A 115,343-nucleotide genomic window follows, 5' to 3' on the forward strand; every position below is an offset into this window, starting at 1 on the left:
ATTAGACTGCACATTAGCGTTTATTAATACACAAAAATACCAAACTATAGTTATTCGTCATCGCCACTTCGGGGTATTGCACCAACAAAGTGCCTTGACCTCCGGATTGTTTACTCGACCGCGCACTCAATAAGTGCAGCCAAACCCTGCCTTGCCCAGCAGCTATAATTGCGCTTTTGCCACGCAACGAGACGAACATCATGGAAGCCGAACACATCAACAGCATCTCCAACAAGCTCGACGATCTGGCGCAGCGCGCCGCCGAGCTGCGGAGGTATCTTTGACTACGATCAGAAACGCGAACGCCTGACCCTCCTCACCCAGGAGATGGAAGACCCGAAGATATGGGACGACGCCAAGCGCGCCCAGGAACTCGGTCGCGAGAAGAAATCACTGGAAAACATCGTGCTGGTTCTGGAAGAAGTCCAGTCCGGCCTTGACGATGGCCGCGAACTGTTCGACATGGGCAAGGAAGATGGCGACGAGGAAACCCTGCTTTCCGTTGAAGCCGACAACGCCGAGCTGGAAAAGAAGGTCGCCGCCCTCGAATTCCGCCGCATGTTCAACAATCCGTCCGATCCGATGCCCTGCTTCCTGGAAATCCAGGCCGGCGCCGGTGGCACCGAAGCCCAGGACTGGGCCTCGATGCTGCTGCGCATGTACCTCAAGTACGGCGAAAAGAAGGGCTTTACGGTTGAAGTCATGGAAGAGTCGGAAGGCGACGTCGCCGGCATCAAGGGTGCCACCGTCAAGTTCACCGGCGACTACGCCTACGGCACGCTGCGCACCGAAACCGGCATCCACCGCCTGGTCCGCAAGTCGCCGTTCGATTCGGCCGCCCGCCGCCACACCTCGTTCACCAGCGTTTTCGTCTTTCCGGAAGTCGATGACTCGATTGAGATCAACATCAATCCAGCCGATGTCCGTACTGACACCTACCGGGCCTCCGGCGCCGGCGGTCAGCACATCAACAAGACCGACTCGGCAGTGCGTCTGACCCACGTCCCGACCGGCATCGTAGTGCAGTGCCAGAACGACCGTTCGCAGCACCGCAACCGCGACGAAGCCTGGCAGATGCTGCGCGCCCGCATCTACGAGTTCGAATTGCGCAAACAGCAGGCCGAGCAGCAGAAGCTCGAAGATGCCAAGTCCGACATCGGCTGGGGCCACCAGATCCGCTCCTACGTGCTCGACCAGAGCCGCATCAAGGATCTGCGCACCAACCACGAAACCGGCAACACCCAGGCAGTGCTTGATGGCGACCTCGATCCGTTCATCGAGGCCAGCCTGAAACAGGGCGTTTAAACAGGCCGGTGAGTCAGCCATGACTCGCCTCCTTGCCTGGCTGGCTGGCACGCTGCTCGTTCTCGTGTTGGCCGCCGGCGGACTGTTGCTGGCGGCACTCGACAGCCGGCCACTGGTCGAACGCAGCGAAACCATCTCACAAGCCGCCGTCAATCAGGCGCGCTGGCTGTTTCACACCAACGACCCGCGCCACCTGCAATCCGGCGAGGCCCGCCGGACCGCCGTTCCCGCCGCGTTGATCGACGAAGGCATCAACTATCTGGCCGGCCGTGCCCTGCATGGTCGCGGCGCACTCGTGCTCGGCGAGGAAACGGCCGAAATCCGCCTCAGTCGCCGCGTGCCGCTGCTACCGGGCGACCACTATTTCAATTTTCGCGCCACACTGCGCGAGGGCAAAGGCGAACCGAAAATCTTCGCCGCCGCCCTCGGCCGGCTACCGATTCCGTCACAGTTACTTGAATTCGTCCTCGCCACTGCTATTCAGGGCGCTGGCTACGGAGCGGAATGGACGCTCGCCCGCCAAGCCATCCGCGAGCTGATCTTCGACCCACAACGCCAGCGAATCGTCGTCGCCTACGTCTGGGAACCTGCCCTGCTCGACCGTGCCCGTTCCATCGCCTTCAAGCCGGACGACCTGGTTCGCATTCGCTCGGCGCATGAATCGCTGGCCGCCCAGCTCGACCACCACGCGCCGGGCCGACCAGTGCCTCTGGTCAGCGTCATGCGTACCGTGCTCGATATCAACGGCACCGATCAACATGAAAACCGCCGCGCCGCGCTGCTCGTCCTCGGCGTTTATCTCGCCGAGAAAAATATTGCCTCGCTCATCCCTGAAGCGCGAAGCTGGCCGCAGCTTCGTCCGGTCGCGCTGATGCTCGCCGGCCGGAACGACAGTGCGCAGCATTTCGTTGTCTCCGCCACCCTTGCCGCCTGGGCTGGCGAACCGGTCGCCGATGCCATCGGGGTCTACAAGGAAATGGCCGACTCCCGCCACGGCAGCGGCTTTTCGTTTGCCGACCTGGCCGCCGATCGGGCCGGCACCCGTTTTGGCGAGTTACTCAATCGCGGCGACTCGCGCCTGGACGCACTTCGGACAAAGGAGTTTTCCGACGGCGACCTGATCCCCATCATAAGCAACCTCCCTGAATCAATCAGCGCCGCCGATTTCCAGCGCCACTTCGGCAACACCAGCAGCCCGGCCTATCGGCAACTGACGGCGGAAATCGAACGCCGTCTCGATGCCCTGCCGCTCTACAAGCCGGAGTGACGATGACTGACAACCTGTTTTCTGATCTTCCACGGTCAACCGGGTTTACTACGCAAAGCGTAAAAAACGAGCAATTTTCAGATCTGCTCAATCGCCCCGGCCTGCGCATCGAACGAATTGTTTCGACTGGCCAGTGCAGCCCCGAGGGTTTCTGGTACGACCAAGCCGAGGGCGAATGGGTGGTGCTTTTGCAAGGCAAAGCCATTCTCCGCTTCGAAGACGCGCCTGAAGCACTCACGCTGACCCCAGGCGATTTCATCGACATCGCCCCGCATCGCCGGCACCGGGTGGAATGGACAGACCCGGAGCAGCCAACAGTCTGGCTGGCAGTTCATTACATCTCGCCCTAGCATCGCCATCAACTTTTTGGCACAACCTAGCGATGCTGTTCTGCTCAAAGTTGCTCATCGCGCTTTTTCATTTTGCCAATTGCATACATCATGGCGCGTCATTCCGTGATTTCGAAAAAACGTTTGGAGAATGCCGCATGAAAAACATCGTCGCGATCCTCGCAGCAAGCCTCTTCGCCACCATAGCCACCCCGTCAGTCGCCGGCCCTGCTACCGATGCGTTGACGACCTGCCTGGCGGACAACACGACCGGCAAGGATCGGAAGGACATGGCGCGCTGGGTCTTTATCGGCATGTCAGCCCACCCGGAAATACAAAGCCTTTCCAACGTTACCCAGGCGGATCGAGAGGCTTTCGATCGGAAGATGGCTACGCTGGTTACCATGCTGATGACCGAAAATTGCACAGAACAAGTCAAATTGGCGCGCGACAAGGAAGGCAGCAACGCGCTCAAAGATGCTTTCGAAATCATCGGCAGGCTGGCCATGCAGGAATTGATGAGCAATCAGAACGTCAACGTGGCGTTTACAACTTTCACGAAATACGTCGATCAGAACAAATTCAACGCGATTTTTTCGAAATAATCGCACCACGACCAGCTGCCGATCAGATGCGCTTGTTGCTTATTTCTTGATCGGCTGATTCCGCCCGGAAAGCTCATCGCTCATGCGCATCGCCGCATCGCTGATCTGCCCTGTCGGATTCCGGCTGCAATACTGATTCAGTTTCAGTTCCAGCGTACCGCTCGAAAAGCTCGAAACCTGCTGGTTCGGCAAGGCGTAGTTATGGCCGGTCAGGAAGCCGCGGACCCAGACCACATAGGCGGAACGCTGATCGGGGTCATCCTTCGACTTGCTCCATGCCGCGCAGGACATATCGTCGAAACCGAGCAGATTCAGGGGGGCCGCCGAGGCGCCGGCCATCATCAAGCCGGCGCTGGTAGCCAGGATCAAGCGAGTCAATTTTGGTCGGTTCATACGGCAAGTATATGTCCGACAGTGCGTACAGCGATACCGATACAGGCACCGAGGGCGGCCGGTTTCCACACTGCAGCGATACGCGGCCCGGCAGAAATCAGCACCGCCACGCCGGGCAGGTCGAAGGGAGAAATCAGGAACCCGGCGCTGGCGTTGAGCAGCTCGACGCTGATCTGGCCGGCTTTGCGCATCTCGTCCATGACGCCCATCATCGCCGTGCCGCCGGCCATGTACTTGGTCAGCGTCGGCAGGATCAGCGCACTGTCGATCGAAGCCGCGGTCAACACCGGCGCCAGCAGGCTGGTCAGCGCATCGATGGCGCCGCCACTGCGCAACGCCGTGACGACGACCAGCGACAGCACGAGCATCGGAATGGCCCCGACGGACAGCTTGAACGCCTCGGCTCCGGCCCGGTTGATGACATCGAGAATGCCCTTGGCGCTCTCGGCGACCGGATGATGCAGGGTTTCATCGAGCCGGCTTTCGGTATTCGATAGCGCCCTACCGAACAGGTAATAGGTCGCCGCCGCAGCCGTCAATCCGCCGATCAGCGAATAGGTCAGGGTCAGCGCCAGATCAAGGCCCATGGTCATCATCGGCAACGCTGCGTTGGCCTGCGACATGGCAAAGACCATGGCCAGCGTGGCAGCGATGTGGCGGTCCGAAGCGCCGCGCTGCTCCATCATGGTCAGCGTCGCCATCGGGGCGGCGAAGCTGACGAAATTGATCTGCAAGGCGGCAAAGACGCCCAGCCCGGTCAGGCCAACCGGCTTGAGCAGCGGGGCCAGACGGGCGACCACCCAGTCGAGCACACCGCGCGCTTCGAGCAGGCGCATGAGCGAGAGCATGACGACCATGACGGGGAGCAGGACGAAGAAGGCCAGCTCGACGGCGGAACGGCCGGCTTTGAGGATGATTTCGATGAGGATTTCCATAAGGCGGGATTATTGCATTGGCGGATGTTGGTTGTTGTATTGGCGATTTCCCTTGATCCTCTGAATTGGCTTGGGGTTCCGCCTTGTTGGCGGGCGTACTTTCTTTTGCTTCGCCAAAAGAAAGTAGCCAAAGGCTATTGCTAGCGCAGCTAAAAGGCGACCCCGGGGGCGGCGCCCTTCGGGTTCCTTGCGCTACTCGGCAGGCCGGGCGGCTTGCTAAACTCGCCTGCGGCTCAGACAACGCAAGCCGAAGGCCCCCGGCCCGCCTGCGTTGCTCAGCGCCTTCCACGGGGCCCCCAAAAACGTCCACGTTCAACCGTTACACCGAAAAAAGCGGGTTTCCACGGTCAACCGGAAAAAAAGCCAAAAAATGAAATCCACTGCTTGATAGTGGACACCTTACCGGGCCCCTTGTGAGGTGCCGAGCAACGCAGAAAGGCCGGGGGCTTTCGGCGAGGACTGTTTGAGGGCGAAGCCCGAGTTCCGCAGCCGCCCGGCGTTTCGAGTAGCGCAGGGAACCGGCGCAGCCGGCACCGACCCAGGGTCGCCTTTTCTTTGCTTACTTTCTTTTGGCGAAGCAAAAGAAAGTAATGCCGCCAGCAAGGCGGAACCCCAAGCCAAAAACATGAGAAAGCCTGATTCACGCCACAAAACATCTACCCCCAACCTTGTCCCAAGGTGCCAAAATCGGCGAAAATCACCGGTTCTAGGCTTTTGCCTGAAGCACCCCCCATTTCCCCAAGGATTCTTCATGTCCAACCCCGAACAGCAAGCCCCGGTCCAGCAGGACGAAAACCAGCTCATCGCCGAGCGACGCGCCAAACTGGCCGAGTGGCGAAAGACCGGGAAAGCCTTCCCGAACGACTTCCAGCGCGAGAACACCGCCGCGAAAGTCCTCGAAGGCTATGGCGAGAAGACGGCGGAAGAACTCGAAGGTCTGCCGGTCGAGGTCAAGGTCGCCGGCCGCATGATGCTCAAGCGCGTCATGGGCAAGGCGTCGTTCGCCACCATTCAGGACCTGTCGGGCCGCATCCAGATTTACGTGACGCGCGACCGCGTCGGCGAAGAGGTTTATGCCGACTTCAAGACCTGGGACCTCGGCGACATCATCGGCGTCAGCGGCATCCTGATGAAAACCAAGACCGGCGAACTGTCCATCCAGGCCGCCGAAATCCGTCTGCTGACCAAGTCGCTGCGCCCGCTGCCGGACAAGTTCCACGGCCTGGCCGACCAGGAAATGAAGTATCGCCAGCGCTACGTCGACCTGATCATGAACGAGGAAACGCGCTTCACCTTCCGCGCCCGTTCGGCCATTGTCTCGTCGATCCGCAATTACATGACCGGCCACGGCTTCATGGAAGTCGAAACGCCGATGATGCACCCGATCCCCGGCGGCGCCTCGGCCAAGCCCTTCGTCACGCACCACAACGCGCTCGACATGCAGCAGTTCCTGCGCATCGCCCCTGAGCTTTACCTCAAGCGCCTGGTGGTCGGCGGTTTCGAGAAGGTCTTCGAAATCAACCGCAACTTCCGCAACGAAGGTCTCTCGCCACGCCACAACCCCGAATTCACCATGATGGAGTTCTACGAGGCGTATGCGAACTACCACACGCTCATGGACTTCACCGAAGGCCTGCTGCGTCACGCCGCGCGCGAAGCGCTGGGCAAGGAAGTCTTCGTCTATCAGGGCCGCGAACTCGACCTCTCCAAGCCTTTCCATCGCCTGACCATCAACCAGGCCATCCAGCGCCAGCAGCCGGACTTCACCGATGCGCAGCTGGCCGATCCCGAATTCCTCAAGGCCAAGATCAAGCATTTCGGCGAGCCGCTCAAGCCGGGCGGTCTGGGCAGCCTGCAGCTCCAGTTGTTCGAAGCCTGCGCCGAAGCCCAGTGCTGGGAGCCGACCTTCATCATCGACTATCCGGTCGAAGTGTCTCCGCTGGCTCGCGCCTCGAATACCAATCCAGAGATTACCGAGCGCTTTGAGCTGTTCATTGTTGGGCGGGAGATTGCCAATGGGTTCTCCGAACTCAACGATGCGGAAGACCAGGCGGCGCGCTTCCAGGAACAGATGAAGGCGAAGGATGCGGGCGATGAAGAGGCGATGTATTACGACGCTGATTTCATTCGCGCGCTGGAATACGGGCTGCCGCCGACTGGCGGGTGCGGGATCGGGATTGACCGGCTGATCATGCTGCTGACCGATGCAGCCGCCATCCGCGATGTAATCCTTTTCCCCTCCATGCGCCCCGAGTGATGCGTGGCTGCGCTTGCCAACTCGGCGTTGCCGGCGACCTTGCATAGCTTGCTATGCGGCGGCCGTCGGCGCCTTGATTTGGCTGCGCTCGCTCACGCATCGAGCTTTCCCGGTAAATTCTGATGCAAATTCGTCAGCTTCAAGTTGCTTGCGACCAAGTGCAGGATCGTCTGCTTCTGCGCATCTCGACGCAGGACGACGAGGAATACCGGATCTGGCTGACCCGGCGTTTCCTGCGCGAAGTGTGGCCGCACCTGTCCCGGCTGGCCGGGAAACAGACGACGGTGACGCCGATTGTCGATGAGACTCCGGCCGACGAGGCAGTCAACTTCGACCAGGCTTTTTCCGACGAAAACGCCACCTACCCACTCGGTTCGACGCCACTGCTGAGCAACGAACTCAAGGTCGACACCCTGAGCGATGGCACGTTTAACCTGATCTTCCGCGAAGGTCGGGAGCGCAGTTTCCAGCTCGCCGTCAATGCCGATTTGCTGCAGACTCTGTGCGCCATGCTGCGCGCCGGTGCCGAGCACGCACAGTGGAATCTGGCGCTCGACGACACCCCTGCAACAGCGGGCACAGCACCGCGCAGCGAACACCTTTCGCGCCTCCACTAGTGGAAAAGCTGCAGCCCGCCAAAATCGAATTCGTCGCCTACGGCACGCCCTACTCCGCCGCCTTCGACGACGTCTATCACTCCGCCCTCGGCGGCCCGACGCAGGCGCGGCATGTCTTTCTCGGTGGCAATGAGCTGCCGCAACGCTGGCAGGGTCGCGACCGCTTCGTCATCCTCGAAACCGGCTTCGGCACCGGGCTGAATTTCCTCGCCGCTTGGCAAGCCTGGCGGGCCGATCCGCAACGCTGCCGGCGACTGCATTTCGTTTCTTGCGAAAAATTCCCGTTGACCGTGGCAGACCTCGCCACCTGCCAGCAAGCCTGGCCGGAATTCGGCGAACTGGCGGCGGAACTGCAAAAACACTGGCCGCCGCTGGTACCGGGCATGCACCGGCTGCATCTCGATGGCGGGCAAGTCATTCTGACGCTGGTTTTCGGCGATGCCGCGACCCAGCTGCGCGCCATCGACGCCTCGGTCGATGCCTTCTTCCTCGACGGCTTTTCACCGCAAAAGAACCCCGAACTGTGGTCGCCGCAGTTCTGCAAAGGCCTCGCCCGGCTCACCGCTCCCGGCGCGACGCTGGCCACGTGGACGGTCGCCGGCCATGTTCGCCAGGCGCTCAAGGATGCCGAATTCGACGTCGAAAAACGTCCCGGCCCGGTCGGCAAGCGCCAGATGCTGGTCGGCCGCTTCCGTTCGCGGCGGCCGGATCGTCACGTCGCGCCGACAGATCGCCGGGCCATCGTCATCGGCGCCGGCATTGCCGGCAGCGCCACGGCCTACGCGCTGGCCGCCGCCGGCTGGCAGGTCACCGTACTCGAACAGGCTGCCGCCCCGGCCACCGGCGCCTCGAGCAATCTGGCCGGCATGCTGCGCCCGCTGCCCAGCGCCGACGACAACCGCCTGTCGCGCCTGACCCGCGCCGGCTTTCTCGCCACCCGCGCCCTGCTCGCCGGACTGCCCGACGCCCGCTGGTCACCCTGCGGCGTGCTGCATCTGGCGCGTGAACCGGAGCACGAAGCACAGCAAAAGCGCGCCGTCGAACAACTCGGCTTGCCGCCCGAACTCCTCCGGTTCGTCGACAAGGAACAAGCCAGCCAATTGCTCGGCCAACCGGTGAATATCGGTGGCTGGTGGTTTCCGAACGGCGGCTGGGTGCAACCGCCGTCGGTCTGCCAAGCCGCACTGGCCGCTTTTCCCGAAAAAATCACGACGCGCTTCAATGCCACGGTCAACCGGATTTTTAGGCCAAAAACGGAATGGCAGGCGCTCGATTCAGCCGGCAACATCCTGGCCGAAGCCCCGGTTCTGGTCATGGCCAGCGGCGCCGCCGCTCCACGTTTCGAACAGTTCGCCTCGCTACCGCAACGTTCCGGGCGCGGCCAGGTCAGCCATTTGCCAGCGGCGGCCGGCACGCCGCTCAAGGCCGTGCTCTTCCAGGTCGGCTACGCCATCCCCGAAGTTGACGGCACCCAACTGATTGGCGCCTCGCTGTCCTACGAAGACGACGAAGCAGCCGAGCGCGAATCCGACCACGCCGACAACCTCGCCCGCCTGCGCCTGACCCTGCCCGACTTCGCCGCCAGCCTCGACCCGGCCACGCTGCATGGCCGCGTCGGCTTCCGCCCGATGTCGCCGGACCGCCTGCCCATCGTCGGCGCCGTACCCGACACCCTGGCCGCGACGCCCAATACCCGCCTGCACAATGTTCCGCGCCAGCCCGGGCTGTGGTGTGTCCAGGGCTTTGGCGCCCGTGGCATCGTGTGGTCGGCACTGATGGCCGATCTGCTGGTCAGCCGACTGGAGGGCGAGCCGCTCCCCCTGGAAAACGACCTGACCAACGCACTCGACCCCGGCCGTTTCGTCATTCGCCCCCTTGAACGCAGCAGCCCGGAAGAGGAATGAACATGGACTGGCAAGCATTGCCCAACGCCCCCGAGACTGGCACCCGCCTCTGTACCCTGGCCGAGATCGACGATGGGGCCGCGCTGATGCTGACCCTGGGCAGCGCCGCTCCCACCTTTGACCTGCTCGTCCTACGCAGTGGCTCATCGTTGTTTGGCTACCTCAATCGCTGCAGTCATTTCGGGGTGCCCCTCGCCAACCAGCAGAAGCATTTGCGTTATCAGCCGCATGAGCATTTTCAGTGCAACATCCATTACGCACGTTACAACTGGACGGATGGGCGATGCGTATCAGGCGAGTGCGCAGGCGAAGGGCTCGTTCCCATCCCCCTCGCCGTTGTCGACGGTCACATCTGCATCGGCAAGGCGGAAGGTGAATCCAGCTAACCCGGCCGGAAAGTGACATCGCTCCCCGGCCATGCGGCAAATCAGCCGGCCTGCTAGACTTCATTTTTCACTTACACAACAAGAGAGACACGCATGAAGATCGAAACCATCGCCGTCCATGGCGGCTATTCGCCCGACCCGACCACCAAGGCCGTGGCCGTCCCCATCTACCAGACGACCTCCTACGCCTTCGACAGCACCCAGCACGGCGCCGACCTGTTCGACCTCAAGGTCGCCGGCAACATCTACACGCGCATCATGAACCCGACGCAGGACGTGCTCGAAAAGCGCGTCGCCGAAATGGAAGGCGGCATCGCCGCGCTGGCCATGGCCTCCGGCATGGCGGCCATCACCGCCGCGATCCAGACCATCGCCGAAGCCGGCGACAACATCGTCACCTCGAGCACCCTGTACGGCGGCACCTACAACCTGTTCGCCCACACCCTGCCGCAATACGGCATCGATGTCCGCTTCGCCGACTACCGCGATCCGGCTGCCTTCGAAAAGCTCATTGACGCCAAGACCAAGGCCGTCTTCTGCGAATCCGTCGGCAACCCGCTCGGCAATGTCGTCGATTTCGAAAAACTCGCCGAAATCGCCCACAAGCACGGCGTGCCGGTCATCGTCGACAACACGGTCCCCTCGCCCTACCTGTGCCGCCCCTTCGAGCACGGCGCCGACATCGTCGTCCACGCCCTGACCAAGTACCTCGGCGGCCACGGCAACAGCCTCGGCGGCATCATCGTCGATAGCGGCAAATTCCCGTGGGCCGAGCACAAGGCCAAGTTCAAGCGCCTCAACGAGCCGGACGTCTCCTACCACGGCGTCGTCTACACCGAAGCCCTTGGCCCCGCCGCCTACATCGGCCGCGCCCGCGTCGTGCCGCTGCGCAACATGGGCGCTGCCATCAGCCCGTTCAACGCCTTCCTGATCCTGCAAGGCATCGAAACCCTGGCCCTGCGCATGGACCGCATCTGCGAAAACTCGCTCAAGATCGCCAATTTCCTCAAGAGCCACCCGAAGTGCAGCTGGGTCAACTACGCCGGCCTGCCCGACCACAAGGACCACGCGCTGGTCCAGAAATACATGGGCGGCCGCGCCTCCGGCATCCTCAACTTCGGCGTCAAGGGCGGCAGCGTGGCTGGCGGCAAGTTCCAGGATGCCCTGCAACTCGTCACCCGCCTCGTCAACATCGGCGACTGCAAGACCCTGGCCTGCCACCCGGCCTCGACCACCCACCGCCAACTGTCGCCGGAAGAACTGGCCAAGGCCGGTGTTTCCGAAGACATGATTCGCCTGTCGGTCGGCATCGAGCACATTGACGATCTGATCGCTGATCTGGATCAGGCACTCAACGCCGCCTGATCAAAAGGCACCCAACAAAAACCCGGCCTCGTGCCGGGTTTTTTCATCGAAGCGCGGCCAGTGTTACGCCTAACTTTTCAGTCTGGAATGTGCTTAATCCGGTCATCGCAGTTTCCCGATAGCGGCCGCTCAGCCAAACTGGGCATTTTTGAACTGGACTCCTCCGAACCGGATGTTGGCGACCTCACACACCCGGCCACGACCAGCCGTTCAAGTTTTTCCTTGATTGCAGCCATTCATCAAGACATTATTGCTATCGGCATACCAGCTTTTCGCAGGTCCGTACTATCATTGCACATGCTGACCGGTGGGTTCATTGAATAACTGTTTGGCACCACTATCCATGCTCACAACGCCTAAACCCTATGGCATTCGAATTCCACACACCGTCAGTTGATGTAGTTGAAAAGATAGCAACTTCTACGATGAACGGCAGCCTTAAAGAACGCATATTGGTCAAGAGGTCCAGGAACTTCGTCTGGCTTGCCGACCCCGAGCGGGATGCATACCTATTCACAATTAGTGCCACTTGTAGGGATACAAGCATGCAAGGGCACTTCGCATTTTTCTACTTGGGCGGTGTCTTCGAAATACGAAACAAGAATTGGTACTCCAACGAAGTATGTTTCTATGATTTCCCATCGGATTTTGTACAACAGCGAGTACAAATCGAAAAATGTTTTTGTGAAGCAGCACCTATTTACGGTTACTTCGGCGATTGTTCAACCCAAGAAGAAAACGCCCTCTTCATTCCTGTTTTTGGTCCGGATAATTGGATCCCTCGCGGAATGTAACTGTTCAGCGCTTAAAGGCTATCCGCTGACGTTGTCGCCCCTCTAACCCGTCGGCAGAGTTTCGACGGTTCTTGAGCGTCCGCTTTCCCAACGGGCCGATGTCCGCATAGGGCACCCAAGAGACCGACCTCTCACCGAACTCATCGCCGTAAAGCGGTCATCGGGATTCTGTTACCCGAAAGCAGCTGGTCGCCACTGAGTACAGCGTGCCCAATATAGGGAGTGGATGCTGGCTTGTTCGACGTTCATGAGGCATGCCACCACCTCATCAATATGCGGCCAGACTCTCAAAAACGCTAACCCAGTTGGCGAACTTCTCTTAGAACTTGTTGCCCGAAGTCATCAGAACCTAAAAACTGGCGGATGCACCATGCAAAATTTGACTTTCAAAATCACAGGCCTGAAAGACGAGTCCTGTGTCCGCATTTTGGCTAATGCGATTCAAGACCTACCAAATATCGGCCACATCGAGATTTCGCTGGAAAAAGGAGAAGCAAGTATCGAGCACGGCAAATTCGTTAGTCCTGATGACATCACTCAGGCCATCATTGATGCTGGATTTGAAGCTGAATGCTTAAGTTGAATAGCTTCTATTTATCGTCGGTCATCACTTCAAGCTGCCGTGGGGTCATCAACCTGCCCGCCGAATAGCGGTCACTCAACTCGATTTCCGGGTGCACCACCAGCAGAAATTGAAACGTAACCTTCACCGGCAGGTCATGGCCGACTGCAGCCTGATGCGCCTTCCGGTCAGCAGACACTCAGTCGCGCGACTGCTTCCCCCAGGTTCTACTGGCAGCCTGCGACTTTTTGCTATCACATGACGGGTGCGACGCTTTGGCAGGTTACTGATCACAAGACTGCCGATTTCATTGTGAATTGAGATGACCTGCGTTTGTCGGATCTAAATATGCTCATTTTGGAGCAACGAGTCGATTCCGGAATGCGCGACGATTGGCGCCAATGGCGACGGCAAGGGCAACGACAACCAGGGTTGCCGCGACGGCGAACGTTATCTGCATGCCGGTGGCAACGGCATCGGAAGACGCAGTAGCAATGTCGCTCGAAGACGATCCGAATGCAAAGATCGCACCCATGACCGATGCGCCGGTGATAAGCCCCAGGTTGCGCGACAAGTTAAGCATGCCGGAAATCGCACCACGTTGCTCCGGCCTGACATCTGTCATCACTGCCGTGTTGTTGGCCGTCTGGAAGAACGCGTAGCTGGCGGTGATGACGACGATGGGTGCGAGGTAGCCGGGGATGCCGAAAGTCGTCGGCAAGATGGATAGCGTGATGGTGCCGGTCGCCATGCCGACGAGCCCGACTATGGTTACGCGCAGGGTGCCCAGTCTGTCTGCCAAGCGCCCGGCCGGCGCCGCGGTCAGTGCGGCTACCGCCGGGCCGACCGACAGGATGAGCCCCACCATTGCCGCGTCAAGCCCGAGCGAACGAGAGAGGTAGAACGGCCCGACCACCAGCGTCGCCATCATCACGGTCGACACGAGTGTGCTGGTGGCCAGGCTCGCACTCAGTTGAAGCTGGCGAAACATCGCCATTTGAATCAAAGGTGATGTAGTTCTCGCTTCTGCAAACATAAAAAGACCGGCACCGATAATGGCAGCCGAAAGCAGCGCCATGTTGAGCTGACCGAAACTGCCGCGTCCGGTCGTCATCGCCAGCGCATAGGCGGCGAGCGTCAGGGCCAGGAGTAGCGTGCCGATCGCGTCGAAGCCGGCGCGCTCCGTTTTCGCTTTCCTTTGATCAACGGGCAGGTAACGATGGGCGAGATAAAGTGTCAGCGCCCCCAGCGGCAGGTTGATGAAAAATATTGCCCGCCAACCAAGCCCGGCAATCAGGGCGCCACCAAGTGATGGGCCAAGCGCGGTGCCAATTGCCGACATTGTTCCCAGCAGGCCAATGGCACTGCCTGTTTTTTCCTTCGGCACCGTCTCGCCGACGAAGGCCATGGCGAGGGCCATCATGATCGCTGCGCCAAGCCCTTGCAGCGCCCGCGCAGCAATCAGCAGCCACAGGGTTGGCGCCATGCTGCACAGGAGCGAGGCCAGCGAGAACAATGACACCCCGATCAATAGCAGGCTTCTGCGACCAACGATGTCACCTAGCCGTCCGGCGCTGACAATCAGGGTGGTGATGGCGAGCAGATAGGCGATGACGATCCACTGAACAGCCTGGAAGGAGGCATTGAACGCCTCCGCCAGGCTCGGTAAAGCCACATTGGCAATACTCGTACCGAGTGATGACAGCAGTACGGAAAGCGCCAGGCTGGCCAGCGCCCAGCGCACTGATGGCGTTGTTTCCACGCGTCGAGCCTCCGCTTCAATGTGTCCTGCAACGATTGTTTTCACCGTGAACTCCTTTCAAGTAGTGCGCTTCCGATGGGGCTATCTGAATCCTAGGCCCTTGCATGACATGGCGGAAGACGCAGCATTTGCAGGTTATGAATGCATATGACGCCACATATTGAATAAACACTGCTATCGTTGCCCCATGTCTCGACCCGATCTGAACCTGCTGTTCACCCTTGATGTCTTGCTCGCCGAAGGCAGCGTGGCACGCGCTGCCCGGCGGCTGCGGCTCAGCCCCTCGGCGATGAGCCGGGCGCTGGCACGATTACGCGAGACGACGGGCGATCCGTTGTTGGTCAGGGCCGGGCGCGGTCTCGTTCCGACGCCGCGCGCCATCGAACTGCGTGAGCGCGTCGGTCAGCTGGTGCAGGATGGGGAAGCCGTTTTGCGCCCGACCGAAAAGCTCAATCTCAAACAACTGGAGAGAACCTTCACGCTGCGGACCAGCGAGGGTTTTGTCGAAAATTTCGGCCCGGAGTTGATCGCCCGCGTCGGCGAGGAAGCACCCGGCGTGCGCCTGCGCTTCGTGCAGAAACCGGACAAGGACAGCAAGCCGCTGCGCGACGGTCTGGTCGATCTGGAAACCGGTGTTGTCGGGCAAACGACAGCGCCGGAACTACGTGTGCAAGCCTTGTTCCGGGACCGTTTCATTGGCGTCGTGCGCATGGGGCACCCGCTGAGCGAAGGGGAAGTCACCCCTGCCCGCTATGCGGCTGGACGGCATGTCTACGTCTCGCGTCAGGGTGTGGACAAGGGGCCGATTGATGAGGCCCTGAACGCATTCGGGCTGGAACGCAAGATCGTCACCATCGTTGGCGGATTTTCGACAGCGCTGGCCCTGGCTCGGGCCTCGGACCTGATCGCCAGCGTTCCCGAACGACATACCGGAAACCTGCGCACCGGCATGCATAGCTTCCCCATTCCCGTTTCAATGCCAGAGATCACGGTTTCATTGCTTTGGCACCCGAGACAGGATGCAGATCCGGCGCATCGATGGCTACGTAGTCACATCAGAGATGTCTGTGCTGCGCTGAAATGAATGGCCTGCCATCGACGGCTGTATCTCGGGATCTGAACCATTTTGCAGTCATCCGCGAATGTCCCGGCTTGACTGCGTGGTACCCGAAAAACGGATGGTATTCAGTCATACATTTTTCGTGGTCATCCGGGAAGACATGCCGCAGATGACCACGAGCCTCCCGCCGAGCGGGCTCAGCATCAGGCCTGAACCGGCTTTTTCCCGAACAGCGTATCGGTCAGTTTGACGTACCAGGCTGCCGACTGGACCTGGATGATGTAGGCCAGCGTGATGACCAGGGCGGCGTCGGAGGCGGCACTGCCGAAGGCGTTCATGGCCAGGGCCAGGGCGATCGACAGGTTGCGCATGACCGTGCCGTACACCAGCGCGATGGCGTCGCCACGCGGCAGCAGGGCCTTGGCGACGAGGGTGCTGAGCAGATAGTTGATGCCGTAGAGGGCAAGCAGCGGGCCGACGAGGAGCAGCAGTTCGGCCGGCTGGGCGGCCAGTTGCTGGGCCTTGAGAGCCATGGCGACGAAGACGATGCCGAGCACGCCGAGCGTCGAGAAGGGCGGAAACTTGGGGCCCCATTCGGCCTGAAAAGCCTTCTGGCCGTATTTCTTGAGCAGGTAGCTTTGCGTGAAGTGACCAGCGACCATGGGCAGGAAAACGATGAAGACGATCTGCGAAAACACCGCCCACAGATCGACCGGCACCGTCGCGCCCATCAGCCATTGAACGTAGAACGGCGTCGCCAGCGAACCGAGGATCAGGCCGAGCACCGTCATCTTGACCGCCGCGCCGAGATTGCCGCCGGCAAAACCGGTCCACGAAATGGTCATCCCCGAGGTCGGCAGCAGCGCAGCGAGCAGCAGGCCCATGGCGTAGTACGGCTGATTCGGGAAGAAGTACTGGCCCAGCCAGAAGGCAACAAAGGGGATGATGCCGAAATTGATCAACTGGGCAAGCAGTTGCGCCTTGCTGTCGCCGCCTTCGAGCACTTTGGTCAGCTTGAGCGTGACCATCATCGGATAGACCATCAGGAAGGTCAGCGGGACGATCAGCGACTTGAGCCAGCCGGTCGGCGCCAACAGGCCAAAGCCGAAACCGAGCACCATCATGACCGGAATGGCGAGGATCAGATTCTTTGAAACAAAGGACAAAAACTTCAGCACGATGCTCTCCAGAAGCCCCGCAATGGCTTTCGGTTACATAAGCAAACAATTATACACCTCGGACTTGCTGCCATTCGTTTAACATCAGCATTTGCTAATTTTTCTTCAGAAAAGCCCCGCCCGCCCATGACCCGCCTCCTTCGTTCCCGCCGCAGCCTGCTCGTCATAGCAGGCATTGCCATCGTGGCCTTGCTTGTTACCGGCTATGCCGGCTGGGGTGGCGAGCGCATTGTGGTTGCCGTGGCCGAACGCGGCGAACTGCGCCAGGCGGTGGTGGCCAGCGGCCGGGTGCGGACGCCGCTGCGTATCGAGGTGGCTGCGCAGATCAGCGCCCGCGTCGTCGCCGTCAAGGTGCGCGAAGGCGATGCCGTGACGGCTGGCCAGACGATGGTCCAGCTCGACGACACCGAATGGCGGGCGAGCGCCGCCCAGGCCCAGGCCAGCCTGGCGCAGGCCGAGGCCAAACAGCGCCAGCTCGACCGCCTGGGCCGGCCGGTGGCCGAGCAAAGCGTGGAGCAGGCGGAAGCCAACGCCCAGCAGGCGAAGCGCCAATTGGAGCGGGTCGGCGAACTGGTTGCCAAGGGTTTCTACAGCACCGCCCAGCTCGACGATGCCCGGCGCAACGCGCAGGTCGCCGACAGTCAGTGGCAGGCGGCCAAATTGCAGCTGGCCAGCAACCAGCCGGGTGGCAGCGAGGCGCAGGTGGTGCGCAGCAATGTCGAGCAGGCGCGCGCCGCGCTGGCCGTGGCCGAAGCGCGGCTGACCTACGCCACGCTGACGGCGCCGGGAGCCGGCCGGGTGCTGACGCGTAGCGTGGAAGCCGGCGACATGGTGCAGCCGGGCAAGGTTTTGCTGACGGTAGCGCCGAAGGGCGAGACCGAACTGACGGCGCAGATCGACGAGAAGAACCTCGCGCTGCTCCAGCTTGGCCAGACGGCGCTGGCCTCAGCCGATGCCTACCCGGGCGAACACTTCAAGGCCGAGGTCACTTACATCGCCCCGGCCGTCGATGCCCAGCGCGGCTCGGTCGAAATCCGCCTGCGCGTCGCCGAGCCGCCGGCTTACCTGAAGCACGAAATGACCGTTTCCATCGACATCGCCTCGGCCCACCGCGCCGACACGCTGATCGTACCGGCCGATGTCATCCGCGACCAGGCGTCCGGCCAGCCCTGGGTGATGGTAGTGCGCGATGGCGTGGCGCAGCGCCAGCCGGTCAAGCTGGGCATCCGTGGCGCCGGCCGGGTGGAAATTCTCGATGGCATCGTTGCCGGCGAGGCGCTGGCCGCGGCCAGCCAGAATCTGGCCGAGGGCCGCAAGGTTTCCACGGTCAACCGGAAATAACGGCCAAAAATGAAATCCTGGATGCCTTTCGAGTGGATCGCCGCCATCCGCTTCCTGCGTGAGGGCCGCATGCAGTCGCTGCTGATCATCGTTGGCGTTGGCGTTGGCGTCGCTGTCATCGTCTTCATGTCGGCGCTGCTTTCCGGCCTGCAGGCCAATCTGGTCAAGCGCACGCTCAGTTCGCAGGCCCACATCGTCCTGTTGCCGCCCGAGGAAATCGCCCGGCCACAATCACCGGCGGCCGGCATTGCCCTGCGCCTGCAAAAACAGGCCCAGCGCCTGCGCTCGATTGATCAGTGGCAACAGATTCAGGCCCGGCTGGAAGGCTTGCCGGAAATTGCCGCCATCTCGCCGATTGCCTCCGGCCCGGCCTTTGTCGTGCGCGGCGATGCCAACAAGGCGATCACCCTGCTCGGCATCGAGCCGGTGCGCTACAGCGGCGTCATCGCCCTGCCTGAACGCATGGTCGCCGGCCAGTTGCGTGTCGGCGCTGGTGAGGCGGTGATCGGCATCGAGTTGGCCAAGGATCTGGGCGCCGACATCGGCGACAAGATCCGCGTCACGACCGCTGGCGACGCGACCGAAACCTTCACCGTCAGCGGCCTCTTTGACCTCGGCAACAAGGGCGTCAATGCCCGCAACGTCTATGTCAGCCTGCGCTCGGCGCAAAGCCTGCTCGATCTGGTCGGCGGCGTGTCGAGCATCGACATTTCGCTGCACGACATCGACGAGGCCGAACGGCTGGCCAGCAAAATTGCCGCCGAAACCGGCTTGACCGCCGACAGCTGGATCAAGACCAACGCCCAGTTCGTCACGGCGCTGACCTCGCAGCGCGTGTCGAGCAACGTCATCCGCTTCTTCATCGGCCTCTCGGTCGCCTTCGGCATCGCCAGCGTGCTCGTCGTTTCGGTCATCCAGCGTGCCCGCGAAATCGGCATCCTGCGCGCCATGGGCGCCTCGCAGGGGCAGATGCTGCGCATTTTCCTGCTCCAGGGCGGCATTGTCGGTTTCTTCGGCTCGCTGCTCGGCTCCGGCCTGGCCTGGACATTCCTGATGCTCTGGCGGCTCATGGCGCGCAACCCGGACGGCACGCCGATGTTCATCATCGGCGTCGACCCATGGCTGGTCGCCATCGCCGCCGGCGGCGCCAGCCTGGTCGGCATCCTCGCCGCCCTGCTACCGGCCCGCCGGGCGGCGCGTCTTGATCCGGTGGTGGCGATCCGTGGCTGATCCCGTGACGACAACGCCCGTTCTCCAGCTCAAAAACATCCGCAAATCCTACGGCAGCGGCGAAACGGAAAGCGAAATCCTGCACGGCATCGACCTGCGCCTCGAACGCGGCGAATTCGCCGCCCTGATCGGCCCCTCCGGCTCCGGCAAAAGCACCCTGCTCAACCTCATCGGCCTGCTCGACCGACCGAGCGGCGGCCAGCTGTTCATCGACGGCCATGAAACCGGCCAGCTCGACGACACCGGCCTGACCCGCCTGCGCGGCCAGCGCATCGGCTTCGTTTTCCAGCACCACCACCTCATTCCCGCCTTCACGGCGCTGGAAAACGTCGCCATGCCGCTGCTCGTCGCCCGCGGCCGGCCCGACGCCGACATGTTCGCCCAGGCCGGCACGCTGCTCGACCAGGTCGGCCTCGCCGAGCGCAAGCAGAACCTCGCCAACCAGCTCTCCGGCGGCCAGCAACAACGCGTCGCCATCGCCCGCGCCCTGGCCATGAGCCCCTCGCTGGTCCTCGCCGACGAACCGACCGGCAATCTCGACACGCATTCCGCCGACGACGTCTTCGCCCTGCTCCGTGAGGTCAACACCCGGCTCAACACCACCTTCCTGATCGTCACCCACGACCGCCGCCTGGCCGCCCGCTGCGACCGGATCATCGAAATGGTCGACGGCGACATCGTCGCCGACGACCGGGTTCACGATAAATTACCAGCCTGACCACGACGGAAACCAACATGAACAAACTGCTTACCTTCGGCGAACAGATCAACGGCTACGAGGTTCCCGTCCTCAACGAAAGGGAAGTTCGGGCCAGTGCCGGCATCCTGTTTTTCCTGGCCCTGATCGCCTTCATGAACGCCTGGCTGGTCGGCGACTTTCGCTTCACGCGGGTCTTCGTCGTCGCCTTCCTGATCGATTTCAGCATCCGTGTCTTCATCAACCCGAAATATGCTCCCAGCCTCGTTCTTGGCCGCCTCATGGTGCGCCGGCAGCAGCCCGAATACGTCGGCGCGCCGCAAAAGCGCTTCGCCTGGGCCATCGGCTGGACACTGGCGCTGGCCATGTTGTTTCTCGTCGTCATCAACCGCGTCATCGGGCCGGTCAACCTGATCATCTGCGCCACTTGCCTGCTCCTGATGTTCTTCGAATCAGCCTTCGGCATCTGCCTCGGCTGCAAGATCTACAACCTGTTCAGCCGCCGTCAGGCCCAGCTTTGCCCCGGCGGCGTTTGCGAGACGCGAACGGCCTTGCCGGTCAGCCGCGCCCAGATGGCGGTGACTGCGCTGTTCTTCGTCGGTATGGTGTTCATCGGACAAGCCTTGTTGAACGACGCCCGCGATGCTGAACCTCAACCGGCCGCCGCTGCGACGCCCGAAACAACCCAGCCCGCCAGCGAATGCACGCCACCGGACTGGGCGGTCGCCATGGGCCATGCCGACAAATGGAAGCTGCACCACAACTGCAAATAAGCTGAAAACGGACAGAACATGAGCTCCCGCCAAAAACTCATTGCGACTTTCGCCATCGCCCTCATCGGCCTCATTCCGGCACTTTCCCAGGCCGCCCCGCCGACCGTCGAAATCATCGCCATGGCCCATCCGCCGGTACAGAGCGCCCTCAAACCGCTACGCGAATGGCTGGCCGGCCAGGCTGGCAAAGTCAGAGTCGTCGAAATTGACGCCGAAAGCTCGACCGGCGAGAAACGCCTTGAAACCATCGGTCTCAAAGGCCACGTCCCCATCGCCATCCTGATCGATGGCAAGGCTGGCTTCCAGCGCAAGAACGGCAGTGCCGTCAATTTCATCAACTTCCCGGCCGTCAAGGAAAGCCCGGCCGGCATACGCGGCGACTGGCTGACCGAAGACGTGCAGGCGGCGGTGGTCGAGCGTTTGGCCAAGGCCGGGCGCTAAGCGCTGCGCCGACTGGCGGTTGCCGCGAAACCGGCTATCCTGAGACTAGCGCCGCTATCCCGCCGCGTTGACAAGCATGTTCTCCCGCCTCCTTTTCGCCTCCCTGTTCAGCCTGTGCCTCGCCTTCCCGGCCTCCTGGGCACAGGGCGAGGTTGATCTTTACCTGTTCTGGTCCTTGCGCTGCCCGCACTGCCTTGAGGCGCGGCCGCAGGTGCAGGCGCTGGCGGCAGAGCAGCCGTGGCTACGCCTGCATGACCAGGAAATCACCCAATCACCGGAAAACCTCGAACGCTTCGTCACCATGGCGCGCCAGCTTGGCGAAGAGGCGCAGTCCGTCCCGACGCTGATTTACTGCGGCCGCATGGAGGTCGGCTGGGATGATCGCCCGGAAGCCCAGGCGGCCCTGCTCGCCCGGCTGAAAGCCTGCCGCGACGGCAGCAGCGGGACTGCCAAGCCGGTTGCCAACGAGCCACTGAACCTGCCGCTGATAGGTGAAATCGATCCGGCGTCAGCCTCGCTCCCCCTGCTCACCCTGCTGCTGGCCGGGCTCGACGCCTTCAACCCCTGCGCCTTTTTCGTGCTGCTCTTTTTGCTGTCGCTGCTCGTCCATCAGCGGCAGCGCAGCCGGATGCTGCTCATCGGCGGCGTCTTCGTCGCCTTTTCCGGACTGATGTATTTCGCCTTCATGGCCGCCTGGCTCAATCTGTTTCTGGTCGTCGGCAGCCTGCCCTGGGTCACCGCCGGCGCCGGGCTGGTTGCCTTGCTGATCGGGGCGCTCAACATCAAGGATTTCGTTGCGTTCAAGCGCGGGCCTTCGCTGTCGATTCCGGAAGGGCGCAAGGCCGATATTTTCCAGCGCGGCCGGCGCATCCTGGCCGCCGGCAGCCTGCCGGCCATGCTGGCGGCGACCGTCGTCCTGGCCATTGCCGCCAATTTCTACGAACTGCTGTGCACGGCCGGCTTCCCGATGGTTTTCACGCGCCTGCTCACCCTGCGCGAACATGGCCTCGGCCAGCACTACCTGTATCTGGCGCTCTACAACGTGATTTACGTCTTGCCGCTGCTCGTCATCGTGCTCGCCTTTGTCCGCTCAATGGGCAGGCACAAGCTCAGCGAACGCGACGGCCGACTGCTCAAATTGCTCTCGGGGCTGATGATGGCCGGCCTCGGCGCCATCCTGCTAGTGGCGCCGGAACGCCTCGACCAGCCGGCAGTGGCTATGGCCTTGCCGGCCATAGCCGTCGCACTGACCTGGCTGGCCAGGCGCTACGGGCGATTCTGATTTTGGCCGTTTTTTACGTTTCACGTAGTAAACCCGGTTGACCGCAGCAAGCTCAAAATCGCTCTGGCACCTCAGTCCTGGAGCAGCGCGAACTGCTCGCGCAAACCGTCGACAACAAGGCGTTCGCCACGCACCGTGAAGATGGCGCCATCGGCGTCGGCGCGCTCTTCCAGTACCTCGCAACTGGCAAAGATGTCCTTGCGCAACTGCTGCGCCGACCAGGGCAGCAAAAGCTCGGCTTCGACATGATCGCGCTGGAAAAAGGCGATGATCTGGAGGCGCAGCGCGGCCACTTCCTCCGGACGGCGAGCGCTCATCACGACGCAATCCGGATACTTGGCGCGCAAGGCCGCTTCGCACTCGGCCTGCGCGTCGGCATCGCCGACGTGGTCGATCTTGTTGAAGATGCGCAGGCGCGGCACGACATCGGCGCCGATCTCTTCGAGCACCTTGTCAGTCACTTCGAGCTGACGCTCGAAACCGGGGTCGCTGGCGTCGATGACATGGAGTAACAAGGACGCATCGAGCGCCTCATCGAGCGTCGATTTGAACGACGCAACGAGGCCATGTGGCAGATTTTTGATGAAGCCGACCGTATCGCTGACCAGCACGCGCGGCACGCTCTCCGGGTAGAGGGCGCGGACGGTGGTGTCGAGCGTCGCAAACAGCTTGTTGGCGACCAGCACCTCGCTACCGGTCAGCGCCCGCATCAGCGTCGATTTGCCGGCATTGGTGTAGCCAACGAGCGCGACGGCCGCCTGGCTCTGGCGCTCCTGGCGACGGGCGCGCTGGGTCTTGCGCTCGGCCTCCATGGCGAGGATTTCCAGTTGCAGTTCGGCAATGCGGTCGCGGATCTTGCGTTTGTCGAGTTCGGTGTGCGACTCGCCGGCCCCGCGGCCGCCGACGCCGCTGCGCTGCCGACCCTGCGGCCCGGCCAGCTTGGCCGCCTCGCGCAGGCGCGGCGCCATGTAGCCGAGGCGGGCGATTTCGACCTGCGCCTTGGCTGCCCGCGAGCGGGCATTGCGATGGAAAATCTCGAGGATGACCATGGTCCGGTCCATGACCTCGCAACCGGCCTCGATTTCGAGGTTGCGTGCCTGCGACGGCGAAATTTCGTGATCGACGAGAATGGCGTCGATCTCCGGCAGATTCGACTCGGCCAGCGACAGCACCTGATCGCCCGCTTCGTCAAAAATCGGCTCGCCATGCACGAAAGCGCGTATTTCCTGCCGCTTGCCAACGCCCAGATAACCCGTTGTATCGAAGCTGGTGCGCTTCTGCACGAAGGTATGGACGACCTTGAAACCCAGTGTCTTGGCCAGCTCGCGCAGCTCCATCAACGACGCCTCGAACTCCATGTCGCTCACGTTCGGCAGTTGTACAGCCGCCGCAACGGCGATCCTGAGCTTTTGTTCTACTTCCATCTGCATCCGAAATTGCTTCTCTTGATTGGTCAAAGGCAGATAGTACCCGGCAATGGGAGGCTTGACGGGGTTGACTGTATTCGGCCGGCTGATCCGGGTAGCTCAAATACTGAGGATGCTGTATTTCAGGAACAAATGCCGGATTGATATTCTTCTTCGCATGCACAGACCTCCCTTCCCCCCGCTGCTTATGCGCGGGGGATTTTTTATAGACTTTTTTCGAGAAAAAACCTGCGCAGCGATGGAAACTACGTGCACGAACTTCAAGCCGCGAATCAGTTTCAGCCTTCACGAAGCGGCTCAGCTACTGGTAACCGGTCAGGTCTCGGTCGATGATGCAGAGGTAATGCTGGCCCGCGCCATCGAGTACGGCGACCTCCCGGCAAAGGTCAAACGCTGGCCTCCCGAGCAAAGGGAATCAGCCAGCCTGCCGGGCAACATCAACCGACTCGAAACCACGATCGAACGCGCCGACCTCAACGCCTGGCTAAGACGAGAAAAGGTCTTCTAGAGCTCTGAAAAATCTCGGACAAACGCTGGCCAGCCGGGACATCGGCGCACGCCAAAACGCCATCCATTCGGGACAAGTTTCGGCTTCATCAAACGCAAAATATCCGGGCGTGGGCAGGCATCCCCGCCCAGCGCCTTGAATTTCGCCAACCAGCCGACGAGGCAAAAGGCTCAGTACTCATCGCCCGGGTGCGCACCGGCCTTCACCTGCGCGAGCTCTTTGGGCAGCTCGGCCACCATCGCATCGGTGGTCAGGATCAGCCCGGCGACGCTGGCCGCATTCTGGAGTGCCGATCGGGCAACCTTGGTCGGGTCTACCACACCCATGTCGAACAGGTCGCCGTATTCCTCCGTGCGGGCGTTGTAGCCGAAATTGGCCGATCCCTGCAACACCCGCTCAAGCGCCACCGACGGCTCGTCTCCAGCATTCTCCGCGATTTGCCGCAACGGTTCCTCAAGCGCCCGCATGACAATCTTGATTCCGGCGTCCTGATCCGGATTGTCGCCCTTCAATGATTTCACGGCACTTCGCGCCCGCAGATAGGCAACGCCGCCACCAGCGACGATGCCCTCCTCGACGGCTGCCCGCGTGGCATGCAGGGCATCTTCGACACGCGCCTTCTTTTCCTTCATTTCCATTTCGGTAGCGGCACCGACCTTGATCACGGCCACCCCGCCGGAGAGTTTGGCAGCCCGCTCCTGCAGCTTTTCCTTGTCGAAGCTGCTGGTAGATACTTCAAGCTGCTGGCGAATCTGCCTGACACGAGCCTCGATGGCGGTCTGCTCACCGGCGCCGCCGATGATGGTAGTTTCTTCGCGATCGATCTCGACACGTTTGGCCCGGCCAAGATCCTTGAGCCTGACGTTTTCCAGCTTGATCCCGAGCTCTTCCGAAACAACGGTTCCGTTGGTCAGGATGGCGATATCCTCGAGCATCGCCTTGCGCCGGTCGCCGAATCCGGGTGCCTTGACGGCACAGGTGCGCAGGATGCCGCGAATGTGGTTTACCACCAAGGTCGCCAGCGCCTCGCCCTCGACATCCTCGGCCAGAATCATCAGCGGCTTGCCCGCCTTGGTGACCTCTTCGAGAACCGGCAGCAGGTCGCGGATTGTCGATATCTTCTTGTCGTGAATCAGGATGTACGGCTCTTCGAGAGTGGCCGACTGCTTGTCGGGATGGGTGATGAAATAGGGTGAAAGGTAGCCGCGGTCGAATTGCATGCCCTCAACCAGTTCCAGTTCATTGTTCAGGCTTTTGCCGTCCTCGATGGTAATGGCGCCCTCCTTGCCCACCTTGTCCATGGCATCGGCAATGATCTGTCCAATGGCCTCGTCGGCATTGGCCGAGATGCTGCCGACCTGGGCGATTTCCCGGCTCGTCGTGCAGGGTTTGGAAATCCGCTTCAATTCGCCGACCACCAGCTCGACACTCTTGTCGATGCCACGCTTGAGATCCATCGGATTCATGCCGGCCGCCACGTATTTCATGCCCTCCTGCATGATCGCCTGGGCCAGCACCGTGGCCGTCGTCGTCCCGTCACCGGCCACATCCGAGGTCTTGGCAGCAACTTCCTTGAGCATCTGGGCGCCCATGTTCTCGAACTTGTCCGGCAACTGGATTTCCTTGGCCACCGAAACGCCGTCCTTGGTCACCAGCGGCGCACCGTAGGCGCGTTCGAGCACGACATTACGTCCCTTCGGTCCCAGCGTCACCTTGACGGCATCGGCCAGCACATTGGCTCCCGCCACGATGCGGTGGCGTGCCGCGTCATGGAACTTTACCTCTTTGGCGCTCATGCTGATTTCCCTCCCTCTTCGCCATACTCGATGATGCCGAGCACGTCGTCTTCGCGCATGACCAGAATTTCCTCGTTCAAAATCTTGACGGTGTTGCCGGCATAGCGACCGAACAGAACCACATCGCCAACCTTGACGTCGAGCTTCTGCAACGTGCCATCAGGCCGGCGCTTCCCATCGCCGACGGCGAGAACCTCGCCCTGGATGGGCTTCTCGGCCACTGTTTCAGGAATGACGATGCCGCCGGGCGTCATCAGCGCATCCTCCTGTCGTTTGACGATGATGCGGTCATGCAATGGACGAATATTCATATGCCCTCCTTGCTTGCCTGGCTATCAAGGCGATACCGGCGCGCAACCGCGCCGTGCACCTGCCGTGCCCATTGATCCCTAATCTACGAACAAGACCGGGCAAACGCCATACAGCGACGCGAGGATTCACAGTACCAGCCACTTGGTATATTTCGCAGCCGTGGCATGCGCCGCAGACACCCCATCGCCCGATCAGTGCGTAAAATGGCAGCCGCCGCCGGCCTCCACGACGCTGGCCATTGCCACCCGACAAGAGAGCCCGCCATGAACGCATCCCTCCATGACATTCCCCTGAACAGCCTTGATGGACGCGCCCTGACGCTGGGCGAATTCAAGGGGCAAGTCCTGTTGATCGTCAATGTTGCCTCGAAATGCGGGCTGACACCGCAGTACGCCGGGCTTGAAAGCCTGTTCAAGCAGTACCGCGGACGCGGCCTGCAGGTGCTTGGCTTTCCCTGCAACGACTTTGCGGCGCAGGAGCCGGGTTCTGCCGATGAAATCCAGAACTTTTGCACGACCAACTACGGCGTTGAATTCCCGATGTTCGAGAAGCTGAACATCAACAGCGAACCCCGGCACCCGCTCTATGCCAGGCTGATCGGCGCGCTGCCCGAAGCGGTCTTCCCGGCCGGCAGCGATTTCCGCGAAAAGCTGGCTGGTTACGGCTGTTCGCCCAAGCAGACGGGCGACCTGCTGTGGAACTTCGAGAAATTCCTGATCGGGCGCGATGGCCGGGTTGTTCAGCGTTTTTCTCCGGACATGACGCCCGACGACCCGACGCTGGTCGCCGCGATTGAAGCAGCGCTCGGCTAAGCTCCACCCTGCAATCCAAAACAAGTAAATCGATGCCCCGTACACGCAAACCGGATGTCTGCCAGCCGACCGGCTCGGCCGAACTCGCCATGCTCGACGTTTACATGCCGATGATGAAGTCGTCGGCGATCATTTCAGCCGGCCGGCTGGGCCTTTTCGAGGCGCTGGTCGATGGCCCGCTGACGGTGGAGGAACTCGCCGCGAAGATCGATTCGAGCCTGCGCGGTACGGCAACGCTGGTCGATTTCCTGGTTGCCATCGGCTATCTGGAAAAGGAAGACGACGCCTTTGCCAACACGGCAAGCACACAGCGCTGGTTCACCAGTGCCGGCCAGGTCGATTACACCCCCGGCCTGCTGTGGACCCACGAAGCGTGGGCGATGATGGGCAGCCTGGCCGAAACGGTGCGCAAGGGCGAACCGGAGCAGACGCTGTGGGAGGCGATGATCGAAAAGCCGCATCTCGGCCCGCTCTTCTCGTCCTACATGGGTGCCTTTGCCGCCGACCTTGGCCCGGATCTGATCACCCATGTGCCGGTGCTGCCGGGCTATCGCCGCCTGCTCGACCTCGGCGGTTCGCACGGCCTGCACTCAATCCGTTTCTGCCAGCACTACCCGCAGCTTGCAGCTGTCATCGTCGACATGCCGAGCGCCCTGACCGAAACCGGGCCGGAAATCGAGAAGGCCGGGCTAAGCCAGCGCATCAGCCTGAGCCCGGGCACCTTGCAGGAGCACGACTGGGGTGGCGCCAACGATCTGGTCTTCTATCTGTCGGTCGCCCACAACCATTCGGCCGAGGAGAATCGCCTGGCCATCCGGCAGATTGGCGACTCGATGAATCCCGGCGGCCTGCTGGTCATTCACGAATACCTGGCCGAAACCTCGCTCGACGCATTGAATGCAGCCTTCCGCCTGACCCTGCTGCTGGAAACCGGGACCCAGACGCACCGTCACGAAGACTATTGCGACTGGCTGACGGCTGCCGGATTTTCAGCGATCGAACGGATCGACCTCGAACCACGCGAAAAAGGCTCGCTGATACTGGCCCGGCGCTGAATTCCGATTTTGGCCTATTTTTCCGGTTGACCGTAGCAAGCCTGCTTGGCCGTTGCCTCCCTGGCGGCGGCACAAAATAAAAATGCCATTCAGCCCGCGCTGAATGGCATTCGGGCCGCAGCCCTTTGCGGCGAATTCGGGTCGATCAGGCGCGACGGCGGCGAGCCGTTACAGCCAGGATACCGAGGCCAGCCAGCAGCATGGCCGCGCTACCTGGTTCCGGAATGGCCGTTACCGAGATGTTGTCGAGAGATCCGCCGAGCCCATCCGAAGTGCCAATGGCAGCGAATTTCAGGACGCCGAAGCCGCTTGCATCGGCTTGTACGTCATAGACGAGATCAAGCCAGCTCGGGCCACTGCCACCGTTGGCGGTGATGGAGCCCAGCGACTGGTCGTTCCAGAAGATCTGAATGCCGTTGCTTTTGGCCGCGACACCGGCACGGGGGGCGTAGGAGAAGGCCAGTTCCAGCGACTGGAAAGCATTGGTTTGAATGGTCTGGGAAATCCAGCCATTGCCGGTGGTATCGAGTTCGGCAAAACGGACACCATCTGCGGCCGTACCAGCTACGGCGTTACGAATTTCGACACCATTGGCGCCGGTCGTCCAGCCGTAACCAGAGTTGAAGATGCTCCAATGACCCGGCGTAACGGTGGTGTAATCCTCGAAGCTGCCATTGACGACGAGGTTGGCCTGGGCGATGGCGGGAGCGCTCAGCAGGGCAGCGATAACGAGCAGTTTTTTCATGGGAAGATTCCTTGTTGGTCAGTTCGGCGCCACGCCAATGGGCGGCATATGCGCGAACAATATCCCGGCGCCGCCAGTTCCCCTGTGAAATAACCCACGAAATGCCTCATGGCGCGGACTTTCGCACCATTCTGCCGCGCGGCCGGCCGCTTATACCGACTTCAAATTTGGCCGTTTTTCCCGGTTGACCGTAGCAATCGTCAAATTACGGATACAGACCGCGCGTCGCCCGCGCCTCGAGCACCCGGCTGCAGCCGATCACGAAAGCGGCAGAGCGGAGCGGCATTTTGCGGTCGGCAGCCATCTGCCAGATGGCGTTGAAGGCCTCAGCCATGATCCGGTCGAGGCGGCCGTAAATTTCATCTTCGGTCCAGAAAAAGCTCGAGAAATCCTGCACCCACTCGAAATAGCTGACGGTGACGCCGCCGGCATTGGCCAGCACGTCGGGCACAACGGTAATGCCACGCCCGGCGAGGATGGCATCGGCCTCCGGCGTCGTCGGGCCATTGGCGCCTTCGACGACGATGCGGGCGGTGATGCGCTCAGCGTTGTAGCGGTTGATCTGCGATTCGAGTGCGGCCGGGACGAGAAACTCGCAGGGCACGGCCCAGAAATCATCATTGCTGATCGTCGTTGTGCCCGGCGCGCCGGTCAGGGTCTTGTGCTCGCTCAGATAGTGTTTGAGGGTGACCACATCGAGTCCGGCTTCGTTGATAACGGTGCCGCTGACGTCCTGAATGGCCACCACTTTTGCGCCGTGTTGGGAAAAAATTCGCGCACTCGCCTCGCCGACATTGCCAAAGCCCTGGACGGCGACCCGCGCGCCTTCAATCGGCACGTTGAGGCGCCGCCCCGCCTCGCGGGCACTGACGAAAACACCGCGCCCGGTCGCATCCTGCCGGCCGAGTGAACCGCCGAGCGAGACCGGTTTGCCGGTGACGACACCGGTCACCGTGCGCCCTTCGCCCATCGAGTAGGTGTCCATCATCCAGGCCATGACCTGGGCGTTGGTATTCATGTCCGGGGCCGGAATATCCTTGTCGGGGCCGATCATCGAGCTGATTTCGCTGGTGTAGCGACGGGTCAGCCCTTCCAGTTCGGTCAGGGAAAGTTGCCGCGGATCGACCCGCACGCCGCCCTTGGCGCCGCCGAAGGGCACGTTGACGACCGCGTTCTTGATGGTCATCCAGCCGGCCAACGCCATCACCTCGGAAAGCGTCACGTCCTGGTGAAAACGGATGCCGCCCTTGCCCGGGCCACGCGAGGTGTTGTGATGCACGCGATAGCCTTCGAAATGCTCGACCACACCGCTGTCCAGGCGGATCGGCACATCAACGATGAGTGAGCGTTTCGGCCGGCGCAAGGTCTCCACCCACGGCCACAGCGACTTGTCGAGCAAAGGCGCGACCTGTTCGACTTGCTGCAGGAAGATATGCCAGGGACCAATGTTCTCTTTGGAAAGGTAGGAAGGCAGTTGGGGCGTGCTCACATCGATTCCTTTCAGGCTGAATTTCCACCAGTGTCGCCCAACGAGGCCACTCTGACTAGCGCGCCGTCACAGCTTGGCGGTATGCTCCGGGGAATAACGATCAACAGGAGAGACGCTGTGCCCGCATTGCTGCCCCAACCCGATCCCGATGGCCTGCTCGAATATTCGGTGGTGTACACCGACCGCGCCCTGAACCACATGTCGCAGCGCTTTCAGGGCGTCATGAAGGACATCTCGCGCCTGATCAAGAAGGCCTACAACGCCAAGGCTGCCATCATCGTGCCCGGCAGCGGCACCTTCGGCATGGAAGCCGTCGCCCGCCAGTTCGCCACCCATCGCAAGGTGCTGGTCATCCGCAACGGCTGGTTCAGCTTCCGCTGGACGCAGATTTTCGACATGGGCAAGATTCCGGCCGAAAGCATCGTCCTCAAAGCCCGGCAAGTCGGCAGCGGCTCGCAGGCGCCGTTTGCACCGCCCCCGATCGACGAAGTCGTCGCCGCCATTCGCCAGCACCGGCCGGAAGTCGTTTTTGCACCGCACGTCGAGACCTCGTCTGGAATGATCCTGCCCGACGACTATATCCGGGCCGTCGGCGATGCCGTGCGTGCCGTCGATGGCTATTTCGTCCTCGACTGCATCGCCTCCGGCACGGTCTGGGTGGACATGGTCGCCAACAATGTCGACATCCTGATCAGCGCCCCGCAGAAAGGCTGGAGCGCCTCGCCCTGTTGCGCCATGGTCGCCCTCGGCGAGCGTGCCCGTGCCCATATCGACGCGACGAGCAGCACAAGCTTCGCTTGCGATCTCAAGAAATGGCTGCAGATAATGGAAGCCTTCGAAAACGGCGGCCATGCCTACCACGCGACGATGCCGACCGATGCCCTGGCCACCCTGCGCGACGTCATGCTCGAAACCGAAGCCTATGGCTTCGAGAAGGTCTGCCAGGAACAGGTTGAACTCGGCCGCCGCATCCGCGAACTGATGGTGGCCAACGGCTTCCCCAGCGTGGCTGCGGAAGGTTTCCAGGCGCCCGGCGTGGTGGTCAGCTACACCACCGACCCGGATATCCACAGCGGCAAGAAATTTGTCGCCCAAGGCCTTCAAACTGCCGCCGGCGTGCCCTTGCAATGCGACGAACCGGCCGATTTCCGCACCTTCCGCATCGGCCTGTTCGGTCTGGAAAAACTGCACAATCCGGCGCAGACGGTTGAAAACTTCGCCACAGCGCTGGCCGCAGCAACCCGGGGCTAAAACCTCGGGCATTCGATCAACCAGGCTTACAAAACGGTAACCGAGTTCGCCATGCGCTCGAGGTTGTCGATAACGCCCACGCTGCCCTGCTCCATCGCCTGTACATGCTTGAGCATGGCCTCGATATCACCCGAGGCCATGGCCTGCAGGGCCGCCTTGCCGTTGTTATGCACAACGATGTGCGGCGCTTCCATTTCCCGATAACCGGGTAGCTGGCTGAACAGATTTCGCCCTTCGCCTTCGTAGTACCACTTGCCAAGCCGGCATCCGGTATGCAACGCGACGCTATCGGCCTGCAACGGTTCCAGGCCAAACAGGGCCATGTAAATACGGAATTTGAAGACCAGGTGATCAACCTTGGCGACTTCGACAAAACTGCTCAGTGAGCTGGCCGCTATGACCTTCTCCATTTTCTGCGACATATCCATCAGGCGGCGCATGTCTTCGGTCGACTTGCCCCCACGCTGGCTGAAGTCGTCGGCCGATGATGACAGTACCTCCATGGCCTCCTTGGCCATCGTCGAATTGCGACGGATGTCGCTGACTAGGTCGCCGATATCCTTCGTGGCCTTTGAGGTGCGCTCGGCCAGCTTACGCACTTCGTCGGCGACCACCGCGAAACCGCGCCCCGATTCACCGGCACGGGCGGCCTCGATGGCTGCATTGAGGGCGAGAAGATTCGTCTGGTCGGCAATTTCGCGAATCAACTGAACTATCGAACCGATCTTGTCGGCCTGCAGGGCAAGCGATTCAACCTCATGTGCAGTCTTCGCCGAGTCTTCCGCCAACTGGTGCAGGTTGGAAGCAATCTCCGTCGTCGCCTGACCGCTCAGCAAAGCCACTTCGGCAGCTTCAACTGCCTGCATTTTTTCATCGTGCAAAACATTGGCCATCGCCCCCAGGCTGCTTTGCGAACCGGCCAAAGTCGCGCCGAAGCTCGACAGGCTGCGCACAACGTTTTTCAGCGTCTCGCACTCCCGGTCCTTTTCCAATGCCGCATTCTGCTGGTCGACCACGGCCCGCTTTGCCGTTTCAAGCTCCTGCATCAGGCGCTGCTCACGCTGTTGCAATGCTTCATACGCCTGCCGCAAGGCATGCAATTCGTTTTTTCCACCCCAGAACATCAGTCATCCTTTGTATTTATAGTGTGTTCCCCAAAGCGCCCTGCCGGGCTTCCTCACTCCCGGATCAACATTTCTTCACCCGCGAGGGGGCGAATCATCGCATCTTTTTGCAACCATTCGAGAAGAACGGAATAGAGCATTTCAGGCACAACCGGCTTCGGCAAGAAATCATTCATGCCAACCGAATAACACAGATCACGATCATCATTGAAGGCATTGGCAGTCATTGCCACAACAGGCAAAGACCCGGCACCCCGAATGCTACGGATATGCCGTGTTGTTTCCAGGCCGCCCATCTTCGGCATCTGGAGATCCATCAGGACAAGGTGATAATGGTGGCTTTCCAGTTTCGCCAGCGCTTCAATCCCGTTGCTGGCGATATCGACTGTCATCCCGACCTCCTCGAGCATATCTTGGGCAACCAGCTGATTGATGGGTTCATCCTCAACCAGCAGGATTCGGCTACCCGTATGCAATCTGCGCAGTTTTGCTTCGTCCGACTCTGCCATGACCTGAGCCATGGGAGCTCCCCCCACAGGAGTAAAATGCTTCAGCAGACAAGCATGCAAGGCCATGGTGGACACCGGTTTGCTCAACACCTGAACAAATCCGCAACGACGTGCTTCGCCCCACAGACTCCCTTCACAAGCCCCTGTAACCAAAAAACTGACGGGTTTCCGTGAGACGTGCAGGGAGCGCACCCTGGCCAAGGTATCCAACCCGTCGAGCCCAGGCATGTACATATCCGTAAGCAGAATGTCATAGGGATCGCCTTCGCTATCAGCCGCGGCGACGGCGTCAATGGCCTGTTCACCCGAGGCAACACCCTCTGCACGCAGCCCGATCATGCGTAACTGCTGCTGAAGCACCATCCGGGTCATCTCGACATCCTCGACAACAAGCGCGCGCAGACCACCCAGCTGAACCGCTTGTGAATTCGGGACCGCCGTATCCCCAGCCTTGCCCAGCCGGGCTGTCAGCCAAAAAGTGCTACCTGTACCCGGGGTGCTGCGGGCACCAACCTCTCCGCCCATCAGTCGGGCAATATTGCGACTGATCGCGAGCCCCAAACCGGTGCCGCCATATTGGCGAGTTATCGAATCGTCAGCCTGCTGGAAAGGTTGAAAAAGCGTGGATAGACGCTGTGGCTCGATACCGATGCCGCTATCCTCCACCTCGAATCTGACAAGCAGCGCCTCCTCACCTTCCGCCTGGATCTTTACCCGGACCACAATGGCGCCTTGCGCCGTAAATTTAACAGCGTTCCCCACATAGTTAAGCAATGCCTGCCCGAGGCGGGTCGCATCGCCGGTAACTTGATGCGGCACGCTGCCGACGTCAACCAGCAACTCCAGTGATTTGGCGCGCGCCTTTTCGCTAACCAGGGAGCAAACGTGAGTCAGCATTTCTTCCAGATCGAAGGGCTTGTTTTCGAGCACCAGTTTGCCGGCATCGATCTTGGAGATATCAAGAATGTCGTTGATGACTGACAGCAAGTGATCGGCCGCGCCGACAATCTTGCCCAGCTTGTCGTCCTGCTCCTCAGTCGGATTTCGGCGACGCAACAGGTGCGTCAAGCCAACGATCGCATTGAGCGGTGTCCGTATTTCGTGGCTCATGTTGGCCAGAAACGTACTCTTTGCCCGCCCGGCAGCTTCGGCCTCATCCTTGGCCCGGCTCAACTCCTCGGTTCTTTCGACAACCAGTTCTTCCAGATGGTGCCGATGCCGATCCAGTTCCTCGGCAATACGTTTCTTCTCGGTAATATCTTCCTTGATGCACAGGTAATGCGTCACCGTGCCATCGGACTGGCGGATCGGCGAAATGAATTCGTGCTCGACGAACAGTTCGCCATCCTTGCGCCGATTGATGAAATCCCCCTGCCAGAACCCCCCCTGGCGCAACGTTCTCCAGAGATCTTCGTAGGTGTCATCAGGCGTCTGGCCGGATTGCAGTATCTTCGGGTTTCGGCCTTTGACCTCGGGCAGCGTGTAGCCGGTCATTCGCTCGAATGCGGCGTTGACGTACTCGATTTCAGGAATCGTATTGGTGATCAGGATGCTGTTGGGGTTCTGTTCGACCGCCAGTCTCAGCTTGCGGATCAACTCGTCTTCACGAAAGCGCTCGATGGCGAGCCCGGAAATGCGTGTCGCCATCCCGATGACGAGCTGATGATACGCTGATGGCATAGCTGGTTGGCAGCCATACAACGCAATAAGTCCGAGCAGTTCTCCACTGCTCGACAGAATCGGTGTTGACCATGCAGCCCGCAGACCAGCTTCTGCAGCAACATCCCGGTACTTTGCCCAGAGAGGATCGGCCTGAGTATCCTCGACCAATACCTGAGACTTTCGGGCTACCGCCGTACCGCAGGAGGCCACGCCTTCGCCTAGCGGCAAACCTTCCAGTACAGACCTGAATACATCCGGCATCGAGGGGGCGGCTTCGATTTGCAAGTGCTGGCCTTCACCCGCCAGCGTCATGATCGCCACTCGCATACCAACCGCCATCGACTCAAGCGTATCTACCAGTTGGGCGAACAACTTGGGCAAGGGCGTGTTATCGGCAACCATCTCGAGCAGGCGACCGTGCGCCAGAGCGATCGCCTCGGTACGCCGCCGCTCGCTGACATCAAGGGCAATCGCGAATACGCCAATGATCTTGCCATTCCCATCATGGATCGGACCGCGCGTGACGTGGAGGAGCACCTCGCCCACCCCACCGGCAAAAGACTCGTCCTGAGTCAGGCTGCAATTGGCAGCCACCACGGCACCGTCTGCTGCCTCAAGAATCGCCGCCTGGGTAGCGGTGAACAGTTCGCAATCCCGACGCCCCAGAATCTCCGCTTCGCTTTTCCCGAACAACAAACAAGCCGCTTCGTTCACAAACAGGTAGCGCCCTTGCACATCCTTGCCCAGCACAACATTTCTGGTGCCGCGGGATACAGCCTCGAACAGATTGAGTTGCCGCTCAACAGACAAATTTCCTGCCCTGAGTCGACACTCCGGCAGGCAGTCGCGAATGGCAGTAGAAAGCCGGGATAAATTACTGCGCAGAACAAAGTCTGAAATACCGAGCCGGAACAACTCAGCGGTCCGTTCCTCGCCTATGGGGCCTGAGACAAGCACGATGGGCAACAATGGGCGGCGCCGGCGGATGGTTGCCAGCATCGTTCGGAATTCGTCATCCGGCTGGCAAAAACAAGCCACCACGGCATCAAGAGGATCGCCGATGGTTGCGTCAAGCGCGACTGCCCCGGAAATCTGCCTGAGTCCGCCCAGTGGACTGGACAAGGAAAGAACCTCTTCCATCACACCGACATCGTTCGGTTTATCAACAAGCAAGAGCAATTGCAGGGACCTGGTCCCGCATGATTCACCAACCTGCGTCATTTTTTCCCCATGCCCACTACCTTTTCTAATTGCTCGAAGAGTCGAGCTTTTGCAGGTTTCGAGCTTTGCTGATTCTGCATCGCGAATACCAGGCCAGCCATCGGGGGGAGGTCGATGAATTATTACGAAATTCCTTATATATTTTGCGGTCCAATTTGAAGTTAGAGCACCGAGAGGATTCGGAGTTTGGGCACCTTAATTTCCTATCAGGTAAATCGTCACAACCAAAGGAACTTTGGCTGATTGATAGCCATAACCAAAGTCACATAATTGAGAGTTTGCCAAGGCACCCAAAATCAATAACGGAGACAGGTCAATGGTTGCCCCAACCAGCGACGACATAGCGTTCAAAGCATATGCAACAGCCTCGCATGGGGTAGTTGGCGTCGTGTTAACCTACGTCCTCGTTGCCGGCTTGTGGGTTGTACTGTCCGACTGGCTACTAGCCTTGGTGACCGGAAGTCCTTATGACTTTGCCTTTTGGAATATTACCAAGGGCCTGCTTTTTGTCGGCGTAACAGCAGCCTTGCTGTATGCAATGTTGATCCGCTTGCTCGAGCGACAGGCCACTCGCGACAAGACTTTCCACAGCCTTATCGAGCACGCCAAGGACAGCATTCTATTGTGCGACGCCGGGCTGAGAATTGTTTATGCCAACCCGGCAACACAGAAAATAACCGGTTACAGCGCGGATGAACTACTTGGGCGCCCCGTGAATGCGATTCTGTCGGACAAATATTCCGCCCTTCTCGGCGCCCATATTGCGGCACTGGCCTGGCATCCGTTCATCCGCCAGGAATGGGAAATCCAGCACAAGGAAGGCTGGTACATGCATATCGAGGTCACGACCCAGCGCCTGCCGGATGGCAGCTACCTGGCCATCGGGGCTGACCTGACCGAAACCCGCCGGGCACAAAAGAAAGCGGACGAGGAACGCCAGCGCCTGCGCGCCCTGATTCGGGCAATCCCCGACCCCGTGTGGTTAACGGATACGACAGGCGTATTCATCACTTGCAACCCCGCCTTTGAAAAGCTGTTCAAATCGCCGGCCGATCAATATCCGAATCCGCCAACAAGCAAAATGCAGCCAGCGGACGCCATCGAGGAATTCTTTAATACGAATCCAAAGGAGGTGGCCGAGACGGCAGTCGCTTTCAACCGTGCTCACCGGCATCCAGATGGCACCCTCTCCTATTTTGAAATTACCAAAAGCCCTGTATTCGACACCCTTGGAGAATTGATCGGCGTCGTCGGGCTTGCCCGTGATGTCACGTCTGCCCAACACAGCCAGGAAGAACTGGCAGCCAGTGAAAGACGGTTCCGCACCCTGTTCGACTCGGCCACCGAAATGATTTTCGTGACCGACCTGGAAGCGAATTTCCTGAACGCGAACAAATGTGCTTGCGACAAGCTTGGTTACACCCGTGACGAACTGCTGACCATGCGCGTCATGGATGTCCATAGCGATACAACTTTTGATGATTGCAAGCGGCTTTGGAACTCCGATGCGTTCAAGGCGGGCCAAGGTGTCAGTTGGCGTGATTATGCCCACAGGAATGATGGCACGACTTTCCCTGTCGAGATTCTGGTTAACCGCTTTGAGGTCGATAACCAGCTACTTTCAATGACGGTTGTACGCGACATTACCGAGCAAAAGCAGTCCGAAGACCTGCTCCGGGCCAGCGAGGAATTCAATCGCGCAGTACTTGATGCGTCGGCCACGCAGATGGCGGTGGTAGACAAATTAGGCAAGATTGTCGCGGTCAATGACGCGTGGATCCGGTTCACTCGTGAAAACACCGATGCGCCGAATGACGAACTCAAAACAGGTGTCGGCAGCAACTTCTTTGAGGTCTGCCGTCATTGCGGGCAACCTGATTCCGAGCAGGCGCAAGCCGCACTGGCCGGGGTTCAGGCAGTCCTCAACGGAGAATCGGTACGCTTTTCAATGGAGAGCGCCTGCATAACCCCGGAGCGCGAGTTGTGGTTCATGATGAACGCAACCCCCTTGAATCTGGGCGCCGGCGGTGCCGTCATTACCTATGTGGACATCAGCAGCGTCAAACAGGCGCAAAAGCTGCAAGCGCGATTTACCCGGCAATTGCAGGCGATGGCGAGAATGCACCAGGATATACAGGAGAAAGAGCGCCATCACCTCTCCATGGAACTGCATGATCAGATTGGTCAGGCTCTGGCCGCCCTCAAAATCTCGCTGGACAGCGCCTGGTTTGATATTGACGACCAACAGGCAATCCAGAAGAGATTGGCTTACGCGCGGGAAATTATCGATGGCATCGCGCAAACGACGAGAGATATTGCCCGCCGCCTGCGGCCGCCCCTGCTCGATCAACTGGGTGTTTGCTCGGCGCTGGCCTGGCACATCCGCAACCTGACGCTGCCTCCCAATGTTCACGTCCACTTCGAACAGGAAATCGGTGACCTGCGTTTTTCCGAAGCCGTTGAACTGGCTTGTTTCCGCATTGTTCAGGAGGGCATCACCAATGCGTTACGCCACGCCGAGGCGGCCGAGATCGTGGTGCGCATTCGCTGCACGCCGGACCACATCCACCTTTCTGTTCAGGATGACGGCAAGGGATTTGATGTGGATATTCGACTGGACGAAAGCGATGAACAGATCTCGCTGGGCCTGATAGGAATACGCGAACGTATTGCCAGTCTCGGCGGACATTTCGAGATTGACTCCCAACCAAATACAGGAACGAGGGTATCAGCATGCCTGCCAAGAATAGCCCGACTGTGAAGCCCATTCGTATCGTCCTGGCCGATGACCATCATCTGGTCCGCGCCGGACTCATGGCGCTGCTCAGCGACAATCCCGAATTCGACATCGTCGGCAACACCAGCCTGGGCGTTGAAGTAGTGGAGATCATCAACGAGACGCAACCCGATGTCGTGTTGCTCGACATTGCCATGCCGGGAATGACGGGTTTTCAGGTGCTGGCCAGCCTGCGCGAGCAAGGCTGCCGGACCAAGGTCATCATGCTCTCCATGCACGCCGACCAGGAGCACGTCAATTCAGCGATGAGCCTCGGCGCCGACGGCTATGTCGTCAAAAACTCGGCGCCGGAAGAACTCGTTCTCGCCATCAAGAAAGTCCTTTTGGGTGGCATCTGGCTACCCGCTTCGATCTCTCACCAGATGCTGGAAATCTATCTTGAGCATGTGCGCAAATCGAGCGACCTGACCGGCCGCCAAGCCACCGTGCTGAAAATGACCGTGGACGGAATGCGCACCAAGGAAATCGCCTTTGCCCTCGACATCAGCGTCAAAACGGTGGAAACCTATCGCACGCAGATGATGCAAAAGCTGGGCTTGCAGGATATCCCCAGCCTGGTTCGCTACGCCATCCGCAACGGGCTGGCCGAACTGTAATTGGCCGGGCTATCGCAACTCAGGCCGGCTTGACCCACTTTTTTTCGCCAGCGGTCACCGAAAACGGCAACCAGTTTTCCGGTGGTGGCAGCGGACAGGTGGCGAAGGGCGTGAAGGCGCAGGGCGGGTTATAGGCACAATTGAAATTCAGGCGAATTTTCCGGTTGACCGTGGAACCTACCGTTTCATCAATGATCGGCGGCGCCGACTTCAGAAAGCGACCGGCGCCGTAGCTTTCCTTGCCGCTCGTCCGATCCCTGAAAACAAAGAAAACCTCCTTGTCGCTGACGGACATCGGCAACAGCGTCACCGTCTGCCCGGCGACCTCAAAAACGGCCTGATGGCTAACCTCGACAATTTTCAAATCACCGCTGACATTCGGCACTTCCATCCGGACCGGCGGGGACAGTGCCTGCCACTCTGCCTCGATCTGCCAGGCCGGATCGAAGTCGAAATATTCCAGTCCGCTGAATGGCTGGTTCGCAGCCCAGTCGCGGTCGCGCAATCGGGCTGCCAGACGGTTCTCACGGTCAACCAGAAAAAATGACCAATTTTGAAAATCGACGACAGTCGACTGGCCGGCGATGTCGGTCTGCAGTTCGTGCGCCTCGCCATCCACCGGCTGCCAAATCACCTTTCCATCCTGCCAGAGCAAATCGCCGAGACACGCCGGCCCGCCGGGCAAAAGAACGACCGATCCGGCGCCGCTGCCGACGCTGTTCAGCCCCGCCTCAAGCCAGAACAGCCCGCGCATGCCCAGCCAGCTTTCCGGCCCGGCCAGTTCGGCATGGCGTCTGGCCTGCCAGTCGTTGAGGTCATCCCACATTTTTCAGATCCTTGTTATCCACACGTACGTCAATCCGTTATAAGGTTTGAAATGTTTCATCCACGCTTGTTGAAAGGAAAATAGCACATGAAAAAAAACATTCTGGCAGCGCTGATCGCCGCCGCACCGATTCTGGCCAGCGCCGTTGATATCAATGTCAATCTCGGCAGCGTCCGGGTCGATGCCCCTGGCGTCAGCGTCACCTTCGGCTCGCGCAACGACCGTGGCTACTACTGGGACGGCTACGACTGGCGCGAACCGGCCTACTGGAAGCAGCATGGCGGCCCGCGCGGCGAGCGTTATTACACCGGCCGCGGCAACAAAAACGGCCACCACAAGGATGGCGGCCACTGCCCACCGGGCCAGGCCAAGAAAGGCAACTGCTAAGACAATACCGGCCCGGGCCAAACTAGAGCCAAGCGTCAGTAGCAGCCGACAACTGGCCGAACCATTGCAGATCTTCAGCCAGCAATTCAGGCGAAGCATCGCGCAGCCCCCGGAAGGGCAAATCCAGGCCATGACGGCGCAATTCAGCCTGCAGGGCCAGCATGAAAACACCCGACTCGGCGCTCAGCTCACTCGGCGCCTGATGCACCGCGCAGCCGGGGCTGCGTGGGTTGCCGCCCAGCACGGCCAAGGGCTCGAAGCCCTGTTCGGACAAGGTCAGAATGCGCGCCACCACCGATGCCGCCAGCTCCGCGCAGGCTAGCCGACCGGCCGGCGTATCGAGCGCCTGACGGATGCTGGTACCGGGCGAACGCTGACGCTTGAAGCCAAGGGCGGCGATTTCCGGGCAGGGCATCTGCATGATGCCGATGCCGTTTTCGTGGCACAGGCGGAGGAATTCAAAGTTCATCGCCGGGCAGTTGGCCGCCCCCTGATCACGAACGTTCTGGTTCAGCACACAGTCGATTACCACGACGAATCGACCGCCTCGCACATCATGCGGCGGCCCGGGCGAATGCTCGGGTTTGAACACGGCAAGCAGGGATCGCAGCGACGGCAGGCTCATGGCCCGATCATGTCACTGAACGGGCCACGGGCACAATCGGCAGGTCCGCGATTCAATCCTTGACGAAACGAATCACACCACTCGCATCGCAACTGACACGGATCACATCCTTGGCGGCGAACTTGCCCTCGAGGATGGCCTTGGCCAGCGGATTCTCGATCTGCTGCTGAATCGCCCGCTTGAGTGGCCGGGCGCCAAACACCGGGTCGAAGCCGGCCTGCGCCAGTTCGGCCAGTGCACTGTCCTCGACGACAATGCCCATATCGAGCTGCGCCAGCCGCTTTTCGAGATAACCAAGCTGGATCTTGGCAATGCCGGCGATATGCTTCTCGTCGAGCGCATGGAAGACGACAACTTCGTCGATCCGGTTGATGAATTCCGGCCGGAAGTAGTTCTTGACCTCGGCCATCACCGCCATCTTGATCACGCCATAATCGTCGCCCGACATCTGCTGGATCATCTGGCTGCCGAGATTGGAAGTCATGACGATGACCGTGTTCTTGAAGTCGACGGTGCGCCCCTGACCATCGGTCATCCGGCCATCATCTAGCACCTGCAGCAGCACGTTGAAAACATCCGGATGCGCCTTCTCGACTTCATCGAGGAGGATCACCGAGTACGGCTTGCGGCGCACGGCTTCGGTCAGGTAACCGCCTTCTTCGTAACCGACATAACCCGGCGGCGCGCCGATCAGGCGGGCGACCGAATGCTTCTCCATGAACTCGCTCATGTCGATGCGGATCAGGTGATCCTCAGCATCGAACATAAACTCGGCCAGCGCCTTGCACAGCTCGGTCTTGCCAACGCCCGTCGGACCAAGGAAGAGGAAGGAACCATAGGGACGATTGGGATCGGACAGTCCGGCACGCGAACGACGAATCGCATCGCCAACCAGACGCACCGCCTCATCCTGCCCGACCACCCGCTTGTGCAGACGATCTTCCATGTGCAGGAGCTTTTCGCGTTCGCCCTGCATCATTTTGCTGACCGGAATGCCGGTGGCGCGCGACACTACCTCGGCAATTTCCTCGGCGCCGACCTGTGTACGCAGCAGCTTGTTTTTCTTTTGCTCGCCATCACCCGCCTTTTCGGCGCTCTTCAATTGCGCTTCGAGTTGCGGCAGCTTGCCGTATTGCAGCTCAGCGACCTTGTCGAGCTTGCCTTCGCGCTGCAGGCGAGTGACATCTGCCCGGAGCTTGTCGATTTCTTCCTTGATATGCGCCGAGCCCTGAACCTGAGCCTTCTCGGCCTTCCAGACCTCTTCGAGATCGGAATACTCCTTGGCCAGCTTGGCAATTTCCTCTTCGATCAGGCCGAAGCGCTTTTTCGATGCCTCGTCCTTCTCGCGCTTGACCGCCTCGCGCTCAATCTTGAGCTGGATGATGCGCCGGTCAAGCTTGTCCATGACTTCCGGCTTCGAGTCAATTTCCATCTTGATGCGCGCCGCCGCCTCGTCGATGAGGTCGATCGCCTTGTCCGGCAGGAAACGGTCGGTGATGTAGCGGTGCGACAACTCGGCCGCAGCGACGATGGCCGGGTCGGTGATATCGACGCCATGGTGCAGTTCGTACTTCTCCTGCAGACCGCGCAGGATGGCGATGGTGCTTTCCACCGAAGGCTCATCGACCAGCACTTTCTGGAAGCGGCGCTCCAGCGCAGCATCCTTTTCTATGTACTTGCGATATTCGTTGAGCGTCGTCGCGCCAATGCAGTGCAGTTCGCCACGGGCCAGCGCCGGTTTCAGCATGTTGCCGGCGTCGATGGCGCCCTCGGCCTTACCGGCCCCGACCATGGTGTGCAGCTCGTCGATGAACAGAATGATCCGACCCTCGTCCTGCGAAACCTCCTTGAGGACGGCTTTCAGACGCTCCTCGAATTCGCCGCGATACTTGGCGCCGGCGAGCAGGCCGGCCATGTCGAGGACCAGCACCTTCTTGCCCTTGAGCGTTTCCGGCACTTCACCGTTGATGATGCGCTGGGCCAGGCCTTCGACGATGGCCGTCTTGCCAACACCCGGCTCGCCGATCAGTACCGGATTGTTCTTGGTCCGGCGCTGCAGAATCTGGATTGCGCGACGGATTTCATCGTCGCGGCCGATCACCGGGTCGAGCTTGCCCTGCGCGGCGCGCTCGGTCAGGTCGATGCAGTATTTCTTGAGGGACTCGCGCTGGCCTTCGGCCTCCTGCGAATCGACGCCCTGCCCACCACGCACGGCCATGATCGCCGCCTCCAGCGCCTTGCGGCTCAGGCCGTGCTGCTTGGCCAGACGACCGGTTTCGTTCTTGTCCTCGCACACGGCGAGCAGGAACATTTCGCTGGCGATGAACTGGTCGCCGCGCTTCTGGGCTTCCTTGTCAGTCAGGTTGAGCAGATTGCCCAGGTCGCGGCCGACGGAAACGTCACCACCATGGCCCTCAACCTTGGGCAGGCGAGTCAGCGCCTGTTCCAGATCCTTGCGCAGACCCGCCACATTGGCCCCGGCCCGGCCGAGCAACGAGGTTGTGCCACCGTCATCCTGGTTAAGCAGGGCGAGCAGCAGGTGCTGCGGTTCGATGAACTGCTGGTCACCGCCAATGGCCAGACTCTGGGCATCAGACAGTGCTTGCTGGAACTTGGTCGTGAATTTATCGAGGCGCATCTTGATTCTCCTGTTACAGATATTCCAATACCAAGCAGATAAGGACTTTTCGGAAAATTTCAACCGGCAGCCCGAGGTTGATTTTCTGTACCGAGACCATCAAAAATTCCGTCGGCATATAATATTAGTGATACGCTTATAATGTCACATTTAAATTATTCGATAAAAATGACACGCGGAGGATGAGAAAATGGCCAATCAGGGAATGAGCCTACGCGGCAAGCTACTTGCCATGACCGCCATAACGGTCATGGCACTTGCCGTACTATTTTCGGTACTGCTCGTTAACGGCAAGAGCCAGATGCTGGAGGATCGCGAGGCCAAAGTACGCAATCTGGTCGAAGCGACGCATGGCATTCTGACTTTCTACGAGCAGTCGGCGCGTGACGGAAAAATGTCCGTCGACGATGCCAAGAAATTCGCCGCCGCAGCCATCCGCACCCTGCGCTACGACAAGGTCGAGTATTTCTGGATCAACGACCTTCAGGACACCATGGTCATGCATCCGATCAAGCCAGAACTTGAGGGCAAGAAACTCGACCAGATCAAGGACAAGAACGGCAAGCTTCTTTTCGTCGAATTCAACAACACGGTCAAGACCAAAGGTTCGGGCTATGTCGACTACATCTGGCCCAAGCCGGGCTCCGAAGAAGGGGTGCCGAAGATTTCATTCGTCATGGGTTTTGACCCCTGGGGTTGGGTGATCGGTTCCGGCATCTATATCGATGATGTCGACACCAAGTTCCGCGGCGATGCCATCAAGCTTCTGCTCTGGGGTCTGGGCATCGCCGGTTTCATCGCCGTTTCGTTGCTGCTGCTGTCGAACAACATCATCAAAACCCTGGGCGGCGACCCGGCGATCGCTTCGGCCATCACCAAGCGCATTGCCGCGGGTGATCTGGCAACGCCGGTCGACTGCCCGGCCGACGACAAAGACAGCCTTCTCGCCAACATCCGCACCATGCAGGAAACCCTGCGCGCAATGATCGCCAGCATCGTCTCCAACGCTGAGCAGGTGGCCAGTGCGGCCGACCAACTGCTCGGCGCATCCGAACAGGTGGCCGTACGGGCCAGCCAGCAGAGCGATGCAGCCTCTTCAATGGCCGCCTCAGTTGAGGAAATGGCTGTCAGTATTGATCAGGTCAAGGAAAACGCCAGCGAAGCGCACAGCATTTCGCAAACAGCCGGTGAAATTTCCGAAGATGGCGCGGCTGTGATCCACAATGCGGCCAGCGAAATGCGCAAGATATCCGAAGCGGTACAGGCATCTTCACAGATCATTGAAGACCTCGGGCACCAATCCGACCAGATCACTTCCATCGTCAATACCATCAAGGAAATCGCCGACCAGACCAACCTGCTGGCCCTCAATGCTGCCATCGAGGCCGCTCGGGCCGGCGAACAGGGTCGCGGATTTGCCGTCGTCGCCGACGAAGTCCGCAAGCTGGCCGAACGCACAGGCAATTCGACCAAGGAAATTGGCGATATGGTGGCCAAGATTCAGAACGGCACGCGCAGTGCTGTGAGCAGCATGCAGGATGGCGTTCGTCAGGTCAGTAACGGTGTAAATCTGGCCAATCAGGCAGGCGATTCGATCAACCGGATTCGCGATGGCGCCCTACGCGTAACCGTTGTAGTCAACGGCATTTCCGATTCGATTTCCGAACAGAGCATGGCCAGCAACGAAATCGCCCAAAAGCTCGAAACGATTGCCCAGATGTCCGAAGAAAGCGCAATCGCAGTTCACCACACGGCCGATGCCGCTCGCCAGCTACAAGCGCTGTCGAACGCCTTGCATCAGACGGTGGCGCAGTTCAAAACCTGATCCCGAGAAATAAATAAGCCCTGAACGATATCGTTCAGGGCTAAGGGATATTGGCCTTTCGAAAGTACTATTCTTTTAGCTTCGCTGACGACGGCGGAACGCAGCCAAGCCACCGAGACCCAAACCAAGCAATGCCAAGCTTCCTGGCTCCGGCACATTGTTGTTTCCACCTGTGCCCCCTTGGCCAGTCAAACAAATGATGTCTTCCAGTTGTTGCTCGACAGTAACATCGGTCAGTGGCCCAGAAATATATGCGCCACCGGTATCGCTGAAAGTATAACCGCCGCCTGAGCCGCCTACGGCCATGGTTTGAAACAGTCCGGGAACAGCCGCGGTAACAGGATCATCGGCTACCCAAGAAAAGAGGAAAACACCTTTGTTCTTGGCTGCCTGGTTAGCCTGAAAAGCAACATCCCAATCAGCCTGGTCAACAGGAGTACCGTTCTGCGTGCCTTCGTCGCCAATCGTCACGACAGCCCAATAGTTGTTTTGCCCAGCTAAGGCATCTGTGCCCCAGTTATACCAATTCACCAGATCAGTTACTGCCGGGCCGTTGTCTTCCTGGTGGTTAGTCACGGGTATACCGCCCTGCCCGGTAACAAGACTGGTGACGGACTCGTTGAAAATCCCAGATGTCGATGTAATGCTCATGAAACGAGCCCGAACATAGCAATCGCTATTCGGGCAACTCAAATTTGAAACAACTGACGATGCCTTGGCACCAATAGCCGTAATGTCATCTGACATACTACCGCTCGTATCGATCACAAATACGATATCCACGATACTGGTCGCGGAGGCCTGACTGACCGCGTCCCCCCCAATCAGGAGCGTGGCATGCGCCGAGGAGGCAACGCCCAAACCAGCAGCTGCAATCAGACTGAATAATTTGTATTTCATTGTATTCCCCTATCAGTAGAAGCTGAACTATCCAACGATATGATGAATAGTAATAAGCACGCTTCATGCCACGACAAAGAAATAGACCACAACTATTTGTTTTTGAATAAAACTTACTTGTGCAGCCGATATTTTTTCACCTCTGATGTAAAAAATATCGACAAAAGGAGTCAAGTGCTATTTCCGCCAGCGCGCTGCGGCGCTGTCGTCGGCGTCGCGGGCATCGACCCAGCGTCCACCATCCGGCGTCGCTTCGCGCTTCCAGAATGGAGCGCGGGTTTTCAGGTAGTCCATGATGAACTCGCAGGCGGCGAAAGCTTCGCCGCGGTGGGCGCTGATCACGGCAACGAGCACGATCTGGTCGCAGGGCTTGAGCGGGCCGACGCGGTGGATGACCAGCGCGTCATAGATATCCCAGCGGTCGTTGGCCTCGGCGACGATGACCTCCAAGGCCTTTTCCGTCATGCCGGGATAGTGTTCCAGCGTCATTTCCGCAACGCTGGCCCCATCGTTCATGTCACGGACCAGGCCGAGGAAGCTGGCCAATGCGCCAACCCGGGCGTCAGCCGCCCGCAGCGCCAGCAACTCGGCGCCAAGGTCAAAATCGGCTTCCTGCACCCGGACGGTCATGCTCAGATTACCTCGCGTGCTTCCATGAAACGCAACTTGGGATACTTCTCTTTGACCATGTTGAGATAAACATTGTTCGGCGCCAGATAGACCGGATCGTCGGCCCCGTCGAGGGCGACGTTGGCGCTGTAGCGGTCGGAAATCTGGCGCAATTCGGCAGCGTCGCCCTGAATCCAGCGCGCCGTCGCGCAGTTGTACGATTCGAAAATAACCTGCACGCCGTATTCGTTCTCCAGACGGCTGGCCACGACGTCGAACTGCAGCGTGCCGACGGCGCCGAGGATCAGGTCGGTACCGGAGAGCGGCCGGAACAGCTGGGTCGCGCCTTCTTCCGCCAGTTGCTGCAAGCCTTTTTGCAGCTGCTTGATCTTCAGCGGATTGGCGATGCGGGCCAGGCGGAAGTGTTCCGGCGCGAAGGACGGGATGCCGGTAAAGCGGAGGTCTTCGCCTTCGGTAAAGGTTTCGCCGAGACGGATCGTGCCGTGGTTCGGGATGCCGATGATGTCGCCCGGATAAGCTTCGTCGGTCGTACTGCGGTCGCGGGCCATGAAGGTGATGGCGTTATTGACTGCCATGAACTTGCCACCAGCGCCCTGCTTGACCTTCATGCCGCGCTCGAAGCGACCGGAGCAGACGCGCAGGAACGCGATACGGTCACGGTGCTTGGGGTCCATGTTGGCCTGGATCTTGAACACGAAACCGGAGAATTTCGGCTCGTTCGGCGCCACTTCGCGCGTCGTGGACGGCCGGGCAATCGGCGCTGGCGAAAGATCGACGACGGCATCGAGCAGGCTCTGCACGCCGAAGTTGTTGACCGCCGAACCGAAGAAAACCGGCGACTGCTTGCCGCTCAGATAAGCCTCGGCATCGAAAGCGTGCGACGCGCCACGGACCAGTTCGATGTCCATGCGCAACTCGTCGGCCTGCGAGCCGATCAGCTCGTCGAGACGCGGGTTGTCGAGCCCCTGGATGATCTCGGCCGTGCCCTTTTCGGCCTGCGGGTCGAAGAAGGCGATGGCGTCGTCGTAGAGGTGATAGACGCCGCGGAATCGCTTGCCCATGCCGATAGGCCAGGTCATCGGTGCGCACTGGATGCCGAGCACCGACTCGATTTCGTCGAGCAGGTCGATCGGCTCCTTGCCTTCGCGGTCGAGCTTGTTAATGAAGGTCAGGATCGGCGTGTCGCGCATGCGGCAGACGTTGAGCAGCTTGATCGTCTGCGCTTCGACACCATTCACCGAGTCGATCACCATGACCGCCGAGTCCACAGCCGTCAGCGTGCGGTAGGTATCTTCCGAAAAGTCTTCATGGCCGGGCGTATCAAGCAGGTTGATCATGCATTCGCGATACGGAAACTGCATGACCGACGAGGTCACCGAAATACCACGCTGCTTTTCCAGCTCCATCCAGTCCGAGGTCGCGTGCCGAGAAGCCTTGCGGGCGCGCACTTCGCCGGCCACCTGAATAGCGCCGCCGAACCACAGCAACTTTTCGGTCAGCGTCGTTTTACCGGCGTCAGGGTGGGAAATGATGGCAAAGGTACGCCGGCGGGCAATTTCGGTATCGAGGGGAGTCACGGCAGGGCTTGGAAATGCTGAAAGGCGGCCATTATACCTGCGCCGCCCGGCAAGCACCGGCGCTTACGCGACGGGCAGCACCTGCCGGTACACGGCCCGGCTAGCGTAGGCCATCCATGGCAGCGTCAGCGGCAGGAGCGGCATAAGGAGGACGCTGCCGATTGTCACGGTCGACAGGAAAAAAGCCCAAAAAATGGAAGGCAGGAAATTGGTAAAAACAATGCGCACGCTCAATACCACAGCCTCAACCAGCCCGGCCCGGCGCTCGCAGAGCAGCGGAACGGAAAAGGCTGCCACACAGTAGAGCAGCAAGGCGACAACCAGACCGGAAACGCCGGCCCAGCGGACGAAAGAGAGCACATTGGCATTGGCCGGCAGCAGCTTGTCGAGCCACACCGGCGTCGCCCCGACCATGTAGGCGTAGAGAATCGCCGCGTCGGTGACGAAGATCATGAAGAGCAGCGCACAAACCAGTGCCAGTGCCCAGAGCGCCCGGGAAGCCCGTGCAAAGCCGCTGATAATACTGACCGGCCCGACCGGCTCACCAGCTTCGAGCGCCCTGGCGATTCCAAAAAAACCGGCGAGAACAACCGGGCCGATCAGCATGAAGGCGCCCGCCGCGGCGATGATGAACGGCGTCCAGCCCTTAGCCAGCAGGCTGCCCATGATCGCCAGCCCGCCGAGCGTAAAAATGAGGGCATAGCCGATGCTGATGCCGCGCGTCGCATTGGCTATGCGCCAGCCATCAGCCAGCGCGCATTGCAGGCCACCAAAGCTTAAAGGGGAAAGGATCATCGCTCGTCCGGTTGAAAAACAGCCACCCCGGCAGGATGGCTGCGCTATTGACCGAGACTACCGAAAAGCCACCCTACCCTGCCCTAATGCAAATCAAATTTGCCGGGCGGGTTTAAAGCCAAGCGGTCAAACGACGACCAGGGTCTGCCGCCCGTACCACTCCTCACCGGCCGGCAGCGAGATCGGGCGAGTCGCCGCCGCTTCGACACAGAGCATGTGGCGCCAGCCGTTGGCCGGCATGTCCTTGAGCTCGGCACAGCGGTCGACAAACGGGTTCCACACGACAACATCCGGGAAACCCTGATTCTGCATGGCCAGGGTCTGTTTGCCGCTGTGCAGCAGTTGCGGCCGCTTGGCGTTGAAATAGACGCGGTCGACTTCACTGTCGACGGTCAACTCGGGACGGGATTCAAGGGCGTTCCGGCCTCCGTCGAGCGAATCGCAGTACTCGAGCCCTTTCACACCTTCCAGCACCGCCTCCTCGACCTGCGCGACGCGCAGATAGGTGTGCAGTGCGCCGGTAAAGGAAAACGGCGCGCCGCCAGTGTTGGTGACGCCCAGCTCGACGTCGATACGGTCGGCTTCGATCATCAGCGTCAGTTCGGCATGGAAAGTGTGCGGCCAGAGCGCCAGCGTGGACTCGTCGCTGGCGATTTCCATTGTGACCAGCGCAAAATCGTCTGCCGTTCGCTCCGAGCTGACCGACCATTCGCGGGTACGGACGAAGCCGTGCTTGGGCAGATCACCACGCTCGGCAAATTGCGGAAAACAGACGGGAACACCACCGCGAACGGCGACGCTGCCGTCGAAGACGGCTTTATCGGACAAAAACAGACGTTCCTTGCCATCGGGCGGCACCCACGACAAGACCTGTGCCCCCAGTTTGCTGATGACGGCGGTAGCGCCACGCGGGCCGTTCAGGCGAAGGGCTTCGATGCCGTGGAAGTCGATGGTTTCAATGGAGGGTTTCATGAGAATTCGGAATCACGTAAAGGTGGGGACGGACATGCAGGAACTCGACATCGTGACCGAGCAGCGTAACGCTGCCAGAACGCCGGTCGTTCCCGGTATCGCTGTATTCGAAGGAGTAGACGCGGCGCAGCCTGAGCCGCCCGGCGTCGTCGCGGGCCAGACGCACCGAGGCGCCGACAACGGTTTCATCGAGAAACTGCAGACCGTCATCCTGACAGGCAGTACGGGCCGCATTGACGCCGATTTCACGCGTTTTCAGGCTATCCAGCCAGAACCAGACGCCGACGGCGGTCAGGGCAAGAAACAACACTTCGCTCAGATTCATCGCTCAAGTATACGTAAAGTGGAAATACTGCACAGAAATTCCGGCGAAATTACCGGATAATCCGCATGTCAAATTTTTCCCAGTGATCATGGAATCTCCGCTGCAACTGCTACGCGAGCTTTTCCCATTCGGCCAATCCAGCGCCGAACAGAAAAGTGCTGCCGCAGTTCGTGGATTGCTGGATACGGTAACCGGCCTGTCACCGCAGGAGACCATTGCCAAGCTGGCCGGCACCGTTCTGCCCAGCATCAACGGCCAGCCCAATCTGCACATGCGCTTCAAGCTCCTTGAAGACGTCAGGCTGGAAGCCGAAGAAGCCCTGCCCGTTCTCGAAAAGCTCATTGGTCAGTCCGTATTGCCGCTACCGCTCAAGGCAGCCACCTGTGCGCTGCAGGCCGACAATCTGCTCAAGGGCCTGGCCATCGCCTACACGAGCATTGCCCGCGGCATCAACAATGGCCATTTCAACGAAGGCCTGAGCCATCTGCTGCATCGCAGTGCGCAACGCGCGATGGCCATGATCGCCCGCCGCCAGCTGCTGGCTTACCGCGCCTACGCCGCCCCCTCAGCGAGCTCCTGGCTGGCCCTGCACGAACTCTACAAGATGGTGCGCGGCCCGCGCTCAAAACCGCTGAATGGCGAAACCGCCCCGATCGAGCACGAATACCTCGGCGCCCTGCTATTCGCCTACCTGGAACCGACCAAACTGCCCCGGGCCGAGCTCGACATCATCAACACCTGCACCCGGCAACTGGCAGCCTACGCGCTGGTCGGCGAAGTCACGCCGGAAACCGGCAGCGGCAAAACCGCCGACGCCTGCTTCCTGGTTCGTACCGACGAAGGAAATCCGGGTTACCCGATGATGCGCCTGCCGTCAGGCACCTCGATCTTCGGCAGCCTGCTTATCGACTGTACCCAGGTCATCACCGCCATTGACCGAAACATCACGCGCCGCCCGGGCAAGGCCATCGATCCCGATCTCGATGCTACCCCTGCCCTTTTGCAGATGCTGCGCGTCGCCATCGGCGGCAAGAGCGCCCGCCGTTTCAGCCGAACCCGCTTTCGCCCGCGTGGCGACCTGGTCAGCGGCTTTGGCGCGGTCCTCAGCTTTCTTGACGGCAACACCTTTTCCCGCCGCTCCGTAGACGCGTCCTCGCGCTACGATGGCCGTGATTACACGTCCAGCGAATGGGCCATGATCGATGAAAGCCCGGACGGTTTCCTTCTTCGTTTCATCAAGGGGGAGAAGCGCAACCTCGGTGCTGGCGACCTCGTTGCCTTGCAGCCGCGTGAATCGAGCAAGATTCACGTCTGCCTGGTTCGCCGTATTTCGTCTTCGCAAATTCGCCTCGAAGTCGGTTTGCAGCTGATGTCGCCGCAGGTCAGCGTGGTCGACATCGTAGCCGAAGAAACACCGGATCAGCGCGCTGTATTCCTGCACAACCTGCCGGCCTACGGCAAGTTTTCAGGCCTGATTACCGCCCCCGGCGCCTACCGGACGGGTCAAAAAGTCATGGTCAAATTACCGGGACGTTCGCTGCATCGACAAATCGGGACATGCATGGAAGCCAATGAGGGGCTAGAATTCTTCGCCCTAGACCGCCTTCCGGATTAAGGGCCTAACAGGCTCCCCCCAAATGCTCAGCTATCGCCATGCTTTTCACGCCGGCAACCACGCCGACGTGCTGAAACACCTCATTCTGATCGAGATCGCCCAGTACATGGCTGAAAAGCCGGCGCCGTTCTGGATCATCGATACCCACGCCGGGGCCGGGCGTTATTCGCTGGATTCAGCCCATGCCACCAAGCTGAGCGAATACCGCGATGGCGTCGCCCGCCTCTGGGAGGCCAAGGTACTCCCCAAGGCGGCGCTCAACTACCTCGATTTCGTCAAGATGCTGAACCCGGACGGCCAGTTGCGCCATTACCCCGGCTCGCCGTGGCTGGCCCGCCAGTTGCTGCGCGACAGCGACCGTCTGCGGCTTTATGAAATGCACAGCACCGACGGCAAGCTGCTCATGGAATGCTTCAAGGGTAGCGGCCGCGAGGTTTCGATCACCGACGGCGACGGCTTTGCCGGCCTCAAGGCCATCCTGCCGCCGCCACCACGCCGGGCGCTGGTCCTCATCGATCCATCCTACGAAACCAAGGGCGACTACGCCGCTGTCGTCAAGACGCTGCAGGATGCCCTCAAACGTTTCCCCACCGGCACTTACGCGCTGTGGTACCCGATGCTCGGCAAGCCGGAATCCCGCCAGTTGCCGGAAAAGCTGAAACGACTGGGTGCGGCCAACTGGCTGCACGCGACGCTGGAAGTCAAGGCACCCTCGCGCGATGGCTACGGCATGCACGGCAGCGGGATGTTCATCATCAACCCGCCGTGGACGCTGGAAAAGACTCTTCACGAAACGCTGCCGACGCTGGCTACCCTGCTCGCCCAGGACGCCGGCGCGAAATACACGCTGGAAAGCGAATCAACCTAGCTCGGTGTATTTGGCCCGCGAGCCATAGGCTTTGTCGACCGGATATTTTTCGGCGTTTTTAGCCAGCTTGGCACGGGCCGCGGCGGCGAGATCGATACCTGCCGTATCGGCGATGAGCAGCAGGTAGAGCAGGATGTCGGCGCATTCGTCGCGCAGTGCTTCGGCCGCTTGCGGATCGGCCGGCAGCGCTTCGACCTCGGCATCACTTTTCCATTGCGTCAGCTCCAGCAACTCGGCCGCTTCCAGGTTGAGCGAAGTGATCAGATTGCGCAGGGTGTGAAACTGACGCCAGTCGCGTTCATCGCGAAACGCCAGCAATGCTGCGGTCAACGCCGAAAATTCGCTCATTTTGAAATCCTTTTGATAGAACGCTGATCATGCCAGCCCATCCCGAATGCGGCAACGCGCGCAGTTTGGAAGCGGGGAACCTTCAGCGGCTCGGCACAATCAAATTAGTGTAGTTTTCGCGAACGTCGGCGCTGTAAACCGGAGTCCCCAAGCTGGGCGGAGGTGTTGCGTGGTCACGGCTGATGCGGGTTTTTGAGAAAATTTTCGAGGCGGTTCCCGATGGCTTGCTGGTGGTCGATGCGGCAGGCCTGATTCTGTATGCGAACGGCGCGCTTGAACGTCTGTTCGGCTACAGGCCGGACGAACTGACCGGCCAGCCGGTCGAGCGCCTGACGCCACACCAGCTGGCCTCGGCGCATGCTGCCTATCGCGAACAATACCAAGCGGCACCGAAGGCTCGCGCGATGGGCGCAAGCAACGATCTGTTTGGGTGCCGCAAGGATGGCCGCCTTTTTCCCGTAGACATCATGCTTTCTCCGCTGGAAATCGGCGACCAAAAGCAAACGCTGTGTGTCGTGCGCGATGCCACGGTACGCAAGGAGGTTGAGGCGAAGCTGCATATCGCCAACACGGTATTTCAGTCCACCCAGGAAGCCATCGTGGTGACCGATGTCGATTGCTGCATCGTCGCCGTCAATCCCGCCTTCGAGATGGCGACCGAGTACAGCGAGAAGGAAGTGCTGGGCCAGCACATGCGCCTGCTGCGTTCGGGAAGGCACGACCCGTATTTCTATCGGCGGATGTGGGACTCGATTCTGAGTACCGGCGAGTGGCAGGGGGCAATCTGGAATCGGCGGAAGAGCGGCGAGATTTATCACGAGTGGCTGTCGATCAGTACGGTCAGGGACCGCGACGGCAAGCCGGTCCAGTATGTCGGAATTACCACCGACATGGGCCGGATGAATCACGTCGAGACCGCTGTCGAGCGCCTGGCCCACTACGACGCGCTGACCGGACTGCCCAACCGCCTGCTGCTCAATTCGCGCATCCAGAAGACCTGGGAGCGCGCCCACCGCGACGGCAAGCCATTCGCCGTGATGTTCCTCGACCTCGATGGCTTCAAGGCGGTCAACGACAGGCTCGGCCACCCGGTCGGCGACGAACTGCTCAAGGTTGTCGCCAACCGCCTGCGCGAGAACATGCGCGAAACGGATACGATTGCCCGGCTTGGCGGCGACGAATTCCTGATTGTTCTCGAGGATGTCGGGCGCGACGATATCGTCGCGGTTGCCGAGCAATTGATCGAACGAATCAGCGCCCCATTCGACCTCGGCCTCGCCGAGCCGGTCTGCGTCGGCCTGAGCCTGGGCTGGAGCCATTACCCGGAGCATGCCGACAACGTGCCGGCGCTGATCCGCCAGGCGGATGAAGCGCTGTATCAGGTCAAGCGCTCGGGCCGCGGGGCATGGCGGGAGTATTGCGCTTAGTTCGCCAACGCCAGGCAGGTAAAATCGGCCAATCTCGCGGTTAGCCAGCATTGCTACGGTCAACCCGAAAAAACGGCCAAAATTGAAATATCCCAAGGAGTCCGCATGCCCCTCTTCCGCCTCGCTGACAAACAACCGCAGATCGGCGACAACGCCTGGATCGCCCCCAACGCCACGGTCATCGGCGACGTTCACCTCGGCGCCAACAGCTCGATCTGGTGGAACGCCACGCTGCGCGGCGACAACGACCCGATCCACATCGGCGACAATACCAACATCCAGGACGGCTCGGTGCTGCATACCGACGAAGGCGTCCCGATGCACATCGGCAACAACGTCACCATCGGCCACCTCGTCATGCTGCACGGCTGCACGGTCGGCGACGGCAGCCTGATCGGCATCGGCTCGGTCATCCTCAACCGGGCGGTGATCGGCAAGGGCTGCATCGTCGGCGCCAATACGCTGATCCCTGAAGGCAAGGTCTTTCCTGACCGCGTGCTGATCGTCGGCTCGCCCGGCAAGGTGGTGCGCGAACTGAGCGATCAGGATGTCGCCAACCTGCAGAAATCGGCCGAACACTACGTTGCCAACGCGAGTCGTTATCGCGACACGCTCAAGCCGCTGTAAGCCGGCCAGCCGATGCGTTTCCTGCTCATTCTGCCCCTGCTGCTGGTTGCCAGCCTGAGCCGCGCCGACCCGTGCGATGAGTTGCCGAAGCCATCGGTGACGATCAAGCGCATCGACGAGCGCCTCAACTACAACACCGAGTACAGCTACAGGTCGCTGACCAACATCGGCGCCGCGTTGGCCCGCCCCGGCAAGCAGGTGCTCGGCCTGACCCGCGGCAATGCGACAGTCAGTTTCGCCTCGGCGTCACCTTCGATCATCGACCCGACCGGCCGCTGGGAATGCGCCAGCCCGCAAATCACGCTGACTTTCGGCTTCAGCCCGATGACCGTCTACGTCGCCCGCGAATTTCCCGAAGGCACCTGCGCCTACAAGGAAATCCTCGAACACGAAATGCGCCACGTCGAGGCCTACCAGAAGCACATCGCCAGTATCGAGAAGGAGCTGACCGAGTCGCTCAATGGCCGCTTTGCCACCGCCGCCGTCTGGCGCGGCCCGGTCGGCCAGACCGCCGCCCGGCTCCGGCAGGAACTCGACGCGCGTTGGGCGCCCTACGTCCAGCGGCAGATCAAGCTGGTCGACGAAGCCCAGGCCAAAATAGATACCGCCGAAGAATACGAACGCGTCGCCAATGCCTGTGGCGGAGAAATCAGCAAAGTCCTGCGCGGCAAGTCATGAGCGACTTTGCAGCCCGGATTCAGGAAGCGCTACAGCCCTTGGCCGACACCGGCAGGGCCAAGGCGATGGCGTCCTACATGAAAGGAAAATTCCATTTCCTTGGCATCCAGACCCCGCCCCGACGCCAGGCCGCATTGCCGCTCATCCGCGCCTTCACGGGCCATCCGGTGGACGCTGCTCGCCAACTCTGGGCCTTGCCAGCGCGCGAATACCAGTATGTTGCGGTCGACCTGTTGCGCCGGCAGAACAAGCGGCTGGCGGCCAGCGACCTGCCGGCGCTCGAGGCGCTGGTCCAGGACAAATCCTGGTGGGACACGGTAGACGGGCTGGCCCCGACAATCGGCGCCATCGTCGCCCGCGAGCCGCAACTGGTCAGCCGGGGATGGATGCCTTGATCGAAGCTCCCGACTTCTGGCTACGCCGCGTCGCCCTGCTCCACCAACTGGACTGGAAAGAAAACACCGACCAAGCGCGGCTCTTCGCCTACTGCCTGCACTGCGCCGATGAACGGGAATTCTTCATCCGCAAGGCCGTCGGCTGGGCGCTACGCCAATATGCCCGCACCAACCCGGCCGCTGTGCGCCATTTCCTCGATACGCACCGTCAAAAACTGTCCGGACTATCGTTCCGGGAAGCGGCAAAACACCTGTAACCCGGACGAAAAAAAGCCACTATCCGATAGATAGTGGCCTTTCGCCGAGACTCGAAACGCTTTAAACGGCGCTCGCCAGATTCGACAGCGTGATGTTCGGACGCATGTTTTCCATCACCTTCTGCAAACCGACCCGGGCCTTGGTATTGATCAGCAGCGGAGCACGCAGATTCGGCGTGATCGCCGCCTTGCCACCTTCGTCCTGCTTGAACAAAACCTGCATGACCAACACATCCTCGGGAGCAGGTGACTGCAGCAGGGCGTTTTCGGCGTCACTCAACTCAAGTTCATAATTGAACCCAAGTGTCGTCGGGTCGACGATCTGGAAAGCCAGCATCGGATCATCAAGTGATTGCAGCGTAAAACTGGCCGGATGCTCCTTGCCCTCTTCATGGGCCAACATGAAACGCTTGTTCTGCTCAAAGCCGACCAGGCCACTGGGGAAATTGATGACTTTTTCCGGGCTCACCTCAACCGCACCAAACAAATAGGTTTCAATTTTCATTCTTGTTCTCCTCTCAATTGAAATGCATACAACATACCCCACACCATGCGGCGATGGTTGTATTTTCCACCACTATTGCGCATAGTGCACCCCCCATTTTTGCTGCACTGCCGCACCCATGCTGCCACCCATCGAACACCGCATTGCCGCCGAACTCGGCGTCCGCCCGGCCCAGGTCAACGCTGCCATTGCCCTGCTTGACGAAGGCGCCACCGTGCCCTTCATCTCGCGCTACCGCAAGGAAGCGACCGACGGCCTCGACGACACCCAGCTGCGCAATCTCGAAGAGCGCCTGACCTACCTCCGCGACCTCGAAGAGCGGCGCACCGCGATCCTGGCCAGCATTGAGGAACAGGGCAAGCTGACGCCGGAACTCAAGGCCGAGATCAGCGATGCCGAAACGAAGCAGCGCCTCGAAGACCTCTACCTGCCGTACAAGCAAAAGCGCCGCACCAAGGCACAGATTGCCCGCGAAGCCGGCATTGAGCCGCTCGCCCTCGGCCTCCTTGAAGACCCGAGCCTGACGCCGGACGACGAAGCCGAGAAATACCTCAACGCCGAGGCAGGTTTCGCCGACGCCCGCGCCGTACTCGACGGCGCTCGCCAGATCCTCATGGAAAAGTTCGCCGAGGATGCCGAACTGCTCGGCGGGCTACGCGCCTACCTCAGCGAACACGGTCACGTCAGGTCGACTGTCGTCGAAGGCAAGGAAACTGAAGGCGCCAAGTTCCGCGACTGGTTCGACTTCGCCGAACCGATTGCGACGATGCCCTCGCACCGCGCCCTGGCCCTGCTCCGCGGCCGCAACGAAGGCATGCTGCAAGTCGCGCTGGTCCTCGATTCCGAACTCGATCCGGAGTCTGTCAAACCCGGCACGCAAAACCCCTGCGAACAGCGCATCGCCGTCCGTTTCGGCATCAAGCCGCAGGGCCGGCCGGCCGACAAATGGCTGGCCGACACCGTGCGCTGGACCTGGAAGGTCAAGGTCTACACCCACCTCGAACTCGAACTCATGAACGAGCTGCGCGAGCGCGCCGAGGAAGAAGCCATCCGCGTCTTCGGCCGCAACCTGAAAGATCTGTTGCTCGCCGCCCCCGCCGGCCAGCACGTCACGATGGGCGTCGACCCCGGCATCCGCACCGGCTGCAAGATCGCCATCGTCGACGCCACCGGCAAGATGCTCGACCACGCCACCATCTACCCGCACGAACCGCGCTGCGACTGGGATGGTTCAATCGCCACCATCGGCCGCCTGGCTGCCAAGCACCAGGTCAGCCTGGTCGCCATCGGCAACGGCACGGCCAGCCGCGAAACCGACAAGCTGGTGCAGGACGTCATGAAGCGCTATCCGGAAGCCCGGCTGACGAAAATTGTCGTTTCCGAAGCCGGCGCCTCGGTCTATTCGGCCTCCGAATTCGCCGCCAAGGAATTCCCCGACCTCGATGTCTCGATCCGTGGCGCCGTTTCCATCGCCCGCCGCCTGCAGGATCCGCTGGCCGAGCTGGTCAAGATCGATCCGAAATCCATCGGCGTCGGGCAGTACCAGCACGATGTTTCGCAGACCAAGCTGGCGCGCAACCTCGATGCCGTCGTCGAGGACTGCGTCAATGCCGTCGGCGTCGACGTCAATACTGCCTCGGTGCCCCTGCTCGCCCGTATTTCCGGCCTGACCGCCGGGCTGGCTGCCAACATCGTGAGCTACCGCGACGCCAACGGCGCCTTCAAAAGCCGCGATGCCCTGAAGAAAGTCCCACGCCTCGGCGACAAGACCTTCGAGCAAGCCGCCGGCTTCCTGCGCGTGCCGAACGGCGACAACCCGCTCGACAGTTCGTCGGTGCACCCGGAAGCCTATCCGGTGGTCGAAAAAATCATTGTTGACCTCAACAAGTCGATCAAGGAAATCCTCGGCGACAGCCGCGCGCTCAAGGGCCTGAATCCGTCGAAATACACCGACGAGCGTTTCGGCCTGCCGACCGTCCAGGACATCTTCAAGGAACTGGAAAAACCCGGCCGCGACCCGCGCCCCGAGTTCAAGACGGCAACCTTCGCCGACGGTGTCGAAAAGGTCGGCGACCTGCGCCCGGGGATGATCCTAGAAGGCGTTGTTACCAACGTCGCCGCCTTCGGCGCCTTCGTCGACATCGGCGTTCACCAGGACGGCCTCGTCCACGTCTCAGCCCTGTCCAACACCTTCGTCAAGGATCCCCATTCCATCGTCAAGGCCGGCCAGGTGGTCAAAGTCAAGGTGCTCGAAGTCGACCTGCAGCGCCAGCGTATCGCGCTGACCATGCGCATGGGCGACGAGCCGAGCCAGGCCAAGCGCCACGACAACGCCCCGAGCGGCCGCGGCAATGCGCCGAGCCGGCCCCAGCCACGTAGTACCGGCCCGGCCCCGGCCGGCAACGCGATGGCGTCAGCCTTTGCCAAGCTGCGGAAGTAATTCGCACACTGCCACGGTCAACCCGAAAAAATGGCCAAAATCGAAATGGCCATTTTCATTTGCTTACAACCTGCAACAGGCTGCTGACAGCGTGATGGCAACTTGCAGACTAGACTGATGTCATCAAGACACCATTCCGCTGCCATCATGAAACGCCCCCTGCTTTTCCTCGCCCTCATCCCTCTCGCCCTGTGGGGGATTTTTGCCCTGCCCGACATCCTCGCCGCCAACCCCCCAGGCCCCTGGGCCTGGCGCCGACCGTTGATCATCCTCTCCGGCCTGCTCGCCCTGTGGTGGATGAGTGCCGGCATCCTGCTCGCCACCCGTTCGCCCAGGCTCGAACAACGCTTCGGCGGGCTCGACAAGCTCTACCGCCTGCACAAGAACATCGGCATCGGCGCCGGCCTCCTCGTCTTCACCCACTGGATGATCGAATGGCTGCCCAAGAACCTGTCCAAGGCCGGCCTGATCGCCGGGCCACGCGGCCCGCGCGGACCACGCGGCGAGCCCGATATGTGGATCGACCTGGCCAAGGATGTCGGCGAATGGGCCGGCTACATCCTGATGGCGCTGGTCGTCGTGGCGCTGATCAAACGCATTCCCTACCGCTATTTCCGCTGGGTGCACAAAGCCTTTGGTGCTGTTTTCCTGGCCGGCGCCTTCCACGGCCTGATCCTCATGCCGACGACTTTCTGGCAAAGCCCGCTCGCCTGGCTGACCGCCGTACTCGCCGCGGCCGGCGCTGTCCCCGCCCTGCTCTCGCTGACCAATCGGATCGGCCGCAAGCGCCAGCATCGCGCTGAAATCGTCTCGATCAGCCGGCACGACGGCAAGTTGCTTGAAATCGTCTGCCGTCCCGAGCAGAACTGGCCCGGCCACCAGGCCGGACAATTCCTCTTCGCCAACTTCGGCCCCCGCGGCGAAGGCGCCCACCCGTTCACCATCGCCTCGGCCTGGAACCCGCAGGAAGGTACGCTGACCCTGGCCATCAAGGCGCTCGGTGATTTCACCGCCCGCCTCCCGGCCTTGATCGAGGCCGGCCAAACGATCACCCTTGAAGGCCCCTACGGCGCATTTGATTTTTCGCCAAAAATTCCGGTTGACCGTGGGAATGCGGGTCATCAGGTCTGGGTTGCCGGCGGCATCGGCATTACGCCCTTCCTGGCCCGCCTCGAGCAACTGGCGGCCGCTCCGGCGCCAGCAAAAGCCACGGCCGACCTTTTCTACTGCACGCCAAACGCGGCTACCGGCGATTTCCCCGAAAATCTGGAAACCCTGTGCACTGCCGCCGGCGTTCGCCTGCACCGCCGCCAGACCGACCATACCGGCCTGCTCACGCCGGAGGAAGTCGCAGCTGCGCTGCAGCCCGAGAGCACCGTCTGGTTCTGCGGCCCGGCCGACTGGGGCAAGGCCCTGGGCCAGGCACTACAGACCGGAGGCCTGTCGCGCGCCGCCTTCCACCAGGAGGCCTTCGAGTTCAGATAGGTCCGGCATCGGCTGGTATGATTCGTTCTCCGCAACGAACATATGCAGTCATGACCAAGGTTTACGGCATCAAGAACTGCGACACCATGAAGAAGGCCATGAACTGGCTGACTGAAAATGGTGTCGCCTATGAATTCATCGATTACAAGAAGGCCGGCGTCGCCGAAGCCAACCTGCCCGACTGGAATACCCGCGCCGGCTGGGAAAAGCTGCTCAACACACGCGGCCTGATGTGGAAGAAGCTCAGCGACGAAGAACGTACCGCAGTCGACGAGGCAAAAGCCCTCAAATTGATGGCGCAGTACCCGAGCCTGATCAAACGCCCGGTCCTCGACACCGGCAGCCAGCTCATCGTCGGCTTCGCACCGGAAAACTATGCGGAAAAGCTGAAGTGAGCGGCAGTTACGTCCAGCGCTTCATCTTTGAAGGCCTCGATATTCGCGGTGCCGTCGTCCATCTCGGCGACGCCTGGCAGCAGATGCAGGCTGGCCGCGACTATCAGCCGACCGTCGCCAAACTGCTCGGCGAAACGGCCGCCGTCACCGCCCTGATTGCCGGCCAGCTCAAGCAGCCCGGCCGCCTGACCCTGCAATTGCGCGGCAACGGCGCCATCCAGTTGCTGGTCATGGACTGCAACGAACAGCTGCAAATGCGCGGCATGGCGCGCAGCAACCCGGTCGTTCTGGCCGCGCCGGTGCCCGAACTGCTCGGCGCCCACCAAGGCGGCCAGCTCATGATGAGCCTCGATATGCCGGAAGCCCGCCAGCCCTACCAAAGCTTCGTGCCGATGGTCGGCGACAGTATCGCGGCGATCTTCGAGCACTACCTCGAACAGTCCGAGCAGCAACCATCTCGCCTGTTCGCTGCGTGCAGCCAGGAAGCAGCGACCTGCCTGTTCCTGCAAAAGATGCCGGCCGCTGACCATCACGACGAAGATGGCTGGCAGCGCATCACCCAGCTGGCCGCTACGGTCAAGCCGGCCGAGTTGCTCGAACTCGACACTGAAAGCCTGCTCGGTCGCCTTTTCCACGAAGACATGAGCGAACGCGGCATCCGCCTCTACGACCCGCGCCCGGTGGCCTACCACTGCCCCGAGGACCGCAACAAGGTGGCCGACATGATCCGCAGTCTGGGCCATGCCGATGCCGAGACGATCCTCGCCGAACACGGTGAAATCGTCATTCGCGACGACATCTGCAACCGCGACTACCACTTCAGCGCCGACGATGTCGCCGCCCTGTTCGCCGTCAGCGAAGGCAAGGCACTGCATTGACCCTGCCGACTGACTCTTTCGTCCTCGGCCGAAGAGTCGAGCTGCTCTATCGAAATGTGCTGCTCGGGCAGGTCGTTTCGATCGTCAATTCGTCGATCCTGACCTGGGTCGCCGTTTCCCTGGTGGGCAACTCAGCCGTTTATGGCTGGTGGCTGGCCACCATCGTGATCGCCGCCCTGCGCCTCAGCCAGGCCATCGCCTACCGGCGTACAGACCTTGCTCTCCGCTTAAAAAACGCCGGCGGGTGGCGCCAGCGTGCCCTGTGGAGCGGCACCGGCGCCGGTCTCGTCTGGGCCAGCGGCGCCCTGCTGCTCATGTCACAAGGCAACACCCACCTGCAACTGCTGACCGGTCTGGTCATGTCCGGCATGGTCGCCGGCGCCGTACCCATCCTGGCGGCCGACCGCCTTATCTTCCGCTGCTACGCGACACCCGTAGCCCTCGCCGTCGCCTTCGGAACGCTCGGCAGCGACCCGTTGCATATCGCCTTCACCGCCATGTCGTTGATCCTCCTGCTGGCGGTAACTCGCAGTGCCGATTTCTTTCACGGCGCCCTGCAGGAAACCTTCCGGCTTGAACACGAAAAAGACGGCCTGCTGACAGAACTGGCCCACGCCCGGGATGTCGCCGAACGCTCAAACCGCGCCAAGACCGAATTCCTGGCCAATATCAGCCATGAACTGCGTACGCCGATGAACGGCATCATCGGCATGGGCGATATGCTGTCCCTCGAGTCCCTGACCCCGGAGCAACAGGAATTGCTGCACCACCAGCGCGAATCTGCCGACCAGCTCATGCAACTGATCAATCACCTGATCAAGCTGTCGGCCCTCGAAGCCGGCCATGTCCAGATCAAACACACCTCGTTTGCCGTCGGCAGCATGTTCGAAGGCCTGCTCTCCGGCCAGCAGAAAGCAGCAGCGGCCAAAAACCTCACCCTGTCGCTGCATTCCGATCCAGCACTACCTGAAATATTGATCGGCGACCCCGACCGCCTGCACCAGATTTTCAGTCATCTGGTCGGCAATGCCATCAAATTCACCAACCAGGGCAACGTCGACATTGCGACGAAGCTGCTCGAGCGTCACGGCAACACTGTCAAAATCGAGTTCTCGGTCGTCGATACCGGCCCCGGCATGACAGCGGAAGAACTTCGAATGATCAGCGGCCTGCTTGTTCAGGGCGACGGTTCGACCATTCGCAAGCACGGTGGCATCGGCGTCGGCTTGCCGATCGCCCGCAAGCTGGTCGAACTGATGGGCGGCAAACTGGACATCGAAACCGAGCTCGGCCGGGGCTGCACCTTCCGCTTTACGCTGGCTTTGGAAGCCACCGAACCCGAGGCCGGGCACACTTAGCTGGAAGCCTGATCGGGCCGGTCTTAGAGCACCTTGCCGGGATTCATCAAACCGCGCGGATCAAGCGCCTGCTTGAGCGAGCGCATTAGCGCCATTTCGACCGGACTCTTGTAGCGCAGGATTTCCTCGCGCTTCAACTGGCCAAGGCCATGCTCGGCCGAAATCGAACCGTTCAACGCATGAACCGCATCATGAACGATGCGGTGCACCTCGGGCTCGCAGGCCAGGAAGCTGACGTTGTCGCCGGCGTTGGCTTGCGACAGGTTGTAATGCAGGTTGCCATCGCCAACGTGGCCGAAGGCAACGACGCGTACGCCAGGAAAGGCCTTAGCCAGCACCGCATCGGCCGTCGCCAGGAATTGGGGAATCCGGGAAACCGGCACCGAAACATCATGCTTGATGCTGATGCCCTCGATCTTCTGCGCTTCGGAAATATTCTCGCGCAGCGCCCACAGCTTTTTCGCCTGCGTTTCCGATTGCGCCACGACGCCGTCGCTGACTTCGCCAGCCTCCAGGCGCCCGGCCAGCCAGGCTTCGACGGCGGCCGGATCGGCCTCGGAAAACTCGGCCAGCACGTACCATGGCGCTTCGTCGGTTGGCCGCAAGGTATCGGGAATGTTCTTGAGGACCAACCCGAGAGAGGTTTCAGAAACCAGCTCGAAGGCCGTCAGTTGGGCATCAAAAGCGGTTTTGGCCAGATTCAGCAGGTCGACCGCCGCAGCCGGTGAAGCGATATTGAGCCAGCAGGTAACCTGCCTTTTGGGCAGCGGAAAAAGCTTGAGCACGGCGCCGGTAATGATACCCAGCGTGCCCTCGGCACCGATAAACAACTGCTTGAGGTCGTAACCGGTATTGTCCTTGCGCAGGCCGCGCATACCGTTCCAGATGTCGCCATTGGCCAGAACCACTTCGAGACCGAGCGTCAGTTCGCGCGTGTTGCCGTAGCGCAAAACCTGCACACCGCCAGCATTGGTCGACAGATTGCCACCGATCTGGCACGTCCCTTCCGACGCCAGGGCCAGCGGAAACAGCCGGTCGGCGGCGCGGGCGGCCTCCTGAACGGCAGCCAGCGTGCAGCCGGCCTCGACTGAAATTGTGCTGTTTTTCCGGTCGACCGTGAGAACGCGGTTCAGGCGGCTCAAGCTGACGACTACCGCGCCGCCCGAGTCGTCCGGCGTTGCCGCACCGCACAGGCTGGTATTGCCGCCCTGCGGCACGATCGCCACGCCAGCCTCGGCGCAAATCTTGACGACCGCGGCCACCTCGGCAGTGTTGCCGGGACGAACGACACATTGCGCCGCGCCGCGGTAACGGCCGCGCCAATCGGTGACAAAAGGGGCGATGTCGGCCGGATCGGTCAGCACCTGGGCGGCGCCGACCGCTTTGGCCAGTCGATCAGACAGGCTGGGCGTAGAGGTCATGGTGATCGGCGTCGATGACCTTCACCTGGATGAAATCGCCGGGTTGGGCGTCGAAATGACCGTCGATATAAACCACACCGTCGATTTCCGGCGCGTCTGCTTTGGAACGGGCAATCGTGCCCTCTTCATCGACCGCATCGACCAGCACCTGAATGACCGTGTCGATCTTGGCTTCCAGCTTGGCGGCGGAAATATCTTCCTGAACCTGCATCAGCCAGCGCCGACGGTCTTCGCGCACATCCTCCGGCGGCAGGCCGGCGAGTTCGTTGGCCTTGGCACCTTCGACCGGAGAGTAGGCAAAAGCACCGACGCGGTCGAGCTTGGCGTCTTCGAGGAACTGGATCAACTGGTCGAAATCCTCGTCGGTCTCACCGGGGAAGCCGGTGATGAAAGTCGAGCGGATGACGATTTCCGGGCAGATGTCGCGCCACTTGGCGATGCGCTCAAGCGTATTTTCGGCCGAGGCCGGACGCTTCATTGCCTTGAGTATGGTCGGGCTGGCGTGCTGGAAAGGCACATCAAGGTAAGGCAGGATCTTGCCTTCGGCCATCAGCGGGATGACATCATCGACCGACGGATACGGGTAAACGTAATGCAGACGGACCCAAATGCCGAAGCTGGCCAGCGCCTCGCACAACTCCTTGAGGCGCGACTTGACCGGCTTGCCGCCCCAGAAGGCGGTGCGATATTTGAGATCGACGCCATAGGCGCTGGTGTCCTGCGAAATGACCAAAATCTCTTTTACGCCAGCCCGGGCCAGGTTTTCAGCCTCGGCCAGCACGTCACCAACCGGCCGCGAAACCAGCGGACCGCGCAGCGACGGGATGATGCAGAAGGTGCAGCTGTGGTTGCAGCCTTCGGAAATTTTCAGGTAGGCGAAGTGATCCGGCGTCAGGCGGACGCCTTGTGGCGGCACGAGGTCGGAATACGGATCGTGCGGTTTCGGCAGGTGGGTATGGACGTAACCCATGACCTCGTCGGCGGCGTGCGGGCCGGTGACGGCGAGCACGGCCGGGTGCGTCGACTGCACGATATCGCCCTTGGCGCCGAGGCAGCCGGTGACGATGACCTTGCCGTTCTCGCTGAGCGCTTCGCCGATGGCGTCGAGCGATTCCTCGACGGCGGCATCGATGAAACCACAGGTATTGACGATCACCAGATCGGAATTGTCGTAGCTCGGCGAAATCTCGTAGCCTTCGGCGCGCAGCTTGGTCAGGATGCGCTCGGCATCGGAACTGGCCTTCGGGCAGCCGAGGGAAACGAAGCCGACGGTCGGCACTTTTTGCTGAATAGTCATGCGATGGAAACCTTATCCGGACAGGCCGGCAAACAAAGGGCGTATTTTACGGGGGATTCAGGCCGGCAGGCGGGCAAGTGCCTGTTTCAGCGCCTCAAAACATTTCGCGTCGATGGCCGTGCCAACATTCTCGGCCATGATTTCCAGCGTCTTGGGAATCGGCACAGCGCCGCGATACGGGCGTTCGGCGGTGATCGCGTCGAAAATATCGGCCGTCGTAATGATCCGCGTTTCGAGGCAGATATCTTTCGCCGTCAAGCCGCGCGGGTAACCCTTGCCATCGAAGCGTTCGTGGTGGGCGGCCGACACCTGCGCCAGCTCGGTAAAGGCGTCGATGCGCGAGAGGATCGTCTCGGTGTACATCGCGTGCGCCTTGACCGCTTCCCACTCCTCGTCATCGAGCTTGCCGGGTTTGTCGAGCACGCTGTTGCTGACGCCAAGTTTGCCGACATCGTGCAGCAGCGCACCGCGCTTGAGCCAGCGCCGACGGTCTGCCGCCAGACCGAGCGTTTCGGCGATCAGGTCGGCGTAGAGCGCGACCCGCGCACTGTGCCCGCTGGTGTAGGGGCTCTTCGAGTCGACAACCTGGCCGAAAGCAGCGGCGATGTCGTCGAGATAATCGTCATCAAGCGCCACGACATGCCCGGCCGGCTCAAGCGCCAGCACCGCTGTCATGACATCAGGCGAAGCCAGCATTGTCCAGAAGGCGTGGTCGCCTTCCAGTTGCTCGAATGCCGCCACCAAAACGGGATCGAACCAGCCGCCAACACGCTGCCGAACCTCCTCGAAAGCGGCCGACGGGCCGCCCGAGGTATGAAAAACATCAATCACCTGAGCCAGTAGCGCAATGCGCGAATAAAGCGGAATTGCCTCGCCGGCCAAGCCGTGCGGCTTGCCCTGTCCGTTGAAATGCTCGTCCAGGCTGTAGATACCGGCCGACACGCTCTCGGGAAAACGTAGCAGGCGGGCGATTTCGGCACCCCGCTGGCAGCGGGTGGCGATCAGCTCGGTGGCGATCTGTTCGCCGTCGCGCATGATCGTCATGACGCTGCGAAAACGCTCGGCCAGTGGCGCCCTCAGCCCGGTGTGGCTGAGCACGAACTGGAGCACTCTCGGCAGGCTGTCGCCGACCTGCTTGAAATCGCGCTTGAAGCTCAGGTCGTCGGTTAGGTAGAGCTCGCAGATGCGCGCCGCATTGCTGCTGCAGCCCAGATCCTTGAGCAGCAGGGTGTAATAAAGATTCCACAGATCGTCGTCGCCAAGCCCGAGGCGACGACCGACGTGCATGCCGATCCAGCAACAACGCACGCAGTGACCTTCCGGCTGCCCTTCAGTAATGTCGAGCGCATGGCTGAGCGCCGAGATCAACTCGGAGAGTTTCAAGCCGGCCAGGGCCGGCAAGGTGAACTGAACTGGAGAATTAGCGGGCATTGGTTCGTAGATTACCAACAAACCATGAAGTTCTCTCGCTACTCAGAGATTTCTGCACGCCGGTGAGAACGGCCAACTGACTTTCGTCATCGACTGAAACCGAAAATATGGCTCGATAACAATAAAATTTCTCGATCACTCCATTGCCTGCATCCGTAACACTGACGCCAGAAACTTTATTCGTTATAATTCGCGCCCCAGCGTTCTTAGCTCAGTTGGTAGAGCGTCTGCCTTACACGCAGAATGTCGGCGGTTCGAGCCCGTCAGGACGCACCAGATATACACTTCATGATCAGTCATGAAGTACCAAAGCCCCGCTCCGGCGGGGCTTTTCGTTTGTATATCCGCCCCACGCCGTCTATATCCATTCCATGGAATACCGACATTCCTGACGGTATCGGCGACTGAACACTCTGAAACAGCAATTCGCATGACGAATTCGGCCGAAAAGTCGCTAAAACCAGCTTTCCCAAAGGGAGTGCATCTCCCGACCGAGCCCGCCGGGGCAATGCTTTGGCGCTTGAAGAACCGGTTCGACAACAAATGGAAGTCCTTGGCCGGCCGCGCCTGCAACGGATCGCCAATGTCTGGATCCGGGTTTATTCCGCAGCAAAGCAAACTCAGCGAGGAATTTGCGGATGGGGCGCGGCTTTGTCCTGTTTCTTGACTAACTTGCCTATTTTTTCCTTTTCCAAAGGGCGATTCGGGGATTACATAAATGACCGGCCGCACAGCGAACGGCTGTAGCTTCGGAACCGACTGGAATACCACCTCACACAAGGCGGCCAAATAGAAAACTCAACGACGATGGTCCAACCCCGTCTGTCGGCGAAACGATAGGGTTTTTCTCCATCGCATGGGACACCTTCGCTCGGTCTTACTTGCAGCGAGCAGCTCGATTCCTAACCAAGCCACTGCAGCAAAGTGCTGTAAAGCCGGTCGGGGTCGACGGGCTTCGCTACAAAATCGTTCATTCCTGCCGCCCGGCAGCGTTTTTCATCTTCAATGAATGCATTTGCCGTCATGGCCACGACGACAATATCCTTGCCACCTTCAAGCTGTCGAATGGCCTTCGTTGCCGTCACCCCATCCATTTTTGGCATCTGCATATCCATGAGAACCAAGGCGTAAGTGCCCGGGCGGGAACCGCCAAACTTGGCGACAGCATCTTCTCCATCTTCCGCCACGTCGCAAACAAGCCCCACTTCTTCGAGAATTGCCTGGGCAACGAGTTGGTTTATTTCGTTGTCTTCAACCAGCAATATTCGGGACCCTGCGAACCTCTCCCGCAACTGCTCGACGACATCCCTCTTCGGGTTCGTATTGAAGTCCGAATTTTCTCCATCCGTTTTCTTCAGCCGCACCGTAAACCAGAAGGTACTGCCTTCGCCGAGAACGCTCTCGACTCCTGCGTTCCCTCCCATCAATTGGGCCAGCCGCCTGGTAATCGCCAATCCAAGACCCGTTCCACCAAAGCTGCGGACTGTCGAGGCATCGCCTTGTTCAAAAGGAGAGAACAACCGGCTCATGGCCTCTTCCGAAATACCGACCCCCGTATCAATAACTTCGCACCGAAGCAAGATTGAGTCGTTGTCCTCTTGCTCCTTGAAAGCTCGTACGGTAACCGAACCCGTTTTAGTAAACTTGACCGCGTTGCTGACGAGGTTGAGCAGCGCCTGTGTCAGGCGGGTGGCATCTCCCAGCAATGACTGAGGCAGGAAATCCAATTCAGTTTTGAGCTGGATGCCCTTGGCGTTCGCAGCTTCAGCCACCATAGAGCACACACCGTTAGGCAGCAATGAAATATCCAGCCTCTCTTCCAGCAGTTGCAGCTTTCCTGCCTCGATTTTGGATAAATCCAGGATATCGTTGATGATGCCTAATAGATGTTTTCCAGCGGCGGTGATTTTCTCCAGTTTGTCTGCGGTATCCGGATCCTGATGTTTTCTAAGCAATACCGCCGAAAGACCAATAATGGCATTCATAGGAGTCCGGATTTCGTGACTCATGTTGGCCAGAAAATTCCCCTTGGCAAGATTTGCGGCCTCAGCCGCCCTCGTGGCATCTGACAAAGCCGCTGTCCGCACCTCAATCATTGTCTCCAGATGGTTCCGATGGCGTTCCAGTTCGGCTTCCGCCTCCTTGAGTTTGGTGATATCAACGGCAACCCCTGCCCACACGGTCTCTCCGGACATACGCAGCATCGGCGCCGAACGTACGTGCAACCAGACCTTTCGCCCATCAACTGGATGGAACAGCAAAACGCCGGAGTATTCCGAATTTTCGCGCAGACAGCGCGCCTCGTCCTCGATGTATTGCGCATATGAATCGCTTGCCATCAACGCAAACAGTGGCTGCGCATCCTTCATCAGGTCAGTAGGGCTCAAGCCGAGCATCTTCTCGACACCTGCGCTGATGTAGCTGAAGAAGCGTTTGCTGTCGCGCATATCGAATTGATAAACAAAACCATCAGGCAAGTGGTCGCCGATCGAGCGCAACTGTGCCTCACTCTCCCGTAAGCGCGACTCACTGAGCGAGTGATCGTATTCGATACGTTGGGAATTCATGCTGACCAAAGTCAGCGTAATCAATTGCACGGTCAGTATCTGGGCTACTGCGTAAATACTGCCAAAACCCTTCAAAAGCTCGAAAGCAGTACTGACATCCGCGTGGCTGAGTTCCTGAGCGAGTCTGGCAAAACAAAAGATGGAAAAAACCAGCAACCAGAGGGCCAGCATGACGTCGTTGGAGCCAAAGAAGGGCGGACGGTAGCGCAGGGTAACGACGGCAATTGCCAAACTGAGGATGCCGGCCAATGCGGAATAGATAACGATACGCGCATCGAGCTGGGCTGGGTCCAGGCTGTAGTAGCCGAATACAACGAAGAAGGCGAGCGAAAACAGAGCTTCCCAGCGGTAGCTAAACTGAAGCCCCCGGAAGACCAGCATGCCCCGAAGCAATAAAAGCAATCCACCAAGCAACATGGCGTTTCGCAATACACGCACAATCCAGGTTGGCGGCAAGGCACCTGGCACCAGCATCGCGGCTCCTAGAGCAAGACCCGCAACACCGGCAGTCCAGAAACCGAATCCAGGATAGGTCTTTCGCGTACGCAAGACCACGAACATAATGACGGCCGCCGCGGAAGAAAGAAGCGCATTTGTACTTAGCAGGATGGCTGTTTCCACGTCTCACACCTCTTTCACATTCGAGTTCGGCCGCGACAAACCCAGTTTTAATCGTCGAGCCGCGAGCACCAAGAAACCAGCAGAACCGTTTGAAATGCATCAGCCCAACCAGATGCTTTATTGGTGTTGATACCAACATCTGTTGCTTCTTACAGACCCCTCTGTGCGAATTACGTTTGCCATAAATCGGTGTGAAGAGAAAAAAGTCCAACATTGGTGCCGCTCGCGCCAGTTCTGTCAAATATGATAAATAGTATAGTTACTTTAAAATCATCACAACTACCTTTGCACGGAAAATTGGCCGCCTGCCCCCCCCAAAAAAAATGGTTCATCGCGCTTTACCGGGGAAGCGGGGCTTGACGGATTGACCAAGGGCTAGGAGGCAGAGGTTCGGAGTTGGTAGATTGATAGTCGCCAAACAAGTCAATCTTCCAAACCCCTGCCATGTCGAATGCTATGTTGGCCCTTCAATTCTGGGAAGGGCATGTGGTTGATTCGTGCCGCGAAGAGGCCGACGGCTCACTACTGATCAGTCTCTCCGAAGCACCGGAAATACCTGCCCGTTGCGGGGCCTGCCAAGCTCCTTGCGTTCTGGTTCACGAACGGAATCGGCGACGCATCAGAGAGCGCGACTGGTTTGATCGTCGAGTCTGGCTGGATGTGCCGATTCGTCGGATGGACTGCCACCACTGTGGTGCTCGGATGGTGGAGCACATTGCCTGGCTGGACAGGCGCAGCCGAATCACCCACCGGCTCCGGGCCTGGGTGGAAGCCCTGGCGCAACTCCTGCCGATTGCTCATGTAGCCCAACTGACAGGGCTGCACTGGCACACGATCAAAACCATCGACCATCAACGACTGGCGCGCCTACATGGTGAATTCAACGCCGAGGGGAGCCGGCATTTGGTCATGGACGAGTTTGCGCTGCACAAAGGGCATCGCTACGCCACTGTCGTCATGGACGCCCAGTGCATGCGGGTGCTCTGGGTCGGAGAAGGCAATAGTCGGGAGGCCATTCGGCCTTTCTTTGAATTGCTCGGGGAAGAAGCTTGCCGACAGATTGAAGCCGTCGCGATGGACATGAATACCGCTTTCGATTTGGAAGTGCGGAAACACTGCCCCAACGCCGAAGTCGTCTATGACCTCTTTCACGTGGTGGCGCGCTTTGGCCGTGATGTGGTCGATCGCGTCCGCGTCGATCAGACCAACGCCCTGCGCGAGCAACCGGCGGCTCGAAAAGTGATCAAACGCAGCCGTTGGCTCCTGCTGCGCAACCGGGACAACCTGCAGGAGGAGCAGGCCGTCAAACTTGAAGAGTTACTTGCCGCCAACGCACCGTTGGCAACCGTTTATCTCCTGAAAACCGAACTCAAGGAAGTCTGGTTTGCCCCATCCGTCCGGGAAGGCGCGCAACGATGGAGGCGCTGGTATCGCCTTGCCCTCGATAGCAAGCTTGCTCCCGCCATCCAGTTCGCCAAGCGACTTCGGAAATACCTTCGAGGCATCCTCGCTTCCGCCCTCTATCCGATGAATTCCTCCATCCTCGAAGGTGTCAATAACCGCATCAAGGTCATCAAGCGCATGGCCTACGGATTTCGCGATTCAGCCTACTTCTTCCTGAAAATCAAGGCCGCTTTCCCCGGTAAAGCGCGATGAACCAAAAAAATGGTCTGTTCTTCGGTAAAACATTTCTTCACGTCCAATCGCCTTGCCTTTTGGGGTTGGACTCTAAAATCACCTGCAACTCAGCTCCAGGGGACGGCGCGCACCATCGATCCCTTAAAACCGGAACGGCGTCAGCCAGACCAGCACAAGGGCAGCCATCTTCTTGCTCATATTTTCCCCCGTTGCCACACCTGCCCTTTCGGCAGTTGGCGCCAATGCTACTCTGACCTGGTTCGACGTATGTTGGCTCGCACACATACCTAGCTGACATTTTTCGACCAAATTGAGACCGGAATCTGGCAAGAAGCGAAGTAGGTCCTTGAAATATCAGCATCTATCCCGGCGAACGACACACAGGCGCCGGGAACAGGTGCGAGGCGTAGCCGTCCGCTGGAAACACTGACAGACGTCCGTCCCTCACGCAACATGGCGTTTCAAACCTTAAATTTGCCAAACACGGCGGCCACTAGGCTGTTACAATGCGCCCCGCTTGAACGTGATCACCAGTCGCGTTACAGGTATCCAGAAATTCTTTGGACACCCAGGCGCATAGCAATTGACGGTATTTCTGACGGGATCCAAAAGATCAAATCAGAAGAAATTGAGTAACCACGGCTTATACAGCGCTTACTTCGACCCCGTCAGGAGCATCAGGTTGCCCATGTGGCTCAGTGGTAGAGCACTCCCTTGGTAAGGGAGAGGTCGGCAGTTCGATCCTGCCCATGGGCACCATCCCGCTTGCAGTTGCCGCCCGACAAATCTATTGCTTTGTCGCGGGCGAGCCAAACTGCTTGAGCGCCGAGAGAAACTCGCTGAAGTTTGCTTCACGAACCGTGATGTTGCTCAAGGTGTCCCGAAGGCTGAATACCGACAGATCGATTTCACCAGCATGAGCATTCCCCTTGCTGGCGACTTTACTGCCAGTTTGCGTTGGGTTTGCCTTGGTGCTGGTGAGTGACATGTTGCTGCCTTCCTTTGTCGAGGAGTTCATTTTGTCTTGCGCGTTCCGAGGTGTCTGTGAACAAATTCACAGAGCATTGCCAGCCCGAAAAATTCATTCCGCTCCAAGCCAAAGACCCTTGCCAAAACAGGACTTTGGCCGATGACTGAAGCAAGGCACGACATTTCAAATTCGGGCGAAATTTCCAGTTGACCGTAGCAACGCCCCCCGATGGGCGTTGCATTTCAAGTTCAATGCGACCGCATTCAGTCGGCCAGCTCGATCTGCCCGCTAACGTTTGTCGTAACCAGGCTTTCGCCGGCCTCCAGCGGCGCCGGAGCAGCTTCTGCCGCCATCATCACTCCACGAGCGGCACGCATCATCGGGATCGGCATGCCGCCGCCCTGCTGGACGTTGAGTTGCTTGATCTTCCAGGTCTTGCCGAGTTGTTCGGCGATTACCCCGGCGCGGCTCTGGAAAGCGACAATCGCCTCACGAGTGGCTTCATCTTCGACCTTGCGGCGGGTTTCCGGCGACGGCAGCAGGCTGACTTCGCCGACGGCCAGGCGCATTTGCTGCAGCTTGCCGAGCAACTCCGAAACGCCACCCTGGTCCTTCGACTCAAGCACCAGCTCGCTGCGCATGCGCCAGCCGTCGATCTTTTGCGCCTGGCCGTACACCGGGTAGGTAGACTGCTGGCCACTCTTGACCGAGATTCCGGGCTTGCTGCGAATCAGCTTCAAAGCCTCGGCGACATCGGTGTTCACGCGTTGGGCCAGTTCAGCCGGGCTCTTGCCACTGGCCTCGCTGAACACACTGGCGCGCACCATGTCGTTCGCTGCCGGGCGACTGGCCTGGGCCGACAGATCGACCAGCGCACCAGCCTGGGCAGTTGCCGCGGCAAGGCAGCCGGTAATCAGCATCAGGAGAGCCTTGCTCATTTCAACCCCTTGTCGCGCAGGCGGCCGTAGACCACCAACAGCAAGATGGCGACGACCACGGAAGCGACAAATCCTGCACCCTGGCCAGCCCGGTACCAGCCCATAGCCTGGCCAAGCACGCCGGCCAGAAATGAGCCGCCAATGCCGAGCAGGATGGTGGCAATGAAGCCCATGTTGTCCTTGCCGGGGTGCAGGAACTTGGCGATGACGCCGACCACGAGGCCGACCAGAATGGTCCACACGATACCCATTGTTCAAACCTCTTTCACGTGACGATCAATGCCAGGCGCAAGTGTCGCCTGTCGTCAAATATTAACGCGCAGGCCGCATCATGGTTGGCGTGACTCGGTAAAGAATTGTGATCCGATAACTCGGCACTCCGGCCTGCTACTGCCCGGCCAGCCGTTCGGCCAGCGTATCCATCAACACCCGGACGCGGTGAGGGACATGGCGATTGCTCGGCAGAATGGCATAGATGCCGAGCTCGGGAATCGGATATTCGGCCAGGATTTCGACGATCCGGCCACTGGACAGGAAGCTATCGGCAATGAAATCCGGCTGGCAGCTGATGCCCAGCCCCTGGGCCGTCGCTTCGGTCAGCACGTCGCCATTGTTGGCGTTGAGGCGACTGCGGATATGGAAGCTCTCAAGCTGCCCATCGACCATGAATTGCCAGAGCTGGCTGCTGCCGGCATTGGTGTAGCCAAGGCAGACGTGGTTTGCCAATTCGGCCGGTTTTTCCGGTTGACCGTGGCGACTGAGATATTCCGGCGCGGCGACGACTAGCAGGCGGCTGGTCCCGATCTTGCGCGCTACGTCACCCGATTCCAGGCGCCGGGTGATGCGGATCGACAGGTCGATGCCTTCCTCGATCAGGTTCACGCGCCGGTCGCTGTAATCCATGTCGAGCGAGACTTCCGGATAGCGCTCCGAGAAATCGAGCAGGATCGGCGCCAGGCGTTTCATGCCGTAACTGAGCGGCAGGCTGATGCGGATATTGCCGCGCGGCGTCAGGCGCTCCTCGGCGACGCCGGTTTCGGCCGCTTCGACAAGATTGAGGATGACCCGGCATTTTTCCAGATAGGCCGTGCCGCCCGAGGTCAGGGCCAGCCGGCGCGTGCTGCGCGCCATGAGCTTGACGCCGAGATGCGTTTCCAGCGCAGCGATTTGCCGCGTCACCACCGAACGGGCAACGCCCAGTTGCTGCGCCACGGCCGAAAAGCTGCCGAGTTCAGCGACCCGAACGAAGAGATGCATGGCTTCGAGGCGATCCATTGTTGCAACTCCAGCAATAGTAATTTGCACATTGTCGGCTATTTCGATCCAAATAACAGGCATAAAGTGCGTCCATCGACACAGGAGTTGCCGCAATGACACAGATTCAACCCACCCTTTTTGTTCCGCACGGTGCGCCGACTTTCGCGCTGCGCCCGGGTGCGGCTGGCGCTGCGTTGTCGGCCATGGCCGGATCGCTGACCCTGCCACGCGCCATCGTCATCGTCAGCGCCCACTGGGATACGGCCGAACCGACCGTCGGGTTCGCCGAGCGTCCGGAAACCATTCACGACTTCTGGGGTTTCCCGGATGAACTATACGAAATCCGCTACCCGGCCACCGGCTGTCGCGAGGCATCCGAAGAAGTCGTTGCCGCACTGAGGGCCGCCGGCCTGCCGGTCGCCACCGATGCCAGGCGCGGCCTCGACCATGGTGCCTGGGTGCCACTGCGCCTGATGTTCCCCGATGCCGAAGTGCCGGTCATTCCGCTCTCCATCCAGAGCCGGGGCGGCCCGGTCCAGGCCTACAAGCTGGGTCAGGCGCTGGCGCCGCTGACGGAAAAAGGCTTTCTCGTCATCGCCTCGGGCAACCTCACCCACAACCTGCGCGACTACCAGATGGCAGCCCGCAACACCGGACAGACGCCAGCCTATGTGCGTCAGTTCACCAACTGGCTGGCCGACACTCTGCAAGCACACGACATTGACGCATTGCTCGACTATCGCCGGCAAGCACCAGGCGGTGCCCAAGCCCACCCGAGCGATGAACATTTGTTGCCCTTGTATGTCGCACTCGGTGCCGGTGGTGAAAACGCCGAAGCCAGGCGCTTCCATGCCGGCATCGACGATTACGTCATCGCCATGGATGCTTATTCATTTTTGCCCAAAAAAGGAGGTTGACCGTGGCAACCCAACATTACACCAGTACCGCCAAGCTCCTGCACTGGCTCATGGCCGTCCTGATTTTCTGCCTGCTGGCCCTCGGTTTTTACATGCATGACCTGCCGCTGTCGCCAGACAAGCTGAAGCTCTATTCCTGGCATAAATGGGCTGGCGTCACGGCCTTCCTGCTCGTCGGCTTTCGCCTGCTCTGGCGCTTCACGCACCGCCCGCCGGCGCTGCCGGACAGTATGCCGAAGCTCATGCAGTTCGCCGCCCACGCCGGCCACCTGGCGCTCTACGGGCTGATGCTGGCCATCCCGCTGTCCGGCTGGCTGATGAGTTCGGCCAAAGGTTTCCAGACCGTCTGGTTCGGCGTCCTGCCCATCCCCGACCTGCTTGAGAAAAACAAGGAAGTCGGCGATCTGCTGGCCCTCGTCCACCAAAGCCTGAACCTGCTGTTCGTGGTCGTGCTGCTCGGTCACATCGGCGCTGCACTGAAACATCACTTCATCGACAAGGACGACATCCTGACCCGCATCCTGCCTCGCCACTCCAAGGAGAACTGAACATGAAACGCCTCGCCCTAGCCCTCGCCTTCGCCACCCTGATCCCGGCCGCCCATGCCGTTGAATACACCCAGGTGCAAGCTGACAAAAGCGCCGTCAATTTCGTCTACAAACAGATGGGTGTTGCGGTCGACGGGAAATTCAAGAAGTTTTCCAGCCAGCTGAGTTTCGACCCGGCCAAGCCAACCGCTGCCAAGGCCAGCCTCGACGTCGAACTGGCCAGCGTCGACACCGGCGCCCCCGAAGGCGACGAGGAAGTCGCCGGCAAGCCGTGGTTCAACACCAAGGCATTCCCGACTGCCAAGTTTGTTTCCGGTAGCGTCAAGGCACTCGGCGGTAACAAGGTCGAAGTCGCCGGCCAGTTGACCATCAAGGGCAAAACGCAGGATGTCGTCATCCCGGCCACCTTCACGGCGCAGGGCAACACGGCCGTCTTCGATGGCGCCTTCACCATCCGCCGCGCCGACTTCACCATCGGCGAAGGCGCCTGGGCCAAGTTCGACATCGTCGCCAACGACGTCCAGATCAAGTTCCGCATCACCGCTTCAACGAAATAAACCCCAAACCACCACAGGAGAATCACATGAAAAAACAACTCGCCATCCTCGCTCTCGCCATTGCTGCCGCCGCCCCGGCCCTGGCCGCCCCGGAAACCTTCACGCTCGACGGCACACACAGCTTCCCGCGCTTCTCGTACAGCCACTTTGGCTACTCGGTCCAGATGAGCCGCTTCGACAAGACCACCGGCACCATCGTCCTCGACAAGGCGGCCAAAACTGCCAAGATTGATCTCGTAATCGACACCAAGTCGGTCAGCACCGGCTCCGAGACCTTCAACGAGCACATCCAGGGCGAAGACTTTCTCAACACCGCCAAGTACCCGACTGCCACCTTCAAGTCGACCAAGGTTGTGTTTGAAGGCGACAAGCCGGCCTCCATCGAAGGCAACCTGACCCTGAAGGGCGTGACCAAGCCGGTTACCCTAAAGGTCACCGGCTTCCTGGCCATGCCGCACCCAATGATGAAAAAGGATGCCATCGGTGGTACCGCCACGGTCACCGTCAAGCGCACCGACTTCAACATGGGCAAGTACGCGCCCTACGTTGGTGATGATGTGACCATCGATATTGCTGTTGAAGCTATCAAGCAGTAATCGCGTCGCCAACTCGCAAAAAGCCGCCTCGACCCGGGCGGCTTTTTTTGTTTCAGCAACAACGGGCTATCGGCCCCACCTCATCTAATCATGAGGCATCTGCCGATGGTGCTGACCACTTGATCCATTCCGGCCGATTTTCAGCCACATGGAATAAAGCCGCGACAACATGGCGATCGTATTTGGAGCCACTCTCGTTCAACAACTTGTCGAGGGTCTGCTCCAAGGGCACGCCTGCGCGATAGGCCCGGGCGCTGACCATCGCCACAAAGGCATTGGCAACCGCCAGAATCCGGCTTTCGAGCAAGAGTTCGGACTCCTTCAGCCCGGCAGGATAGCCGCTACCATCTAGATGCTCGCTCTTTTGGGCGATGACATCGATGACCGGCCCCTCGAACTCAATCGCCTTGAGTACCGCCACGGAGTGCTGTACGTGTGATTGCATGATTTTCTGTTCCTCGGGCGACAGTACTTCCCGTTTGGTCAGCAATTCCCGCGGCACAAATATCTTTCCAACGTTTGCCAATTTAGCTGCCATATCGAGCGTCTCCGCAGCCGAGTCATCGAGACCCAGTTCGCGCGCAATTGCTCCGGCAACCAGAGCCGTACGCATCGAGTGTTCGGTGCAAAAGGGGTCATGAGAATCAACGATGCAGGTCAGTACTCCGACAAGCTGATTCATTAGCGCCTGACGTTTTTTCTGCGCGTCCTGCTCGACCGTCATGTCGCGAGCCAAACATAGCACCTGCCCCGGCCCTTCATTCGTCGGGATAGGCACCGCAGAAAAATAATTATGGCTGGCGATGTCGCCAATATCCAGATCCAGCATCCGGGACACTGGCTGGGATGTCCGCAGGCTTTCCTGCACGAGAGAGTCGATCCGGTGAGCAACAGACGGCCCGACGATGCTGGAAAGCGTTTTCCCCCGGAGCGCCTGCGGAGCCTCGTTGACCAGGGAGCCAAATGCCTTGTTGCAGAACTTCAGGCGCTCCTGTTCTACGGTAAAGATAAGGTCCGGAGTGCCATCCATGACGCTCATCAACAATGCGGATTGATCAGCCAATTCACGAGACTTGCTGCGTAGCACTTCGGAAACCGATCGCTCTTTGACGCTGGCACCATGCCACCACGCCGCAATCAAACCTGCGGCAATTACCAAAATGGCAAAGGTCAGAGAAATAATGAGAAAGCGCTGATGATCCCGCGATTCCTTGAGAGCCTCGACAGCATCAATCTTCTGGACCAGCACCCAGGGAGTCTGGCGAAAACTCCTGCTCACGGTCAAAACCTCTCGTCCGGCATAGTCCAGATTGATGAAAAAGCCCCCGGGCTTAGTCAGCGCCTCAACTTCAACCTGATTCACGGCAGCCAGCGAAACCTGCTTGCGTAGCGGCGCGGTACCATCCGCCAGCGGAGAAAGGAAGGCAATTGAATCCCCCTCCTGCCTCACCAGCAAGGTTTCGTCAGCACTCGTCAGCGTTCCCTTCCTTAACAGCAAGGGAAACAGTTCATCGCGAGCCCGCTTGACACCGGCGATCGCAGCGATCGGCTTCTGCCCGGCATCATTTGACTGAACGGAAAATACGGGGACAGCGAAACCCAGCACCACCTCCCCTCCATGATTTTCATACAGATCCTGGAGGGCTGGCTTGCCTGACTCTATTGCACGGAGCAGTGTCGCCTTCAAGACAGCGTCTGTATGAAAGCCAGAAGTCGCAACAATTGTTTTACCGGCAGCATCCACAATAACGATGCCCGAATCGGACGCGGAAGCAATGTTGGCCTGAACCTTTGTCTTTTGGCTTGCCAGGGAAAAACCATTTTTTTCCGCCGTTGTTTCCAGCAGGTTACGCAAGTAACCGAATTGTGCTGCCTGGGAGTCAATGTTTTCCGCATCCGGGGCAGCTACCAGTTGCGACAGATAAAAACGCAACGACGCGTTGTCGGCCAGTTCCCTGACCACCCCATATTGCGTATCTATCCACTGATTGAGGCTTTGAGCCCGGCTCTCGGCAACGACACCAAGCAAGGTTTCCCAAGCACGCAGATCACGCTCTTTCTCACTGGCCGCATAGTTGATGATTGCCCAGAGACCTGCAATCAGGAGCACCCCCAGCGCAAGAATTGCTGGAGCCCACTGCTTACGCCACATTAGGGTTTTCATGATTTTGCAGTCCTGGCAACAGGGCATTCACAGGCGCCCAATGGATTAGCCGAAACACTTGCTGATGCTGGCATGTACAAAGACAAAGGCAGCACAAAATTGGTGTCACACATGCGTTTACCTCAATGAATCATATGTCTCGCTTGGTGCTTTGACAATTTATGATAGCCACTACACATCATGGCAAATGCATCCACCAATTACGCTCGTTCAGCGAAAAAACAGGAACGTAATGAGCAATCTTTTGATGCGAAACAACTTCCCGAACCTGATTATCCAAAATATAAATATCATCTCGCATATAAACTGCCAAGACCGCATGAGGAATTCTAAGATTGGCATCCTGAACAACCACAACCCTCAAGGACTCAGCAGGAACCCCCAACTGTCTTAGCGAAAAATACTTAATGATGGCGAAATCCTCACAATCGCCACCTAAAGTCAGGAATTCACGCGGAATCGCCCAATAGTCCGAACGCCCATAATTGTCCTGATCCAGAACATAGCGAAAGCGATTGGAGAAATCGTTCACCACTGCGACCTGTTCGCGAGGTGCATGCCCGCGCATGGAGCTGATCATCTCCAACCACTCCGGCACCTTGCAAAGATTAATCGGACAGTTCTCTGGGCTCGGGCGATCCTCCGCATGACGACGCATAACCGACACCCACTGGGGAAAGATCGAAAACCCCTCCTTGCGCTCCTCTCTGGAACTGAAGAGTTTGTGGTCAAGTGACAGGCTCTCTGCGGTGGCGACAACTGAGAAGCAGGCTCCAACCAAATACAAAAACACCTGAATACATACTGAAAAAGTGACTTGCACGTATCAATCTCGGCCGGGGTAAGGCAAAAATACATTTTGCACAGGAATGCTCCGAACTATCGCATATGCAAGTTTACTGTCGAATAACTTTACAGTTGTAAAAAACCTACATACTCCGCCGCTAAACACATCTTGGGAAGCAATCTCATGACATGAGCAGTAGGTACCGTTTACACTTACGAAAATTAACGTTTTGTTACCAAATCACCACAGTCACTATAGAGGTACGATACATGAATGCTCGCAAAGCAGAAACCTTTGGCTCCCTGAAACGCGCCTGCCTGCCTGTCTTTCTGGCCTTTGCCGGAATATCGGCCGCTACCGCCCAAGAAGCAGTCGATACGGAAAAACTTTTCAAGGAAGGCATCTTCCTGCGCGAACAAGGTCAGGTATTCAGCGCCATCGAAGCACTTGAAACAGTATTGAGCAACAATCCCTCGCTCAATCGTGCTCGCCTGGAACTGGCTGTTGCCTACTTTCGGGCACTTAACCTGGATCAGGCCAACATTCAGGCGCAGAAAGTCCTTGACGACCCCAAGACTCCGGAAAACGTTCGCTTGGCAGTACTGGCCTTCCAAGCCCAGATCAAGCGTGACCAAGCAGCACTGGTTGCCAAACCACACACCTTTGAGCCCTCTATCTCGCTTGGCTTTCTGTACGACACCAACGTAAACGTCGGCCCGAGTGGCGCCACGTTGCCCGGTGGCTTGGTCCTCCAACCCGGCTCCACCCCCCAGCATGATTGGGCAGGAGTTGCTCAGGCTGGCATTACGCACACCTATAACTCTCCGACGGTCGTTCGATTTGGCGAAACAGCGTCACGCCTAATCTGGCAAACCAGTGCCGGCCTGTATCACAAGGGTTATTTCGAAAAAACCGACTTCGATCTGACGGCCCTCTCGCTATCGACCGGCCCGGGCTGGGTTGCTCCGAACAAATGGCGTACCAAGCTCAATTTCCAAGCTGATGCCCTATATCTCGGTGGCGACTACCTCGGTCTCTATACCTCCGTTTCCCCGACTTTTACGCTGCAACTTAAAAACGGTGAGCTGACTTGGGATGCCCTGGTGCTGAACAAGAATTTCGATCGAGCCATCGATGCCGGGCGCGACAGCAACTATTACTCCACCGGCCTCTCATACGGCCATCTGTTCCTGCAAGGGAAACTGGCCGTTCAGGGTGGCGCTCACGTCTTCATGGAAGAAGCCTCGGCTAACCGCTTCAGCAATGATGGCTGGGAAGCCTTCATTGGTGCCAACGTTGTCGCCTGGCAAAATGGTTCTGTATATGGCCGCTACAGCTACAAGGACACGAAGTTCGATGGCGTGGAACCAGTCTTTAACGTTGCCCGCGACGAAACCGAGCATCGCCTTGAAGTCGGCTTTGGCCACAACTTCAAGGAAGGTCTGATGAAAGACTGGCGTGTGTCCGGTAGCTGGCAATTCACGGACAACAACTCCAACGTAAGCATCTACACTTACGAACGCGAAGTTGTAGGCGTAAATCTGGGCCGTTCGTTCTAAAGCAACACAACCTTAGCTTCAAAGTCAAAGGGCGCCGATGGCGCCCTTTTTTCGTCCCCTATTTCCTGCTCGACCAAGACAAAACGATGAATATACGTCGAAATTCTTTACAGCAACCTCGCAACAAAAACCCAAGCACTTGATTAATTTAAATTAAATTTATTGGCTCGATATATGCGTTGTAAAAAAGTGTAAAACCCCGGCTTGATTTCATACCGTCGGACCCTACAGTGGAAGAAAGATCATCGTTTCAGTCAAGTAGTGAGGGATATCATGAAAACAAAACGCACAGTTATAGCAGCGTGTATCGCCACCCTCTTCATCAGCGGTACTGTGTTTGCAAAAGATAAGTGGGAGTACCACGAAAGTGGATGGAGTAATGTCCATTCTTACGGCAAGGTTGTCGTTGCCCAAGACTCTGTCAATCAGTGGGGTCCATGGGAAGACTTCGTAGAACCAGCGGCCGGAGCACCATCCCCTGTTGCCATGCCCGGAATGTCCGGAAGCGATCCGTATCGTAACAATCCGGTCGTTGTGGTAACTAAAGGTGAAGGCTGTGCAGCAGGAACCTGGTGCGGTTACGCCATATACCGTAACTCTTCAACCGGCGGCCAAGAAATTCTGACTCGCTCGTACTACAAGCCATCCGATCCGTGGAGTGCAGGTTTATTTGCGCTGACACCGACTCCCGATAACCCAAGCATTACCGCTGGAAGCGGTCGAGGGGAGGGAAATGTTTTCTGGCGTGTTACTCCTCTTGGTGCTACCGATCCAACGTTCAGCGATTCGGGCGCAAGTATTCCGGCAGACTTTGGTGGTGGCTACGGCTGGTATAGGGATGATGGACTCCATCATTTCCATGCGTGGACAGGAAATGAAACCGACTCTGGCTGGGAAAGCAGTTCGGCAACCGGCTTTTCTCACAACTGGTTATCCAGTGAAGCAACAAGCGAAGTGGGATATGGCTGGTTTGCACTTGCAGTCAAGGGTGCAGACAAGGAAGTGGCTGTTGGAACATTTGAGCGCGAGGTTGCGACATATACAAGCGGCAATGAAGAATATCGGTATTGGGACGAATCAACGGCCAGAACAAATGGCTACTACGTTGCAGGCGTCGCCACACCCCAAGCTTATCTGGCTGACCAGCAAGCCCGTGATATCAGGGCATATTACGCGGGCGGCAGTTTCGACGGGTCCAGCCAAGGGAAAGTGTTGATTCAGGTCCAGTTTGCCCCAGCGACTTGGCAAGGACAGTGGACCGGCGCGATGAACTTCAAGGCAGAAGGCAACATCAGTGGCGCGAACATTAGTTCAAACAGTGTCTCCGCGCTGTATTCAGGAAGCAGTTCCTCCTATGCAGGCTCCGTCCAGGGAACGTTCTATGGCCAACAAGCTGGATCGATCGGTGGTGTTTCTACCGTAACCAAGACCTATACGCCGCCAGTTGACGCACGTATAGCTCAAATGCCATCCACTCAAACCCAAACGGCAGTCTTCTTGGTCAACAAAGTTTATAGCACTGGACCGTCAGTCAAACCTGAATAACGAAAACTCCAGACAGCCCGCAAAAAAGGCGCTTCGGCGCCTTTTTTATTTCCTGCTCCGGGCACAACAAATTCATTCGCCTGAAGTGAGAAATAGATCACATAAGCCAGCTGACAGAAAGCGACACATTGTAAATGTCTATCTAAACTAAGCCCATGTAAAGATTAGTTAATCCACATACAGACCTAGAGGATAGATCATGAAAAACAATCGCACCATTATCGCAACATGTATCGTTGCCCTTTTTGCCAATAGCCCGCTATTCGCCAAGGAATCGCAGCAACTCCATGAGGATGACTGGAGCAAGGTCAGGTCCTATGGCAAGGTGTTGATCTCACAGGACTCTGTCGACAGCTGGGGCGCATGGACAGATTTTGTCGAACCGGCCGCCGGAGGCCCAAACGTAAATACAGTTCAACTCCTTGGCGCGGGTAGCGGCGATAGCTATCGCAACCTTCCTGGCACAATTACTCTGCCGGCTGATTCGAACATCTGTGGTGCTGGTGACTGGTGTGGATATTCGATCTTTACCGAATCCAAGTCGGATGAAAATGGCCCAGCGCGGTACAGATCAGAAGGAAGTCCGAAGAAACAGCAATATTCAAGCGGACTGTTTGCCCTGACGCTGACAGCCCCTGATGGCTCCCCAGGCGAAGGAAACGTTTCTTGGCGCCTGGCTTCAACTGAGAGTGGTTCGCTGTTGGCGCAATCGGGCGGAGATATGTGGGCAAATTTTGGTGGCGGTAATGTTAGTCCAGAGGTTTGGGATACCCGCTCTGTTTTGAGATTCGTGAATGGTCGGTTGCGCTGGGTTACGGAAAGCTATCTCAAATTCAGCGAAGGCCAACAGTGGAACAACACAGATAACAGTTTGGCGCATTTTTCCGCCTACGAAGGAAAATCCAGTGACAGTTATGGCTTCATCAATGGTTTCTCCAACAACAGGAATGCCGACGAAGCCACGAATGCGATTGACCCAACCTTCTTCCTATTGCTTTCTGACAAGCCATTCACTGACACCCTCAAGGCAAAGGACGAACAGGTTGCCGTTGGCGAGTACTCCCGTACTGTCTGGGCTTACACAAGCGGCCAGGATAATGAGTTGTATGTCTATGAAGGCGAATCATCAACGACCACGCATGGTTTCTATGTTGCCGGCGTAGCCACGCCTCAAGCCTACCTTGATGCCCAAAAGGCTGGGGATGTGGTTGCCAAGTATTCCGGCGGCAGTTTTGATGGAAATCGTCAAGGACATGTGGCCATTACTGTCAACTTCAAACCGGGCACATGGAGCGGTGTCTGGTACGGTGGGCTTGACAGCAAAGCAATGAATTTCAAAGCGAACGGTGACGTCGTGGGTGCGAACATTGTCGCAAACTCGCTTAGCCCGACTGCTTTGGTCAACGCCAACAATGTCTCTTATTCCGGAACAGTTCAAGGTTCGTTCTACGGACAACAAGCAGGTTCGATTGGTGGCCTAAGCAACGTGAGCAAGTCGGTAAACAACCAGGTCACCCAGACCCAAAATGCTGTCTTCCTGGTTAATAAGGTTTCCAGTTCTGGTGGCCTAAAGTAGGTCATACACAAGATATCGCTTGAATGAAAGAAAGGCGCCGCAAGGCGCCTTTCTTATTTGTAACCATTCGGGCGTTGAAGCTCGTACACCCATCAACGCCATTTGGAATCAGAACACCTCTTCACCGCCCCCGGCCAGGGCAGCATCCCCAGCCCTAACTGTTTCGCCATAAGACGTCGCCTGCGGCAACATCTGGTCAGCGTAGAACCGCGCCGTAGCAATCTTGGCCCGATAGAAGGCCAGATCCCCTTCACCCTTGTCGAGATAGCCGGCAGCAGCCAGTGCCGCCTTGCCCATGAACCAGCCGCCGCAAACGGTGACGGCGAGGTGCAGGTAGGGGACTGCTGCGGTCAACACGCCGGATAGGTCGGTTTTGGCATTGGCGGCTAGCCATTCGGTGGCTTCCGTCCACGCCTTGAGCGCCACGCCGAGGCGCTGGCCGATGGCTTGCAGTTCGGGCTTGCCGGAAGCACCGAGCGCCTTGGCCGTGGCGTACACCTCGCCGAAGATGACCTTGGCCGTGGCGCCCTGGTCGCGCATGAGTTTGCGGAACAGCAGGTCGTTGGCCTGGATGCCGGTGGTGCCTTCGTAGATGGTGGTGATGCGTGAATCGCGCCAGTGCTGGGCGGCGCCGGTTTCTTCGATGAAGCCCATGCCGCCGTGGATCTGGATGCCGAGCGAGGTGACTTCGATGCCCATCTCGGTGCCGCCACCCTTGACGATGGGGATCATGAATTCGGCGAGCCACAGTTGGCGCTTGCCTTCTTCGGTGTGCCCAGCCGCGTGGGCGCGGTCGAGCAGGCCGGAGGTGTAGTAGGTCATGGCGCGGTTGGCTTCGACGCGGCACTTCATGAGCATCAGCATGCGGCGGATATCCGGATGCTTGTCGAGCGTAACCAACGCCTCACCGGTGAGCGCATCGCGGCCTTGCTTGCGTTCGCGGGCGAAAGCCAGGGCCTGCTGGTAGGCACGTTCGCCGAGGGCGATGCCTTGCAGGCCGACGCCGAGGCGGGCCTCGTTCATCATGATGAACATGTACTCGAGGCCACGGTTGGCTTCGCCGAGCAGGTAGCCGACGGCGCCGCCATTGTCGCCGTAGGCCATGACGCAGGTCGGGCTGGCGTGTATGCCGAGCTTGTGTTCGATTGAGACGCAGTGGGCATCGTTGCGGGCGCCAAGCGAGCCGTCGGCATTGACCAGGAACTTGGGCACCAGAAACATCGAAATGCCCTTCACCCCGGCCGGCGCATCAGGCAGGCGGGCGAGCACGAGGTGGACAATATTGTCCGTCATGTCGTGGTCGCCGTAGGTGATGAAGATTTTCTGGCCGAAAACACGATACGTTCCGTCAGGCTGAGGCTCGGCGCGCGAGCGGATCAGCGCCAGATCGGAGCCCGCTTGCGGCTCGGTCAGGTTCATCGTGCCGGTCCATTGTCCGGTGATCATCTTTTCGAGGTAGATCGCTTTCAGCTCGTCGCTGGCGCAAGTCAGCAGCGCTTCAACGGCGCCGGTAGTAAGCAAGGGACCGAGCGAAAAGGACAGGTTGGCGGAGCAGACCATTTCCTTGACGGCGATGCCCAAGGTGTCAGGCAGCCCCTGGCCGCCAAAATCCGCCGGCGAGGTAATGCCGTTCCAGCCTGCTTCGCAGAAGGCCTTGTAGGCTTCTTTCCAGCCAGTCGGTGTTGTCACGCCGTTTGGCGTCAGCTTGCAGCCTTCCTTGTCGCCGACGCGGTTGAGCGGCGCGAGGACTTCGCCGGTGAACTTGGCGGCTTCTTCCAGAATCGCGTCAGCGAGGTCGGGCGTGGCGTCTTCAAAACCGGCGATCTGGCTCAGTTCCTTGAAACCGGCCAGTTCGTCCATGACGAAACGCATATCTTTTACGGGCGCACGGTAGTCGCTCATTTGCTGATCTCCTTTTGTATTTTCAGAATGGATTGCTGCATAACGCCGTCTTCGCGGCGCGGTATTCCTGCTTCAGGCGGGCAACCAGATCGGCGGTCGGCATCACATCGTCGATGGTGCCGACGCCCTGCCCGGCGCCCCAGATGTCCTTCCAGGCTTTGGCGGCTGTCGCGCCGCCAAAATTCATCGCGGTTTTATCCTTCTCCGGCAAATTGGCCGGATCAAGGCCGGCGGCGACGATGCTCTTGCTCAGGTAATTGCCATGCACGCCGGTGAAGTACGGCGTGTAGACGACGTCCTTGGCAGCGCTGTCGACGATGGCCTGCTTGTAGGCATCGACCGCATGCGCTTCGTCGGTGGCGATGAAGCGCGTGCCGATGTAGGCGAAATCGGCGCCCATGGCTTGCGCGGACAGAATCGCGCTGCCGTTGGTGATCGAACCGGAGAGCGCAATCGGGCCGTCGTAGAACTTGCGGATTTCACCGACCAGGGCGAAGGGGCTCAGCATGCCGGCATGACCGCCGGCCCCGGCGCAAACCAGGATCAGGCCATCGACACCGGCCTCCAACGCTTTTTCGGCATGGCGAACGCTGATCACATCGTGGAAAACCTTGCCGCCGTAGGCATGCACTGGCGGCACGATCTGCGTCGGCGCCGACAGGCTGGTGATGATGAGTGGCACCTCGTGCTTCACGCAGAGCATCATGTCGTGCTCGAGCCGCTCGTTGGAGGGGTGGATGATCTGATTGACGGCGAACGGTGCCGCCTTCGGATCGGCTACCAGTTCAGCCTTGATGCGGGTCAGCCATTCGTCGAGCAACTCCTTGGGCCGGGCGTTGAGGGCCGGGAAGGAGCCGATCAGGCCGCTCTTGCACTGGGCGATGACGAGATCGGGGTTGGAGACGATGAACATCGGCGCGCAGATGACGGGCAACGCCAGGTTCTTGTTCAGTGATTCTGGAATCGGCATCAAGCCCCCTCTTTCAGTGCGCGACGGAGGATCTTGCCGACGTTGGTACGCGGCAGGTCGTCACGGAATTCGACATGTTTGGGAATCTTGTAGCCGGTGAGCAGGCCGCGACAGTGGTCGATCAGCATGCGCTCGGTGACTGCCGGATCCTTGCGAACGACGAAAATCTTGACCGCTTCACCGGAGTTTTCATCGGCTACGCCGATGGCGGCGACATCGCGGACACCGGGGTGCATGGCGACGACTTCCTCGACCTCGTTCGGGTAAACGTTGAAGCCGGAGACCAGGATCATGTCCTTCTTGCGGTCGACCAGGAAAACGAAGCCTTTTTTGTCGACGTAGCCGACATCGCCGGTACGCAGGAAGCGGTCCGGATAAAAAACGTAGTCGGTTTCCTCCTGCCGTTGCCAGTAGCCCTTCATGACCTGCGGACCGCGAATGCAGATTTCGCCAACCTGCCCCTGCGGCACCTCGTTACCGTAATCGTCACGGATCGAGACTTCGGTGGAGGAAATCGGCAGGCCGATCGAACCGTTGAATTCGCCCATGTCGAGCGGGTTGATGGTTGCCGCCGGCGAGGTTTCGGTCAGACCGTAGGCTTGCAGCAAGGGTGTGCCAACCACCTGCTTCCATTTTTCTGCAACCGGCCCCTGGACTGCCATGCCACCACCCAGCGTGACGCGCATGGTCGAGAAATCCAGCGAGGCGAAATCGGGGTTATGCAGCAACGCGTTGAATAGGGTATTGACGCCGGTCACCACGGTCACCGGGTACTTGCCCCATTCCTTGACAAAGCCCGGGATGTCGCGCGGATTGGCGATCAGCAGGTTGCGGGCGCCGATCATCAGGAAAGTCAGGCAGTTCGCCGTCAGCGCGAAGATGTGATACAGCGGCAGCGCGGTGATGATGAACTCCTCGCCCTCGCGCACCACCGGTTTGATCCAGTTGTAGGCCTGCGTGACGTTGGCGGCAATGTTGGCGTGGGTCAACATGGCGCCCTTCGAAACCCCCGTCGTGCCGCCCGTGTATTGCAGGAAGGCGATGTCGTCCTGGGTCAGCGCTACCGGTTTCCAGCCGTGGCTGCGCCCGGTAGACAGTGCGCTGTTGAAACCGATGGAACCGGGCAGTTTCCAGGCCGGCACCAGCTTTTTGACATGCCGCACGACGAAATTGACGATGATGCCCTTGAGTCCCAGCATTTCGCCCATCGGCGTGACGATGACGTGCTTGATCGCCGTGTGGGCGACGACCTGCTCGAGCGTGTGGGCGAAGTTTTCGACGATGACGATGGCCACTGCACCGGAATCCTTGAGCTGGTGTTCGAGTTCGCGTGGCGTGTAGAGCGGGTTGCAATTCACCACGACGCAACCGGCACGCAAGGTGCCGAAGAGCGCCACGGGATATTGCAGCAGGTTGGGCATCATCAGCGCGACGCGGTCACCCTTCTTCAGCCCCTTGGCCTGCAGCCAGCCGGCGAAGGCCTTGCTCTCCTCGTCAAGCTGGCGATAGGTCATCGCCTTGTCCATGCTGATGTAGGCGACCTTGTCGGCGTAGGTCGTGCAGGCGGTTTCGAACAGCGCGACGAGCGACGGGATGTGGTCGATGTCGATGTTTGCCGGCACGCCATTCGGATAGCTTTGTAGCCAGATTTTTTCCATGATTGTCTCCTCCTCCGTTGCCAAGCTAGGACCCGAGCAGCGCCTTCTTCAGCGAGGCGTCTGCCGGTTTGTCACCAAGCCAGACCTTGAGCAGCGCTTTCGCGAAGCCCGCGCCGGCCACCTTGCCACGCGTTTCCCCGTTCAGGCTGACAGCGACGCCATCCGCGGAGAAGTCAATGCCGATGGTATCGCCTTCACGGGCCTTGCCGATACCCTTCATGATGCTGCCCAACTGGTCGGCCTGGGTTTTCAGCTCGGCCAGCTCGGCCGGACTGTGGTTGTTTTTGAGGCCATCGTCGAGCGCCGAACTCAAGGCATCGGCATCGAGATCGCGCATCATGCGCATGACCATGCGGCGCGGCTGCGGGCTGTCGTAGATTGCCGTTGGCGTCGTCGATTTCTGGCCAACGTAGAGCGCGCCAACGTAAACCTTGATGAACATTCTGCTGCGCAAGCCGGCGCCGTTGAGGACCAGATCGCTGTTGCCAACGCGGATGCTGTCGTCCACTTTCACGCCGGCCACTTCCGCGGCATGCAGCCCGGGAACCGCCAGCATTGCGGCAATCAGCGCTGCCTGCCGGACGCTTGTCGATGTAATCATTTGTCTCCTCCACCGCTCTTTTGTCGGTAGTAATGTTTGTCGGCGATGTAAACCGTACGCTCGACGACGGTATGCACGATGCCGTGCCTGTCTTTCAATTCGACCTGATAAGTCCGTTCAAGCTCCGGATTCTTTGCCAGTTCGCTCCGGATTTCCGCCACTTCCTCGTCGCTAAGCACAAAATCGGCGTACAGCGTCGAAAACCCGGGCTTGCGGTAACGAATGTTCGCCGCCTTGTCCCAGACGATATAACCGTCGCCCAGCGCCGCCATCAACATCATCGGATGCGCCCCATCGGTGATCGCGAACAGCGAACCACCGTAAAGCGAACCAACGATATTCTTCGTCTTCCAGTTCAGCGGCAGGGAAACCCGGATGTGGCGCAAATCCTTTGCCACATGGGTCACCCGACCGCCCGTGCCACGAAAGGCCGGATGAAAGTTGAAGCCTAGACGCACCATGCGCGCCCGCCAGGTTGGAGAGAGTTTGGCCAGCCAGGCGGGTTTCATGATTTCAATTTTGGCCGTTTTTTCCGGTTGACCGTGGCAATCGCGGTTTCTCCTCAAATCCGCTCGATGATCCCGGCAGCGCCCATGCCGGTGCCGATGCACATCGTCACCATGCCGTACTTGCCGCCGGTGCGCTTGAGGCCATGCGCGACGGTGGCGATACGGATGGCACCGGTGGCGCCGAGCGGGTGGCCGAGGGCGATGGCGCCACCGAGCGGATTGACCTTGGTCGGATCAATGCCGAGTTCCTGCATGACCGCAATCGACTGGGCGGCGAAGGCTTCGTTGAGTTCGATCCAGTCCAGCTGATCCTGCCTGATGCCGACCTGCGCCAGCACCTTGGGGATCGCCGCGACCGGCCCGATGCCCATGATCTCCGGCGCCACGCCACCGACGGCGTAGCCGGCAAAACGAGCGAGCGGCGTCAGGTTGTGTTCGAGCAGGATCTTTTCGGAAACCAGCATCACGGCGCCGGCGCCGTCCGACATCTGCGACGAATTGCCGGCCGTCACCGAACCACGGGCATGGAACACCGGCTTCAGCTTGGCCAGCTTGTCGAGGGCCGAATCCGGGCGCGGGCCTTCGTCGGTATCGACCGTACGCTCACGAATGCGAATCTCGCCGGAAGCCAGATCGGGCAGGCTTTCGCGGATAGTGTAGGGGGAAATCTCGGCCATGAAATGACCGGCGGCAATCGCTGCGCAGGCCCGACGATGCGACTCGACGGCGAAGGCATCCTGCGCCTCGCGGCTGACCTTCCATTGACTCGCCACCTTTTCGGCGGTCAGACCCATGCCGAACGCGATGCCGAGGTTTTCCTCCTTGGCGAAAATCGCCGGGTTCATCGACATCTTGTTGCCCATGATTTGCGGCATGACGCTCATCGACTCGGTGCCGGCGGCGATCATCACATCGGCCAGGCCGAGGCGAATCTGGTTGGCGGCATCGGCCACCGCCTGCACCCCGGAGGAGCAGAAACGGTTGATCGTGATGCCCGGCACGGTGATCGGCAAGCCAGCCAGCAGCAGGCCGATGCGGGCGACGTTCATGCCCTGCTCGGCTTCCGGCATGGCGCAGCCGACGATGACATCGCCGATCAGCGCCGGGTCGATGCCCGGCACCTGGGCGACAACCGCTTTGATGACATGGGCCAGCATGTCATCCGGCCGCACGTTCTTGAACATGCCGTTTTTCTTGGCCACCGGCAGGCGGGTGGCAGCGACGATGTAGGCGTCTTGAATTTGTTTACTCATAATTTTTTCCTCAGCCCGATTAATTACGCAAAGGCTTGCCGGTTTCCAGCATGTGCTTGATCCGGGCCTGGGTCATGGGGTCTTTCAGCAGTTCGACGAACAGCCGGCGCTCGACGGTGATCAACCATTCTTCATCGACCAGGCTACCGGTTTCGATTTCACCGCCGCACAGGGCGATGGCAGCGAACTTTGCAACCTTGTAGTCGTGGGCAGAAATCATGCCGCCCTCCTTCATGTTCACCAGCATCATTTCCAGCGTCGCGATGCCGTTCTTGCCGGCGACCGGGATGGCCCGTGCTTTCGGCGGCGGCGCGTAGCCGGCCTCAGCCATAGCCCGAGCCTCGCGGATCGCCACGAAGAGCAGCTCATTGGCGTTGAACAGGATGGTGTCGGACGGCTTGGCGAAGCCGTATTCGACGGCCTCGACGGCGCTCTTGGCGACCTTGGCCATGGCAATGGTCATGAAGGCGTTTTGCAGGTAATTGAAGACTTCGCCCGGCACGTTCGACTGGGCAGCCCACTCGGCAGCACGCACGGCGAATTCCTTGCAACCACCGCCAGCGGGGATCAGCCCGACACCTGCCTCGACCAGCCCGACATAGCTTTCAAGCGCCATGACGCGCTTGCCGGCATGCATGACAAACTCGCAGCCGCCGCCCAGCGCCATGCCCTGCACCGCTGCAACGGTCGGGATTTGCGCGTACTTGAGCGTTTGCGAGGCACGCTGGAATTTCTCGACGGTCTGTTCAAGCAGATCGAACTGACCGGCGGCAATAGCCTCGGTCACCTGGGCCAGATTGGCGCCGACGGCGAACGGCGCTTCGTGCCAGATCACCACGCCATCGAGCGTCGTCTCGGCCTGACGTACGGCGGCGATGACGCCATCGAGCACCTCGTCACCGATGGTATGCATCTTCGACTTGATCGAAAGGATGCCGATACCGGAATCGACGGCCGGCAGTTTCCAAAGGCGAATGCCGTCGTTCTCGTATAGCGTTTCGCCGGATTTTTCGGGGGTCGCAGCGGTCTCGCCAAGCACGCGCTCGGGGAACAGCTGACGCTGATAAACCGGCAGCGTCGAGCGCGGCACGTAGGCGTTCTTGCTAGCCGAATACGAGCCCTGAGCCGTATGCACTCCGGTGCGCCCTGCTTCCAGGACCCAGGCCGGCAACGGCGTGGTGCTCATGGTCTTGCCGGCCGCGATATCGACGGCGATGGCCTTGGCAATCTCGCTCCAACCGGCGGCCTGCCAGGTCTCGAACGGACCCTGCGCCCAGCCGAAGCCCCAGCGCATGGCCAGGTCGAGATCGCGGGCGTTGTCGGCGACGTTTTCCAGCTGCACGGCGGCGTAATGGAAGATGTCGCGGAAGATGGCCCACAGGAACTCCGCCTGTGGATGCGCCGAACCGCGCAAGGCGGCGAACTTCTCGGCCGGATTCTTCATCTTGAGGATGGCAGCGACCTCCTCGACCACTTCACCCTCGGACTTCCGGTAATCCTGCGCCTTGAGGTCGAGTACCTGGATTTCCCTGCCCTGCTTGCGGAAGATGCCGCAACGGGTTTTCTGACCCAGCGCACCCTGGGCGATCAGCGCCTGCAGCCAGGCCGGGCTGGTGAAGTAGGCATGCCACGGGTCGTTGGGCAGCGTGTCCTGCATGGTCTTGACGACATGGGCCAGCGTATCCAGACCGACGACGTCGGCGGTGCGGTAGGTGGCGCTCTTCGGGCGCCCGATCTTCGGACCGGTCAGTGCATCGACTTCATCGAAACCGAGGCCGAAGGCCTGGGTGTGATGCATGACAGCAAGGATCGACATGACGCCAATCCGATTGGCGACGAAGTTCGGCGTATCTAGGGCGCGGATGACACCCTTGCCAAGACGCGAGGTCAGCCAGGTTTCCAGCGCATCGAGCGTGCTGCCGTCGGTGCTTTGCGTGCCAATGATCTCAACCAGATGCATGTAGCGCGGCGGATTGAAAAAGTGGATGCCGCAGAAGCGCGGCCGGACGGCTTCCGGCAACCCCTGTGCCAACGCATTCATCGACAGACCGGAGGTGTTGGAAGCGATGATCGCGTTCAGCGCCAGGTGCGGCGCGATCCTGGCGTAGAGGTCGTTCTTCCAGTCCATGCGCTCGGCGATGGCTTCGATGACCAGATCGCACTCGGCGAGCAGCGGCAGGTGCTCATCGTAATTGGCGGCATCGATAAACTTCAGCTTGCCCTTGCTGGCCAGCGGCGCCGGGTCCAACTTCTTCAGGCCATCGAGGGCCTTCTTGACGACACCATTCTTGTCGCCCTCCCTGGCCGGCAGGTCGAACAGCACGACCGGCACGTTGGCGTTGGCCAGGTGCGCGGCAATTTGCGCCCCCATGACGCCAGCGCCGAGAACGGCAGCTTTCTTCACGATCAACTTGTTCAATTGCATCTCCTTTTAAGTCTCTTATTTTTCCGCTTCGTCAATATAAAACGAACGTTTGAATTATAGAACAGCGACTTCCACGGTCAACCGGTTTTTTGGCCGAAATCCAAAAAAATCCCCGGGCTGGCCGGGGATTGAATTACGCGCTGAATCAAGGTGCTTAGAAGGCCATGGAGAACTGGGCGCCGAGAAGGAATGCCTGATTATCGTAGTTACCGGTAACGCGGTTAGCGCCGGTAACACCACTGTTCTGGTTATTATCGACTTCGGTGTCCTTGATCAGCAGGTAGGCAGCGCTAATATCAAGCGTCATCGATTTCGACGGCTTCCACTGCGTTCCCAGGCTGAACCAGGTACGGTCATTGTCCGGCAACGAGACGAGACGGGTGGTGGGACCTTTGACTGGTGTCTGGTCATAAGCCAGACCGGCCTTCAGTTTCCAGGCATCGTTCAGCTTGTAGTTGGCCCCCACAGCGACGCGCCAAGTATCACGAAATTCAGTGTCAAGGACTTGCATGTTTTGGCCGGCCACGGCGCCCGCACCAGTAGTCTGAGCGTTCACGATATTAACCTTGGGAATAGAACTCCAGCCGGTCCACGAAACGTCGCCCAACAATTCGACGCGGTCATTCAATTCATGCGTCGCGCTCAATATCCAAGTATCAGGCAGTTCGATCGTCGCGGTGACGGCGCGATTGGTCGTTGCACCGGCTGTCGCGCCAGATTGGGCAAGGGTGCCGGTAAACTCGACGTCACCATCGAGATCGTATTTCGTCGTCGAGCGATAGGACAAACCGAGCTTGGTCGCCGGCGTGATCTTCATCAATGCGCCAATGTTCCAGCCCCATGCCGTGCCATCCAGATTCAAGACAGCAGTGGTCGCAGCGAATGGCGCAGCAGTTCCTGCAGCCTTCCGATATTCCGCATTGAGAATCTGATAGTTCACGCCAGCCCCCAGCGACAGCCACTCGTTGGCGCGCCATGCCACCGACGGGTTGATGTTGATCGTCTGGATGTCGAATTCGATCGATTGAGCCGCGCCATACCAGTTGTCGTCGTACTTGGTTGCCAAACCGAACGGAGCGCCAATGCCCAAGCCGACATAAACGTCCTTGGCAAGGCGCCATGACATGTAGGCATTCGGAACAAAGCCAACCGTCCCGCCATCGCTGTTTCCGACCAGCGTGGTACCGGTCGAAGAACTGGTGTTGTTGAACTGATAATTTGCGCTGATCACGCTAACGCCAGCCGATACCTCCCGGTCCTGAAGCTGGGTCATACCAGCCGGGTTGAAGAAGATCGTGCTGGCATTGTCGGCCACGGCAGCCGAACCGGCGTAGGCGTTACCGAGACCGCTGGCGTTCTGCTCCAGCAACTGGAAGCCAGCCGCTGCAGCACTGCCGGAAAATGCGATTGCGATGAGCGCCGGGATAAGGCGCAGCTTGGTTCTGTTCATTGATTTGTCTCCTGTTTTGTTATGTTGGGAGGAATTCTCCCGTCACTGCCACTACGATTAAATCTCAAACATGCGAGTGAAACGCTGTATGAAATGCATTATTTCAAACGTTCGTTGGAAATAAACAACACTCCTAACCCTGTCCGTGCCGAAAGTGCATCGGGCCGCCGGTAAAGGGGGCAAAACCGGTGCCAAATATCACGCCGGCATCGGCAAGCTCAGCATCGGCAACCACACCGTCAGTGACCAGTTTTTCCACCCGGTCGATCAGCGGCATGACCAGCCTTTGAGCCAGTCCATCGGGCACATTGCCGGCCGCAGCCTTGTCGGCCTTGCCGGACGACCAGTCGTAGAAGCCCTGCCCGCTCTTCTTGCCGAGCAGGCTTTTATCGACGCGTTCGATCAGGCAACGTGGCGCCTCCGCCCCGCCGGCCAATTGCTTGCCTGCGGCCATGGCGATGTCGAGGCCGACGGTGTCGACCAGTTCGATCGGTCCCATCGGCATGCCGAAGGCGAGCATCGCTTCGTCGACCGTTGCCGGTGAAACGCCCTCGTCGACCGCCCGCATGGCGGCCAGCATGTAGGGTGCAAGTACGGCGTTGACCAGGAATCCCGGTTCGCTCTTGACCGGCAGCGGCAGCTTGTCGATCTGCTTCACAAACGCGCAGGCAGCTTGCACGGCGGCCGGATCGGCGCCCTCGGCTGCAACGACTTCGACCAGCGGCATCATCGCCACCGGGTTGAAGAAGTGGATTCCGACCAGGCGTTCCGGCTTGCTCAAAACCGTGCGCAGGTCTTCGAGCTTGAGGCTGGAAGTGTTGGTGGCGAGGACGGCACCCGCTTTCATCTTCGGTTCGAGCGACTTGAACAGCGCGTGCTTGGCCTCGACGTTTTCAAATATGGCTTCGATGACGACATCGGCGTGGGCTACGCCGTCGCCGTTCGGGTCGGGAATCAGACGGTCGAAGGCATCGCGAATCCTGAGTGGCTCGCGCAGGCGCTTGGTGAACAAGGCGTGGGCGCGCTTGAGCGCCGGCGCGATGCGCTCAAGCGTCTGATCCTGCAGCGTCACAGTCATGCCACGCAGGGCGCACCAGGCGGCGATGTCGCCCCCCATGACGCCAGCGCCGATGACGTGAACCCGTTTGGCCTTGAAGTCAGACGATTTACCGAAGCCTTTGAGGCGTTCCTGCAGGTGATAGACGCGAACCAGATTGCGTGCCGTCGGCGAAGTGATGATGCGGTCGATGACCTCCGGCGCGGCTAGCGCATTGCCATCGTGCTTCGCCCACAGGTCGATGATGGCGTAGGGTGCCGGGTAGTGCTCCGGCCGCGCCTTTTTCGCCACCTGCTTGCGGGCACCGTTGGCGACGACCGATTTGAGCGGACCGTTGAACAGGCGTTGCATGAAGGGCAGTGGCCGGCGCGGCTGGCCGGAAAGCAGCAATTGGCAGGCAGCCATTTCCATGACGCGCGGCGGCACGCAATCGTCGGCCAGCCCCATTTTTTTGGCGCGCTTGGCGTCGATGGTTTTGCCGGTCAGCATCATGTCGAGCGCCGTCGCCGGGCCGACGCGCTTGGGCAGGCGCAGCATGCCGCCCCAGCCGGGGAAGATGCCGAGCATGACTTCGGGCAGGCCCATCTTGGTGCCGGATTCATCGACCGCCAGCAGGTAGCGACAGGCCAAGGCCAGTTCCAGCCCACCACCGAGGCAATGGCCACGAACCAGGGCCAGCGTCGGGTAGGATACGGCGGCCAGCCGGTTGAACAGGTTCCAGCCGCGCGTCACCAGCGCCCTGCCTTTTTCAGCGGAATCGAGTTGCGAGAATTCCTCGATGTCGGCGCCGGCAATGAAGCCGGCCTCCTTGCCGGAACGGACGATCAGGCCCTTGGGCGGCTGCTTGTCGAGCTGGTCGAGGATATCGCCGAACTCGGCCATGACTTCAGCGGACAAGGAGTTGGCGGATTCGCCGGCCTTGTCAAAGACGGCGATGACGATGCCGTTTTCTTCCTTGATGAGTTGCCAGTGCTTCATGCGCCGATCTCCCTCGTTGCCACGGTCAACCGGAAAAATTGCCCAAAATTGAAGTTATTTTTCATAGCGCCTCCACGAGCATGGCGCCGCCCAGGCCGCCCCCGATGCAAATCGTGGCAATTCCGCGTTTGGCCTTGTTCCGGCGCAACACATTCAGCAGATGCAGCACGATGCGCGCCCCCGAGGCGCCGACCGGGTGACCGATGGCGATGGCGCCGCCGTCCACGTTGAGCTTTTCATCGTCCAGGCTGCCGAGGCACCCAGGCAGGTCGAGTTGTTCGCGGCAGTATTCGTCGGATTTCCACGCCGCCTGACAGCCCAGCACCTGCGCCGCGAAAGCTTCGTTGAGCTCCCAGTAATCGATATCATTGAAGCTCAGGCCGTGGCGTTGCAGGATCGGTGTCGTGGCATGCACCGGGCCGAGGCCCATCAGCGCTGGATCGAGGCCGGCCCATTCGCTGTCGACGATCTTGCCGATGGGCTTGAGGCCCCATTTCTGCACAGCCTCTTCCGACGCGAGGATCACCCAGGCGGCGCCGTCGGTGATCTGCGAGCTGTTGGCCGCCGTGATGTTGCCGTATTTCTTGTCGAAGAAAGGCTTGAGCTTGGCCATGCCGGCCATGCTGGCGTCGGCCCGCACGCCGTCGTCTTCGGCGTAGACCTTGCCCTTGGCATCGACGACCGGGACGATCTCGCCGTAGTAGCCGGCGGCGCGGGCCGACATCGCTTTCAAATGGCTTTTGACAGCGAACTCGTCCATCTGCTGGCGGCTGATGCCGAATTTCCAGGCCAGGTTTTCGGCCGTCTGGCCCATCAACAGGCCGACCACGGGATCCGTCAGCCCTTTCATCAAACCAATCACCGGCTTGAGCAACTCGGCCAGCGGCAATTTCAAAAAATGGCCGATTTTCTGGTTGACCGTGCGAAGGCTCATCATGCCGGCAAACCAGCGCACCATCGCGTCGGAGTAAAGGAGCGGCGCCCTTGAGAGCGCATCGACGCCGCCAGCCAGCACCAGTTCGGAACGCCCGCCCTGAATGTTGGCGATGGCCGAATCGATGGCCTGCATACCCGAGGCACAGTTGCGCATCACCGTCCAGCCGGGAACCTTTTTACCGCAGCCGAGACGCAGGGCGACCATGCGGCCAATGTTGGTTTCGTCCGGCGAGGGCGCGGCGCAACCGAGGATGACTTCATCGAGATCGCTCGGTTCGAAAGGCTGGCGCAACAGCAATGCCCGGCCGGCCTGGGTAGCGAGATCGGAGGCGGCAAAAATCCCCGGCCCTTTCTGCGCCTTTAAGAAAGGCGAACGAGCGCCATCGACAACGTAAATCGTTTTCGTCATGCTTAGGCTGCCATCCGGCATTCGGCCGGCTTGTTGGCGGTGGCGACACCGTAGTCGAACGGGAAGTCGTCAACATGGACGACGATGTCGCGCAGGTGATTGCGCTGCTTCATGACCTCGAACTCGGCAGCCGTGATGACCCCGGCCTCGAAGGCGACGATGGCGATGTCACGGACGTTGGCCAACGGATTGTTGTCGAATCGACCGTCTTTTTCGGCCGCACGGATTTTGGCTTCGATTGGCTCGGCAAGCAGCGTGGCATTCAGGGCCAACTCGATGGCGCCGACCGGCTCGCTCTCGACCAGCGGCAGGTAGCATTCGGCCGTCAGCCGGTCGCGGGTGGCGGACGGGGCGATCAGCGCCTTGGCCACCTGATGGCCGACTTCGTCGGATGGCACGACGTAGGGATGGCCCCACGGGAAGATCGAGCGGTGCAGGAGAGCGGCAATGAAGCGGATCGGGAAGTTGGCGATGACACCGTCGAACGCCTGCTGCGCCTTGTACATGGCGTCCCAGATCGCCCAGTGGGCGAGCGGCGCGTCCTCGGCCTGACGGCCTTCTTCCTCATAGCGTTTGAGGGTGCAGGAAATCAGGTACATCTGGGCCAGGATGTCGCCGAGACGGGCCGACAGCTTTTCGCGGCGCTTGACGCTGCCGCCAAGGACGAGCAGCGAGATGTCGGCCATGAAGGCGAAGGCCGCCGAGAAGCGCGTCAGTTGCTGGTAATAACGTTTCATTTCCGGCGCCGTATCGACGTTGACCGCAGCAAAGTGTGAGCCGGTCATGCCCAGCCACAGGGCACGGAAACCGTTCTTGATCGTGAAGCCGATATGGCCGAACAGCGCCTTGTCGAAATCGACCAGACCCTGCTTCTGATCCGGGTTCTGCGCCGCCTGCATTTCCGGCAGCAAATACGGATGGCAGCGAATGGCGCCCTGGCCGAAGATGATCAGCGAACGGGTCAGAATGTTGGCGCCTTCGACCGTGATGCCGATCGGCACCTGCTGGTAGGCACGCCCCATGAAATTCGACGGGCCAAGGCAGATGCCCTTGCCGCCGATGACGTCCATGCCGTCATTGACCACCTGACGGGCGCGTTCGGTAACGTGGTACTTGGCGATGGCGGAAACGACCGACGGCTTCTCGCCGAGATCGACCGCACCGGCCGTCATCTTGCGCACAGCGTCCATCATGTAGGTATAGGCGCCGATGCGGGTCAGCGCTTCCTCGACGCCCTCGAACTTGCCGACGGCCATCTTGAATTGCGAACGCACGCGGGCATAACCGCCGACGGCGCGCGCCGTCATCTGGGCCATGCCGGTGTTGGAAGACGGCAGCGATATCGAACGACCCGCAGCCAGACACTCCATCAACATGCGCCAGCCGTGACCAGCCTTTTCCGGACCGCCGATGATGAAATCGAGCGGCATGAAGACATCCTTGCCACGCGTCGGCCCGTTCATGAACATGGCGTTGAGCGGGAAGTGGCGACGGCCGGTATCGACGCCCGGATGGTCGTAGGGGACCAACGCACAGGTGATGCCGACGTGCTTCTTGTCACCCAACAGACCGTCCGGATCGTAAAGATGGAAGGCCAGCCCGAACACCGTGCACACCGGGGCCAGCGTGATATAACGCTTGTCCCAGCTGACGCGCATGCCGAGCACTTCCTTGCCCTGATACATGCCCTTGCAGACGACGCCGGCATCGGGAATCGACGCCGCATCGGAACCAGCCCACGGGCTGGTCAGCGCGAAAGCCGGCACCTCGATGCCCTTGGCCAGGCGCGGTAAATAATGATTTTTCTGTTCATCGGTGCCGTAATGCAGCAGCAGTTCGGCCGGGCCGAGCGAGTTGGGCACCATGACCGAGACCGACAGCGCGCTGGAACGCGTCGACAGCTTGGTCACCACCTGCGAATGGGCGTAGGCCGAGAACTCCAGGCCGCCGTACTTCTTCGGAATGATCATGCCGAGGAAGCCCTTGTCCTTGATGTAACGCCAAGCTTCGGTCGGCAGGTCGTAGAGTTCGTGCGTCACTTTCCAGTCATCGACCAGACGGCAGGCTTCCTCGCATTCGTTGTCGAGAAAGGACTGCTCGGCCGGCGTCAGTTTCGGCTGCGGGTAGGCATGCAGCTTCTGCCAGTCCGGCTGACCGCGGAACAACTCCCCCTCCCACCAGACGGTGCCGGCTTCGAGCGCATCGCGCTCGGTATCCGACATCTGCGGCAGGACCTTGCGATAGCTGGAAAAAATGGGCCGGGTGATGATGCTTCGCCGCAAAGGCCGAATCAGGATCAACCCGGCCAAAGCCACCAGGGTGACTAACCCGAGCAGAGGGATGAGGCTGTTGAACATGCTGTTGTCTCCTTTTATGTCTTTTTGATTTTGGTGTTTATTTCCGGTTGACCGTGGCAACCTAGAATTGAGGCAATGGGGCGCGCAAGCCGCCGAGCAGGAAGGACATCAGGCGTGGCACCAGACGATCCAGCCGATCGGTCGAATCCTCGTCCTCGATCTGCCAGTCAGTGACCAGACGCAACGCATCGGTACCGGCAATGGCGTAGGATGTCGCGCCGAGCATGAAGTGAAAGCGCCAGACGATCTCGGCCTTGGGCACCTCGGGTAGCGCCCTGAACAGCGCCTCCTTGTAGCGGTCCATTACCGCCTGGTACTCGTGCGCCAGGAAGGCGCGGATGAATTCGGATGGCTCGGTCAGTGTCCGGCCAAGAAGGCGCAGGAAAGTCATCCCGCCACGATTCTCGTCCCCCGCCATGCGCAAAAGGGTTCCGAAGAATGCATCGACAATCGCTGACGGCTTGACTGGCTGGCCAGCCGCTTCAACTTCCAGAGCGTCCAGGACGCGCATGCGCTCTTCGTTCAGCCAGTCAAGGCGGCGCCGGAAGACTTCCTGCATCAGCGACTCTTTCGAGCCGAAGTGATAATTGACTGCGGCCAGATTGACGCCAGCCTCGCCGGTAATCTGGCGCATCGACGTGCCCTCGTAGCCATGTGCCATGAACAGGCGCTCGCCGGCATCGAGGATTCGTTCGCGCGTATCGACAGTACGGGTTTCCATGGGGAGTCTCCTTGTTATTATGATTCATACGTTCGTTTTAATCATAATAACAAGGTTCGGCCAATGCAAGTCTTTTCTGACTTTCAGGAATTGTGCTGGCGAATGAAGGCAATCGCCTCGGCAGCCGGCACCGGGCGACTGAACAGATAACCCTGTACCAGATCGCAACCCCGGCTGCGCAGGTAGTCGAGCTGCTCGACAGTTTCGACGCCCTCCGCCACCACCTTCAGGCCGAGGTTGTGGGCCAGCCCGATGGTTGCATCGCAGATCACCGAGCCATCGGTATCCTCGTCAATTTCCTCGACGAATGAACGATCGAGCTTGAGGTGCTTGAGCGGGAACATGCGCAGGTAGCCGAGCGACGAATAGCCGGTTCCGAAATCGTCGATGGCAACCACGATGCCCATGCTGTGCAGGATATCGAGGATACGCACGGTCTCCAGCGGCTGTTCCATCGCCACCGACTCGGTGATTTCGAAAATGAGATCGGCCGGATTCAGGTTGTAGGCTTCAATGATGCCGCGGGCAATGACCGGCAGGTTGCCGTTGCGCATCTGGATGGCTGAAATGTTGATACCCATCCTGATGCCGGACAGTCCCGCCGCATAGAACTCGGCCAATTGCTGACAAGCCGCCCACAGGACCCATTCGCCGAGCGGCTGGATCAACCCGGTTTCCTCGGCAATGCCGATGAACGCCCCCGGTGCCAGCAACCCTCTCTCGGGATGCTGCCAGCGGACCAGCGCCTCGACGGCAGCCACCTTGCCACTGGCCAAGTCAATGATTGGCTGGAAGTGCAGGCGAAACTCGTCGCGGGAAAGAGCATGGCGCAGGGCATGCTCGATTTTCAGCCGATCCAGCGCCACGTCGTTCATCTTGGCGTCGAAAAACTGGAAGTTGTTTCGACCTGCCGCCTTGGCGTGATACATGGCGGCATCGGCATTCTTCATCAAGGTCTCGCCATCGCAGCCATCGGTCGGGAAAATAGCGATGCCGATACTGGGTGAAGTGTAAAGATCGAAGCCCCCGATCTGGCAGGAAACACCAACACTGGACACCAGTTTTTCGGCAACCAGAGCCACCGAACTGGTGTGGTCGATGCCGGACAGCATAATCACGAACTCGTCCCCGCCCAGCCGCGCCACCACGTCACTATCGCGCACACTCTCGCGCAGGCGTTTGGCCACTTCGATGAGCAGTTCATCGCCAATGTGATGCCCGAGCGTATCGTTTATCACCTTGAAACGATCGAGATCGATGAACATCACGGCCACCCGCGCACCGTCGCGCCGCGCCGTGGCCAGCGCCTGATCCATCCGCCCCTTCAGGCTAAGGCGGTTGAGCAAGCCGGTCAGGACATCGTGGTGGGCAATATGGTGCAGGCGCTCTTCCGTCGCACGCTCGGTCGACACGTCGGTAAAGTGGGCAATGTGGTAGAGGATTTTCCCTTCGTCATCGCGAATGACCGAGATGGAAATCCACTTCGGATAAATGCCGCCGTCCTTGCGTCGATCCCAGATTTCACCCTGCCAGAAACCTCGCCCGGTAATGTCCTGCCACATCCGGCCATACTCTTCGGGCGTCGTCCGCCCGGCCGACAGAAAGCGCGGGTTGCGCCCGGCCGCTTCCTCGGCGGAATAACCGGTCAGGCGTGTAAACGCCGGGTTGACCGTGATGATGTTGTTGTGAACATCGGTAATCATGATGGCCTCGCCGCTATGCTGGACAGCGCTGGCCAGCAACTGCATCTGCGCCTCGGTTTCGTGCTGGATACTTATATCCTGCGAGGTACCGATGACCCGCAAAGGAACACCATCCTTGCCATACTCGGTCTCGCAGACCTCCAGGACATACTTGATCCGGCCGTCCGGCATCTCCAGACGATGTTTCATGTTGGCTGACTGGTGCTGCTCAACTGAGTCCTTCAGAGTCCTGTCAACGAATGCACGATCTTCCGGATGAATCTGCGCGAGAAACTCGTCGTAATGCGCCCCGCCCTCCACCCAGGGAATCTCAAAAATCCGGTAGAGCTCATCGGAACACGTTACCCGCATGGTCGCCAGATCGATTTCCCAACTCCCCAGCTGGGCGATACGCTGTGCTGCATTCAGGCGCTCACCATTGCGGCGCAAATCGATTGCCGCCACCAACTCGCGCTGTCGACCGCGAAACAATTCATAGAGTACGACAAACAGGCACCCCAGCAAGGCCGCGCCAAAGACACCAACGATGAATGTCCGCTGCCGCCAGGAGGCCATCACATCCGACTCCGACACCCCCGCCAGGACATAAAACGGATAGTGCTCGAGCATCCGGTACCCGTACACTCGTTTCACACTATCCGACTGGGCGACAAACTCCAGAAGTCCATGCCGCTGCCCTGATTTGATCAACTGAAAGATGGGATGCGACGGATCAAGCGAGCGGTTGATCTCGTTGGGAACCGACGGCTCACGAAAGACCAGGGCATGGGTATCACTACGGCGGATTGCCACAGCCCCGGAAGCTCCGAGGCGGGACTCATTGAACAGTTTCTCGAAATAATCAATCTCTATCGCAGCGCTGACCAGCCCGAGGAAACGACCATCCAATGCGCGGATTGCCCGGGCCGCAACAAAAGTCTCCCGGCCGGTAATACGCGACTTGACCACATCGGAGAACAGAATCGCGTGCCCGCTCCCTTTCTTGGGCAGATTGAAATACGAGCGATCAGCCACATTGACGTATTCGCCACCGCCAGAGAGGTAAAGCACATTCCCCTCCGAATCGATGACTCGAAATCCTGCCACCTCTGGAAAGGCTCGTTGGAAATGTTTGAGATCATCCTCGACTTCGGGACGAAAACGGGGGGCTGCATCGCTATTGAGAGACTCGTTTGGAACACTCTCGACCAATTCGCCCAAGGTCACATCGATTCGCCGCAAGGCAGCATCAAACCGCGCTTCCAGCAACTCGGACTGGGTACTGGCGACCGACCGCGCTTCTGCCCAGACCTCCTGATAGGCCGACCACAACACGTACCCAAGCAAAATGAAACCGCCGACAGCCAATGAAATCAAGGCGATCCACAGGTGATTCCCATTGCGGGGCTTCTGTCCGGGCATTGTCTCCACGTCTCGCGGCTGGTCAGCCAAGCTCTCGAAAGCTCATTCTGAGCATGCCGGTTTGGAATTGCAACGAGGCACCGGAAGCGGGCGCGGGTTGGGTTGCCGATACTGCAGAAAGCGACACATCACATTCTTGCCGCTCCGCCTCTCGAGCAGCACCTCGACTAACTCTTCGTGGATAGGCCAGTCGTCGACGGGGATCTCGGGCGGAAACAGCGAGTCACCAGAAAATGACTGCTCGATGCGGGTCAGATAGAACCGATGACAATACGGCCAGGCCGCCGCGTAGACCGCAGCACCACCAATGACGAAAACAGGCTTACCGGTTGCCAACGCAGCCAGCAAGCCCTCCTCCACCGAAGCAACCCGGGTACAACCCGGGCGCAAGGCCAGGTCGGGCTGGCGACTGACGATGAACGAATCGACCGGTACCACATCCATCGATTCGTAAGTCAAGCGACCGATAACCAGCGCGGCGCCCTCGACCATTCTCTCGAAGTAGGCCAGTTCCTCGGGAATATCCCAAGGCAGCCATCCGTCCAGGCCAATCATGCCGTTGCTGGCAACAGCCCCGATGGCCGAGATCACCGTTTGCTCTTTGCCCACTGCTCACGCGTCAGCGAAAGTGAAATGGCTGGCGTCCCCTGCCCGTTGTAGACATGCGGCTTGTGCATCGAGACATGGGCCGATGACACAATGGCCATGCCGAAAATCGCGTCCATGACCTCGAGAATGCTCGATTCCAGACATTCGCAGTGGGCATTCCCCTCCAGCTTGCGAATGGCCAGAAAGATCACTTCGTAGTCGACCACCTGACGTATGTCATGCGGATCGACCACTGCGTCCATCGGCGCCCAGGCATCAGCGTGAACGAGCACCGCCTGCGGCCCATGTTTTTCGAGTGGATTGCAGCCGGTACGCAACTGTATGGTCGCATCCACGGAGGCGCACCAATGATTTTGAAGCACGGATCAGATTCCTTTTATGTCATTCAATATGGATAAGGCAGAACGATACCAAAGCTGGCGCCGATGAGCAGGCAAAAAAACAGGCGCCGTAGCGCCTCGTTGCCGATCGACCAGACAATCGGCTTACGCCGTCACGTTGACCAAGGTTCCTGTCTGCTGACCAGAGGTATTGACGACGGGCGCTGCGGTTGTTGTTGTGGCCACCAGCGGCTCCGACTGAAGCACCTTGCTGATTTGTGTTTTCAATTCACCCAGTTGGCTCTGCACCTCGCCAACTGAATTCAGGGTCGCCAGATTCAGTCTTGCCTGGCTGGCGTCGCCCTGCGCCTGTCGCGACTGAACCTGCAAAGAACGGGCACTTTCCTGTGCGCGGTCGGCAACACTTTGTGCTGAGCGTGCCTGAGCCTGCAAGGCCGCGGCCTGCTGCTCCGCCTGATCAGCATTTCGCCGTGCCTGTTGCAGCTGGAGTTGCGCCCAAAGCCCACTGCTGGCTGATTGAGCGCCTGATGCCGACGATACTGCCATCTCGTCACCAATCGCCTGTTACAAACCAGTTTGTACCTAAGCCGTCACGTTGACCAATGTACCGGTCTCCTGACCCTGTGCATTTTTGACCGGGCGCGGAGGCTCTTCGCTACGCTCTACCCGCTCCTCCGGGCGCGACTCGCGTTTCTCGGCCTGTTGCACCTGCTGGGCCTGCGTAGCCTGACTGCTCTGAGCACCCGTATTCGCATACGCATTGATGCTGGAAGTCACTGATTGAATATCCATTTCTTCACCTCGCAACGAAAATTCCTGAACTAACTTTACACCATTCCGCAAAATATTCCAGAAGTATCCGTTGCACCCCAAAGTAAAAAATCAACAATATTGACAACAAATTAGACATAGCTGTCAATTTGACTTCGTGGAATGACTACCCCCGAAGGGGGGGGTCGCTGATGTATCAAGAAGTATCAACCCGAAAACGCATCGAAATGACCGATGTTGTACCGCTAACCGAACTCAAAAAACGTGGCAGCTGATCAGGCAATCAGCGGGTCGTACTGCGAAAAACGCTCGGGCAGCGTGCCGTCCTCAACCGGAACGCTACCATCGGACAGGCATAGCATCTTGTCGAGATGGCGGCTGGAAAGTGGTTCCAGCCGCTTGTAAAGTTCCTTGCACAGCAAGCGAGCCTGCTGGCCAGGCCAGTCGCCGGGGAGCAGGACCTCCGGCAGTTCCGGGTCGCGCAGCAGCAGGCGCCGGTAATCGTGGATGAGCAGGATGCGAACGAGGAAGGCATCCTGTTCGCTGACATCGGCCAGATGATCGCGCCGCAACTCGTCGAGAATCGGCTGATAGGCTGCCACGAACTCACTGTAGGCTTCAGCCAGCGCCCCGAGGTCCCAGGCGCGACGAACCAGATCGGAATCACTGGCCGATAGCGCCGAGCGGGAGTCGGCGGCAAACAGCGGCATCAAGGCGCCCAAAGCGGATGACAGGCCTTCGGCGATCAGGGCATCGAGCACACTCGACAACTCGGCGCTCGGGTGCACGAAACAGTCGCCGCCCAATACACCGAACCCCTGCCAGAACAGCGCCCGGCGAACCTGGTCACGAACCTTGGACTCGAGATCGCCGACGACCAGAATCAGCCGCCAGCGGCGATCCCAAAGCGGAGCGTGCGAGGCGTAGATATGGCGCGATGCTTCCTCGAAGCGGCGCCGCCCGGATGGTGTCAACACGTAGTCGGCGCGCCGGCCTATCGTTTCCGTCCGCAGCCATTCTTCCTTGGCCAGACGGAACACCGAGGTACGAATCAGGCGCTCGTTGAGTTCCAGCGGTTCGAGCAGGCGGATCAAGCTACCCAGCCAGATGCGGCCGCCACGCGGCAGGATGGCGTCGCCAAACACGGTGATGATGAGCGAACCCGCCTGAACCCGGCGCTGCTGGCGGAATTCATCGAGACGGGATTGGATGGCAATGCTCACAACGATCTGGACGTTCTATTTGGTTAGCGAGGCAAGATGCGCATGATTTTACCCTATCTTGCGTATCATTTTTGTGGCGTATGCAAATCACGAGAAGCAATCAACAGCGTTGATCCGCAAGCCTGCAGCGAACAATAGCGATACAAATATCGATAAATTATTCAGCCTAACGTAGCACTTAATCACCTTCTACCCGGCAATTCGATGGACAGGCCTACAAAGGCAGTTCCGCCTGGATCGCCGACGGCGCGATTTCCTCCGCTCCTGCCTCCACCAAGCCACCAGCACGAACGCCGAGCAGGCGAATGCGCTGATCGAGCGGCACCCGCTTCAGGCACAAACCAGCCGCCTGCCGAATTGCCGCGCCGTCGCTGACGGCAACCGGCAGCGTGACATCCCGGGTGACCGCCCTGAAATCCGAATATCTGATCTTGATCCCCACCGTCCGGCAGGCGTAGCCTTTTCGTACCAGGTCGTCACCCACACGCAGGCATAGCGAGGTAAACACTTCGGACAATTCGGATCGGTCCGCCTTGGCGTGCAGATCCCGCTCGAACGTCGTTTCGCGGCTGATCGACTTCGGTTCCGACTCGGTGACCACGGGCCGGTCATCGATGCCGCGGGCGATACGATGCATCCATAGCCCGGTGCTCCGGCCAAACTTGCTGACCAGAAACTCCTGCGGCGCAGCTGCCAGTTCGCCAATGGTCCGAATGCCATGGCGCTCAAGGCGTTCACTGGCCTTCGGCCCGATCCCGTTCACCTTTTTGGCGGCCAACGGCCAGATCCGTGTCGGGACATCCTCCATCGACAAGATCGTCAGCCCATTCGGCTTCTCGAGGTCCGAGGCAATTTTGGAGAGCAGTTTGTTGGGCGTCACGCCAATCGAACAACTCAGCCCGGTTGCGGCAAAAACTGCATCCTTGATGCGCTGGGCGAGGATGCTCGTTTCCTCCGGAATGTCGCTCAGATCGACGTAAATTTCGTCAATTCCACGATCCTCGACATTGGGTGCAATCGCCCGCACTGCCGCCTTGAACAGCCTTGAGTAGTGACGATAAGCCTCGAAGTTGGCCGGTAACAAAATAGCCTCCGGCGCCAGCTTCGCAGACTTCATGAGCCCCATGCCGGAAAACACGCCCAAGGCCCGGGCCTCATAAGTCGAGGTGGTAATCACCCCCCGCCCCGTGTATTCACGCAATCGGGAAAAGTGTCTTGAGCCGTCGGCTTGTACCACCGGCTGATGAACGCTCCGCCCACCGACCACGACAGCCTGCCCGCGCAACTCGGGATAGCGAAGCAACTCGACCGAGGCGAAGAAGGCATCCATGTCGAGATGGGCAATGCGGCGAATACTGTTCATATGAACAGTATAGCAAAATCAACGAGAGGCCATCCGCATGCCAGAAGCTTCTGCCTGAGCACGGCTACGTCTGCAGCGCGAAATTGCCTGCCACGACAGCAAAGCGAACTAACGCACCAACTCCGGGAACAGCACCTCGGTAAAACCGAAGCGCGCAAAATCGCGCATCCGCGATGGAAAAAGCCGGCCGATCAAATGATCACACTCATGCTGGACCACCCGGGCATGGAAGCCCTCAACTGTCCGGTCGAGTGGCTGACCATCGGCGTCGAAGCCCTGATAGCGGATGCGGGCATGGCGCGGCACTTCGCCACGCAGACCGGGAACGGACAGACAGCCCTCCCAGCCCAATTCTTCGTCATCACCCAGGGGCGTAATGATTGGATTGATCAGAATGGTCTGCGGCACCGAATCAGCATCCGGATAACGCTCACTTTTTTCGAATCCGAAGATCACCACCTGCAGGCCAACGCCAATCTGCGGAGCCGCCAGGCCAACTCCGCCCGTCGCGGCCATGGTGTCGAACATGTCTTCAATCAGTTGCTTCAGCTCCCCCGTCCCGAACGCCATCACCGGATCGGCCGTCTTGAAAAGCAGCGGTTCGCCCATGCGCAGGACTTGTTTGACTGACATCGTGGTTTTCCTCAATCCTGATTTCGATATGGAGAACTTTGAATATTAGGGGAGACAGGCAAGACATGCAGACAAAAAAAGCCCCGGAATTGCTTCCGGGGCTAACCGAGGTTGCTGCAGAGAGAACGGTTGCCGTCAGGCGTAGGTCGGGGCGAAGGCGGCTTCAGGATTGGTGGCCGGGCCCTTGTCTGTCCAGTACGGCGAAAGTTTGCGCAGTTGCGCGACGATGGGCGGTACCGCGGCGATGACACGATCGATTTCTTCTTCGGTGTTGTAGACCGACAGCGAGAAGCGGATCGTGCCGTGCGCGGCGGTGTAGGGAATGCCCATGGCGCGCATGACGTGCGAGGGTTCGAGCGAGCCGGAGGTACAGGCCGATCCGGAGCTGCCGGCGATGCCTACCTTGTTGAGCAGCATCAGAATGCCTTCCCCCTCGATGTACTCAAAGGCGATATTGCTGGTGTTGGGCAGACGGTTGGATACATCACCGGTCGGGAAGCAATGCGTGATCTGGCTGAGCAGCCCCGTCTCCAGCTTGTCACGCAGGCGGCGGACTTCGGTGTTTTCGAATTCCATTTTCTGCATGGCCAGTTCGCAGGCCATGCCGAGACCGACGATGGACGCCGAGTTCTCGGTGCCGGCGCGACGACCACGTTCCTGATGACCACCGCGGAGCAGCGGGCGGAAGCGGCAGCCGCGACGCAGGTAAAGGACGCCGATGCCCTTCGGGGCGTGCAATTTGTGACCGGACAGCGAGAGCATGTCGATCTTGGTGTTCTTGAGGTCGATGGGAATCTTGCCGACGGCCTGCACGGCATCGGTATGGAACATGATGCCCTTGGCAGCAGCGATTTCAGCCATCTCGACGACCGGGAAAATGGTGCCCGTCTCGTTGTTGGCCCACATGGCTGAAACGATAGCGACGCGGTCATGGAGCAGGGAACGGTACTCGTCCATGTCGATGCGGCCCTTCTTGTCCACTTTCAGCTTATGGACGATGTAGCCTTCCTTTTCCAGCCACTCGCACAGCGTCAGGATGGCCGGATGCTCGACGTTGGTGGTGATCACCGTGTTGCGGTCGGGCTGGGCCTTGAGGGCCGAAAGGATGGCGGTCGAGTCGGACTCGGTGCCGCAGGAGGTGAAGATGATCTCCGAGTCATGCTCAGCGCCGAGCAGCGCCTGAACCTGACTGCGGGCCTTCTTCAGCGCCTTGCCAACTTCACTGCCGAAGGCGTGAATCGACGAGGCGTTGCCGAAATGCTCCGTGAAAAACGGCAGCATGGCTTCGACCACAGCGGGATCGACCCGCGTCGTGGCGTTATTGTCGAGATAGATCGGTTTCATGGCGCAGTCCTCGGGTTCTCTGTTGAGGTTGGGATGATTTCAAATTCGGTCGATTTTTCCGGTTGACCGTGGCAAGCCAGGCTGACCGGAAAAATCTGTGTCGATCAGGCCTCTACGGGCATGTGCGACGAAGGCAGCACCTGGACCAGCTCGCCCAGCGCTTCGATCATCTTCTGCTGGATACCGCCCAGGGTTGCCGCTTCCATCATGCAACCGGAGCAGGCGCCCTTCAGGTGCACATAGATCTTCTTACCCTGGACGTCGGCCAGCTCGACATCACCGTGATCGCGCTGGAGCATCGGACGAACCGATTCGAGCACTTCCTGGATCTTGGCGATCTTCTCGACGATCGACAGCTTTTTGGTCGGCGGCTTCGGTGCCTCTGGCGTAGCCGGGCAAGCGGGCGGCGGCGAAACTTCGCCCGGACCGGCACGCTCGGACATGACCTTGGCCAGAATTTCTTCAATACCTTCGTGGCAAGCCGCGCAACCGCCGCCGGCCTTGGTGTAGAAGGTGACTTCCTCGACCGTGTTGAGGTTGTTGGCCTTGACCACGTCCTCGATCATCACGGCGTCGATGGCGAAACACTTGCAGATCAGCGCGCCTTCTTCGTGATCATCGGACCACTCTTCGCCGCGGTAGTTGGCGATGGCGGCCTGCAGGGCTTCACGGCCCATGACCGAGCAGTGCATCTTTTCCGGCGGCAGACCGTCGAGAAAGTCGGCAATGTTCTGATTGGAAACCTTGAGCGCCTCATCCAGCGTCATGCCCTTGACCATTTCGGTCAGTGCCGACGACGAGGCAATCGCCGAGCCGCAACCAAACGTCTGAAAATGCGCGTCGAGAATGATCTCGGTTTCCGGCTCGACCTTGAGCATCAGGCGCAGCGCGTCGCCGCACTGGATGGAACCGACGTCACCGATACCGTTCGCTTCTTCCAGCGGACCGGAATTGCGCGGGTTGAAGAAGTGTTCGCGAACCTTGTCTGAATATTCCCACATGACTATTGCTCCTTAGACCGAGAACGAAGAGCCGCAGGAACACTGGGCGCTGGCGTTGGGGTTGTCGAACTTGAAACCGGTGTGGGTCAGCGTATCGACGAAATCGACGGTGACGTTGTCGATCATCGGCATGGTCATGGCATCGACCAGCACCTTGACGCCTTCGACTTCCAGTTCCCAGTCGTCTTCAGCCTTCTCGGTTTCGAGCTTCATGCCGTATTGCAGGCCGGAGCAACCGCCACCGGAAATGGTCAGGCGCAGCCCGAGCACAGGCGTTTCAGAACCGCGGATAAAACGTTGAACAGCCTTAATGGCAGCGGGGGTCAGATTGATCATGGCGATTCTCCCAGAGTAGATGACCTGATCTCGCAAGGGCCGTGCCACGACACGAATAAAAATATAAACACTTAATTTTCAGCAGCTTGGCTCAAACATGAAGCCAAAATCACCTTGTCAGGTTCACTACAATCCCTGACAGATACCCCACTGGAAGCCGACGGCACATGGCAAAACCGGGAACCAAAACTGGCTCCCGCCGCTCCATCACTTGCGGAAAGCAAGGCGCCACGGCATTCTCCGCGCCCGGCTTCCGGCAATGGCCGCACTGGAAGCGTTTCCGAACGCTGACAGGTACGGTCCGTGCTAATTACCGTTTGGATCAACGAACACACACAACAAAATGACAGCCCCTTGGCAGAGAAGCTTCCTGGATTTCGCCGGCCCCGGCATTGACCGGCCCTCGGAGACCCTGCGCGTGACCGATGACGAAGCGGCAG

The 115,343-nt window shown here is 59.7% G+C and carries 103 protein-coding genes, 2 tRNA genes and 1 pseudogene (1 of these 106 cut by a window edge); 49 read left to right on the forward strand and 57 right to left on the reverse strand.

Features of this window, described 5'->3' with window-relative positions; all coding sequences use genetic code 11:
- Window positions 1-200: 200 nt before the first annotated feature.
- The 4 genes from prfB (at window position 201) to AC07TV_RS06190 (ending at window position 3,506) form a co-directional block, all read left to right on the forward strand.
- Window positions 201-1,305 (forward strand): peptide chain release factor 2 gene (gene prfB / locus AC07TV_RS06175; RefSeq protein ID WP_494647527.1). Its coding sequence is split into 2 segments (ribosomal slippage): window positions 201-281 and window positions 283-1,305, totalling 1,104 coding nucleotides; the frame shifts between segments, so codons are not numbered across the junction.
- Window positions 1,306-1,324: 19 nt separating this feature from the next.
- A complete protein-coding gene (locus AC07TV_RS06180) occupies window positions 1,325-2,572 on the forward strand; it encodes a hypothetical protein (RefSeq protein ID WP_494647528.1) in 1,248 nt (415 codons plus the stop codon).
- Between the two features lie 2 nt (window positions 2,573-2,574).
- Window positions 2,575-2,922, forward strand: a complete 348-nt coding sequence (locus tag AC07TV_RS06185) for a cupin domain-containing protein (protein WP_494647529.1) — start codon at window positions 2,575-2,577, stop codon at window positions 2,920-2,922.
- The gene (locus tag AC07TV_RS06190) at window positions 2,865-3,506 is read left to right on the forward strand and encodes a hypothetical protein (RefSeq protein WP_494647530.1); all 642 of its coding nucleotides are present in this window, start codon (window positions 2,865-2,867) and stop codon (window positions 3,504-3,506) included. Before AC07TV_RS06185 ends, AC07TV_RS06190 begins: the two co-directional genes overlap by 58 nt.
- A 39-nt stretch (window positions 3,507-3,545) precedes the next feature.
- On the opposite strand, the gene AC07TV_RS06195 is transcribed toward AC07TV_RS06190, so the two are convergent.
- Together AC07TV_RS06195 and AC07TV_RS06200 are read right to left on the reverse strand one after the other, a co-directional pair.
- Window positions 3,546-3,884, reverse strand: a complete 339-nt coding sequence (locus AC07TV_RS06195) for a hypothetical protein (RefSeq protein WP_494647531.1) — start codon at window positions 3,882-3,884, stop codon at window positions 3,546-3,548.
- 11 nt (window positions 3,885-3,895) lie between these two features.
- Window positions 3,896-4,834 carry a nucleoside recognition domain-containing protein gene (locus AC07TV_RS06200; protein ID WP_494647532.1) on the reverse strand — a complete coding sequence of 313 codons (939 nt, stop codon included), beginning with the start codon at window positions 4,832-4,834 and terminating at the stop codon, window positions 3,896-3,898.
- Between the two features lie 751 nt (window positions 4,835-5,585).
- Between AC07TV_RS06200 and lysS the strand changes: the two genes are divergently transcribed.
- The 7 genes from lysS (at window position 5,586) to AC07TV_RS06235 (ending at window position 12,740) form a co-directional block, all read left to right on the forward strand.
- Window positions 5,586-7,091, forward strand: coding sequence for a lysine--tRNA ligase (gene lysS / locus AC07TV_RS06205; protein WP_494647533.1), 1,506 nt, complete (start codon window positions 5,586-5,588; stop codon window positions 7,089-7,091).
- A 122-nt stretch (window positions 7,092-7,213) separates the two neighbouring features.
- Window positions 7,214-7,708, forward strand: a complete 495-nt coding sequence (locus tag AC07TV_RS06210) for a hypothetical protein (RefSeq protein ID WP_494647534.1) — start codon at window positions 7,214-7,216, stop codon at window positions 7,706-7,708.
- Window positions 7,708-9,612, forward strand: a complete 1,905-nt coding sequence (mnmC, locus tag AC07TV_RS06215) for a bifunctional tRNA (5-methylaminomethyl-2-thiouridine)(34)-methyltransferase MnmC2/FAD-dependent 5-carboxymethylaminomethyl-2-thiouridine(34) oxidoreductase MnmC1 (protein WP_494647535.1) — start codon at window positions 7,708-7,710, stop codon at window positions 9,610-9,612. The genes AC07TV_RS06210 and mnmC overlap by 1 nt, the downstream gene beginning before the upstream one ends.
- A 2-nt stretch (window positions 9,613-9,614) precedes the next feature.
- Window positions 9,615-9,998, forward strand: a complete 384-nt coding sequence (locus AC07TV_RS06220) for a Rieske (2Fe-2S) protein (protein WP_494647536.1) — start codon at window positions 9,615-9,617, stop codon at window positions 9,996-9,998.
- A 93-nt stretch (window positions 9,999-10,091) separates the two neighbouring features.
- The gene (locus AC07TV_RS06225; RefSeq protein ID WP_494647537.1) at window positions 10,092-11,363 is read left to right on the forward strand and encodes an O-acetylhomoserine aminocarboxypropyltransferase/cysteine synthase family protein; all 1,272 of its coding nucleotides are present in this window, start codon (window positions 10,092-10,094) and stop codon (window positions 11,361-11,363) included.
- 545 nt (window positions 11,364-11,908) lie between these two features.
- Window positions 11,909-12,157, forward strand: coding sequence for a hypothetical protein (locus AC07TV_RS06230; RefSeq protein WP_494647538.1), 249 nt, complete (start codon window positions 11,909-11,911; stop codon window positions 12,155-12,157).
- 370 nt (window positions 12,158-12,527) lie between these two features.
- On the forward strand, window positions 12,528-12,740 hold the full coding sequence (locus tag AC07TV_RS06235; protein ID WP_494647539.1) for a heavy-metal-associated domain-containing protein: 213 nt from the start codon (window positions 12,528-12,530) through the stop codon (window positions 12,738-12,740).
- A 7-nt stretch (window positions 12,741-12,747) separates the two neighbouring features.
- Here AC07TV_RS06235 and AC07TV_RS06240 read toward each other — a convergent pair whose 3' ends face one another.
- Complete coding sequence (locus AC07TV_RS06240) at window positions 12,748-12,918, reverse strand: hypothetical protein (RefSeq protein ID WP_494647540.1); 171 nt, start codon at window positions 12,916-12,918, stop codon at window positions 12,748-12,750.
- Window positions 12,919-13,071: 153 nt separating this feature from the next.
- Entirely contained in the window at window positions 13,072-14,526 is a 1,455-nt protein-coding gene (locus AC07TV_RS06245) for an MFS transporter (RefSeq protein WP_494647541.1), read from the reverse strand.
- 142 nt (window positions 14,527-14,668) lie between these two features.
- Here AC07TV_RS06245 and AC07TV_RS06250 point away from each other — a divergent pair, with 142 nt between their 5' ends.
- Window positions 14,669-15,565, forward strand: coding sequence for a LysR family transcriptional regulator (locus AC07TV_RS06250; protein WP_494647542.1), 897 nt, complete (start codon window positions 14,669-14,671; stop codon window positions 15,563-15,565).
- A 179-nt stretch (window positions 15,566-15,744) separates the two neighbouring features.
- Here the strand turns inward: AC07TV_RS06250 and AC07TV_RS06255 are convergent, their stop codons facing one another.
- Window positions 15,745-16,719, reverse strand: a complete 975-nt coding sequence (locus AC07TV_RS06255) for an arsenic resistance protein (RefSeq protein ID WP_494647543.1) — start codon at window positions 16,717-16,719, stop codon at window positions 15,745-15,747.
- Between the two features lie 126 nt (window positions 16,720-16,845).
- Between AC07TV_RS06255 and AC07TV_RS06260 the strand changes: the two genes are divergently transcribed.
- The 6 genes from AC07TV_RS06260 to AC07TV_RS06285 all read left to right on the forward strand — a co-directional run bounded on the left by AC07TV_RS06260 (window position 16,846) and on the right by AC07TV_RS06285 (window position 22,483).
- Complete coding sequence (locus tag AC07TV_RS06260; protein WP_494647544.1) at window positions 16,846-18,060, forward strand: efflux RND transporter periplasmic adaptor subunit; 1,215 nt, start codon at window positions 16,846-16,848, stop codon at window positions 18,058-18,060.
- 9 nt (window positions 18,061-18,069) lie between these two features.
- Window positions 18,070-19,290, forward strand: a complete 1,221-nt coding sequence (locus AC07TV_RS06265; RefSeq protein WP_494647545.1) for an ABC transporter permease — start codon at window positions 18,070-18,072, stop codon at window positions 19,288-19,290.
- Window positions 19,283-20,008, forward strand: a complete 726-nt coding sequence (locus tag AC07TV_RS06270; RefSeq protein WP_494647546.1) for an ABC transporter ATP-binding protein — start codon at window positions 19,283-19,285, stop codon at window positions 20,006-20,008. The genes AC07TV_RS06265 and AC07TV_RS06270 overlap by 8 nt, the downstream gene beginning before the upstream one ends.
- A 17-nt stretch (window positions 20,009-20,025) precedes the next feature.
- Window positions 20,026-20,760 (forward strand): DUF4395 domain-containing protein, encoded by a 735-nt coding sequence (locus tag AC07TV_RS06275; protein ID WP_494647547.1) that lies wholly within the window; start codon window positions 20,026-20,028, stop codon window positions 20,758-20,760.
- An 18-nt stretch (window positions 20,761-20,778) separates the two neighbouring features.
- Entirely contained in the window at window positions 20,779-21,201 is a 423-nt protein-coding gene (locus AC07TV_RS06280) for a hypothetical protein (RefSeq protein ID WP_494647548.1), read from the forward strand.
- A 76-nt stretch (window positions 21,202-21,277) separates the two neighbouring features.
- Complete coding sequence (locus AC07TV_RS06285; RefSeq protein WP_494647549.1) at window positions 21,278-22,483, forward strand: NrdH-redoxin; 1,206 nt, start codon at window positions 21,278-21,280, stop codon at window positions 22,481-22,483.
- Window positions 22,484-22,554: 71 nt separating this feature from the next.
- Here the strand turns inward: AC07TV_RS06285 and hflX are convergent, their stop codons facing one another.
- Window positions 22,555-23,913 (reverse strand): GTPase HflX, encoded by a 1,359-nt coding sequence (gene hflX, locus AC07TV_RS06290; RefSeq protein WP_494647550.1) that lies wholly within the window; start codon window positions 23,911-23,913, stop codon window positions 22,555-22,557.
- Window positions 23,914-24,148: 235 nt separating this feature from the next.
- Here hflX and AC07TV_RS06295 point away from each other — a divergent pair, with 235 nt between their 5' ends.
- On the forward strand, window positions 24,149-24,418 hold the full coding sequence (locus AC07TV_RS06295) for a hypothetical protein (protein WP_494647551.1): 270 nt from the start codon (window positions 24,149-24,151) through the stop codon (window positions 24,416-24,418).
- Between the two features lie 170 nt (window positions 24,419-24,588).
- Here the strand turns inward: AC07TV_RS06295 and groL are convergent, their stop codons facing one another.
- Together groL and AC07TV_RS06305 are read right to left on the reverse strand one after the other, a co-directional pair.
- On the reverse strand, window positions 24,589-26,214 hold the full coding sequence (gene groL / locus AC07TV_RS06300) for a chaperonin GroEL (protein ID WP_494647552.1): 1,626 nt from the start codon (window positions 26,212-26,214) through the stop codon (window positions 24,589-24,591).
- Window positions 26,211-26,525: a co-chaperone GroES gene (locus tag AC07TV_RS06305; protein WP_494647553.1), complete on the reverse strand. Its 315-nt coding sequence runs from the start codon at window positions 26,523-26,525 to the stop codon at window positions 26,211-26,213. Before AC07TV_RS06305 ends, groL begins: the two co-directional genes overlap by 4 nt.
- A gap of 264 nt (window positions 26,526-26,789) precedes the next feature.
- On the opposite strand from AC07TV_RS06305, the gene AC07TV_RS06310 reads away from it, so the two are divergent.
- Together AC07TV_RS06310 and AC07TV_RS06315 are read left to right on the forward strand one after the other, a co-directional pair.
- On the forward strand, window positions 26,790-27,338 hold the full coding sequence (locus tag AC07TV_RS06310; RefSeq protein WP_494647554.1) for a glutathione peroxidase: 549 nt from the start codon (window positions 26,790-26,792) through the stop codon (window positions 27,336-27,338).
- A 32-nt stretch (window positions 27,339-27,370) separates the two neighbouring features.
- Complete coding sequence (locus tag AC07TV_RS06315; protein WP_494647555.1) at window positions 27,371-28,393, forward strand: methyltransferase; 1,023 nt, start codon at window positions 27,371-27,373, stop codon at window positions 28,391-28,393.
- A 145-nt stretch (window positions 28,394-28,538) separates the two neighbouring features.
- Here AC07TV_RS06315 and AC07TV_RS06320 read toward each other — a convergent pair whose 3' ends face one another.
- Window positions 28,539-29,138, reverse strand: coding sequence for a PEP-CTERM sorting domain-containing protein (locus tag AC07TV_RS06320; protein ID WP_494647556.1), 600 nt, complete (start codon window positions 29,136-29,138; stop codon window positions 28,539-28,541).
- A 205-nt stretch (window positions 29,139-29,343) separates the two neighbouring features.
- Window positions 29,344-30,627: a Glu/Leu/Phe/Val family dehydrogenase gene (locus AC07TV_RS06325; RefSeq protein WP_494647557.1), complete on the reverse strand. Its 1,284-nt coding sequence runs from the start codon at window positions 30,625-30,627 to the stop codon at window positions 29,344-29,346.
- 117 nt (window positions 30,628-30,744) lie between these two features.
- Here AC07TV_RS06325 and AC07TV_RS06330 point away from each other — a divergent pair, with 117 nt between their 5' ends.
- Entirely contained in the window at window positions 30,745-31,878 is a 1,134-nt protein-coding gene (locus tag AC07TV_RS06330) for a pyridoxal-phosphate-dependent aminotransferase family protein (protein ID WP_494647558.1), read from the forward strand.
- Between the two features lie 26 nt (window positions 31,879-31,904).
- On the opposite strand, the gene AC07TV_RS06335 is transcribed toward AC07TV_RS06330, so the two are convergent.
- The 3 genes and pseudogenes from AC07TV_RS06335 to AC07TV_RS06345 form a co-directional block, all read right to left on the reverse strand.
- Window positions 31,905-32,318 carry a CZB domain-containing protein gene (locus AC07TV_RS06335; RefSeq protein ID WP_494647753.1) on the reverse strand — a complete coding sequence of 138 codons (414 nt, stop codon included), beginning with the start codon at window positions 32,316-32,318 and terminating at the stop codon, window positions 31,905-31,907.
- A gap of 9 nt (window positions 32,319-32,327) precedes the next feature.
- Window positions 32,328-33,002: pseudogene (locus tag AC07TV_RS06340) on the reverse strand (methyl-accepting chemotaxis protein); the annotation flags it as partial.
- 53 nt (window positions 33,003-33,055) lie between these two features.
- On the reverse strand, window positions 33,056-36,394 hold the full coding sequence (locus AC07TV_RS06345) for a response regulator (protein WP_494647559.1): 3,339 nt from the start codon (window positions 36,392-36,394) through the stop codon (window positions 33,056-33,058).
- A 316-nt stretch (window positions 36,395-36,710) separates the two neighbouring features.
- Between AC07TV_RS06345 and AC07TV_RS06350 the strand changes: the two genes are divergently transcribed.
- Window positions 36,711-39,155 carry a sensor histidine kinase gene (locus AC07TV_RS06350; protein ID WP_494647560.1) on the forward strand — a complete coding sequence of 815 codons (2,445 nt, stop codon included), beginning with the start codon at window positions 36,711-36,713 and terminating at the stop codon, window positions 39,153-39,155.
- Window positions 39,128-39,787 carry a response regulator gene (locus AC07TV_RS06355; RefSeq protein WP_494647561.1) on the forward strand — a complete coding sequence of 220 codons (660 nt, stop codon included), beginning with the start codon at window positions 39,128-39,130 and terminating at the stop codon, window positions 39,785-39,787. Before AC07TV_RS06350 ends, AC07TV_RS06355 begins: the two co-directional genes overlap by 28 nt.
- Before the next feature lie 19 nt (window positions 39,788-39,806).
- On the opposite strand, the gene AC07TV_RS06360 is transcribed toward AC07TV_RS06355, so the two are convergent.
- The gene (locus AC07TV_RS06360) at window positions 39,807-40,613 is read right to left on the reverse strand and encodes a DUF1684 domain-containing protein (protein WP_494647562.1); all 807 of its coding nucleotides are present in this window, start codon (window positions 40,611-40,613) and stop codon (window positions 39,807-39,809) included.
- Window positions 40,614-40,700: 87 nt separating this feature from the next.
- Here AC07TV_RS06360 and AC07TV_RS06365 point away from each other — a divergent pair, with 87 nt between their 5' ends.
- Window positions 40,701-41,000 (forward strand): DUF2502 domain-containing protein, encoded by a 300-nt coding sequence (locus AC07TV_RS06365; RefSeq protein ID WP_494647563.1) that lies wholly within the window; start codon window positions 40,701-40,703, stop codon window positions 40,998-41,000.
- 22 nt (window positions 41,001-41,022) lie between these two features.
- Here AC07TV_RS06365 and AC07TV_RS06370 read toward each other — a convergent pair whose 3' ends face one another.
- The gene (locus AC07TV_RS06370; protein WP_494647564.1) at window positions 41,023-41,625 is read right to left on the reverse strand and encodes a hypothetical protein; all 603 of its coding nucleotides are present in this window, start codon (window positions 41,623-41,625) and stop codon (window positions 41,023-41,025) included.
- Between the two features lie 52 nt (window positions 41,626-41,677).
- The gene (gene clpB, locus AC07TV_RS06375; RefSeq protein ID WP_494647565.1) at window positions 41,678-44,263 is read right to left on the reverse strand and encodes an ATP-dependent chaperone ClpB; all 2,586 of its coding nucleotides are present in this window, start codon (window positions 44,261-44,263) and stop codon (window positions 41,678-41,680) included.
- Between the two features lie 190 nt (window positions 44,264-44,453).
- Here clpB and AC07TV_RS06380 point away from each other — a divergent pair, with 190 nt between their 5' ends.
- Window positions 44,454-46,088, forward strand: a complete 1,635-nt coding sequence (locus AC07TV_RS06380) for a methyl-accepting chemotaxis protein (RefSeq protein ID WP_494647566.1) — start codon at window positions 44,454-44,456, stop codon at window positions 46,086-46,088.
- Window positions 46,089-46,163: 75 nt separating this feature from the next.
- Here AC07TV_RS06380 and AC07TV_RS06385 read toward each other — a convergent pair whose 3' ends face one another.
- From AC07TV_RS06385 to AC07TV_RS06410, 6 genes are all read right to left on the reverse strand, one after another.
- Window positions 46,164-46,988 (reverse strand): PEP-CTERM sorting domain-containing protein, encoded by an 825-nt coding sequence (locus AC07TV_RS06385; protein WP_494647567.1) that lies wholly within the window; start codon window positions 46,986-46,988, stop codon window positions 46,164-46,166.
- A gap of 177 nt (window positions 46,989-47,165) precedes the next feature.
- Entirely contained in the window at window positions 47,166-47,618 is a 453-nt protein-coding gene (gene moaE, locus AC07TV_RS06390; protein ID WP_494647568.1) for a molybdopterin synthase catalytic subunit MoaE, read from the reverse strand.
- 2 nt (window positions 47,619-47,620) lie between these two features.
- Window positions 47,621-49,195, reverse strand: a complete 1,575-nt coding sequence (locus tag AC07TV_RS06395) for a peptide chain release factor 3 (protein ID WP_494647569.1) — start codon at window positions 49,193-49,195, stop codon at window positions 47,621-47,623.
- Window positions 49,196-49,258: 63 nt separating this feature from the next.
- A complete protein-coding gene (locus tag AC07TV_RS06400) occupies window positions 49,259-49,990 on the reverse strand; it encodes a DUF2189 domain-containing protein (protein ID WP_494647570.1) in 732 nt (243 codons plus the stop codon).
- A 126-nt stretch (window positions 49,991-50,116) separates the two neighbouring features.
- The gene (locus AC07TV_RS06405) at window positions 50,117-50,962 is read right to left on the reverse strand and encodes a D-hexose-6-phosphate mutarotase (protein ID WP_494647571.1); all 846 of its coding nucleotides are present in this window, start codon (window positions 50,960-50,962) and stop codon (window positions 50,117-50,119) included.
- A complete protein-coding gene (locus AC07TV_RS06410; RefSeq protein WP_494647572.1) occupies window positions 50,946-51,287 on the reverse strand; it encodes a DUF3301 domain-containing protein in 342 nt (113 codons plus the stop codon). Before AC07TV_RS06410 ends, AC07TV_RS06405 begins: the two co-directional genes overlap by 17 nt.
- Before the next feature lie 88 nt (window positions 51,288-51,375).
- Here AC07TV_RS06410 and AC07TV_RS06415 point away from each other — a divergent pair, with 88 nt between their 5' ends.
- Window positions 51,376-52,902 carry a cyclic-di-GMP receptor FimW-related protein gene (locus AC07TV_RS06415; protein ID WP_494647573.1) on the forward strand — a complete coding sequence of 509 codons (1,527 nt, stop codon included), beginning with the start codon at window positions 51,376-51,378 and terminating at the stop codon, window positions 52,900-52,902.
- Window positions 52,903-52,924: 22 nt separating this feature from the next.
- Window positions 52,925-53,770, forward strand: a complete 846-nt coding sequence (locus AC07TV_RS06420) for a 23S rRNA (adenine(2030)-N(6))-methyltransferase RlmJ (protein WP_494647574.1) — start codon at window positions 52,925-52,927, stop codon at window positions 53,768-53,770.
- On the opposite strand, the gene AC07TV_RS06425 is transcribed toward AC07TV_RS06420, so the two are convergent.
- Complete coding sequence (locus AC07TV_RS06425) at window positions 53,762-54,118, reverse strand: nucleotide pyrophosphohydrolase (RefSeq protein ID WP_494647575.1); 357 nt, start codon at window positions 54,116-54,118, stop codon at window positions 53,762-53,764. The genes AC07TV_RS06420 and AC07TV_RS06425 overlap by 9 nt on opposite strands.
- Before the next feature lie 182 nt (window positions 54,119-54,300).
- Between AC07TV_RS06425 and AC07TV_RS06430 the strand changes: the two genes are divergently transcribed.
- The 5 genes from AC07TV_RS06430 to AC07TV_RS06450 all read left to right on the forward strand — a co-directional run bounded on the left by AC07TV_RS06430 (window position 54,301) and on the right by AC07TV_RS06450 (window position 57,502).
- A complete protein-coding gene (locus AC07TV_RS06430) occupies window positions 54,301-55,545 on the forward strand; it encodes a diguanylate cyclase domain-containing protein (protein WP_494647576.1) in 1,245 nt (414 codons plus the stop codon).
- A 105-nt stretch (window positions 55,546-55,650) separates the two neighbouring features.
- Complete coding sequence (locus AC07TV_RS06435; protein ID WP_494647577.1) at window positions 55,651-56,172, forward strand: gamma carbonic anhydrase family protein; 522 nt, start codon at window positions 55,651-55,653, stop codon at window positions 56,170-56,172.
- Between the two features lie 12 nt (window positions 56,173-56,184).
- Entirely contained in the window at window positions 56,185-56,850 is a 666-nt protein-coding gene (locus AC07TV_RS06440; protein WP_494647578.1) for a hypothetical protein, read from the forward strand.
- Window positions 56,847-57,245, forward strand: coding sequence for a DNA alkylation repair protein (locus tag AC07TV_RS06445; RefSeq protein ID WP_494647579.1), 399 nt, complete (start codon window positions 56,847-56,849; stop codon window positions 57,243-57,245). The genes AC07TV_RS06440 and AC07TV_RS06445 overlap by 4 nt, the downstream gene beginning before the upstream one ends.
- Window positions 57,242-57,502, forward strand: a complete 261-nt coding sequence (locus tag AC07TV_RS06450; protein WP_494647580.1) for a DNA alkylation repair protein — start codon at window positions 57,242-57,244, stop codon at window positions 57,500-57,502. The genes AC07TV_RS06445 and AC07TV_RS06450 overlap by 4 nt, the downstream gene beginning before the upstream one ends.
- A 61-nt stretch (window positions 57,503-57,563) precedes the next feature.
- On the opposite strand, the gene fliW is transcribed toward AC07TV_RS06450, so the two are convergent.
- Window positions 57,564-58,007 (reverse strand): flagellar assembly protein FliW, encoded by a 444-nt coding sequence (fliW, locus tag AC07TV_RS06455; RefSeq protein WP_494647581.1) that lies wholly within the window; start codon window positions 58,005-58,007, stop codon window positions 57,564-57,566.
- 118 nt (window positions 58,008-58,125) lie between these two features.
- Here fliW and AC07TV_RS06460 point away from each other — a divergent pair, with 118 nt between their 5' ends.
- From AC07TV_RS06460 to AC07TV_RS06480, 5 genes are all read left to right on the forward strand, one after another.
- Complete coding sequence (locus tag AC07TV_RS06460; RefSeq protein WP_494647582.1) at window positions 58,126-60,447, forward strand: Tex family protein; 2,322 nt, start codon at window positions 58,126-58,128, stop codon at window positions 60,445-60,447.
- Between the two features lie 147 nt (window positions 60,448-60,594).
- Window positions 60,595-61,932 carry a ferredoxin reductase family protein gene (locus AC07TV_RS06465; protein WP_494647583.1) on the forward strand — a complete coding sequence of 446 codons (1,338 nt, stop codon included), beginning with the start codon at window positions 60,595-60,597 and terminating at the stop codon, window positions 61,930-61,932.
- A gap of 50 nt (window positions 61,933-61,982) precedes the next feature.
- Entirely contained in the window at window positions 61,983-62,327 is a 345-nt protein-coding gene (locus AC07TV_RS06470) for an arsenate reductase (RefSeq protein ID WP_494647584.1), read from the forward strand.
- On the forward strand, window positions 62,324-63,205 hold the full coding sequence (hslO, locus tag AC07TV_RS06475) for an Hsp33 family molecular chaperone HslO (protein WP_494647585.1): 882 nt from the start codon (window positions 62,324-62,326) through the stop codon (window positions 63,203-63,205). The genes AC07TV_RS06470 and hslO overlap by 4 nt, the downstream gene beginning before the upstream one ends.
- On the forward strand, window positions 63,202-64,563 hold the full coding sequence (locus tag AC07TV_RS06480) for a sensor histidine kinase (protein WP_494647586.1): 1,362 nt from the start codon (window positions 63,202-63,204) through the stop codon (window positions 64,561-64,563). Before hslO ends, AC07TV_RS06480 begins: the two co-directional genes overlap by 4 nt.
- Before the next feature lie 23 nt (window positions 64,564-64,586).
- Here the strand turns inward: AC07TV_RS06480 and AC07TV_RS06485 are convergent, their stop codons facing one another.
- The 3 genes from AC07TV_RS06485 to AC07TV_RS06495 are packed head-to-tail and all read right to left on the reverse strand — an operon-like array spanning window position 64,587 to window position 68,712.
- Window positions 64,587-65,984, reverse strand: coding sequence for an FAD-binding oxidoreductase (locus tag AC07TV_RS06485; protein WP_494647587.1), 1,398 nt, complete (start codon window positions 65,982-65,984; stop codon window positions 64,587-64,589).
- Window positions 65,959-67,281: a 30S ribosomal protein S12 methylthiotransferase RimO gene (gene rimO, locus AC07TV_RS06490; protein WP_494647588.1), complete on the reverse strand. Its 1,323-nt coding sequence runs from the start codon at window positions 67,279-67,281 to the stop codon at window positions 65,959-65,961. Before rimO ends, AC07TV_RS06485 begins: the two co-directional genes overlap by 26 nt.
- Before the next feature lie 57 nt (window positions 67,282-67,338).
- A complete protein-coding gene (locus AC07TV_RS06495; protein WP_494647589.1) occupies window positions 67,339-68,712 on the reverse strand; it encodes an HD-GYP domain-containing protein in 1,374 nt (457 codons plus the stop codon).
- 200 nt (window positions 68,713-68,912) lie between these two features.
- Between AC07TV_RS06495 and AC07TV_RS06500 the strand changes: the two genes are divergently transcribed.
- Window positions 68,913-68,988 (forward strand) — tRNA-Val (locus AC07TV_RS06500).
- Window positions 68,989-69,614: 626 nt separating this feature from the next.
- Here the strand turns inward: AC07TV_RS06500 and AC07TV_RS06505 are convergent.
- Window positions 69,615-71,900 carry a PAS domain-containing hybrid sensor histidine kinase/response regulator gene (locus tag AC07TV_RS06505; protein ID WP_494647590.1) on the reverse strand — a complete coding sequence of 762 codons (2,286 nt, stop codon included), beginning with the start codon at window positions 71,898-71,900 and terminating at the stop codon, window positions 69,615-69,617.
- Window positions 71,901-72,344: 444 nt separating this feature from the next.
- Between AC07TV_RS06505 and AC07TV_RS06510 the strand changes: the two genes are divergently transcribed.
- Window positions 72,345-73,556, forward strand: coding sequence for an ISL3 family transposase (locus AC07TV_RS06510; RefSeq protein WP_494647591.1), 1,212 nt, complete (start codon window positions 72,345-72,347; stop codon window positions 73,554-73,556).
- Between the two features lie 666 nt (window positions 73,557-74,222).
- Window positions 74,223-74,297, forward strand: a tRNA-Thr gene (locus AC07TV_RS06515).
- A 28-nt stretch (window positions 74,298-74,325) separates the two neighbouring features.
- Here the strand turns inward: AC07TV_RS06515 and AC07TV_RS06520 are convergent.
- From AC07TV_RS06520 to AC07TV_RS06535, 4 genes are all read right to left on the reverse strand, one after another.
- A complete protein-coding gene (locus AC07TV_RS06520; RefSeq protein WP_494647592.1) occupies window positions 74,326-74,526 on the reverse strand; it encodes a hypothetical protein in 201 nt (66 codons plus the stop codon).
- A gap of 245 nt (window positions 74,527-74,771) precedes the next feature.
- The gene (locus tag AC07TV_RS06525; RefSeq protein ID WP_494647593.1) at window positions 74,772-75,446 is read right to left on the reverse strand and encodes an SIMPL domain-containing protein; all 675 of its coding nucleotides are present in this window, start codon (window positions 75,444-75,446) and stop codon (window positions 74,772-74,774) included.
- Window positions 75,443-75,697, reverse strand: coding sequence for a GlsB/YeaQ/YmgE family stress response membrane protein (locus AC07TV_RS06530; RefSeq protein WP_494647594.1), 255 nt, complete (start codon window positions 75,695-75,697; stop codon window positions 75,443-75,445). Before AC07TV_RS06530 ends, AC07TV_RS06525 begins: the two co-directional genes overlap by 4 nt.
- Window positions 75,698-75,833: 136 nt before the next feature.
- Entirely contained in the window at window positions 75,834-76,721 is an 888-nt protein-coding gene (locus AC07TV_RS06535) for a LysR family transcriptional regulator (protein ID WP_494647595.1), read from the reverse strand.
- A 95-nt stretch (window positions 76,722-76,816) separates the two neighbouring features.
- Here AC07TV_RS06535 and AC07TV_RS06540 point away from each other — a divergent pair, with 95 nt between their 5' ends.
- The 4 genes from AC07TV_RS06540 to AC07TV_RS06555 are packed head-to-tail and all read left to right on the forward strand — an operon-like array spanning window position 76,817 to window position 79,321.
- Window positions 76,817-77,620, forward strand: coding sequence for a DODA-type extradiol aromatic ring-opening family dioxygenase (locus AC07TV_RS06540; protein WP_494647596.1), 804 nt, complete (start codon window positions 76,817-76,819; stop codon window positions 77,618-77,620).
- Complete coding sequence (locus AC07TV_RS06545) at window positions 77,617-78,168, forward strand: cytochrome b (protein ID WP_494647597.1); 552 nt, start codon at window positions 77,617-77,619, stop codon at window positions 78,166-78,168. Before AC07TV_RS06540 ends, AC07TV_RS06545 begins: the two co-directional genes overlap by 4 nt.
- Window positions 78,169-78,170: 2 nt before the next feature.
- Entirely contained in the window at window positions 78,171-78,725 is a 555-nt protein-coding gene (locus AC07TV_RS06550; RefSeq protein WP_494647598.1) for a YceI family protein, read from the forward strand.
- A gap of 26 nt (window positions 78,726-78,751) precedes the next feature.
- Entirely contained in the window at window positions 78,752-79,321 is a 570-nt protein-coding gene (locus AC07TV_RS06555; protein ID WP_494647599.1) for a YceI family protein, read from the forward strand.
- Window positions 79,322-79,409: 88 nt separating this feature from the next.
- Here AC07TV_RS06555 and AC07TV_RS06560 read toward each other — a convergent pair whose 3' ends face one another.
- Both AC07TV_RS06560 and AC07TV_RS06565 read right to left on the reverse strand, forming a co-directional pair.
- On the reverse strand, window positions 79,410-81,485 hold the full coding sequence (locus tag AC07TV_RS06560) for an HD domain-containing phosphohydrolase (RefSeq protein ID WP_494647600.1): 2,076 nt from the start codon (window positions 81,483-81,485) through the stop codon (window positions 79,410-79,412).
- Window positions 81,486-81,663: 178 nt separating this feature from the next.
- On the reverse strand, window positions 81,664-82,308 hold the full coding sequence (locus AC07TV_RS06565; RefSeq protein ID WP_494647601.1) for a transglutaminase-like cysteine peptidase: 645 nt from the start codon (window positions 82,306-82,308) through the stop codon (window positions 81,664-81,666).
- 233 nt (window positions 82,309-82,541) lie between these two features.
- On the opposite strand from AC07TV_RS06565, the gene AC07TV_RS06570 reads away from it, so the two are divergent.
- From AC07TV_RS06570 to AC07TV_RS06580, 3 genes are all read left to right on the forward strand, one after another.
- A complete protein-coding gene (locus tag AC07TV_RS06570) occupies window positions 82,542-83,831 on the forward strand; it encodes a tetratricopeptide repeat protein (protein ID WP_494647602.1) in 1,290 nt (429 codons plus the stop codon).
- Between the two features lie 273 nt (window positions 83,832-84,104).
- Window positions 84,105-85,376, forward strand: a complete 1,272-nt coding sequence (locus AC07TV_RS06575) for a hypothetical protein (RefSeq protein ID WP_494647603.1) — start codon at window positions 84,105-84,107, stop codon at window positions 85,374-85,376.
- A 199-nt stretch (window positions 85,377-85,575) separates the two neighbouring features.
- Window positions 85,576-86,952 carry a transferrin-binding protein-like solute binding protein gene (locus AC07TV_RS06580; RefSeq protein ID WP_494647604.1) on the forward strand — a complete coding sequence of 459 codons (1,377 nt, stop codon included), beginning with the start codon at window positions 85,576-85,578 and terminating at the stop codon, window positions 86,950-86,952.
- Between the two features lie 108 nt (window positions 86,953-87,060).
- Here AC07TV_RS06580 and AC07TV_RS06585 read toward each other — a convergent pair whose 3' ends face one another.
- The 23 genes from AC07TV_RS06585 to AC07TV_RS06695 form a co-directional block, all read right to left on the reverse strand.
- Entirely contained in the window at window positions 87,061-88,854 is a 1,794-nt protein-coding gene (locus AC07TV_RS06585; RefSeq protein WP_494647605.1) for an acyl-CoA dehydrogenase C-terminal domain-containing protein, read from the reverse strand.
- Between the two features lie 22 nt (window positions 88,855-88,876).
- Window positions 88,877-89,824, reverse strand: coding sequence for an NAD(P)H-dependent flavin oxidoreductase (locus tag AC07TV_RS06590; protein WP_494647606.1), 948 nt, complete (start codon window positions 89,822-89,824; stop codon window positions 88,877-88,879).
- Window positions 89,824-91,482: a long-chain-fatty-acid--CoA ligase gene (locus AC07TV_RS06595; RefSeq protein WP_494647607.1), complete on the reverse strand. Its 1,659-nt coding sequence runs from the start codon at window positions 91,480-91,482 to the stop codon at window positions 89,824-89,826. Before AC07TV_RS06595 ends, AC07TV_RS06590 begins: the two co-directional genes overlap by 1 nt.
- Window positions 91,483-91,507: 25 nt before the next feature.
- On the reverse strand, window positions 91,508-92,083 hold the full coding sequence (locus AC07TV_RS06600; RefSeq protein WP_494647608.1) for a chalcone isomerase family protein: 576 nt from the start codon (window positions 92,081-92,083) through the stop codon (window positions 91,508-91,510).
- Window positions 92,080-92,592, reverse strand: a complete 513-nt coding sequence (locus tag AC07TV_RS06605; RefSeq protein WP_494647609.1) for a DUF4442 domain-containing protein — start codon at window positions 92,590-92,592, stop codon at window positions 92,080-92,082. Before AC07TV_RS06605 ends, AC07TV_RS06600 begins: the two co-directional genes overlap by 4 nt.
- Before the next feature lie 53 nt (window positions 92,593-92,645).
- Window positions 92,646-93,845, reverse strand: a complete 1,200-nt coding sequence (locus tag AC07TV_RS06610; protein WP_494647610.1) for an acetyl-CoA C-acyltransferase — start codon at window positions 93,843-93,845, stop codon at window positions 92,646-92,648.
- Window positions 93,846-93,864: 19 nt separating this feature from the next.
- Window positions 93,865-96,264 (reverse strand): 3-hydroxyacyl-CoA dehydrogenase/enoyl-CoA hydratase family protein, encoded by a 2,400-nt coding sequence (locus AC07TV_RS06615; RefSeq protein ID WP_494647611.1) that lies wholly within the window; start codon window positions 96,262-96,264, stop codon window positions 93,865-93,867.
- A gap of 160 nt (window positions 96,265-96,424) precedes the next feature.
- Window positions 96,425-97,720 (reverse strand): OmpP1/FadL family transporter, encoded by a 1,296-nt coding sequence (locus tag AC07TV_RS06620; protein WP_494647612.1) that lies wholly within the window; start codon window positions 97,718-97,720, stop codon window positions 96,425-96,427.
- Between the two features lie 133 nt (window positions 97,721-97,853).
- Window positions 97,854-99,755, reverse strand: a complete 1,902-nt coding sequence (locus tag AC07TV_RS06625) for a 3-hydroxyacyl-CoA dehydrogenase NAD-binding domain-containing protein (protein WP_494647613.1) — start codon at window positions 99,753-99,755, stop codon at window positions 97,854-97,856.
- Window positions 99,756-99,816: 61 nt separating this feature from the next.
- The gene (locus AC07TV_RS06630) at window positions 99,817-101,100 is read right to left on the reverse strand and encodes an acetyl-CoA C-acetyltransferase (RefSeq protein WP_494647614.1); all 1,284 of its coding nucleotides are present in this window, start codon (window positions 101,098-101,100) and stop codon (window positions 99,817-99,819) included.
- 2 nt (window positions 101,101-101,102) lie between these two features.
- On the reverse strand, window positions 101,103-103,457 hold the full coding sequence (locus AC07TV_RS06635) for an acyl-CoA dehydrogenase (RefSeq protein ID WP_494647615.1): 2,355 nt from the start codon (window positions 103,455-103,457) through the stop codon (window positions 101,103-101,105).
- Between the two features lie 61 nt (window positions 103,458-103,518).
- Window positions 103,519-104,178 carry a TetR/AcrR family transcriptional regulator gene (locus AC07TV_RS06640; RefSeq protein ID WP_226498357.1) on the reverse strand — a complete coding sequence of 220 codons (660 nt, stop codon included), beginning with the start codon at window positions 104,176-104,178 and terminating at the stop codon, window positions 103,519-103,521.
- A gap of 83 nt (window positions 104,179-104,261) precedes the next feature.
- Window positions 104,262-107,282: a bifunctional diguanylate cyclase/phosphodiesterase gene (locus AC07TV_RS06645; RefSeq protein ID WP_494647616.1), complete on the reverse strand. Its 3,021-nt coding sequence runs from the start codon at window positions 107,280-107,282 to the stop codon at window positions 104,262-104,264.
- 42 nt (window positions 107,283-107,324) lie between these two features.
- Window positions 107,325-107,873 carry a dihydrofolate reductase gene (locus AC07TV_RS06650; protein WP_494647617.1) on the reverse strand — a complete coding sequence of 183 codons (549 nt, stop codon included), beginning with the start codon at window positions 107,871-107,873 and terminating at the stop codon, window positions 107,325-107,327.
- The gene (locus AC07TV_RS06655) at window positions 107,870-108,253 is read right to left on the reverse strand and encodes a dihydroneopterin aldolase (protein ID WP_494647618.1); all 384 of its coding nucleotides are present in this window, start codon (window positions 108,251-108,253) and stop codon (window positions 107,870-107,872) included. Before AC07TV_RS06655 ends, AC07TV_RS06650 begins: the two co-directional genes overlap by 4 nt.
- 123 nt (window positions 108,254-108,376) lie before the next feature.
- Complete coding sequence (locus AC07TV_RS06660) at window positions 108,377-108,664, reverse strand: hypothetical protein (protein WP_494647619.1); 288 nt, start codon at window positions 108,662-108,664, stop codon at window positions 108,377-108,379.
- A gap of 150 nt (window positions 108,665-108,814) precedes the next feature.
- The gene (locus AC07TV_RS06665; protein WP_494647620.1) at window positions 108,815-109,024 is read right to left on the reverse strand and encodes a hypothetical protein; all 210 of its coding nucleotides are present in this window, start codon (window positions 109,022-109,024) and stop codon (window positions 108,815-108,817) included.
- 254 nt (window positions 109,025-109,278) lie between these two features.
- Entirely contained in the window at window positions 109,279-110,226 is a 948-nt protein-coding gene (gene paaX, locus AC07TV_RS06670) for a phenylacetic acid degradation operon negative regulatory protein PaaX (protein WP_494647621.1), read from the reverse strand.
- Between the two features lie 214 nt (window positions 110,227-110,440).
- The gene (dinB, locus tag AC07TV_RS06675) at window positions 110,441-111,589 is read right to left on the reverse strand and encodes a DNA polymerase IV (RefSeq protein WP_494647622.1); all 1,149 of its coding nucleotides are present in this window, start codon (window positions 111,587-111,589) and stop codon (window positions 110,441-110,443) included.
- Window positions 111,590-111,697: 108 nt separating this feature from the next.
- Entirely contained in the window at window positions 111,698-112,222 is a 525-nt protein-coding gene (gene def / locus AC07TV_RS06680; protein WP_494647623.1) for a peptide deformylase, read from the reverse strand.
- A gap of 135 nt (window positions 112,223-112,357) precedes the next feature.
- Window positions 112,358-113,566 (reverse strand): cysteine desulfurase NifS, encoded by a 1,209-nt coding sequence (gene nifS / locus AC07TV_RS06685; protein WP_494647624.1) that lies wholly within the window; start codon window positions 113,564-113,566, stop codon window positions 112,358-112,360.
- 104 nt (window positions 113,567-113,670) lie between these two features.
- Complete coding sequence (nifU, locus tag AC07TV_RS06690) at window positions 113,671-114,567, reverse strand: Fe-S cluster assembly protein NifU (protein ID WP_494647625.1); 897 nt, start codon at window positions 114,565-114,567, stop codon at window positions 113,671-113,673.
- Window positions 114,568-114,579: 12 nt separating this feature from the next.
- Complete coding sequence (locus tag AC07TV_RS06695) at window positions 114,580-114,903, reverse strand: HesB/IscA family protein (protein ID WP_226404810.1); 324 nt, start codon at window positions 114,901-114,903, stop codon at window positions 114,580-114,582.
- Window positions 114,904-115,321: 418 nt separating this feature from the next.
- Between AC07TV_RS06695 and AC07TV_RS06700 the strand changes: the two genes are divergently transcribed.
- Window positions 115,322-115,343: the beginning of a hypothetical protein gene (locus AC07TV_RS06700; protein WP_494647626.1), read on the forward strand. Its footprint extends 410 nt past the window's final position; the window shows 22 of its 432 coding nt (coding positions 1-22); its start codon is at window positions 115,322-115,324; its stop codon lies off the right edge, out of view.

The organism is Azonexus sp. GW821-FHT04F04, assembly GCF_059420025.1.

Coding starts and splice junctions, on each gene's coding strand:
- AC07TV_RS06180 (WP_494647528.1), top strand. CDS start 1,325: ATGACTCGCCTCCTTGCCTGGCTGGCTGGCACGCTGCTCGTTCTCGTG.
- AC07TV_RS06185 (WP_494647529.1), top strand. CDS start 2,575: ATGACTGACAACCTGTTTTCTGATCTTCCACGGTCAACCGGGTTTACT.
- AC07TV_RS06190 (WP_494647530.1), top strand. CDS start 2,865: ATGGACAGACCCGGAGCAGCCAACAGTCTGGCTGGCAGTTCATTACAT.
- AC07TV_RS06200 (WP_494647532.1), bottom strand. CDS start 4,834: ATGGAAATCCTCATCGAAATCATCCTCAAAGCCGGCCGTTCCGCCGTC.
- lysS (WP_494647533.1), top strand. CDS start 5,586: ATGTCCAACCCCGAACAGCAAGCCCCGGTCCAGCAGGACGAAAACCAG.
- AC07TV_RS06210 (WP_494647534.1), top strand. CDS start 7,214: ATGCAAATTCGTCAGCTTCAAGTTGCTTGCGACCAAGTGCAGGATCGT.
- AC07TV_RS06220 (WP_494647536.1), top strand. CDS start 9,615: ATGGACTGGCAAGCATTGCCCAACGCCCCCGAGACTGGCACCCGCCTC.
- AC07TV_RS06225 (WP_494647537.1), top strand. CDS start 10,092: ATGAAGATCGAAACCATCGCCGTCCATGGCGGCTATTCGCCCGACCCG.
- AC07TV_RS06230 (WP_494647538.1), top strand. CDS start 11,909: ATGCAAGGGCACTTCGCATTTTTCTACTTGGGCGGTGTCTTCGAAATA.
- AC07TV_RS06235 (WP_494647539.1), top strand. CDS start 12,528: ATGCAAAATTTGACTTTCAAAATCACAGGCCTGAAAGACGAGTCCTGT.
- AC07TV_RS06250 (WP_494647542.1), top strand. CDS start 14,669: ATGTCTCGACCCGATCTGAACCTGCTGTTCACCCTTGATGTCTTGCTC.
- AC07TV_RS06260 (WP_494647544.1), top strand. CDS start 16,846: ATGACCCGCCTCCTTCGTTCCCGCCGCAGCCTGCTCGTCATAGCAGGC.
- AC07TV_RS06265 (WP_494647545.1), top strand. CDS start 18,070: ATGAAATCCTGGATGCCTTTCGAGTGGATCGCCGCCATCCGCTTCCTG.
- AC07TV_RS06275 (WP_494647547.1), top strand. CDS start 20,026: ATGAACAAACTGCTTACCTTCGGCGAACAGATCAACGGCTACGAGGTT.
- AC07TV_RS06280 (WP_494647548.1), top strand. CDS start 20,779: ATGAGCTCCCGCCAAAAACTCATTGCGACTTTCGCCATCGCCCTCATC.
- AC07TV_RS06285 (WP_494647549.1), top strand. CDS start 21,278: ATGTTCTCCCGCCTCCTTTTCGCCTCCCTGTTCAGCCTGTGCCTCGCC.
- hflX (WP_494647550.1), bottom strand. CDS start 23,913: ATGCAGATGGAAGTAGAACAAAAGCTCAGGATCGCCGTTGCGGCGGCT.
- AC07TV_RS06295 (WP_494647551.1), top strand. CDS start 24,149: ATGGAAACTACGTGCACGAACTTCAAGCCGCGAATCAGTTTCAGCCTT.
- groL (WP_494647552.1), bottom strand. CDS start 26,214: ATGAGCGCCAAAGAGGTAAAGTTCCATGACGCGGCACGCCACCGCATC.
- AC07TV_RS06305 (WP_494647553.1), bottom strand. CDS start 26,525: ATGAATATTCGTCCATTGCATGACCGCATCATCGTCAAACGACAGGAG.
- AC07TV_RS06310 (WP_494647554.1), top strand. CDS start 26,790: ATGAACGCATCCCTCCATGACATTCCCCTGAACAGCCTTGATGGACGC.
- AC07TV_RS06315 (WP_494647555.1), top strand. CDS start 27,371: ATGCCCCGTACACGCAAACCGGATGTCTGCCAGCCGACCGGCTCGGCC.
- AC07TV_RS06320 (WP_494647556.1), bottom strand. CDS start 29,138: ATGAAAAAACTGCTCGTTATCGCTGCCCTGCTGAGCGCTCCCGCCATC.
- AC07TV_RS06335 (WP_494647753.1), bottom strand. CDS start 32,318: ATGCGCCGCCTGATGGATATGTCGCAGAAAATGGAGAAGGTCATAGCG.
- AC07TV_RS06345 (WP_494647559.1), bottom strand. CDS start 36,394: ATGACGCAGGTTGGTGAATCATGCGGGACCAGGTCCCTGCAATTGCTC.
- AC07TV_RS06350 (WP_494647560.1), top strand. CDS start 36,711: ATGGTTGCCCCAACCAGCGACGACATAGCGTTCAAAGCATATGCAACA.
- AC07TV_RS06355 (WP_494647561.1), top strand. CDS start 39,128: ATGCCTGCCAAGAATAGCCCGACTGTGAAGCCCATTCGTATCGTCCTG.
- AC07TV_RS06360 (WP_494647562.1), bottom strand. CDS start 40,613: ATGTGGGATGACCTCAACGACTGGCAGGCCAGACGCCATGCCGAACTG.
- AC07TV_RS06365 (WP_494647563.1), top strand. CDS start 40,701: ATGAAAAAAAACATTCTGGCAGCGCTGATCGCCGCCGCACCGATTCTG.
- AC07TV_RS06370 (WP_494647564.1), bottom strand. CDS start 41,625: ATGAGCCTGCCGTCGCTGCGATCCCTGCTTGCCGTGTTCAAACCCGAG.
- clpB (WP_494647565.1), bottom strand. CDS start 44,263: ATGCGCCTCGATAAATTCACGACCAAGTTCCAGCAAGCACTGTCTGAT.
- AC07TV_RS06380 (WP_494647566.1), top strand. CDS start 44,454: ATGGCCAATCAGGGAATGAGCCTACGCGGCAAGCTACTTGCCATGACC.
- AC07TV_RS06385 (WP_494647567.1), bottom strand. CDS start 46,988: ATGAAATACAAATTATTCAGTCTGATTGCAGCTGCTGGTTTGGGCGTT.
- moaE (WP_494647568.1), bottom strand. CDS start 47,618: ATGACCGTCCGGGTGCAGGAAGCCGATTTTGACCTTGGCGCCGAGTTG.
- AC07TV_RS06400 (WP_494647570.1), bottom strand. CDS start 49,990: ATGATCCTTTCCCCTTTAAGCTTTGGTGGCCTGCAATGCGCGCTGGCT.
- AC07TV_RS06405 (WP_494647571.1), bottom strand. CDS start 50,962: ATGAAACCCTCCATTGAAACCATCGACTTCCACGGCATCGAAGCCCTT.
- AC07TV_RS06410 (WP_494647572.1), bottom strand. CDS start 51,287: ATGAATCTGAGCGAAGTGTTGTTTCTTGCCCTGACCGCCGTCGGCGTC.
- AC07TV_RS06415 (WP_494647573.1), top strand. CDS start 51,376: ATGGAATCTCCGCTGCAACTGCTACGCGAGCTTTTCCCATTCGGCCAA.
- AC07TV_RS06420 (WP_494647574.1), top strand. CDS start 52,925: ATGCTCAGCTATCGCCATGCTTTTCACGCCGGCAACCACGCCGACGTG.
- AC07TV_RS06425 (WP_494647575.1), bottom strand. CDS start 54,118: ATGAGCGAATTTTCGGCGTTGACCGCAGCATTGCTGGCGTTTCGCGAT.
- AC07TV_RS06430 (WP_494647576.1), top strand. CDS start 54,301: ATGCGGGTTTTTGAGAAAATTTTCGAGGCGGTTCCCGATGGCTTGCTG.
- AC07TV_RS06435 (WP_494647577.1), top strand. CDS start 55,651: ATGCCCCTCTTCCGCCTCGCTGACAAACAACCGCAGATCGGCGACAAC.
- AC07TV_RS06440 (WP_494647578.1), top strand. CDS start 56,185: ATGCGTTTCCTGCTCATTCTGCCCCTGCTGCTGGTTGCCAGCCTGAGC.
- AC07TV_RS06445 (WP_494647579.1), top strand. CDS start 56,847: ATGAGCGACTTTGCAGCCCGGATTCAGGAAGCGCTACAGCCCTTGGCC.
- fliW (WP_494647581.1), bottom strand. CDS start 58,007: ATGAAAATTGAAACCTATTTGTTTGGTGCGGTTGAGGTGAGCCCGGAA.
- AC07TV_RS06460 (WP_494647582.1), top strand. CDS start 58,126: ATGCTGCCACCCATCGAACACCGCATTGCCGCCGAACTCGGCGTCCGC.
- AC07TV_RS06465 (WP_494647583.1), top strand. CDS start 60,595: ATGAAACGCCCCCTGCTTTTCCTCGCCCTCATCCCTCTCGCCCTGTGG.
- AC07TV_RS06470 (WP_494647584.1), top strand. CDS start 61,983: ATGACCAAGGTTTACGGCATCAAGAACTGCGACACCATGAAGAAGGCC.
- AC07TV_RS06485 (WP_494647587.1), bottom strand. CDS start 65,984: ATGACCTCTACGCCCAGCCTGTCTGATCGACTGGCCAAAGCGGTCGGC.
- rimO (WP_494647588.1), bottom strand. CDS start 67,281: ATGACTATTCAGCAAAAAGTGCCGACCGTCGGCTTCGTTTCCCTCGGC.
- AC07TV_RS06495 (WP_494647589.1), bottom strand. CDS start 68,712: ATGCCCGCTAATTCTCCAGTTCAGTTCACCTTGCCGGCCCTGGCCGGC.
- AC07TV_RS06510 (WP_494647591.1), top strand. CDS start 72,345: ATGTCGAATGCTATGTTGGCCCTTCAATTCTGGGAAGGGCATGTGGTT.
- AC07TV_RS06520 (WP_494647592.1), bottom strand. CDS start 74,526: ATGTCACTCACCAGCACCAAGGCAAACCCAACGCAAACTGGCAGTAAA.
- AC07TV_RS06525 (WP_494647593.1), bottom strand. CDS start 75,446: ATGAGCAAGGCTCTCCTGATGCTGATTACCGGCTGCCTTGCCGCGGCA.
- AC07TV_RS06530 (WP_494647594.1), bottom strand. CDS start 75,697: ATGGGTATCGTGTGGACCATTCTGGTCGGCCTCGTGGTCGGCGTCATC.
- AC07TV_RS06535 (WP_494647595.1), bottom strand. CDS start 76,721: ATGGATCGCCTCGAAGCCATGCATCTCTTCGTTCGGGTCGCTGAACTC.
- AC07TV_RS06540 (WP_494647596.1), top strand. CDS start 76,817: ATGACACAGATTCAACCCACCCTTTTTGTTCCGCACGGTGCGCCGACT.
- AC07TV_RS06550 (WP_494647598.1), top strand. CDS start 78,171: ATGAAACGCCTCGCCCTAGCCCTCGCCTTCGCCACCCTGATCCCGGCC.
- AC07TV_RS06555 (WP_494647599.1), top strand. CDS start 78,752: ATGAAAAAACAACTCGCCATCCTCGCTCTCGCCATTGCTGCCGCCGCC.
- AC07TV_RS06560 (WP_494647600.1), bottom strand. CDS start 81,485: ATGAAAACCCTAATGTGGCGTAAGCAGTGGGCTCCAGCAATTCTTGCG.
- AC07TV_RS06570 (WP_494647602.1), top strand. CDS start 82,542: ATGAATGCTCGCAAAGCAGAAACCTTTGGCTCCCTGAAACGCGCCTGC.
- AC07TV_RS06575 (WP_494647603.1), top strand. CDS start 84,105: ATGAAAACAAAACGCACAGTTATAGCAGCGTGTATCGCCACCCTCTTC.
- AC07TV_RS06580 (WP_494647604.1), top strand. CDS start 85,576: ATGAAAAACAATCGCACCATTATCGCAACATGTATCGTTGCCCTTTTT.
- AC07TV_RS06585 (WP_494647605.1), bottom strand. CDS start 88,854: ATGAGCGACTACCGTGCGCCCGTAAAAGATATGCGTTTCGTCATGGAC.
- AC07TV_RS06590 (WP_494647606.1), bottom strand. CDS start 89,824: ATGCCGATTCCAGAATCACTGAACAAGAACCTGGCGTTGCCCGTCATC.
- AC07TV_RS06595 (WP_494647607.1), bottom strand. CDS start 91,482: ATGGAAAAAATCTGGCTACAAAGCTATCCGAATGGCGTGCCGGCAAAC.
- AC07TV_RS06600 (WP_494647608.1), bottom strand. CDS start 92,083: ATGATTACATCGACAAGCGTCCGGCAGGCAGCGCTGATTGCCGCAATG.
- AC07TV_RS06605 (WP_494647609.1), bottom strand. CDS start 92,592: ATGAAACCCGCCTGGCTGGCCAAACTCTCTCCAACCTGGCGGGCGCGC.
- AC07TV_RS06610 (WP_494647610.1), bottom strand. CDS start 93,845: ATGAGTAAACAAATTCAAGACGCCTACATCGTCGCTGCCACCCGCCTG.
- AC07TV_RS06620 (WP_494647612.1), bottom strand. CDS start 97,720: ATGAACAGAACCAAGCTGCGCCTTATCCCGGCGCTCATCGCAATCGCA.
- AC07TV_RS06625 (WP_494647613.1), bottom strand. CDS start 99,755: ATGAAGCACTGGCAACTCATCAAGGAAGAAAACGGCATCGTCATCGCC.
- AC07TV_RS06630 (WP_494647614.1), bottom strand. CDS start 101,100: ATGACGAAAACGATTTACGTTGTCGATGGCGCTCGTTCGCCTTTCTTA.
- AC07TV_RS06635 (WP_494647615.1), bottom strand. CDS start 103,457: ATGTTCAACAGCCTCATCCCTCTGCTCGGGTTAGTCACCCTGGTGGCT.
- AC07TV_RS06640 (WP_226498357.1), bottom strand. CDS start 104,178: ATGGAAACCCGTACTGTCGATACGCGCGAACGAATCCTCGATGCCGGC.
- AC07TV_RS06645 (WP_494647616.1), bottom strand. CDS start 107,282: ATGCCCGGACAGAAGCCCCGCAATGGGAATCACCTGTGGATCGCCTTG.
- AC07TV_RS06665 (WP_494647620.1), bottom strand. CDS start 109,024: ATGGATATTCAATCAGTGACTTCCAGCATCAATGCGTATGCGAATACG.
- dinB (WP_494647622.1), bottom strand. CDS start 111,589: ATGAACAGTATTCGCCGCATTGCCCATCTCGACATGGATGCCTTCTTC.
- def (WP_494647623.1), bottom strand. CDS start 112,222: ATGTCAGTCAAACAAGTCCTGCGCATGGGCGAACCGCTGCTTTTCAAG.
- nifS (WP_494647624.1), bottom strand. CDS start 113,566: ATGAAACCGATCTATCTCGACAATAACGCCACGACGCGGGTCGATCCC.
- nifU (WP_494647625.1), bottom strand. CDS start 114,567: ATGTGGGAATATTCAGACAAGGTTCGCGAACACTTCTTCAACCCGCGC.
- AC07TV_RS06695 (WP_226404810.1), bottom strand. CDS start 114,903: ATGATCAATCTGACCCCCGCTGCCATTAAGGCTGTTCAACGTTTTATC.